Origin of the sequence: Pseudomonas fragi (assembly GCF_002269505.1) — a bacterium.
GTDB classification, from domain to species: Bacteria; Pseudomonadota; Gammaproteobacteria; order Pseudomonadales; family Pseudomonadaceae; genus Aquipseudomonas; species Aquipseudomonas fragi_D.
Genome location: NZ_NQKQ01000020.1, coordinates 1 through 91,650 on the forward strand (window position 1 = coordinate 1; position 91,650 = coordinate 91,650).

The following is a 91,650-nucleotide window of genomic DNA, read 5'->3' on the forward strand; positions in this document are numbered from 1 at the left end:
TCGGTACTCAAGTGTTTGTATTGGGTAGACATGGCAACACCTTACATCAGGTGTTGCACTTGTTCCTTGAGACCGCCCATTCACGCCATCGTCGCCGAGATTGAAGGCGAGGAGCTAGAGGCATGAGCGGCGGGAACTTTTTGGACAAGCTACTGGATCGCGTTGATGTGGAGTGGAAAGCTCTGGGGGAATTAACGCTGCCCACGACCAATATTAAGTGGCGCGATGCAAATCGCACCTATAGATATATTGATCTCACCTCTGTAAATATTGAAACGAAGGCGATAACCGAAACGCCCGAAATAGCGCAGAGCAATGCACCAAGTCGGGCGCAAAAGCTGGTTGAAAAAAATGACGTGATTTTCGCAACAACTCGTCCAGCCCAACAACGCTACTGCTTAATTGATAATGAGTACGCTGGCGAAGTTGCAAGCACCGGCTACTGCGTTTTGCGTGCAAAGAAAGCAGAAGTATTACCTAAATGGATCTTGCATTGGATTGCCTCTTCTGATTTCAAGGATTATGTTGAAGAAAACCAAAGTGGATCAGCGTACCCCGCTATTTCAGATGCAAAGGTGAAGGCTTTTAAAATCCCCATCCCCTGTCCAGAAAAGCCCAAAAAATCGCTGGAAATCCAAGCCGAAATCGTCCGCATTCTGGACGCATTTACAGCGCTTACAACCGAGCTTACAACCGAGCTTACATCCGAGCTTACAGCCCGAAAAGAACAGTACACCTATTATCGCGACAACTTGTTGGGCTTTGAGGAAGGGGAAGTGGAGTGGAAGACACTGGGGAATCTCGCAAAGAATCTTGATTCGATGCGAAAGCCAATCACGAGTAGCTTCAGAGAGCCGGGCGATATTCCATATTATGGGGCATCAGGAGTTGTCGATTACGTCAAAGACTATATCTTTGATTCTGACCTTTTACTTGTCTCCGAAGACGGCGCAAATTTGTTAGCGCGGAACACCCCAATCGCTTTTAGCATCAGTGGAAAAAGCTGGGTGAATAACCACGCCCACGTTCTTAAGTTCGATACGTACGCTGAGCGCAAATACGTTGAATACTATTTGAACAGTATAGATCTTACGCCTTACATCTCAGGTGCGGCCCAGCCAAAGCTCAACAAGAAGAATTTGGAGAGTATCAGCATCCCCAATCCATCTCCTGAGGAAAAAGAGCGCATCGTCGCCATCCTCGACAAATTCTACGCCCTGACAAACTCCCTCAGCGATGGATTGCCGCGCGAAATAGAATTGCGCAAAAAGCAATACGAGTATTACCGTGATCTGCTGTTGAGCTTTCCCAGGCCAGAAGAGGCGGTAGCCTGATATGAGCAAGACGCTGACAGAAATCGCCCAGCAACTGAAAGATAGCAACAAGAAGGTGCAGTTAATCTACGCCTTCAACGGTATTGGCAAGACGCGCCTGTCGCGGGAATTCAAGCAGCTAATCGCACCCAAAGCAAATAGCGGAGAAGCCGATCAGCCCGAGTTGTCGCGCAATAAAATCCTCTATTACAACGCCTTCACTGAGGATTTGTTTTATTGGGATAACGATCTGGAAGAAGACGCTGAGCCAAAGCTGAAGATTCAGCCAAATTCATTTACGGATTGGATTCTAAGAGATCGCGGACAAGATCGAAATATCATTGATAACTTCCAGCGCTATACTGATGACAAGCTCACACCAACCTTCATAGAGCATGACAAGCAAATAAATCAAGATGGGAAGTTGGTAATAACAAAAACCTTTCCAGAAGTAGCGTTTTCCTATGATCGTGGAACAGAGCGAACGGGTAGCATAAAAATCTCTAAAGGCGAGGAAAGTAACTTTGTCTGGAGCATTTTTTATACTCTGCTGGAGGAGGTCACATCGATCCTGGATGAGCCTACCCCCGCTAAGCGTGATGATAATCAATTTGATAATTTAGAGTACGTGTTTATTGATGATCCAGTGAGTTCACTCGACGATACCCACTTGATTGAACTGGCTGTTGATTTGGCACGATTAATAAAATGCAGTGCCTACACTGAAGGCAATGGGCTAAGGTTCGTCATCACAACGCATAGTCCGCTATTTTATAATGTTTTACACAATGAGTTGAATAATGATCTTAAAAAGCTCGGCCAGGATGGAGCTTTTGCGTGGATATATAAGCGAGGCCAATCAGAAAAGTACAGATTAGATAAGAAGACTGACGGAACTTTTGAGCTTGCCACAGCTAATGACCACCCGTTTTCTTATCATTTGTTTTTATTGTCAGAGGTCAGAAAAGCAATAAAAGCAGATCAAGTTAAAAAGTATCACTTTGGCTTTTTAAGGAATATCTTGGAAAAAACCGCCACATTCCTAGGCCATAATCGCTGGGAGAGCCTTCTCGATAAAACAGCTGAAGGCACTCCCAACCCGTTTGCAAGCAGGATTATGAATCTTTCTAGCCACTCCGCCCATGCAGGCGAGGAAGTTTCAGACGTTGAAGAAAAAGACAAGCAGAAACTGGAAGAGTTGGTGGAGTATTTAATTGATACCTACGGATTCAGGAAGCAGGATGCACTAAATGACTGATTACAAAGCCATTGCCGAATCCAACAACTTTATCGTTCTGGATAAATACAACAAAGAGTGGAGCGTCGCAGAAAGCTACCAGAGTGAAGGCGATCTGGAGCGCGAATTCATCCAGGACTTGAAAAATCAGGGTTATGAATTTTTGCCGAGCGTGACCACGCCGGATGCGTTACTGGTCAATATGCGCGTGCAACTGCAAACGCTCAATAACGTGCAGTTTGCGGAGGGTGAGTGGCTGCGATTTGTTGAAACCTGGCTGGACAAGCCCAGCGATGGCATTGTCGAGAAAACGCGTAAGATTCACGACGACTATATTCACGACTTCGTCTTTGACGATGGGCGCATCCAGAATATATATCTGCTGGATAAGAAGAGCATCGCCCGCAACAAAGTACAGGTGATCAAGCAGTTTGAGCAGGCTGGCAGTCACGCCAACCGTTATGACGTGACGATTCTGGTCAATGGTTTGCCGCTGGTACAGGTAGAGCTGAAGAAGCGTGGCATAGCGATTCGTGAAGCCTTTAATCAGGTGCACCGCTACAGCAAGGAAAGCTTCAACAGCGAGCATTCCTTATTCAAATACCTGCAGCTGTTCGTGATCTCCAACGGCACCGACAGCCGTTACTTCGCCAACACCACGCAGCGCAACAAGAACAGCTTCGACTTCACCATGAACTGGGCGAAGGCGGACAACAGTCTGATCAAAGACCTAAAAGACCTCACGGCCACCTTCCTCCAGAAGCACACGCTACTCAATGTGCTGCTCCACTACTCGGTGTGTGATGTCAGCAACACGCTGCTGGTGATGCGCCCTTACCAGATTGCTGCCACGGAACGCATTCTGTGGAAGATCAACTGCTCGTACCAGGCTAAGAACTGGAGCAATACGGAAAGCGGTGGCTTCATCTGGCACACCACCGGCTCCGGCAAGACCTTGACCAGTTTCAAGGCGGCGCGTCTTGCCACTGAGCTGGAGTTCATCGACAAAGTGTTCTTCGTGGTGGACCGCAAGGATCTGGACTACCAGACCATGAAGGAGTACCAGCGCTTTTCACCGGACAGCGTAAATGGCTCAGACAGCACAGCTGGCCTGAAGCGCAACCTAGAGAAGGATGACAACAAGATTGTCGTCACCACCATCCAGAAGCTCAACAACCTGATGAAAAGCGAAGGCGACTTGTCCATCTACGGCAAGCAAGTCGTGTTCATTTTTGATGAGTGCCACCGCAGCCAGTTTGGTGAAGCACAGAAGAACCTGAAGAAGAAGTTCAAGCGGTTCTATCAATTCGGCTTCACCGGCACGCCGATTTTTGGCGATGACATTGTTGATGGCAAATTAATCCGTAAAGGAAATGCACTTGGTGCTGACACCACCGCCAGCGTGTTTGGCCGTGAATTGCATTCGTATGTGATCACCGATGCGATTCGCGATGAAAAGGTGCTGAAGTTCAAGGTGGACTACAACGATGTCCGCCCACAGTTCAAGGCCATCGAAACCGAGCTGGACGAGAAAAAGCTCAGCGCAGCGGAAAACAAACAGGCCTTGCTGCACCCCGACCGCATCCGTGAGATCACCCAGTACATCATGAACAACTACCGGCAGAAGACCCATCGCCTGCAAGCCGGCAATAAGGGTTTCAACGCCATGTTCGCTGTCAGCAGCGTGGATGCTGCCAAGCTGTACTACGAGAGCTTCAGGGCGCTGCAAAAGAACAGCGACAAGCCGCTGAGAGTGGCCACCATCTTCTCGTTTGCCGCCAACGAAGAGCAGGATGCAGTGGGCGAAATTCAGGACGAAAGTTTTGATGTGTCGGCCATGAACAGCAGCGCCAAAGAGTTTTTGAGTGCAGCCATTGCGGACTACAACGCGCTGTTCAAAACTAACTTCAGCGTCGATAGCGATGGTTTCCAGAACTATTATCGCGACCTAGCCAAGCAAGTCAAAGCCAAGCAGATCGACTTGCTGATCGTGGTGGGTATGTTCCTGACGGGCTTTGATGCGCCTACTCTGAACACCTTGTTTGTGGACAAGAATCTGCGCTACCACGGGCTGATGCAGGCCTATTCCCGCACCAACCGTATTTTTGACGCCACGAAAACCTTCGGCAACATCGTCACCTTCCGCGATCTGGAACAGGCGACCATCGACGCCATCACCTTGTTTGGCGACAAGAACACCAAGAACGTGGTGCTGGAGAAAAGCTACAAGGAATACATGGAGGGCTTCACCGATGTGGCCACAGGTGAGGTGCGGCGCGGCTTTGTGGACGTGGTGAAGGACCTTGAAACACGCTTCCCCGACCCGGCAGCCATTGAAAAGGAAGCTGACAAAAAGGCCTTCGCCAAGCTATTTGGCGAGTATTTGCGCGTAGAGAACGTACTGCAGAACTATGACGAGTTCGCCAGCCTGAAGGAATTGCAAAACGTCGATATGACCGACCCGGCAGCGGTTGAGACGTTCAAGGCCAAGCACTATCTGACTGATGACGATCTGACCACACTGGCAGCCATCACGATCCCGGCTGAGCGGAAAGCTCAGGATTACCGCTCCACCTACAACGACGTGCGCGACTGGTTGCGTCGTGAAAAGGCGGGGGCTGAGAAGGAAAAATCCACCATCGACTGGGATGATGTCGTGTTTGAGGTGGACCTGCTCAAATCGCAAGAAATCAACCTAGATTACATTCTGGAGCTGATCTTCGAGCACAACAAAAGGATCAAGAGCAAGTCAGACCTAGTGGATGAAGTGCGCCGCGTGATTCGCGCGAGCCTAGACAACCGCGCCAAAGAGAGCTTGCTGGTGGACTTCATCAATCAGACTGATCTGGACCAGATTGGCGACAAGGCCAGTGTGATCGACGCCTTCTTCATCTTTGCTCAAGCGGAGCAGCTGCGTGAGGCGAAGGAGCTGGTCAGTGCCGAGAACCTAAATGCCGAGGCGGCACGGCGCTATATCGCTACTTCACTCAGGCGGGAGTTCGCCAGCGACAGCGGCACGGAACTGAACGCTGTGCTGCCCAAGATGAGCCCGCTGAACCCGCAATACCTGACCAAGAAACAGAGCGTCTTCCAAAAGATCGCTGCGTTTGTCGAGAAGTTCAAAGGTGTGGGTGGAAGCGTATAAAAAAATATGAACTTTAGCTCTTGGAGCTTTATTTAGCCTGAATATGGTTCATGTGTTAGCTATTTAAGCCCAAGCTGACAAAAAAACAGAGAGCTCACAGCCAGGGCTGTGGCTCTCCGTACGCCATTGCTTTAGCGAGTGAGCAGGGACTTGAGCTTCAACCAAGCCCAGCTTGTTAGCAGCAAGGCTACAAGCAGTACTGGTAAACGTAGTAGGTCCAATAGCAGGGCTATGACCGTACAACAGCCGACGAAAATGCCGATCACCAACAGCAGGTTAATAAAAAGCTGAGCGAGCATTTTCATAGGTGGCCCCGTTCTGCCAGTGACACGCAGCCCTCGTACCCTAATACAATGTGATCGAACGTCCCGATCCCAGCAAGCTCAGTGCGTCCTGCAGTTTCGTGGCGAGGGTGCGATCTGCCAGGCTGGGTTAGGGATCACCTGATGGGTGGTTGTGCACCAGGATCACGGCGGCGCAATGTGTTCCAGGGCGATTTTCATAACCTCCCTGGGGTAGAGGACTCTCCCTCTGGCCAATATGCTTTAGGCCTATACGTCCACTTTTGGCCGGTTTCTGCCGGTGATGACCAACCGGTTTGGTCGACTGCGCCCATTGTTTTTGACGGTAGGCGACCTAAACATGCCGCTCGGCGTGGTCCACGGAAATCTCGCGCAAACTCTTACAGCCCAACCGGTCGATCATTTTTTTTGGGGGGGCCTAATCGCCCCATATGGCGCCCGTGCAGCAGCAAAATTAGGAGTGCTACCTGAGGCGTAGCTTGCCTCGCCCAATCAACCAGCGTTGCTGCTTGAGGCTGTATTTGACGTTTGAGATTTGCTTTTCCGGCCAAACCCTCCGATCCAGCGATCTTTGATCGCGCCGATCGGAGGGTTCACTCGCTTTTTCTCGAAGTCACCTCGTTCCCCTTCCTATTTCAAATTTGATTAGCGTCACGCCATCTTTTACCCGTCAGAAATGACTCACGATGGTTATCGAGTACAGCTCCAGTGTGAGAGCGGATCTTGTCGTGGGGCAATGGCTAGAGATATGGCGACACCGGCGACAGCGGCGACAACCCATGCAGAACAGGGCCGGGAGCGTGGCGACAAAAGTGACGACAGTCGCCACTTTTTGCACGCTTTGGTCGTGATGCTTGACCACCTATTCGAGGGGGTATAACAATTGGCGCACGGATCGCTGTCGTTGACAGCACCAGCCCAGGTAGCCGGAACCTTTAAGGCTACGCCATTTGCGTGGTGGTTCTTCCCCAAGTGCGATTAGCGTCCGGCGGCTCGCACGATCACTCCCCAAGAGTGATGGATGCCTACTCTACCAATCTGTCCACTGCGGCAGACAATGGACCTACCTCGCTGCGCTGCAGCAACCTCACCTTTCGGCACACCTCGTTGCGCCAGACCGTGCCCGTCTCTTTCTGCTGGAAAGAGACGGGCGCTCGTACCAATGCTGCAAGCCACGTCGTACATGGCATTGCCGCAACTCTCCTCGTGACAATCGACGTGACAAATCCGATTCGTCACCATCCGCAACGACACAGGCACCGGTGCCGCAGCCTGTGGAAAGGCTGCACCTGACTGACAGTCAGGCATGCCCCAGGTGTCCATGTCGTTGCCTTCTCCTGTCCAGGATCTCCGGGTGCCGAACTCGTCAGTCGGCACAGCCTCCACCCGCCCGCATTTTCTGATGCGTCTAAGGAGGCCAGATTCATGGGTTCATGCCCTTGCTCCCGGTCGTAAGGAGCCGTTCGTTCCGCGTCAGTGAGCACCTCACAGGCCGCAGGGGCCTTTATCCCTGATAACACTCAACAGCCGTGGCGGGACTACGTGAGGACAGTCAGCAATTACCGAGGAGAGGGCCCATGCAGCAGTTAGATCCGAAGCTTGAACTACCACGACCACCTCGACCGCTGATTGAGTCGAATTCTTTGGCCCAGCCTTATCCGGTTCAGGCACTGGGTGGGATTCTTGGGCCTGCGGTGGAGCGCATGGCCGAGGTCATCGGCGTGCCCCAGGCGCTGGCCGCGCAATCGGTGTTGGCTGCCTCGGCGCTAGCTACACAAGGTCATGCGGGCTTACAGCTCGACGGGCGCAGTTATCCGCTGTCGCTGTACCTGATCACGGTGGCCGCGTCCGGCGATCGCAAAACGGCGTCAGATCGATGTGCATTACTGCCTGCACGACAATGGGAGCGTGAGCAGTGGCAGCGCTATCGCGAACAGCTTTCCCGGCACCGCGCCGCACAGCGACAGGCGCAGCGTATTAATCCTGGAAATCCCGCCCCCCAAAACGGCGTACCGCTAGAAGAAGAGCCCTCGGCACCCCGGCTGATCACCACGGATCCGACTATAGAGGCGTTGATCAAGGGGCTATGTCATGACTTGCCCAGCATGGGCCTGTTCTGTGACGAAGGCGGACAGTTCCTCGGTAGCAGCACCATGAGTCGGGATAACCGTTTGAAAGCGGTCACGACCTTGTCGTCACTTTGGGATGGCAGCCCGATAGATCGCGCGCGCTCCATGGTTGGTGAAAGCCTACGAGCCTATGACCGGCGTTTGAGCCTGCATCTGATGCTGCAACCCTATTTAGCCATGCAGTTACTCAGTGATCCGTTGCTGCAGGGGCAGGGCATTCTCGGTCGCTGTCTGATGACCTGGCCCTCCAGCCTGGCAGGACAACGAAGCTACCAGGCTGTCGACTTGTCGAAAGACGGCGACCTGAAGCGCTATCACCATCGCCTCTCTGCCCTGTTTCATCAGCCTTGGTCACTTTCCCCTGATGGTGCTCTGCAGCTATCACCGCTGACACTCAGTCCGTTAGCCCGTCGTCGCTGGATTGATTTGCATGATGCCATTGAAGCTCAACTGGGTGAGTTTGGTGAGCTGGCCAGCGTGCGGCCCAGCGGTTCGAAGGCCGCCGACAACCTGTTGCGCGTCGCCGGCATTTTGGCCGTTGTGGAGGAGAGCCGTGTCGTGGAGGTCGACCATATCCAACGGGCCTCGGCCTTAGTTGGCTACTACCTCACCGAGATCCAGCGCCTGACTGAGCAGGAGCCGGTTTGTCGAGTTAAGGAGGAGGCGGACCGGCTGTTGCGCTGGCTGCAGGTCAAAGATTGGAAGCGCTTTAGTATTCGAGACTTGAACCGCAACGGTCCCCGCTTTGCCCGTAAAAGCAGTCGCCATGCCACCAAGCTTCTGGTCGAGTTGCTTGATCATCATTGGCTGATTACCGACGGCCATACCTTCGAGGTGCGCCATGTTCAATCTTGATGAAGCACTGCGCAACCACTTAGCTCAACGTCAAAAGGAGCCGAAAGCGCGGTTTGTCGCCGCGAGTGTCGCCACTTTGTCGCCACGCTCAAAGCCAGGTAGGACAGGGGTTGTCGCCGCTGTCGCCGATGTCGCCACCGTTCGTAAAACTATCACCTCAACGACAGCCGTTATCCAGTGGTTAGAAAAGGAGGGGGCGCATCTCTACGTCGTCGACAACACGCTGTGTTTTCGCCCTACTGATTGGGCCCAGTTCGCCATCGTAAGCCCACACTGGCGAGCCCTTCTACATGAGCTGGCTGCAGTCGATCAGGAACAGAAAAATGGCTCGTGTCGGTAAGCGAGCGGGGCGCAATTTCGGCTTCGGTCGCCAGCTCAGCTATGCCGGACCGCAAGCCTTGAAAGATCTGTTTGGCGACGGCCATTTTGCTACCGTCAAAGCCCATGGCGATCGCTGGCAGGCATTCGTGCAATGGTGTCGATCGGATGAAGGACCGGGAGTCAATGACGCGCGCCAGATCGACCGCGAGATTCTCATGCGGTACGCCGTCCACGTGCGGGAGGAGGTTGATCAGGGCAGCGTCGGCATCGCCACCGCGCAGAACCGCCTGTCCAGCGTGAACCGCACGATGGCCGCGCTGCGCGGTGATCAGTACGTCAAAATCCCCAGTCCGAGCAAGGCGCTAGGCCTACAGCGTTCGAGCGTGCGTAGTGAGGCACCGCAAGGCCAAGATCGTGCTCAGATCGAGTTGATCGCACTCGTACTGTCAGAGCGAGGTCAGCAACGTGTGGCCGCAATTGTGCATCTGGCCCGGGATACTGGTATGCGCCTGCGTGAAGCGATCTTGGCGGACCTGCCCCGACTGCAACGTGAGGCCAGGCAACTGGACAAGATCAACATCCAGGACGGCACCAAAGGCGGTCGATCAGGCGCGTCAGCACCGCGTTGGATCGCGGTTACTGATCAAATTCGTGGCGCCTTGGATAGGGCCTGGGAGGCTTCACCCAGTGGCAGTCGGAACCTGTTGGCCCCCAACGAGAGCTACAAAGTGTTTATGCAGTCAGTTGTGCGACCGGCACGGGACATCTTGCATGAGCATGGATTGAAAGGCTTTCATGAGCTACGGGCGGCTTACGCCTGTGAGCGCTATGAGCAACTGACTGGCTTGAATGCACCCGTCAATGGCGGTCGTGTTCATCGAGAAGATCGAGAGCTTGATCAGCGCGCGCGACAGCAGATCAGCCACGAATTGGGACATAACCGCATCGATGTGGTGAGTGCCTACATCGGAGGCCGGCGATGACGGCCGAGTTCGATATAGCGTTGTTCCTGCGCCCCGTGCTCAAAGGTGCACATGCCACGCAGCAGCGGCACATCAGGCAAGCAGAAAGGATGCACAAGGTGATTCGTGAACGCTGGGGTTGCGCGACTCCCTGGTCCTGGAGAGAAAAGCACGTGAGATGGTTTCTGGAGCACTATTTGCGATGCTCAGCTCCAGCTACCATCTACTACTACGAGTTAACAGCAGGGTTGATCCGCCGTAGAAAGGCTAAAGTCGTGGTTGCCTGATAGACCTTTAAGCGTGAGCCCCTGAGTATGGGAATGCGGAGCCTTCCCATACTCAGGGGCTTGGCTGAAGAGGCGCAGGCATACCAGAGATCTAGCGATTGTCGTCACTCCTTTCGCCTTACTACACGACACGGATCGTAGCCGGTGGCGCGTACCTTTTGGATGTTCAGCGAATCGGTACGACGTTGCCATCTCTGGTTTGATTGATGGCCGATGCCGACAGGCTGCCGGTGGCCGCCTTCTGGATATGTTCACTCCACCAAGCCATCATCGGACGCCGGCGTTCGATGTAATCCGTCCGGTTGTAGGCGCTACGAACTTCGTCCTTGTCGACATGCGCCAGTGCGACCTCGATCAGCTCCGGATCCCAGCCATGCTCATTCAGGATGGTGCTCGCCATCGAGCGCAAGCCGTGGCTGACTAGACGGTCCTGAAAGCCCATGCGCTTCAACGCCATGTTGGCGGTCTGGCTATTGGCATGGGTGCGGGGATTTCTATCTGAGGGGAACACGTACTCTCTGTTACCACTGAGTTGCTTGAGCGTCTCCAGTAACGAAAGTGCCTGATCGGTAAGAGGGATTGTGTGCGGCCGACGCTTTTTCATGCGCTCTGGCGGAATGGTCCAAATGCGCTTGTCGAAGTTGATATCTGCCCATCGTGTGGTGGCTGCTTCCGCTGGGCGGGTCATGGTGTGCAGTTGCCATTCGATCAGGCAGCGGGTGATCCGCTTGATGCTGGCGTTCGCGATTTCGATCATGAGCTCGGAAAGCTCATCGGGTCGTAGCGCGGCCATGTTCTGTTTCTTGGGCTTCTTGAATACCGCCCGAATGCCACTGAGGGGGTTAGCGAAAATCAACCCGGAGTTCACCCCGTAGGTCATGATCTCGTTGAGCCGTTGGCTCAATCGCTTCACTGTCTCGAGGCTGCCTTTGGCCTCGATTGGGCGAAGCAGTTCGATGACAATCGGTGCGGTAATTTTCGAGAGCGGCGTTGTTTTCAGGTCTGGAAATACATGCAGCGTGAGCGATCGCCAAATGTCTTCGGCGTACGCCGGCGTGACGGAGTCCTTCTTCAGCTCGAACCAGGCGGTGGCCACGTTCTCGAACGTATGTTCCGTCTCCGCTCGTTTGGCTTCGTCCTGTGCATTGCGTTGCACCTTGGGATCAATGCCTTGTGCAAGCAGCTCGCGTGCTTCCACCACTTTCTTCCTGGCGTTCGCTAGCGAGAGCTCTGGGTATGTGCCCAGCCCCATATTGATACGGTTTTTGGTTACCGGCTCGCGGTAGTTGAAGTTCCACAGCATCGAGCCATTGCTCCTGACTCGGAGCTGAAGGCCGTCACCATCGCTGAGGACGTAATCCTTGTCTTTTGCCTTGACTGCCTTGAGCTGGCGGTCGGAAAGGCGAAGGGCTGGAGCAGGCATGAGAGCTACCTCTGACACCGTTTTGGTATTCCAAAAAATAGCACCGGATGGCTTGGAATACCATTTGGAATACCCAAACGGCTGGAACTCAAAAAACCTCTCCAGCGCCCTGTAGCGCTTAAACCCTTGATTTCACTGGATTTCAGGCACAAAAAAAGACGTCCGTGGACGTCTTTAGATGATGAAGTGGTGGAGCCGGGGGGATTTGAACCCCCGTCCGCCAGTACTCCGCTGTCGGTACTACATGCTTAGCCGTATCTATTAAGTTAACCCTCAGCGACCCGAAGGGCAGGGTGCTTTGGGCGAGTTGTGTAAGTTTTAGCCGATTCGTCCACAACGTACTGCACGGCGATCCTGTTCTATATGACAATCACTTCAGGTTTACAGGCATCCCCTAGTGATTGCTGGACCCGAAGGTACCAGGAGGATGGCTAAGGCAGCTTACGCTGCGAGAGCTTGACCCTCGTAGGTTTCGTCATTGGCAACTATAGAAAGTTGCAACAGTGGATTTACGAGTTCTGTTACCAACTCGGCATGCACCTAGAGTTTCGCAACCGGCGTCGAATCCTAAACGGCCCCGATGCTTGCTGTGTATAACCAGCAAGCTTGCGGAGTCTACGCCTTTCTGACGCAGAAGGCCAACCCAAAGGGGTTACTCACCACCTTTGTTGTTATTGGCGATGTCCTGCAGCACCTGGGTGGTCAGTGAAATGCAGGCCTGGGTGCCTTCTTTCGTGCCTTTGGATTGTTCTTCCTTGGCCTGGGCTACGGTGCTGTCGATGTTGTCTTGTAAGTCGGAGCTGATTTCGCCAGAGCTGGCTACGGCGTCGTTGATTTTTTGCAGGTTGATCTGGCAAAGGTCTTCTGCCGCAAACACCGGGGAGGCCAACATCACAGCAGAAATAAACAGACCAGCAAGAGCGGTACGCTTCATGGGGAAAACTCCTTGTGCACATGGTAGGCCCGGTGCTTCCAGGCTCGGTTTTATGCCCCAAATATTGGGGCCTTAAGCCAATTGACTATAGCCACGCCCGGGAGTTTTGCTTTTATTTGGCGGTTTTTTTTGCGCCCGAAAATGGGGCGCAGGTGTCGATTGTTTTTGATGGGAGCGGGTTTGCTCGCGATGCAGATGGCGCGGTGATTCTGCCTGATCGCGCAGATGCCATCGCGAGCAAGCCCGCTCCCACATTTTCAGGCCTGGGCGCTGGTGACGCGGTCTACCAGATACACCAGGCCGTGGTAATCAATGCCGCCATGCTGGCTCAGGCCGATTTCACAGGTCCGGCTGGTGGAGATGCCTTCGCTGCAATATTGCACCGCGTCTTTCAAGGTCCGCAGTGAGTGGGCGTTCAGCTCCGGGGTGGTAAAGCCTTTGTCACCGGCAAAGCCGCAGCAATGAATGCCTTCAGGGATCACCACGTCGGTGCTGCACAGCCGCGCAATATCGATCAGGGCCTGGCTTTCGCCCAGGTGCTGGGTGCTGCAGGTGACATGCACGGCAATCGGTGCGGTTTGCGGGGTAAAGGTCAACTTATCCACAAGGTGGGTGCGGATAAAGCGTACCGGGTCGTACAGGTCAAGGCGGCTTTCCCCCAGGTCCTGCACCAGGCGCAGGGTACAGGGGCTGGTGTCGCAGTAGATCGGGTCAAGCCCGCCACGGCTGGCGTGCAGCAGTGCGCCGATCAGTTCCTGGCGCTTGTGTTCGGCCTGTTCGTTGTAACCTTTGGACGCAAACGGCTGGCCGCAGCACAGGCTGTCCATGTTCTCGGGAAATACCACCTGGTAACCGGCTTTTTCCAGCAGGCCGCGGGTTTTGTCCAGCAGCGACATTTGTTCTTTGTCACCTGCCGCCGGGCCCATGACCCGCGACACGCACGCCGCCAGGTAGACCACGCGCGGGCGGGCATCCTTGACCGGCGGGGTAAAGCGGATCGCCCGCTCCGGCTGGGGCATGGCGTTGGTCCACAAGGGCACGCGGCCTTTACTGGCTTTGCTCAGGGCCGATGAGATTTTTGCCAGTCGCGGCGCGCCCAGCAGCATGCGTGCACCGTTGGCTACATGCAGGGTAAAGCGTGCCCCCTGCAGCGCGGTGGTGAAGTGATTGGCCAGCCAGTCAGCCGTTTTGACGCTGTCAGCGCTGCGTGCCCGGAGTTTTTTCACCAGTTCGCCAGTATTGATCCCTACCGGGCAGCGTTGTGCGCATAAACCGGTGGCTGCGCAGGTATCGATGCCTTGATAGGCGTAGGCCTTTTCCAGCTCAGTGGTGTCGATACCCGCGCGCTTTCTTGCCTGGATATCCCGCCAGATCACAATCCGCTGCCGCGGGCTCAGGGTCAGCCCCTTGGACGGGCACACCGGTTCGCAAAAACCGCACTCGATGCACTTATCCACAATCTCGTCCGCAGCAGGCATCGGCTTGAGGTGTTTGAGGTGGATATGCGGGTCTTCGCTAAGCACCACGTCGGGGTTGAGAATGCCCTGCGGGTCGAGCAAACGCTTGAGCGCCCACATTAACTGGTAGGCATCGCTGCCCCATTCCAGCTCGACAAAGGGCGCCATATTGCGTCCGGTACCGTGCTCGGCCTTGAGCGAACCGCCAAATTCCACGGCCACCAGCTGCGCGACGTCATCCATAAAGGCCTGGTAGCGCGCCACTTCCTCGGGGTTGTTGAAGCCCTGGGTGAAGACGAAGTGCAGGTTGCCCTCCAGCGCGTGGCCAAACAGGATCGCTTCGTCGTAGTGGTGCTTGTCGAACAGCTCGATCAGGCGGTTGACGCCGATGGCCAGTTGTTCGACCGGGAAGGTCACGTCTTCGATGATCACCGTGGTGCCGGTTTTGCGCACCGCCCCGACGGCCGGGAAGGTGTCTTTGCGGATCGCCCACAACTTGGCGTTTTCTTTCGGGTCTTCGGTGAAGTCGACCTGTTTTTCAACCGGGAAATCGACCAGCGAGGCCATGATTTGCCCTAGCTGCTCGTGCAGCAAGGTCTGAGACGCGGCGCGAGATTCGATCAATAGCGCGCAGGTATTGGCCGACAGTTGCTGTACGAAAGCCGGCATGCCCGGTTTGTCCTGCACCGAGCGCAGACTGCGGCGGTCGAGCAGCTCGACGGCGGATACAGGCTGGTTTTTGAGGACGGTTACGGCGTTGCAGCAGGTCTCGACATCCGGGAATACGATCAGCGCCGAAGCCTTGTGCGGGTGGTCGATCACGGTGTCGTAGGTCACCGCGCTGATAAAGCCCAGGGTGCCTTCACTGCCCACCAGCAGGTGACTGAGGATATCCAGCGGGTCGTCGAAATCCACCAGTGCATTAAGAGACAGGCCAGTGGTGTTTTTCAGACGGTATTTATGGCGGATTTTTGCAGCCAGTTCGGCATTGGCGCGGGTTTCACGAGCCAAAGTCCCCAACTGCTCGAGCAATGGCCCGTGGCTTTGGCGAAAGGCGGCGATGTTGGCGGCATCTTCGGTGTCGACCCGGGTACCGTCAGCCAGCACTACGCGCAGGCCCGCCAGGGTGTGGTAGGTGTTTTGCGCGGTACCGCAGCACATGCCGCTGGCATTGTTGGCGACAATACCGCCAATTTTGCAGGCGTTGATCGAGGCCGGATCAGGGCCGATCTTGCGTCCGAACGGGGCCAGCCAGGCATTGGCCTGCGCGCCGATAACTCCCGGTTGCAGGCGGATTTGCCGGCCCTGGCCGCGGATTTCCTTGCCGTTCCAGTTGTCGCCGAGCACGATCAGCACCGAGTCACTGATGGCCTGGCCGGACAAGCTGGTGCCGGCGGCACGGAAGGTCACCGATACCTGGTCACGACGGGCCAGGCGCAGCAACTCGACCACTTCGTCTTCGGATTCGACGCGAATCACCAGCTTGGGGATCAGCCGATAAAAGCTCGCATCAGTGCCGAACGCCAGGGTTGAAAGCGCATCGCTAAAACGGCGGTACTGGGGGATCAGCCGCTCGGCATCACGCACAAAGGCGGCGGGCAGGCTCATGCATCCTCCAGGATCAGCACGAACAGGTCTTTCGGGCCGTGGGCGCCGTAGGCCAGTACTTGCTCGATATCAGCGGTTTTCGACGGGCCGGACACCAATAGCGCATTGGTCGGCATGCCAGCGGTCCAGTTCATTTCACGCTGCACCTGATAAAAGTTGTCGCGGATTTCGCTGGCCTTGAGCAGGGCAAAATGCACCGGCGGCACCAGGCTCATCAACCGCGGTTCTTCCGGGGTTGGCCACATGATCAGGCTGCCGGTAGCGGCAATTGCACCCAGGGTGGTGGTGAAACTGGCCGGGGTGTCGTTGAACAGTTCGGCTTTCCACGCTTCTACCGGGCGGTCGTAGGCTTTGAGTGTTGGCAACCCGGGGTTTTGTGCCCAGTGTTCGCTGACCTTTTGCCCGTGGGGTGTAGTCGGTGCGATCAGCAGGCTTGGCAACTGACGGTCGGTGACCAGTTGTGCGAGCAATGCAGGCCAGCCTTGCTCAGTACTGAGGTGAATTTCGGTGTGTACCGCTTCCATCAGCTTGCGCAGTTGCGGGATACGTTGCTCCGGGGTGTAGGTCCAGGGCTCTGTTACCAGCACTTCGTCAAAGTTGTCAGGCACCGGTGTGGTGCCAGTCAGGCTTTTACGCAGTTTATTGAGGATGTTTTGCTTGGCGCTCATCGTGTTTCTCCCGACTTTTTCGCCAGATGCTCGCGGGCCATATCGTGCAGCGAACGGGCGGCGGGTTTGGGCGCGCTGTGGTTTTGTGTCCACGGGCCTACCTTGCTCGGCGTCAGGGCGCGCAGACGGGTGGCGGCTTTCAGGAAGGTGCGGTAGAGCGCAGGCGTGCTGTTGAGCTTGGCCCACATATTCCAGATCAGGCGCTCTTTACGTGAATACTTGCTGCCCTGACCACGCATGATGCGCGGTACGGTATCGGGGGCTTTGACGTTCTCTTCGCGCAGGCGCCTCAGCAGGGCCGGGATCGGAATCTTTACCGGGCACACTTCGCCACAGGCACCGCACAGCGACGAGGCGCTCGGGTGATCCGGGACTTTTTTCAGGCCCACCATATGCGGCGTGATGATCGCGCCAATCGGGCCGGGATACACCTCACCGTAGGCATGACCGCCAATGCGGGTGTAAACCGGGCAGTGATTCATGCAGGCACCGCAGCGAATGCAGTTCAGCGTCTGGCGCAATTCGCTGTCGGCAAACGCCTGGCTGCGACCGTTATCGAGCAGCACCAGGTGCACCTCTTCAGGGCCGTCCAGCTCGCCGGGTTTGCGTGGGCCGGAGATCATATTGACGTAGGTGGTGATCGGCTGGCCAAGGGCCGAGCGGGTCAGCAGCGATACCAGCGGTACAACGTCGCGCAGGTTTTCGACCACTTTCTCGATGCCGGTGACGGCAATATGCACCGGCGGCACGGTGGTCGACATACGCCCGTTGCCTTCGTTTTCCACCAGCAGCAGGGTGCCGGTTTCAGCGACGGCAAAGTTGACGCCGGACACGCCGATATCGGCTTCAAAAAACTTCTGGCGCAGCACGCGACGGCCGATCTGGATCAGTTGATCCACGTCCTTGGTGTATTCCACACCGAGTTTTTCGTGAAACAGGTCGGCTACTTGCCCGGCGTTCTTGTGGATTGCGGGCATGATGATATGGGACGGTTTTTCATTGTCGAGCTGAACGATGTACTCGCCCATGTCGGACTCAAGGCATTCAATGCCCTGGGCGCCGAGCACATGGTTCATCTCCATCTCTTCACTGACCATCGACTTGCCTTTGATCACCTGTTTGGCGGCGCGCCGGCGGGCGATGGACATGACGATTTCATTAGCCTGGTCGACGGTTTCAGCCCAATGAACCTGCACGCCATTACGGGTCAGGTTGGCTTCCAGTCGTTCCAGCAGGTCAGGTAGCTTGGACAGGGCGCGGGCGCGGATGGCGTTGCCCAGGGCGCGCAGGTGCTCGCGTTCATGGGCGTCGCTGAAGGCCACGGCGCGCTTGGTCATCAGGGAATCCATTGCACTGCGGAAGTTGTTTCGCAGTTGCTTGTCACCCAGGGCTTCGTGAGCGCGCTCGCGGAAGTCTTCTTCGACCGCGACGGTGGGAATCAGGGTGCTGGCGCTCATTGGCCACCTCCGGTGCGCTGCCACAGAAAACTGGCCAGATGCTGGCCGCGCAGGGATTCTTTCTGTTTTTCCAGCGAGCCGTTGATATTCATCAGGCAGCCGCAGTCGGCGGTGAGCACTTGATGGGCGCCGGTTTCAATCAGTGAGCGGGTTTTATCGGCGACCATTGCGCCGGAAATATCCGGCATGCGTACGCTGAAGGTCCCGCCAAAACCGCAGCATTCACTCTCGTGGCTGTGGTCGATGCGCTCCACATTGCCCAGTTGCGCAAGCATTTCGCGGCCGTGCAGGTGGGTGTTCATTTCACGGCGTGCCGAGCAGGAGGTGTGCAGCGCGACCTTGACCGGGGCGCCGTGGTCCTTGAACTGGACCTTGCACACAAACAGCAAAAATTCGGTGAGTTCAAAGGTGCGTTCAGCCAGGGCGTGAACCTTTTTCAGAGTCTCGGGCTCGTCCTTGAACAGATCTTCATAGTGTTCGCGCAGCATGCCGGCGCAGGAGCCGGAGGGCACGACTACCGGGTAGTCTTCGGCGAACAGGGCCAGTTGCGATCGGGCCACTTCCCGGGCCTGTTCGGTGTAACCCGAGGTGTAGGCCGGTTGGCCACAGCAGCTTTGGCCTTGCGGGTAGTCAACTTCGATACCTTCGCGTTCAATCAGGTGGATGGCGTCCATCCCGGCTTCAGGGAAGAACAGATCGACCACGCAGGTGCCGAACAGGTAAACCTTGCGCGGTTTTTGCGCGGGGTATTGGCGGGGTACAGGCAAGGGCGGGGCGACACGGGTCGCATTCGGCACGGCGTTGTAAAAAAGCTCGCTCATCAGGCGTCTCCGGGTGGTCCCGGTTATGTGTCCACCGAGGTGGACCGGGTCGTGAATTACTGACGCCGGGGTAATACCCCGGCGCCTTTAACGTGCAGTAACCATAGCGCTTATCAGTGAACCAGCATGCCGGTGAACCAGTACGCCTGGGCCAGGGTGATCAGGCCGACGATGGTGGCGAAAAACAGGCTGTGCTTGAGGGTGAAACGGAACAGGTCGGATTCCTTACCCACCAGACCGGTTGCCGCACAGGCGACCGCGATCGATTGCGGAGAAATCATCTTGCCGGTTACGCCGCCGCTGGTATTGGCAGCGACCATCAGGGTGTCGCTCACGCCGATCTGGTGCGCGGTGGTGGCCTGCAACGAGCTGAACAGGGCGTTGGACGAAGTGTCGGAACCGGTCAGGAACACGCCCAGCCAACCGAGGAACGGTGAGAAGAACGGGAACGCGGCGCCTGTACCTGCCAGCACCAGGGCCATGGTCGAGGACATGCCCGAGTAGTTGGTGACAAAGGCAAAGGCCAGCACCATACCAATGGACAGGATCGGCCAGCGCAGCTCGTAGAAGGTCTCTTTTAAAGTGGTCAGACCAGTCTTGATGTCGATTTTCAGGATCAGCATCGAGATCAGCGCTGAGAAGAAAATCGCCGTGCCGGTAGCTGAAATCGGGTCCAGTTTGAACACGGCGGCAATGGCGGTCGGCGCGTTGACGATCGGTGCGGTCTTGATCACCAGTTGGTCGAGGTGCGGGATGGCGAAGTTGAACACCCAGCCGTACATCGAGCCACCGGCAGAGAACATGGCTTTGAACGGTTTGAGGGTCCAGATGGTAACCAGTACGGTAAGGATCAGGAACGGCGACCAGGCTTTCAGAATCTGCATCAGGCTGTAAGGCGAAGCCATCAGGTTGGTCGGTTTGCCGAAACCACCTGCGCTGGCGGTAACGATTACGTCAGAGCTAACGCCAGCAATTCGTGCACCTGCGCTACGTTTTGGCTGCCAGACTTTCAGAAACAGGGTCAGGCTGACCAGGCTAGCGAGGGCCGAGGTGATGTCCGGCAGTTCCGGGCCAATGTAGTTAGAGGTGTAGTACTGGGTGATGGCGAAGCTCAAGCCAGCCACCAGAGCTGCGGGCCAGGTTTCACGTACGCCGCGCAGGCCGTCCATCATGAATACCAGCCAGAACGGTACGAACAGCGACAGCAGTGGCAACTGGCGACCGGCCATGGCGCCGATCTTGAACGCATCGATACCGGTCACCTGGCCAGCCACGATGATCGGGATGCCCAGGGCGCCAAAGGCCACTGGAGCGGTGTTGGCGATCAGGCACAGACCAGCGGCGTACAGCGGGTTAAAACCCAGGCCTACAAGCAGTGCTGCTGTAATCGCTACCGGTGCACCGAAACCGGCTGCACCCTCGAGGAAGGCACCGAAGCAGAAGCCGATCAGCAGCACTTGCAGGCGCTGGTCGTCAGTGATCGACAGCACCGAACTGCGGATGATTTCGAACTGGCCGCTCTTGACGGTTAGTTTGTAGAGGAACACCGCGGCAACGATGATCCAGGCAATTGGCCACAGGCCATAGGCAAATCCATAGCCCGCTGCTGCGAAAGCCATGTCGACAGGCATCTGGAAGGCAAAGATGGCCACCAGAATCGACAGGGCAAGGGTGATGCTGCCGGCGACGTGACCTTTGAGACGGAACACGGCCAGGGCGAGGAAGAAGAATACGATCGGGACGACGGCCGCGAGAGCGGACAGGCCGAGGCTGCCGAGCGGGCTGTAGAGCTGTTGCCAGGTTTGCATATGGGGTGGCCCCTAATTGTTATTGGTCGATGCTGCAGACTGTGTTTGGTATATTGGTATTACCAATTTACAATCGCTGTTGGCTAGGTTAAAAGCCTTATGAGGCATGTGTCAATTTGCCGCCCCACAATCTTTCGTCAGGGTGTTCGTTGTCAGGGCATCTGATGGGGCTTTTAGCGGTGTTTCTGATGGGTGTATGCGTGGCGCCAATCGGCGAGAATAGCGGCCCCCGGCGCGTGGTCGGGAGGGTGGAGAGCAGTTATGGGGTTTGATCAGATCCGTCAGCGCCGTTTGTCGGACGATATTGTCGAGCAGCTCGAGGGCATGATTCTCGAGGGCACGCTGAAGTCGGGTGAGCGCTTGCCTGCCGAACGTGCGCTGGCGGAGCAGTTTGGGGTGTCGCGCCCGTCGTTGCGTGAGGCGATCCAGAAGTTGTCGGCCAAGGGGCTGCTGGTCAGTCGCCAGGGTGGCGGCAACTATGTGGCGACATCCTTGGGCTCGACCTTTAGTGATCCTTTGTTGCAACTGCTGGAAAGTAACCCTGAAGCCCAGCGCGATCTGCTCGAGTTTCGTCACACGCTTGAGGCTTCGTGCGCTTTTTATGCGGCATCTCGTGCCACCGAGATGGACCGGGAGCGGCTGCGGCTGGCGTTTGAACGATTGCAGGACTGTTACGCCCGGGTTGATGAAGTCAGTCGGGCAGAGGAAGGGGAGGCCGATGCCAACTTCCACCTAGCGATTGCCGAGGCGAGCCATAACGCGGTGTTGTTGCATACGATTCGCGGGTTATTCGACCTGCTCAAGCGCAACGTGGTGACCAATATTGGTGGCATGTACAAGCAGCGCAGTGAAACGCGCGACATGCTGATCAGTCAGCATCGCGAGTTGTATCTGGCGATTATCGAGGGCAGGGCGGAAGACGCCCGGGAAGTGGCGAGCCGACACCTGGTGTATGTGCAGGAAGTGTTGGAGGAAGTGCGTCAGGAAGTTCAGCGCATGGCGCGGGCCGAGCGGCGTAATGGGTTGTAATTGTTGATGCAAACCCTGTGGGAGCGGGCTTGCTCGCGATTGCATCGATGCGGTTCTACTGAAAGACCGTATCGCCTGCATCGCGAGCAAGCTCGCTCCCACAAGTGCAAGGGCAGAAGAACTAGTCTTCCTTGCCCTTGTTGCGCACCGCACGTTGCAGCTCGCGATCGGAATCGCGCTCACGCTCGGTATGACGCTTGTCGTATTCCTTCTTGCCTTTACCCAGGGCAATTTCGCACTTGATCAAGTGCTTGCTCCAGTAAAGCGAGAGGCAGACGCAGGCGTAACCCTTCTGCTGCACCGAGGCAAACAGCTTTTCCAGCTCGCGCTGGTTAAGCAGCAGTTTGCGGCTGCGCGTTGGGTCGGCAATAACGTGCGTGCTGGCTGTCGTCAGAGGTGCAATATGGCTGCCGAGCAACCATGCTTCACCATCCTTGAGAAGCACGTAGCTGTCGACCAGCTGTGCCTTGCCTGCACGCAGACTTTTTACTTCCCAGCCGGCCAGGACCAGACCAGCCTCGAACCGATGTTCGATGAAGTAATCGTGTCGCGCCTTTTTATTCTGCGCGATGGTCCCTGTTGGGTGTTTCTTTTGTTTAGCCATAGGGGCGGCATTATAGGCAGTTGCGAGCCTGTCGGCTACGGGCACCTGCGTGCTTGAGCACGTAGGGTGATTCCCGGACAATGCGCCCTCTTTTTTTAGTGGTTGGGCGTAGTAACGATGTCGACAGACAAGGTTTCTGTCCACGGCAGTTGGGCAAGCCGTTGGGTCTTTATTCTCGCTGCGACCGGTTCTGCCGTGGGTTTGGGCAGTATCTGGAAATTCCCTTACATGGTTGGCGTCTATGGTGGCGGCGCTTTTGTGTTGGTGTTTTTAGCCTGTATCGCGTTGATCGGTGTGCCGGTGATGCTGGCCGAAACCCTGATCGGGCGGCGTGCACGGCTTAGTCCGGCCAATGCCTTGAAGGTCTTGGCGGTCGAGGCGGGGCATTCGGGACGTTGGTCGTGGGGGGCTTTTGCCGGGATGATTACGGCGCTGCTGATTTTGTCTTTCTATAGTGTGGTGGGCGGCTGGTCGCTGGATTACATCATTAATATGGGCAAGGGCGATTTTCAGGGCACAACGGCCAATCAGGTCGGCCAGTACTTTGCTGATGTGATCTCCAACCCCTGGCGCCTCACGTTTTGGCACACCGGGTTTATGTTGCTGTCCGCGTATGTGATCGCCAAGGGCGTGGTGGCGGGGCTTGAGCGCAGTTTGCGGATCATGATGCCGCTGCTGTTTGTGCTGCTGCTGGTATTGCTGGGTTACAGCATGACCACCGGGCACTTTATGCAGGGCGTGCATTTCATGTTCGACTTCAACCCTGATCGGGTGCTCGACGGGTTACTGGCCGCAATGGGGCATGCGTTTTTTTCGCTGAGCGTGGGCGTGGGTTCGATCATGATTTATGGCGCTTACATGCCCAAGAATGCATCGATCTCGGGCACCGTGGTCGCAGTGGCGCTGATCGACACTTTTGTCTCATTGCTCGCCGGGCTAGCATTGTTTCCAATTGTGTTCGCTTCGGGTCTAAACCCCAGTGAAGGACCGGGCCTGATGTTTGTGACCTTGCCGTTTGCCTTCGGCAATGTGGCATTTGGTCAGCTGATGGGCGTGGTGTTTTTCGTTCTGGTGGCGGTGGCCGCCTGGAGTTCAGCTATTTCGTTGCTGGAGCCGATGGTGGCGTACCTGGTGGAGCGCACTAAGGTGCGGCGCCTGTGGGTTACCTTCTGGCTGGCATTCAGTTGCTGGTTTGTTGGCCTGGGCACGGTGTTTTCGTTCAATATCTGGAAACAGGCCAAGTTCTTCGTGAACGAAGATTCGGGTTTTCATCTCTATCAATGGGGCGCGGCCAGTGGTCTGGACTTCTTTGGTGTCGTCGATTTCTTTACCTCGCGTATCATGTTGCCATTGGGCGGCCTGTGCTTTGTGGTCTTCGCAGGCTGGATCATGGGGCGCGGTGCGGTTCGCGATGAATTGTCGATGCGTAGCCCGACCCTGTTCGCCCTGACTCTTTTTTTGATGCGCTATGTGGCGCCACTCGGCATTCTGATTGTGTTTGCCGCCCAGCTGTGGAAGTAACGCTGACATGACTACCCATATCCAACGCTCTGCCTTGTTGCCCTATCCAGCCCAGGCGCTTTATGACCTGGTGAACGATGTTGCGAGCTATCCGCAGTTTTTGCCGTGGTGCTCGTCTGCCGAAATCCTGGAAAGCACCGAGGTGCTGATGCGCGCCAGCCTGGGCGTGGCCAAGGGGGGGCTGAGCCAGCACTTTGTCACGCGCAATACCCTGATGCCCGGGCAGTCCATCGAGATGAACCTTGAAGAAGGCCCGTTTACCAAGCTGCACGGCCTGTGGGTGTTCAAACCATTGGGTGACAAGGCGTGCAAGATCAGCCTGGACATGACCTTCGATTACGCCGGGGCCATCGTCAAGGCGACCCTGGGGCCTTTGTTCAATCAGGCGGCCAATACGCTGGTGGATGCTTTCTGCCAGCGCGCCAAACAGCTGTATGGCTGAGCCTGTGATTGATGTCGAAGTGGTTTATGCCGCGGTCGATCGCCAGTGCCTGCTGAGTATGACTGTGGCGCAAGGCACTACAGTGCGTGCAGCGGTACTGGCGTCGGGCATGGGGCGCGAGTTTCCCGAGGTTGACCTGGCCAATTGCCCGGTGGGGATTTTTGGCAAGCAGGTGCCTGATCCTGACTGCCGGGTGCTGCAGGCAGGGGATCGCATCGAGATGTATCGTCCTCTTCTGGCCGACCCCAAGGAGATTCGCCGCCAGCGTGCAGCCAAGGCTGCCGAGGCCAAGCGCCTCAGCCAGCCCTGACAGCTTTATTGCGGACAACAAAAAACCCGGCATGCCGGGTTTTTTTGTACCGAGCGCTTATTGCTCGGTGGTATCCAGAGGTTCTGGCGTAGGAACCGGTACGGTTTCAACACCGTCTACGTCCTTCTGGATCTGATCAAGCAACGAACCAGGCTTGGCTGGAACTTCGCTCTTCTCGGCTGGAGCTTGAGCAGCCGGTTCGGTCACGTCTGTGCCGCCGGTTTTGCCGAGAATGGCTTCGTCGCGGCTGACGCCAGGCTTGAAGTCGCCTGACAGGCTCACGAGCTGGTCGTTCTGGTTGAAGAACACGCTGACGCGTTCTTGTTGGCGTTCACCGCCGCCGGGCTGCAGGCTATACAGATAATCCCAGCGATCAGGGTGGAATGTATCGGTCAGCAGGGCATTACCCATGATAAACCGCACTTGCCGACGGGTCATTCCCGGGCGTAACTGGTTTATCATGTCCTGCGTGACGACATTGCCCTGTTGGATGTCGATTTTGTAAACCCCGGGGAATGAACAACCGGCGAGTGCGAGCAGTCCCACAAAGGTGAAACTGGTTAGCAAGAGCTTGGTGTTTTGCATCGGTGGGCGACTTCCACTATCTTGGCTGGGACAACGTAAACGCCGATCATACCCGTATTAAGAGAAGCTGCGAAGCGGCTTCCGCGAGAAAGCTAACCATGGTTGAAAATAGCGAACTACGTAAGGCCGGACTTAAGGTGACTCTGCCACGAGTCAAAATTCTACAGATGCTTGACTCTGCAGAGCAGCGTCACATGAGCGCCGAGGATGTTTACAAGGCACTTATGCAAGCAGGCGAGGACGTTGGTCTGGCCACGGTTTACCGTGTTCTGACCCAGTTTGAGTCAGCTGGGCTGGTGATTCGCCATAATTTCGATGGCGGTCATGCTGTCTTTGAATTGGCTGATGCTGACGGCGGCCACCACGACCATATGGTCAACGTGGACAGCGGTGAAGTGATCGAGTTTTTCGACGAAGACATCGAAAAACTGCAGCACGCCATTGCAGCCAAGCACGGTGTCGAGTTGGTGGATCACAACTTGGTGCTGTACGTGCGCAAGAAAGCCAAGTAAGAGCATGTCACGCGAATTACGGTTCGCGAAACGATCGAAGGCGGCCCAAGGGCCGCCTTCGTGCTTTCTGATACCGGTTATTTCATGACCGTTCGTCGTTAAGCTGCAAGATTCTTTGCAGTAATCACCATCTTTTTGGCGTGGGCCAGGGATTCCTTGGTCAGGTCGATGCCGCCGAGCATGCGGGCGACTTCTTCTACGCGCTCTTTTTGGCTCAGTTTGGCCACGGCTGTGCGCGTGGTGTCGCTTTCGCGAACCTTATGGACAAACAGGTGCTGATGGCACTGCGCGGCCACTTGCGGCAAGTGAGTGACCGTCAGCACCTGGCCGCGCTCGCCCAGGCGGCGCAGCAGTTGCCCTACGATCTCGGCAGTCGGGCCGCCAATGCCCACGTCTACTTCGTCGAATACCAGGGTGGGTACGCGGGACGTTTGCGCAGTGATGACCTGAATGGCCAGGCTGATACGTGACAGCTCACCGCCCGAGGCAACCTTGGCCAGGGCCTTGAGGGGTTGGCCGGGGTTGGCACTTACCAGCAGTTCGACTTGCTCCAGGCCATGTGGCACCGGGTCGCTGCTGGCTTGTGGGCGCAGTTCGATCACGAAGCGCCCGCCGGGCATGCCCAAACGCTGGATTTCTTCTTCTACGGCACTGCTCAGGCGTGTTGCGGCCAGGCTGCGCAGGTTGCTGAGTTCGCGCGCGCATTCATGGTAATGGCGGGTATAGGAGGTCAGCTCATTGGCCAGGCGCTCGATATTCTCATCGTTGGCGTTGAGGGTTTCGAGTTCATCCAGCAGTTTTTGCTGCAGGGCGGCTACGTCGTTGGGTTGCACGCGATGTTTACGCGCCAGGGTGTAAATGGTGTCGAGGCGCTCTTCGAGATACTGCAGGCGGCCCGGGTCGGCGTCGAAGTGGTCGATAAAGCGATTGAGCTCGCCGACGGCTTCTTCTACCTGGATCTGTGCACTGGCCAGCAGATCGGTTGCTTCGCCCAGTGAGCCCGAGTTGCTGTTGATGCTCGACAGGCGATTGAGGCTGGCTGTCAGTGCATTGAGCACATTGCCGGAATCGCTTTCGCTGCATTGCTCGACCACCTGACGACAGATGGTCAGCAAGGTTTCGGCATTGGTCAGGTTTTTGTGTTCCTGCTCCAGCTCTTCCAGTTCGTTCTCGCCCAGAGAGAGTGTTTCCAGCTCTTCAAGCTGATAGCTCAATAGCTGATGGCGTGCGCGTTGTTCATCGCCGGAGTTGGACAGGTGCTCCAGCTCTTGCCTGGTCTGGCGCCAGCGCTGTGCCGCGAGCTGGACCTGGCGGGCCAGGTCGGTGGCACCGGCGAACTCGTCGAGCAGGCGACGGTGAGTGTCGGGCTTGAGCAGCGACTGGTGTTCATGCTGGCTGTGGATGTCGATGAGCAGTTCGCCCAGGGCTTTCAGGTCGCCCTGGGGGCAGGGCGTGCCGTTGATGTAGCTGCGTGAGCGGCCTTCGGCAGTGATGACGCGGCGCAGGATGCACGGGCCGTCGCCTTCAAGGTCGCGCTCGGCAAGCCAGGCGCGGGCCTCGGGAATGTCCTGCAGGTCGAACGTGGCCAGGATATCGGCCTTGTCGGCTCCCGGGCGCACGACGCCGCTGTCGGCGCGATCGCCAAGGGTGAGGCCCAGAGCATCGAGCATGATCGATTTGCCGGCACCGGTCTCACCAGTGATTACACTCATCCCGCGATCCAGTTCCAGATCGAGATGTTCAACGATGGCGTAGTTGTGTACGGACAGGTGCACCAGCATGGGAGCCGCTCCAAAACGTAATGTCTGGTTATTTATACAGTGTTTTGTTTCGTGCTGACAATGGCTGCGCTTAGTTCGATTTGCTTGTTTTTTTCGGTTTTTTAGTCGGTTCCCGATTTCAGGGCGTTTCTGCGGGACTGCTCTAACATGTCTTTTCTGGGTTTTTGGCTCTTGAACCTGAGAATTGCGACCCCATATACCTTGGCAGAAGAGCGAGTCGAGCTCGCGGACGAAGTTTGAAAGGAGAAATCTATGGCAGACGAACAGACTATGGATACGCAGAACCAGGAAGCCGAAGCAGCTGGCGAAGATCTGGCAACCCGCGTGCAGGTGCTTGAAGAGCAGCTGGCAGCCGCTAATGATCAGGCTCTGCGCGTAGCTGCCGATCTGCAGAATGTTCGCCGTCGCGCCGAGCTGGATGTTGAGAAAGCACACAAGTTTGCGCTGGAAAAGTTTGCTGGCGACCTGTTGCCGGTGATCGACAGCCTGGAGCGCGGTCTTGAGTTGTCCAGTGCTGACGACGAGAACATTCGCCCGATGCGTGAAGGGATCGAACTGACCCTGAAAATGTTCCAGGACACCCTGAAGCGTTATCAGCTGGAAGCCATCGACCCGCACGGCGAACCCTTCAATGCCGAGCATCATCAGGCGATGGCAATGCAGGAAAGTGCAGACGTGGAGCCAAACAGTGTGCTCAAGGTGTTTCAAAAAGGTTATCAGCTCAATGGTCGCTTGCTGCGCCCGGCTATGGTCGTAGTCAGCAAGGCGCCAGCACCGGTTTCGCCATCGATTGACGAGCAGGCTTGAAATCGGCCGCAAGGCCCCCATTTAGAAGTCAAGCGTTAAGCAGTGCCGCAGTTGGTCATTACTGCTGCGGCAACAAAATTCAAATTTAGGGAGAGTAAACATGGGCAGAATTATCGGTATTGACCTCGGGACCACCAACTCGTGTGTTTCGGTTCTGGAAAACGGTAAAGCTAAAGTTATTGAAAACGCAGAAGGCGCGCGTACCACGCCGTCGATCGTTGCGTACGCCAATGATGGCGAAATTCTGGTTGGCCAGTCGGCCAAGCGTCAGGCAGTGACCAATCCGCATAACACCCTGTACGCGGTGAAGCGTCTGATCGGTCGTCGTTTTGACGAAGAAGTTGTACAGAAAGACATTCAGATGGTTCCGTACAAGATCGCCAAGGCTGACAACGGCGACGCCTGGGTTGAAGTGAACGGCCAGAAAATGGCTCCGCCACAAATCTCGGCTGAAATTCTGAAGAAAATGAAGAAAACCGCCGAAGACTACCTCGGCGAGCCAGTGACTGAAGCGGTCATTACCGTTCCGGCCTACTTCAACGACAGCCAGCGTCAGGCGACCAAAGACGCCGGCCGTATCGCGGGTCTGGACGTAAAACGCATCATCAACGAACCAACCGCAGCTGCTCTGGCTTACGGTATGGATAAAGCGAAAGGCGACCACACTGTCATCGTTTATGACCTGGGTGGCGGTACTTTCGACGTGTCGGTCATTGAAATTGCCGAAGTTGATGGCGAGCACCAGTTTGAAGTGCTGGCAACCAACGGTGACACGTTCCTGGGTGGTGAAGACTTTGACATCCGTCTGATCGACTACCTGGTTGACGAGTTCAAGAAAGAAAGCGGCATGAACCTCAAAGGTGACCCGCTGGCGATGCAGCGTCTGAAAGAAGCTGCGGAAAAAGCCAAAATCGAACTGTCTTCGAGCCAGTCGACTGACGTGAATCTGCCTTACATCACTGCAGATGCCACCGGTCCTAAGCATTTGAACGTGAAAATTTCGCGCGCCAAGCTGGAATCGCTGGTTGAAGACCTGGTTCAACGCACCATTGAACCTTGCCGCATCGCGCTGAAAGACGCCGGTATCGACGTTGGCGCAATCAACGACGTGATCCTGGTTGGTGGTCAGACTCGTATGCCGCTGGTACAGAAGCTGGTAACCGAGTTCTTCGGCAAGGAAGCGCGTAAAGACGTGAACCCGGACGAAGCTGTTGCAATGGGTGCTGCCATCCAGGGCGCGGTATTGGCCGGTGATGTTAAAGACGTTCTGTTGCTGGACGTGAGCCCGCTGACTTTGGGTATCGAAACCATGGGCGGTGTAATGACTGCTCTGATCGAGAAAAACACCACGATTCCTACCAAGAAATCGCAAGTGTTCTCGACTGCAGACGATAACCAGGGCGCAGTAACCATTCACGTGCTGCAAGGCGAGCGCAAGCAAGCCGCACAGAACAAGTCGTTGGGCAAGTTCGACCTGGCTGACATTCCACCTGCTCCACGTGGCGTGCCTCAGATCGAAGTGACCTTCGATATCGATGCCAACGGCATCCTGCACGTAAGTGCTAAAGACAAGGCGACTGGCAAGTCTCAGTCGATCGTGATCAAGGCTAACTCGGGTCTGTCCGAGGAAGAAATCGCCCAGATGGTTCGCGATGCCGAGATCAACGCTGAGGAAGACCGCAAGTTCGAAGAGCTGGCAGCTGCACGTAACCAGGGCGACGCACTGGTTCACTCGACTCGCAAAATGATCGTCGATGCTGGCGACAAAGTAACCGAGGAAGAGAAAGCTGCAATCGAAGCTGCTGTGGTTGCACTTGAAGCCGCTGTTAAAGGCGACGACAAGGCTGCTATCGAAGCCAAGGTTGAAGAGCTGTCCAAGGTGTCTGCTCCGGTTGCACAGAAAATGTACGCCGAGCAGGCGAACCCGGCAGACGCAGCGGCCAAGCCAGCTGATTCGGCTGAAAAAGCGGACGACGTTGTCGACGCTGAGTTCGAAGAAGTAAAAGACAACAAGTAATCAGCTTGTTTGTCGGCCGGTTGACCGCGCATAAGCGGTGACTGGTAGGATGTCGCCGCGCGGGAGCTTGCTCCCGCGTTGGCGTGTCTGGAGTACCAGAATTTTTACAGCATGCGACAAGGTCGAATGCTGGCGGTTTGGTCTGGATCTTTCTTGATGTCCAGCCAGAGGTAACCGCTCCTGGCAGCCAATGCATTGGCTGTTAAACACAAACCTATATCGTTGAAAAGACGTGAGTCGGGTCTGATCCTTTTCGGGCTTGGCGGGTTTGGCGAGGCTCGGGAGGGTTTTGTCGAACGTCCTTGAGAGTGCAAAGAATTATGGTAAAGCGCGACTATTACGAAATATTGGGTGTTGAACGCACCTCGACTGAGATAGAGCTGAAGAAGGCTTATCGCCGTTTGGCGATGAAGCATCACCCGGACCGTAATCCGGATGACAAGGCTTCGGAAGAGCTGTTCAAAGAGGCCAACGAGGCTTACGAGGTTCTGTCGGACTCCAGCAAGCGTGCTGCCTACGATCAATACGGTCATGCCGGTGTTGATCCGCAAATGGGTGGTGGCGGTGCCGGTTTCGGCGGTCAGAACTTCTCCGATATTTTCGGTGATGTGTTCAGCGATTTCTTTGGCGGTGGTCGTGGCGGCTCCCGGGGCGGCGCTCAGCGCGGTAGCGATTTGCGCTATACGCTGGAGCTGGATCTGGAAGAGGCCGTACGCGGTACCACGGTCAATATCCGTGTTCCTACACTGGTTAATTGCAAGCCATGTGACGGTTCGGGCGCCAAGAAGGGTTCTTCGCCGGTGACCTGTACCACCTGTGGCGGTATTGGCCAGGTGCGCATGCAGCAGGGCTTCTTCGCGGTTCAGCAGACGTGCCCGCGCTGCCACGGTCAAGGCAAGGTCATTTCTGATCCGTGCGAAAGCTGCCGTGGTGAAGGTCGCGTAGAAGAGTACAAAACCCTTTCCGTCAAAGTACCTGCGGGCGTTGATACCGGCGATCGCATTCGTCTGTCCGGTGAGGGTGAGGCGGGCGTGCAGGGTGGGCCGACTGGCGACCTGTATGTGGTCATCGATGTGCGCGAGCACGCGATTTTCCAGCGCGACGGCAAACATCTGTTTTGTGAAGTGCCGATCAACTTTGCCGATGCTGCACTGGGTGCTGAAATTGAAGTGCCGACCCTGGATGGTCGGGTCAAACTGAAAATCCCGGAAGGTACGCAAAGCGGCAAGCAATTCCGATTGCGTGGCAAGGGCGTGGCCCCGGTTCGCGGTGGTGGTGCTGGCGATTTGATGTGCCGTGTGGTGATCGAAACCCCGGTCAAACTGAGCCGTCGTCAGCGCGAGCTGATGGAAGAGTTCCGTACCACGCTGGAAGGTGACAGCAGTCATTCGCCAAACGCCACAGGCTGGTTTGAAGGCGTTAAGCGTTTTTTCGGCGACCTGTAAGGAGCGGTAAATGCGACGTATAGCTGTGATGGGCGCTGCCGGGCGCATGGGCAAGACATTGGTCGATGCTGTGCAGCAGCGCGCACCACTGTGCGGGTTGACGGCGGCAATCGTTCGTCCGGGCAGCTCTCTGGTGGGGGCTGATGCCGGTGAGCTGGCTTCTGTCGGTCGCATTGGCGTGCCGTTGTCGGACAGCCTGCAAGCGGTTGCGGCTGATTTCGACGTGCTGATCGACTTCACCTTGCCTGAAGTGATGCTGGCCAATCTGGCGGTGTGTCGCAAGTTGGGCAAGGCCATGGTGATCGGCACCACGGGGTTGAATGCTGGGCAAAAGCAGTTGTTGGTCGAGGCTGGCCAAGATATCGCGATTGTCTTTGCTTCCAACTTCAGTGTCGGCGTCAATCTGTCGTTCAAGCTGCTGGACATGGCGGCGCGGGTGATGGGTGAAGATGCCGATATCGAAATTATCGAGGCCCATCACCGGCACAAGGTCGACGCACCTTCGGGGACGGCGATGCGCATGGGTGAGGTGATTGCCGATGCGCTGGGCCGTGATCTGCAAAAGGTTGCGGTCTATGGTCGTGAAGGCCACACCGGTGCCCGTGAGCGCGAAACAATCGGTTTCGCCACGGTGCGTGGCGGTGATGTGGTGGGTGATCACACGGTCTTGTTCGCCACTGAAGGCGAGCGGCTCGAAATCACCCACAAGGCATCCAGTCGCATGACCTTTGCCAAGGGCGCTGTTCGTGCTGCCCTGTGGCTGCAAGGTCGCGAGCCTGGCCTGTATGACATGCAGGATGTGCTCGACCTGCGTTGAGTTAACTCTGTAAAATCGGGCTGTTGGCGCGCCAGTAGCCCGATTTTTAACCGCTAAGCGATGTTCTGTCGCATTCCCCTGTCTTTTAGACTCTTTAGCGGTAGACCAAAAAAGCCTTTTTCTGTAAGCTACAGCTTTAGTGTGTCCACTAAAAGCGCGCAGATAATTCGATGAAGAAGCGGGGTGACGTGTCCATACGTCACTCCGCTTTTTTACAACCTGCGATCGCCCTTTCAGGCTTTATTTACGGGAGGTCTTCTTGACTAAGCAAGCCATACTCGCCCTCGCTGATGGCAGCATTTTTCGCGGCGAAGCCATTGGGGCCGACGGTCAAACCGTTGGTGAGGTGGTGTTTAACACCGCAATGACTGGCTACCAGGAGATCCTGACGGATCCTTCCTACGCTCAGCAAATCGTGACCCTGACTTACCCGCATGTTGGCAACACCGGTACTACCCCGGAAGACGCCGAGTCTGATCGTGTCTGGTCCGCAGGTCTGGTAATCCGTGATCTGCCGCTGGTTGCTAGCAACTGGCGCAACACCATGTCCCTGGCCGACTACCTGAAAACCAACAATGTTGTGGCTATCGCCGGTATCGACACTCGCCGCCTGACGCGCATCCTGCGTGAGAAAGGCGCGCAGAACGGTTGCATCATGGCGGGCGACAACATTTCTGAAGAAGCTGCCATCGCAGCTGCTCGCGGCTTCCCGGGCCTGAAGGGCATGGATCTGGCGAAAGTCGTCAGCACCGAAAAAGCCTACGAGTGGCGCTCCAGCGTCTGGAACCTGGCTACCGACAGTCATCCGACCATCGAAGCCAGCGAACTGCCTTATCACGTGGTCGCTTATGACTACGGCGTAAAGTGGAACATCCTGCGCATGCTGGTTGAGCGCGGCTGCCGCGTGACCGTGGTTCCGGCACAGACTCCGGCCAGCGACGTTCTGGCACTCAACCCGGATGGCGTGTTCCTGTCCAACGGCCCGGGTGACCCTGAGCCTTGCGACTACGCGATCACTGCAATCAAGCAAGTGCTGACCACCGAGATTCCGGTTTTCGGTATCTGCCTGGGTCACCAGTTGCTGGCCCTGGCTTCCGGCGCCAAGACCGTGAAAATGGGTCATGGCCATCACGGTGCCAACCACCCGGTTCAGGATCTGGACACTGGTGTTGTGATGATTACCAGCCAGAACCACGGTTTTGCGGTAGACGAAGCGAGCTTGCCAGCCAATGTGCGCGCCATCCACAAGTCGCTGTTCGACGGCACCCTGCAAGGTATCGAGCTGACCGACAAGAGCGCTTTCAGCTTCCAGGGTCACCCTGAAGCAAGCCCTGGCCCGAACGACGTTGCACCGCTGTTCGATCGCTTCATCAATGAGATGGCCAAGCGCCGTTAATCAGCCTCCTGCTGGCGCCCTGTGGCGGCCCCGAATTTCGGTGGCCCCCGGGGGCTTCAGAAACCTGATTGACAGCTTGCCGACTGACCTGCGGATTTGAGTGACAAACCCATGCCAAAACGTACAGACATAAAAAGCATCCTGATTCTCGGCGCTGGCCCGATCGTTATCGGCCAGGCGTGTGAATTCGACTACTCCGGCGCCCAGGCCTGTAAAGCCCTGCGCGAAGAGGGTTACCGCGTCATCCTGGTGAACTCCAATCCGGCCACCATCATGACCGACCCGGACATGGCCGACGCCACTTACATCGAGCCGATCAAATGGCAGACCGTTGCCAAGATCATCGAAAAAGAGCGTCCGGATGCACTGCTGCCAACCATGGGCGGCCAGACTGCTCTGAACTGCGCACTGGATCTTGAGCGCGAAGGCGTTCTGGAGAAGTTTGGCGTAGAGATGATCGGCGCCAACGCTGACACCATCGACAAGGCTGAAGACCGTTCGCGTTTCGACAAGGCGATGAAATCCATCGGCCTTGACTGCCCGCGTTCGGGTATCGCCCATACCATGGAAGAAGCCAACGCGGTTCTCGAAAAACTGGGCTTCCCGTGCATCATCCGTCCGTCCTTCACTATGGGCGGCACCGGTGGCGGTATTGCTTACAACCGTGAAGAGTTCGAAGAAATCTGTACGCGTGGTCTGGACCTGTCTCCAACCAAAGAGCTGCTGATCGACGAATCCCTGATCGGCTGGAAAGAGTACGAGATGGAGGTTGTTCGCGACAAAAAAGACAACTGCATCATCGTTTGCTCGATCGAAAACTTCGACCCGATGGGCGTGCACACCGGTGACTCGATCACCGTTGCTCCGGCACAGACCCTGACGGACAAGGAATACCAGATCATGCGTAACGCCTCGTTGGCGGTACTGCGTGAGATCGGCGTTGAAACGGGCGGTTCCAACGTTCAGTTCGGTATCTGCCCGGACACTGGCCGTATGGTCGTGATCGAGATGAACCCGCGTGTATCGCGTTCGTCGGCGCTGGCATCGAAAGCTACCGGCTTCCCGATTGCGCGTATCGCTGCCAAGTTGGCGATCGGTTACACCCTGGACGAGCTGCAAAACGAAATCACCGGCGGCGCGACGCCTGCGTCCTTCGAGCCGTCCATCGACTACGTTGTGACCAAGCTGCCGCGCTTCGCCTTCGAGAAATTCGCCAAGGCTGACGCCCGTTTGACCACGCAGATGAAATCTGTGGGTGAAGTCATGGCTATCGGCCGGACTTTCCAGGAATCCCTGCAAAAGGCCCTTCGCGGTCTGGAAGTGGGTGTAAGCGGTCTTGATCCAAAGCTGGACCTGAGCAACCCGGAAAGCATGGCCGTGCTCAAGCGCGAGCTGACTGTGCCGGGCGCCGAGCGTATCTGGTACGTGGCTGACGCGTTCCGCGCCGGCATGACCGTTGAAGATATCTTCGGCATGAACATGATCGACCCTTGGTTCCTGGTACAGATCGAAGATCTGATCAAGGACGAAGCAAAGATCAAGACCATGGCGCTGACATCGATCGATCGCGATGCCATGTACCGCTTCAAGCGCAAGGGCTTCTCCGACGCGCGTCTGGCCGTTCTGCTGGGTGTGACCGAGAAGAATCTGCGTCGCCACCGTCACAAGCTGGAAGTGTTCCCGGTCTACAAGCGCGTTGACACCTGCGCCGCCGAGTTCGCTACCGACACCGCCTACATGTACTCCACCTATGAGGAAGAGTGCGAAGCCAACCCTTCGGATCGTGACAAGATCATCATCCTGGGTGGCGGCCCGAACCGTATCGGCCAAGGTATCGAGTTCGACTACTGCTGCGTTCACGCCGCTCTGGCACTGCGTGCCGACGGTTACGAGACCATCATGGTCAACTGCAACCCGGAAACCGTGTCCACCGACTTCGACACCTCGGATCGTCTGTACTTCGAATCCGTAACCCTGGAAGACGTGCTGGAAATCGTCCGCGTCGAGAAGCCAAAAGGCGTGATCGTCCAGTACGGCGGCCAGACTCCGCTGAAACTGGCCCGTGCCCTGGAAGAAGCCGGCGTGCCGATCATCGGTACCAGCCCTGACGCCATCGACCGTGCCGAAGACCGTGAGCGCTTCCAGCAGATGGTTGAGCGCCTGAACCTGCGTCAGCCGCCTAACGCCACTGTGCGCAGCGAAGACGAAGCCATTCGTGCCGCTGGCAAGATCGGTTACCCGCTGGTTGTTCGTCCTTCCTACGTGTTGGGCGGCCGTGCGATGGAAATCGTTTACGAAGAAGACGAGCTCAAGCGCTACCTGCGTGACGCCGTGAAAGTGTCCAACGACAGCCCCGTGCTGCTGGACCACTTCCTCAACTGCGCCATCGAAATGGACGTGGATGCTGTCTGCGACGGTACTGATGTAGTGATCGGCGCAATCATGCAGCACATCGAACAGGCTGGCGTTCACTCCGGTGACTCCGCTTGCTCGCTGCCGCCGTACTCGCTGCCGCTGCACATCCAGGACGAGATGCGCGAGCAGGTCAAGAAAATGGCTCTGGAGTTGGGCGTTGTCGGCCTGATGAACGTGCAATTGGCTCTGCAGGGCGAAGATATCTACGTGATCGAAGTGAACCCGCGTGCATCGCGTACCGTTCCTTTTGTCTCCAAGTGCATCGGTGTTTCCCTGGCGATGATCGCAGCTCGCGTGATGGCCGGTAAAACCCTGAAGGAAATCGGTTTCACCAAAGAAATCATTCCTAACTTCTACAGCGTGAAAGAGGCGGTCTTCCCGTTCGCCAAATTCCCGGGTGTTGACCCGATTCTCGGCCCTGAGATGAAGTCGACCGGTGAAGTGATGGGCGTGGGCGATACCTTCGGCGAAGCGTTTGCCAAGGCCCAGATGGGTGCAAGCGAAGTGCTGCCGACTGGCGGTACTGCTTTCATCAGCGTGCGCGACGACGACAAACCGCTGGTTGCCGGCGTTGCCCGTGACCTGATCAACCTGGGCTTTGAGATTGTTTCGACCGTTGGCACTGCCAAGTTCATCGAAGCAGCAGGCTTGAAAGTACGCCGTGTGAACAAGGTGACCGAAGGTCGTCCGCACGTTGTCGACATGATCAAGAACGACGAAGTAACCTTGATCATCAATACCACCGAAGGGCGTCAGTCGATTGCTGACTCCTATTCCATTCGCCGCAACGCGCTGCAGCACAAGATCTACTGCACCACGACTATTGCTGCTGGCGAAGCGATCTGTGAAGCGCTTAAGTTCGGTCCTGAAAAAACCGTACGTCGCTTGCAGGATCTACACGCAGGATTAAAGGCATGATCAAGTACCCAATGACGGTCCAGGGCGCCAAAGCCCTGGAAGAAGAGCACGCACATCTGACCAAGGTTGTTCGTCCCAAGCTGAGCCAGGATATCGGTACGGCGCGTGAGCTGGGCGACCTTAAAGAAAACGCTGAATACCATGCTGCCCGTGAGCAGCAGGGTATGGTTGAGGCGCGTATCCGTGACATCGAAGGCCGCATGCAGAACGCGGTGATCATCGATGTAACGACGATTCCTCACACCGGCAAAGTGATTTTCGGCACCACGGTCGAGATCGCCAACGTTGAAACTGACGAAAGCGTGACCTACCAGATCGTTGGTGAAGATGAGGCTGACTTCAAGCTCGGAAAGATCTCCGTGGGTTCGCCACTTGCCCGTGCCTTGATTGCCAAGGAAGAGGGTGATGTGGTGGCGGTGAAAACACCGGGCGGCGTCATTGAGTACGAAATTGTCAAAGTAAGTCACATCTAAGAGGGCGCCCGCCGTGTGCGGGCGCACTTTTTTGGCGGTCGGCCCGGGTATTGCGGGTTGGCGGCCTGTGGTTGTTTCACACAGAATTGTTTGCCGGTGCTGGCCTCAATGTGGCTGGCGGCGGTTTCTGGTTCAAGTGGCAGGTAGCGGGGCGGGAAGTAGTGCGTTGGGCGTCTCTGGCTGCCTGATGCGTTGCGCGGGCAGTTCTTGCATGACTCTCGGGCTTTGGCCCTGGAAGAGTTTCAGGGCGCGCCAGGCGCACCCTTGACCCTTGTCTACATCACTTGAAACGGTGGATGTTCGACAGTTGCTTGTTTACATTGACGTTCTTGCGGTACAGAAGCGCCATTTTGCCGATAACCTGTACCAGTTCCGCTTTGCCGACCTTGCACAGTTCTGCAATGGCCTCCAGGCGGGATTCGCGATCCAGAATGTTGACTTTGATTTTAATCAGCTCGTGATCGCCCAATGCGCGTTCGAGTTCGGCTAAAACACCTTCAGTCAAACCATTGTCAGCCACAGTCAAAACTGGTTTCAGATGGTGGCCAATGGATTTGTACTGTTTCTTCTGCTCTTGAGTGAGCGGCATAATCTGACCCCTGTGTCTGATCTTGTAAAAAGCGGCGGCCAGTTTACCCGAGCGAGTCCCAGACCGCCCAGTTAATCACGACCCGTTTAAAATTTTTGAGGTGGCCCGTGGCCCGTTCCAAGACTAGCCTTAACTGGCTGAAAGAACATTTCAACGACCCGTACGTCAAAATGGCGCAAAAAGACGGGTATCGCTCCCGTGCCAGCTACAAATTGCTGGAGATCCAGGAGCGCGACAAGCTGATTCGTCCCGGCATGACCGTTATCGACCTGGGTGCTGCCCCGGGTGGCTGGTCGCAGGTGACCAGTCGTCTGATCGGTGGTCAGGGGCGTTTGATTGCTTCCGACATCCTGGATATGGACAGCATCCCTGATGTGACCTTCATCAAGGGCGACTTTACCGAGGACGCCGTGCTTGCACAGATCCTCGAGGCTGTCGGAAATACGCAAGTAGACCTTGTGATTTCAGATATGGCCCCCAATATGAGTGGATTGGCAGCTGTGGACATGCCTCGGGCAATGTTCCTCTGCGAATTGGCACTCGACCTTGCTGGTCGCGTCCTACGTCCTGGCGGTGATTTTCTGATTAAAGTTTTCCAGGGTGAAGGCTTCGATCAGTACCACAAAGACATTCGCAAGCTGTTTGACAAGGTACAGATGCGCAAGCCGTCCTCGTCGCGAGACAGGTCCCGTGAGCAGTATTTGCTGGGGCGCGGCTTCCGCGGTGTTGAAGGTTCGGCCAGTGATGAACGTCTGTAACAAGGGCGATAGATTTTTTTGAGTCGCTTTACAGATCTGGCATAACGAATATTGTGTAGGCAAAGTTTCACAAAGGGTTACAGACGGAGCCTGCAAGGGTTGTAGGCAATGTAGTAAGTTATGCCGGTGAATATCATGCGAAGCACGCTTCAGTAGCGGGGCTTGTGCTTCAGAGGGTAGCTAATTGAACGATATGGCAAAGAATCTGATCCTGTGGTTGATCATCGCCGCTGTCCTGGTGACAGTGATGAACAACTTCTCCAGTCCAAACGAGCCACAAACCCTCAACTATTCCGACTTCATCCAGCAAGTTAAGGATGGCAAGGTCGAGCGCGTTGCCGTGGATGGCTACGTGATTACCGGCAAACGCAGCGATGGCGATACCTTCAAAACCATCCGTCCGGCCATTCAGGACAACGGTTTGATCGGTGACCTGGTGGATAACCACGTAACCGTTGAAGGCAAACTGCCTGAGCAACAAAGCATCTGGACCCAGTTGCTGGTTGCGAGCTTCCCGATCCTGGTGATTATTGCGGTCTTCATGTTCATGATGCGCCAGATGCAGGGCGGTGCCGGCGGTAAAGGCGGCCCGATGAGCTTTGGCAAGAGCAAGGCGCGGCTGCTGTCGGAAGACCAGGTCAAGACGACTCTGGCTGACGTGGCAGGTTGCGATGAAGCCAAGGAAGAAGTGGGCGAGCTGGTTGAGTTCCTGCGTGATCCGGGCAAGTTCCAGCGCCTGGGTGGTCGCATTCCTCGCGGCGTGCTGATGGTGGGACCGCCTGGTACCGGTAAAACCCTGATCGCCAAGGCGATTGCGGGTGAGGCCAAGGTACCGTTCTTCACGATTTCCGGTTCCGACTTTGTTGAAATGTTCGTGGGCGTTGGCGCAAGCCGTGTTCGTGACATGTTTGAGCAGGCGAAAAAACACGCACCTTGCATCATCTTTATCGATGAAATCGACGCTGTCGGCCGTCACCGTGGCAACGGTATGGGTGGTGGTCACGATGAGCGTGAGCAGACCCTTAACCAGTTGCTGGTTGAGATGGACGGCTTTGAGATGAACGACGGCATCATCGTGATTGCCGCCACTAACCGTCCTGACGTACTTGACCCTGCGCTGTTGCGTCCAGGTCGTTTTGACCGTCAGGTCGTGGTGGGCTTGCCGGACATTCGTGGTCGCGAGCAGATTCTCAAGGTGCACATGCGTAAAGTGCCAATGGGCGATGATGTCCAGCCGGCTGTTATTGCGCGTGGTACGCCGGGCTTCTCGGGTGCCGATCTGGCCAACCTGGTGAACGAAGCTTCCCTGTTCGCAGCGCGTACCGGCAAGCGTGTTGTTGAAATGAAAGAGTTCGAGCTGGCCAAAGACAAGATCATGATGGGCGCCGAGCGCAAATCGATGGTCATGTCGGATAAAGAAAAGCGCAACACGGCCTATCACGAAGCGGGTCACGCTATCGTTGGTCGCGTAGTGCCTGAGCATGACCCGGTTTACAAGGTGTCGATCATTCCTCGTGGCCGCGCCCTGGGCGTGACCATGTTCCTGCCGGAAGAAGATCGCTACAGCCTGTCCAAGCGTGCGCTGATCAGCCAGATCTGCTCGCTCTATGGTGGCCGTATCGCTGAAGAGATGACCCTGGGTTTCGACGGTGTGACCACCGGCGCTTCCAACGACATCATGCGAGCCAGCCAGATTGCCCGCAACATGGTGACCAAATGGGGCTTGTCCGAGAAGCTCGGCCCGCTGATGTATGCCGAGGACGAAGAGTCCTATCTGGGTCGTGGTGGCGGTCAGTCTGCAAGCGTATCGGGCGAGACAGCCAAGCTGATCGACTCCGAAGTGCGCAGCATCATTGATCAGTGCTACAACACGGCCAAGCAGATCCTGACAGAAAACCGCGACAAGCTGGATGCAATGGCAGACGCGTTGATGAAGTACGAAACGATCGATGCCGATCAGATCGACGACATCATGGCGGGTCGTCCGCCACGCGAGCCTCGTGACTGGGAAGATGGCAACTCGGGTACCCCGACTGCCCCTACGCTGGATAAAACCGAGCGCCCGGAAACACCTATCGGCGGCCCTGCTGCTGATCAATAAGGCTTGAAATGACTTCTGTTCAGTCCTCAACCCGGTTGCCTTGCGGCAACCGGGTTCTTGATTTGGCCCATACGCATGTTATGGGCATCCTCAATGTCACCCCAGACTCCTTCTCCGATGGCGGCCGCTTTGCACCGCTGGATGCGGCTCTGCGCCATGCAGAGGCGATGGTTTTGGCCGGTGCGACCCTGATTGATGTTGGCGGCGAATCAACGCGCCCCGGAGCGCCTGTGGTCTTCCCGCAGGCAGAGCTCGACCGGGTTGCGCCGGTTGTCGAGCGCATTGCCCGGGAACTGGATGTAATTATTTCGGTCGATACATCCGCGCCAATGGTCATGACCGAGGTTGCGCGCCTTGGGGCGGGCTTGATCAATGATGTGCGCTCGCTGCGCCGTGAAGGTGCCCTGCAGGCTGCTGCAGCCACCGGCCTGCCGGTGTGTCTGATGCATATGCTCGGTGAGCCCGGCGATATGCAGGACAACCCGCATTACGAAGATCTGGTAGGTGAGGTGTCGGGGTTTCTGGCTGACAGCATGGCGCGTTGTGCGGCGGCTGGCATCGGGCCTGAGCGCATCGTGCTGGACCCGGGTTTTGGTTTTGCCAAAACCTTGCAACACAATTTGAGCCTGTTCAAGCATATGGAAGCCCTGCATGCGTTGGGTCGGCCTTTGCTGGTGGGCGTGTCACGTAAAAGCATGGTCGGGCAGACACTGAACCGGCCAGTTGCAGAGCGGCTCTATGGCAGTCTGGCTCTTGCGGCATTGGCGATGACCAAGGGGGCGCGCATATTGCGTGTCCATGATGTTGCCGAAACAGTTGATGTGGTACGGATGATCGCAGCGGTAGATGCCGCCGACTAAGAATGATGGAGCACTTATGACAAAGAAGTATTTTGGCACCGACGGTATTCGTGGTCGGGTCGGCGTTTATCCGATTACCCCTGACTTTATGCTCAAGTTGGGCTGGGCAGCGGGCATGGCGTTTCGCAGCAAAGGTGCTTGCCGCATTCTGGTAGGCAAGGACACGCGTATTTCGGGCTACATGTTTGAGTCGGCCCTTGAGGCCGGTTTGTCGGCTGCCGGGGCTGATGTGATGCTGCTGGGGCCTATGCCCACGCCGGCCATTGCCTACCTGACACGTACCTTCCATGCGGAAGCGGGTATCGTGATCAGCGCTTCGCACAATCCCCATGACGATAATGGCATCAAGTTCTTTTCCGGCGAGGGCACCAAGCTGCCTGATGACGTTGAACTGATGATTGAAGAGTTGCTGGATGCGCCGATGACGGTTGTCGATTCCGACAAGCTCGGCAAGGTCTCGCGGATCAATGATGCACCGGGCCGCTATATCGAATTCTGCAAAAGCAGCGTACCAAGCAGTACCAAATTCAGCGGTATGAAGATTGTTCTCGACTGCGCCCACGGTGCGACCTACAAGGTTGCGCCAAGTGTTTTCAAAGAGCTGGGTGCTCAAGTCGTTGTGCTGTCGGCTCAGCCTGATGGCCTGAATATCAACGAAAACTGCGGTTCGACTCATATGGGTCAGTTGCAGGCTGCCGTGGTGGCTGAAGGTGCGGACCTGGGTATTGCCTTTGATGGCGACGGTGACCGCGTGCTGATGGTTGACCACACCGGTGCCGTGGTAGATGGCGATGAGCTGTTGTTTATCATTGCCCGTGACTTGCACGAGCGTGGCAAATTGCAGGGTGGCGTTGTCGGTACGCTGATGAGCAACCTTGGCCTGGAGCTGGCATTGGCTGACCTGGGTATTGAGTTCGTGCGCGCCAATGTCGGCGACCGTTATGTGATCGCAGCCCTGCAAGAGCGTAACTGGCTGGTGGGTGGTGAAAACTCCGGGCATATCGTTTGCTTCCAGCACACCACGACTGGCGATGCGATCATCGCGGCGCTTCAGGTGTTGCTGTCGTTGCGTCGTCGCGACGAAAGCCTGGCCCAGTCGCGTCAGGCGCTGCGCAAGTGCCCGCAAGTACTGTTGAACGTACGTTTCGCGGGTGGCGTTGACCCTGTCGAGCATCCGGCGGTCAAAGAGGCGTGCGCGCGAGTGACGGCGGCCATGAACGGTCGTGGTCGCGTGTTGTTGCGCAAGTCTGGAACAGAGCCTTTGGTGCGTGTAATGGTCGAAGGCGATGACGAAAACATGGTTCGCGACTATGCCGAAGAGCTGGCAAAACTGGTAAGTGAAGTTTGTGCCTGAATTCGGCTTGCCAGCTTTGATTTGGTTGGGTAACATCTGCGCCCACTTTGACCGACGAGGTAAAGCATGCGTCGCACTATGGTAGCTGGTAACTGGAAGATGCACGGTACCCGCGCCAGCGTCGCTGAGCTGATCGACGGTCTGCGTGGTCTGGTCTTGCCAAACGATGTTGATGTTGCAGTATTTCCGCCTCAGCTGTTTATTGATCGTGTGATCAATGGCTTGCAAGGCGCAGCGATTTCGGTCGGTGCTCAGGATGCTGCAGTGGAGTCGGGGCAGGGCGCTCTGACTGGCGAGATTTCATCGAGCCAGTTGGCAGATGCAGGTTGCAAGCTTGTACTTGTAGGTCACTCCGAGCGCCGCCAGATACTGGGTGAGCAGGATGAGACACTCAATCGCAAGTTTGCAGCGGCCCAAGCCTCTGGCTTGACGCCAGTGCTGTGCATAGGGGAGACCCTGGAGCAGCGCGAAGCGGGACAAACGCTTGAAGTGGTAGAGCGTCAGCTGAATGCCGTGATTGACGAGTTTGGCATTGATGCTTTTGTAAATGCCGTGATTGCATACGAGCCGGTCTGGGCCATAGGCACCGGACTGACCGCATCACCACAGCAGGCGCAAGATGTGCATGCGGCCATTCGCGCACAACTGGCGCAAAAGAATTCTGAAGTGGCACAAGGTGTGCGGCTTCTATACGGCGGCAGCGTGAAGGCGGCCAATGCGGTCGAACTGTTCAGCATGCCGGATATCGATGGGGGACTCATTGGCGGGGCTTCCCTGAATGCAGATGAGTTCGGTGCGATCATTCGTGCCGCAGGAAACTGAAAATGCTGGATAACGTCGTAACTGTGTTTCATCTGTTGACAGCATTGGGTGTAATTGCCCTGGTTTTGCTGCAACAGGGCAAGGGAGCGGATGCTGGAGCATCTTTCGGCGCAGGTGCATCAAATACTGTGTTCGGAAGCCAAGGTTCCTCTACCTTTCTTAGTAAGTTTACTGCTATACTTGCCGCAGGTTTTTTCATAACCAGCTTAGGGTTAGGTTACTTTGCTAAAGAGAAAGCTGAACAGCTGACTCAAGTAGGTTTGCCAAATCCAGCGGTGTTGGAAGTTCCAGTGCAAAAGCCGGCTTCAGATGATGTTCCGGTGCTTCAAGAGCAAAAGTCGGCAACTCCTGCGACTGACGTACCTCCAGCTCAAGAGCAAAAGTAAAACGGGTTTCATGATGTAAACGTTGTATTGCCGAGGTGGTGGAATTGGTAGACACGCAACCTTGAGGTGGTTGTGCCCATAGGGTGTAGGGGTTCGAGTCCCCTTCTCGGTACCAATTATCAAGAATGCCCGCAGTAGCGGGCTTTCTTGTATGTGGAAGGTTAGATTGACCCGTCAAGGGATCAACCGTATACTTCCGCTCCAGCTTTGTCGCGGGATGGAGCAGTCTGGTAGCTCGTCGGGCTCATAACCCGAAGGTCGTCGGTTCAAATCCGGCTCCCGCAACCAGTTTCAGCGGAGCCCCTTTTCAGGGGCTTTTTGTTAGCTGGACACTTTATAGCGTCGGTATTCAACGACGTTTCAGAGATGGGCGCTTCGCCCATTTTTTCATTTTGCACAGCATGCACAAACATGCACTAGGGGGTTCAGGTGTCGAGCAAGCTAGAACAGTTGCAGGACTTGTTGGCCCCGGTGGTCGTGGCCCTTGGCTATGAATGCTGGGGTATTGAATTTTCGGCTCAAGGCCGCCATTCAATGTTGCGTGTGTATATCGACAAGGAAGGCGGCGTACTGGTGGATGACTGCGCAATCGTGAGTCGTCAGATCAGCGGCGTTCTGGATGTCGAAGATCCTATCGCTGTTGAATACACCCTTGAAGTTTCTTCTCCTGGCATGGAACGCCCGCTGTTCACTCTTGAACAGTTTGCCCAATTTGTCGGTGAGCAAGTGAAGATCAAGCTGCGCTCGCCTTTTGAAGGGCGACGTAACTTTCAGGGCCTTCTGCGCGGCGTAGAAGAGCAGGACATCGTGGTGCAGGTTGAAGACCATGAGTTCCTGTTGCCGATCGATATGATCGACAAGGCCAACATTATTCCCAGTTTTGACTGAGACGCGGATCCCGCGGATCCAATGGCTTGCGAAAGGCGAGGCGTACGATGAGCAAAGAAGTACTGCTGGTTGTTGAGTCGGTGTCCAATGAAAAGGGCGTACCGGCAAACGTTATTTTTGAAGCGCTGGAGCTGGCTCTGGCCACCGCTACTAAAAAGCGTTTTGAAGACGAAGTCGAACTGCGTGTGGAAATCAATCGCCACACCGGTAACTATGAGACTTTCCGTCGCTGGACTGTGGTCGAAGACGAAGATCTGGATGATCCAGCATACGAGTTGGCTGTAGACCAGGCCCAGGCGAAACAGCCAGGCGCGAAAGCCGGCGATATTATCGAAGAGAAAATCGATTCTATCGAATTCGGTCGGATTGCTGCACAGACGGCCAAACAGGTCATCGTGCAAAAAGTTCGCGAAGCCGAGCGTGCTCAAGTAGTCGATGCCTATCGTGAGCGTCTGGGCGAAATCATTTCCGGCACCGTTAAAAAGGTGACCCGCGACAATGTGATCGTTGACCTGGGTAACAACGCTGAAGCGTTGCTGGCCCGTGAAGACATCATTTCGCGTGAGACTTTCCGTGTTGGCGTACGCCTTCGCGCATTGCTCAAGGAAATCCGCACTGAAAACCGCGGTCCACAGCTGATCCTGTCGCGTACTGCGCCAGAGATGCTGATCGAACTGTTCCGCATTGAAGTGCCAGAAATCTCCGAAGGCCTGATCGAAGTGATGGCGGCCTCCCGCGATCCTGGATCACGCGCTAAAATAGCCGTTCGCTCGAAAGACAAACGCATTGATCCGCAAGGTGCCTGCATCGGTATGCGCGGTTCGCGCGTCCAGGCAGTGTCCGGCGAATTGGGCGGAGAGCGAGTGGATATCGTCCTTTGGGATGACAACCCGGCGCAGTTCGTGATCAACGCAATGTCGCCAGCAGAAGTGGCGGCTATTATCGTCGACGAAGATGCCCATGCAATGGACATCGCCGTTGGCGCAGACAATCTGGCCCAGGCGATTGGTCGCGGCGGTCAGAACGTACGTCTGGCCAGCCAGTTGACCGGCTGGACCCTGAACGTGATGACCGAATCGGACATCCAGGCCAAGCAGCAAGCAGAAACCGGCGATATCCTGCGCAACTTCATCGAAGAGCTGGAAGTTGATGAAGACCTGGCGCAGGTACTGGTTGATGAAGGCTTTACTAGCCTGGAAGAGATTGCCTACGTACCGGTGGAGGAAATGCTCAACATCGATGGCTTTGACGAAGATACCGTCAACGAGCTTCGCGCTCGCGCCAAGGATCGACTGTTGACTAAAGCCATCGCTACTGAGGAAAAGCTGGCAGACGCCCATCCGGCCGAAGACCTGCTCTCGCTTGAGGGTATGGACAAGGATTTGGCGATGGAACTGGCGGTGCGCGGCGTAATTACCCGCGAAGACCTGGCCGAGCAGTCTATTGACGACCTGCTCGACATCGACGGCATTGACGATGATCGTGCCGGCAAGTTGATCATGGCCGCCCGAGCCCATTGGTTCGAGTAATTAGGCGCGGCCTGAGGAGAGAAATGCATGACGCAAGTCACGGTGAAACAACTGGCCGATGAGGTCAAAACACCGGTTGAGCGCCTGTTGCAGCAGATGCGTGAGGCAGGTCTGCCGCACAACGCCGCCGAGCAGAATGTAACCGATAGTGAGAAGCAGGCTCTGCTGACTCACCTGAAAAGCAGCCACAAGGCAAAAGTGGAAGAACCGCGCAAGATCACTTTGCAGCGTAAAACCACCAGTACCCTGCGTGTAGCTGGCAGCAAAAGCATTAGCGTTGAAGTACGCAAGAAGAAAGTCTTCGTACAGCAAAGCCCGGAAGAAATCGAAGCCGAGCGCAAACGTGAGATGGATGAACGTCGTGCAGTAGAAAATGCCGCACGTCAAAAGGCTGAAGAAGAGTCCAAGCGTCGCGCCGAAGAAGAAGCGCGCCGCCAGCCTGCATCTGCTCCTGTTGCAGCACCGGCTCCGGCCGCTGCAGCGCCTGCACCTGTGCAAGCCGCAGCGCCAGCACCGGCTCCAGCCGCTGATGCACGCAAGCGTGACGAACAGCGTCGCCCGGACAAACCACGCGCAGACGATAACAATCGTCGCGGCAGTGGTGACGGCGATCGCAAAAACGCTCCGCATCGTGCCTCGGTTAAAGAAAAAGCACCGACTCCACGTGTTGCTCCGCGCACTTCCGACGAAGAAAGCGACAGCTTCCGTCGCGGTGGTCGTGGCAAGGGCAAGCTGAAGAAGCGCAACGCTCACGGTTTCCAGAGCCCAACCGGCCCTGTAGTTCGTGACGTACAGATTGGCGAGACCATCACTGTCGGCGATTTGGCTGCACAGATGTCGGTCAAGGCTGCCGAAGTCATCAAGTTCATGTTCAAGCTGGGTACTCCGGCGACCATCAACCAGGTACTGGATCAGGAAACTGCCCAACTGGTTGCTGAAGAACTGGGCCACAAAGTGACTCTGGTCAGCGACAACGCCCTGGAAGATTCCCTGGCCGAGTCCCTGAAGTTCGAAGGCGAGTCGTTCTCCCGTGCTCCGGTTGTGACCGTAATGGGCCACGTTGACCACGGTAAAACGTCCCTGCTCGACTACATCCGTCGTGCCAAGGTAGCTGCTGGCGAAGCCGGTGGTATTACTCAGCACATCGGTGCGTACCACGTTGAAACCGAACGCGGCATGGTCACGTTCCTCGACACCCCGGGTCACGCTGCGTTTACCGCAATGCGTGCTCGTGGTGCCAAGGCGACTGACATCGTGATTCTGGTTGTAGCTGCAGACGACGGCGTAATGCCGCAGACCATCGAAGCTGTTCAGCATGCGAAAGCCGCTGGCGTGCCGCTGGTTGTTGCAGTGAACAAGATCGACAAGCCAGGTGCTGACCTCGATCGCATTCGCAGCGAACTGTCCGTTCACGGCGTGACGTCGGAAGAGTGGGGTGGTGACACTCCGTTTGTTTCGGTCTCGGCGAAAATGGGTACTGGCGTTGACGAACTGCTCGAAGCCGTATTGCTGCAAGCCGAAGTTCTGGAACTCAAGGCAACTCCATCGGCTCCAGGCCGTGGCGTAGTGGTTGAGTCCCGTCTGGACAAAGGCCGTGGTCCGGTTGCAACTGTTCTGGTTCAAGACGGTACCCTGCGCCAAGGCGACATGGTTCTGGTCGGTTCCAACTACGGCCGCATCCGCGCCATGCTCGACGAGAACGGCAAGCCTATCAAGGAAGCCGGTCCATCCATCCCTGTCGAGATCCTCGGCCTGGACGGTACGCCAGATGCTGGCGACGAGATGAGCGTAATGACCGACGAGAAGAAGGCGCGTGAAGTTGCCCTGTTCCGTCAAGGCAAGTTCCGCGAAGTGAAACTGGCGCGTGCTCACGCAGGCAAGCTGGAAAACATCTTCGAGAACATGGGCCAGGAAGAGAAGAAGACGCTTAACATCGTCCTCAAATCTGACGTCCGTGGTTCGTTGGAAGCTCTGCAGGGCGCTCTGAGCGGCCTGGGTAACGACGAAGTGCAAGTGCGCGTAGTTGGTGGCGGTGTCGGTGGTATCACCGAGAGCGACGCTAACCTGGCACTGGCCTCCAACGCTGTACTGTTTGGCTTCAACGTGCGTGCCGATGCCGGCGCTCGCAAGATTGTCGAGCAGGAAGGTCTGGACATGCGTTACTACAACGTCATCTACGACATCATCGAAGACGTCAAGAAAGCCCTTACCGGCATGCTTGGCAGCGACGTTCGGGAGAACATCCTGGGTATCGCTGAAGTCCGCGACGTGTTCCGCTCGCCTAAGTTTGGCGCGGTTGCAGGTTGCATGGTGCTTGAAGGTGTTGTTCACCGTAACCGTCCAATCCGCGTACTGCGTGAAGACATCGTTATCTACGAAGGCGAGCTGGAATCCCTGCGTCGCTTCAAAGATGACATGTCCGAAGTGCGTGCCGGCATGGAATGCGGTATCGGCGTCAAGAGCTACAACGACGTTAAAGTCGGTGACAAGATCGAAGTGTTCGAGAAGGTCCAGGTTGCTCGCAGCCTCTAACTCGCGAGCCTCAAGAGCGAGGACGAGCCCGCGCATGCAAATGCGCAGCGCTCGGCCTGGACTCTAAACGCAACGCCCGGTCCGGCTTCTGTCGTGCCGGGCGTTTGCCGCTTTCAGACCGCATGGGTTTCCCATGGGTGAGTAACAGGTAACAAGACATGGCAAAAGAATATAGCCGTACCCAACGTATTGGCGATCAGATGCAGCGCGAGCTGGCACAGCTGATCCGTCGTGAAGTCAAAGACCCGCGCGTGGGCCTGGTCACCATTACTGCTGTTGAAGTCAGCCGTGACGTCGGTCACGCCAAGATCTTCATCACCGTGATGGGTCAGGACAGCGCTGAAGATATTGCCCAGAGCATCAAGGTGCTGAACTCGGCAGCGGGTTTCCTGCGCATGCAACTGGCGCGTGAAATGAAGCTGCGCAGCGTTCCGCAGTTGCACTTCCACTACGATGAAAGCGTCGTGCGTGGTGCTCATCTGTCCGCCTTGATCGAGCGTGCAGTGGCTGAAGACAATCAGCACCCTGAAACCACTGCTCCCGAAGACACCAAGGAGTAACCGGTGGCTCAGGTCAAGCGTATCCGTCGTAACGTCAGCGGCATCATCCTGCTGGACAAGCCACTTGGGTTCACCTCCAATGCGGCCCTGCAGAAAGTTCGCTGGCTGCTCAATGCCGAGAAGGCAGGGCACACCGGTAGCCTCGATCCATTGGCCAGCGGTGTATTGCCGCTGTGCTTTGGCGAAGCCACCAAGTTTTCGCAATACCTGCTCGATTCCGACAAGGGTTATGAAACCCTGATGCAATTGGGCAAGACCACGACCACGGCAGACGCTGAAGGTGAGGTTTTGCAGACTCGCCCGGTGACCGTTGGTCGCGCCGATATTGAAGCTGTTTTACCCAATTTTCGTGGGCAAATCAGCCAGATACCGCCGATGTACTCTGCGCTCAAGCGAGACGGACAGCCGCTTTACAAGCTGGCTCGTGCAGGCGAAGTGGTGGAGCGTGAACCACGTTCTGTTACTATTACCCGCCTCGAATTACTGGCCAGCGAAGGCGACACTGCGCGCTTGGCCGTCGACTGCACCAAAGGCACCTATATCCGTACCCTTGTGGAAGATATTGGTGAGCAATTGGGGTGCGGTGCATACGTTGCAGAGCTGCGTCGTACACACGCCGGACCTTTCAGCCTGGCCCAGACGGTCACACTGGAAGAGCTGGAAGCGGTACATGCCGAAGGCGGCAATGAAGCGGTTGACCGCTTCCTGATGCCATCGGATAGCGGCCTGCTGGACTGGCCCCTGCTGCACTTCTCGGAAGCCAGCTCGTTCTATTGGCTCAACGGCCAACCGGTACGTGCTCCGGATGCTCCGAAGTTCGGTATGGTGCGAGTACAAGATCACAACGGTCGCTTTATCGGTATCGGTGAAGTGAGCGAAGACGGGCGCATCGCGCCGCGTCGACTGATTCGGTCGGAATGACCGAAACCAGGCTGCATCGGGGTGTAATATTTCCGGCGCAGACTGGAACGAGGGTGGCTGTTATTGGGCACGGTCACATCTCACATTTAAATACGAGGGTTTGTCCTCGGCCCATTGGATCTGTCTTGTTCGCAAGCAGGCCCTAATTGAAAGGAAAGCCAAATGGCACTTACAGTTGAACACAAAGCAGAAATCGTAAAAGACTACCAGCAAGCTGAAGGTGATACTGGTTCTCCAGAAGTGCAGGTTGCACTGCTGACCTTTAACATCAACACGCTGCAAGGTCACTTCAAAGCTAACAGCAAAGATCACCACTCCCGTCGTGGTCTGATCCGCATGGTAAACCAGCGTCGCAAGCTGCTGGACTACCTCAAAGGCAAGAACGTTGAGCGTTACAAAGCGCTGATCGCTCGCCTGGGTCTGCGTCGCTAATAGCGATGTTGCTAGAGGCTGGTTGTCTGTCGCACGTTTGCGGGTTTCCCGCAGGCGTGGGGCAGGCTTCCAGCCTCAAGTTTTATCTGGACCCTCCGGATTCTTACGAAAACTTGCCCCGCAGGCTGTTTTCGTAAGCATCTTGACTCGGGTTAGTACCCGATGTTGCACATGACTTTCGCAAGAAACCCGTTCCCCAAGAGCCACAAAGAAGGTAGGACACCGTGAACCCGGTTATCAAAAAATTTCAGTTCGGTCAGTCGACCGTTACTCTCGAGACTGGCCGTATCGCCCGTCAAGCTTCCGGCGCAGTATTGGTCACCGTTGACGACGACGTCAGCGTGTTGGTGACTGTTGTCGGCTCCAAGCAAGCTGATCCAGGCAAGGGTTTCTTCCCTCTGTCGGTTCACTACCAGGAAAAAACCTACGCCGCGGGTAAAATCCCAGGCGGTTTCTTCAAGCGTGAAGGTCGCCCTTCCGAGAAAGAAACCCTGACGTCGCGTCTGATCGACCGTCCGATCCGTCCGCTGTTCCCAGAAGGTTTCATGAACGAAGTGCAGGTTGTCTGCACCGTTCTGTCCACCAGCAAGAAAACCGATCCGGACGTCGCTGCGATGATCGGTACTTCGGCTGCCCTGGCTATCTCCGGCATTCCTTTCGATGGCCCGATCGGTGCTGCCCGCGTTGCTTACCACGAAAGCACCGGCTACCTGCTGAACCCGACTTACGAGCAACTGGCTGCCTCCAGCCTGGACATGGTCGTTGCCGGTACCTCGGAAGCTGTATTGATGGTTGAATCGGAAGCCAAAGAGCTGACCGAAGACCAGATGCTGGGCGCCGTACTGTTTGCCCACGACGAATTCCAGGTGGTTATCCAGGCTGTCAAAGAGCTGGCTGCCGAAGCTGCCAAACCGACTTGGGACTGGGCTGCTGCCCCGGAAGCAACCGCACTGCTGGGCGCGATCCGTGCCGAGTTCGGCGAAGCGATCTCCCAGGCTTACACCATCACCGTCAAGGCAGACCGTTACGCGCGTCTGGGCGAGTTGAAGGATCAGGTTGTTGCCAAGCTGTCCGGTGAAGAAGGCCAGCCTTCTGCCAGCGAAGTCAAAGCTGCTTTCGGCGAAATCGAATACCGCACCGTTCGCGAAAACATCGTTAACGGCAAGCCGCGTATCGATGGCCGTGACACCAAGACTGTTCGCCCTCTGAACATCGAAGTCGGCGTTCTGCCAAAGACCCACGGTTCTGCTCTGTTCACCCGTGGTGAAACTCAGGCTCTGGTTGTGGCTACTCTGGGTACTGCCCGTGACGCACAACTGCTGGACACCCTGGAAGGCGAGAAAAAAGACCCGTTCATGCTGCACTACAACTTCCCTCCGTTCTCGGTAGGTGAGTGTGGTCGTATGGGTGGCGCTGGTCGTCGCGAAATCGGTCACGGCCGTCTGGCCCGCCGTTCGGTTCAGGCCATGCTGCCTGCTGCTGACGTGTTCCCGTACACCATCCGTGTTGTATCGGAAATCACTGAATCCAACGGTTCCAGCTCGATGGCATCGGTTTGCGGTGCTTCCCTGGCACTGATGGACGCTGGTGTTCCGATGAAGGCACCGGTTGCCGGTATCGCCATGGGTCTGGTTAAGGAAGGCGAGAAATTCGCAGTTCTGACTGACATCCTGGGTGACGAAGACCACTTGGGCGACATGGACTTCAAAGTAGCGGGTACCGCCAAAGGTGTTACCGCGCTGCAGATGGACATCAAGATCAAGGGCATCACCGAAGAAATCATGGAGATCGCACTGGGCCAGGCCCTGGACGCTCGCCTGAACATCTTGGGTCAGATGAACCAGATCATTGCCGTTTCGCGCAATGAGCTGTCGGCCAACGCTCCGACCATGATCGCAATGAAGATCGACACCGACAAAATCCGTGATGTTATCGGTAAAGGCGGCGCGACCATCCGTGCAATCTGTGAAGAAACCAAGGCTTCGATCGACATCGAAGACGACGGCTCGATCAAGATCTTCGGCGAATCCAAAGAAGCAGCAGAAGCGGCGCGTCAGCGCGTTCTGGGCATCACCGCGGAAGCCGAGATCGGCAAGATCTACGTGGGCAAGGTTGAGCGTATCGTCGACTTCGGCGCATTCGTAAACATCCTGCCGGGCAAAGACGGCCTGGTTCACATATCCATGCTGAGCGACGCTCGCGTTGAGAAAGTGACTGACATTCTGAAAGAAGGTCAGGAAGTGGAAGTGCTGGTACTGGACGTGGACAACCGCGGCCGTATCAAGCTGTCCATCAAGGACGTAGCTGCTGCCAAGGCATCGGAAGCTTAATAGCCCCCCGATACCCGCATTGAAAAAAGGATCCTTCGGGATCCTTTTTTTATGGCTAGAGTAAAGTCAGCGCCAAGGGCCATATGCCATGAGCGCAAAGCCGCAACTTGCATGCAGATTTACCTCAAGCCATGCATTTTGCACGAATGCCATAAAACTCAATATTTGTAAGTTGTTGATTTATATAGGTTTATTTGTTTTAAAAAGTTGGCACGTGCCCTGCAATAGTACTGATAACCCTGCTGCTGCAAGACAGCGCAGATTCTAAAGAAGACAGGAGTTACTCGTATGAAGAAGTTCGCTATCGCTGCCGCAACTGCTACCGCTCTGACCCTGACCATGGCCAACGCTGCATTTGCTGCCCAAGCGACTACCCAGGCCCCGATGGTCGTGGCTGCTGGGGAAGTAACCAAAGCCAAGGAAGCTACTTCTGATACCTGGATCACCACCAAGGTCAAAGCTGACCTGGTTACCGAAAAAGGCATTCCGGGTACCGATATCAAGGTAGAAACCAACAAGGGTGTTGTTTCCCTGTCCTCCATGGTGCCGGTGACTTCAGCTCAAAAAGACATCGCAGTGTCCATCGCCAAGAAAATCAAAGGCGTTAAAGCTGTATCGGCTGATGGCCTGAAAGCCGAATAAACCACCCTTTCTCGTAGAACCGGGGGAACAAGGATCAGCAGGTGATTCAAGCAGTACGCCTGCAGACATTGTTGAAAAGGTTCATGCGACGGCCATACGGATGTGGCCATTACAGCCCCCGGCGTTCTGCGCCGGGGGCTGTTCTATTTGGGCTGTATATGTAGTCGCTGACGAGGTACGAGGCTGCGATGGGGTGCGTAGCAGCCCCGCCCTTGTTGTGGTGCCATTAATCGCAGCCTCGTGCCTCGTCAGCGACTACAGGTTTTGCCGGCACGCTTATTCGCTATCCAGATGCAACGGCGAGATCACCCGGCCATCACTTTCAGCTTCACCCAGGGTGGCGTCGATAAAGTACACACGATCGTCCGCCAACCCGCCCTTGTCCACTAGGTAGTCCTTGATGCTGCTGGCCCGGTCCTGACCCAGCTGACGCAACAGCACTTCGCTTTTGCTCCAGAAGTCGATCAGTGCCGCAGTCATCTTGGCAGCGCGTTCATCACGGCTCAGGTCTTTCCATTCTGCGGGCGGTTGCTGTTTGAGACGGGTGCGGTAGATACCTTCAAGTAACGGGCCTTTCTCATCATCCGGCACGGTGAGCAAACCCGCTTTGGCCGGGACTTTGTCACCACGACGTTGAAGGATCTTGTAGTAGTTGTACTGAAACTCGCGTTCAAGACGTTCTTTGGCAATAAGTGGGCCATCGCTGCTCTGTGCGGCCGTACCTTCGATCTCGAGGCGCAGGGCCGGGCGCTCTTTCAGCGCCTGGGCCAGGGTGTTCAGGGCTTTCTGTGCCTGCGGACTCAGCTCGCTTGATCCTGGCGCGAATGACACCGTACCCAGGTCTTCGGCACCACCGCCATTGATCAGCCCGCCAATGAACTTGAAGGGCGCCTGAGCTGCACGCAACACCAGGTTGCGCACGGTCTGCCAGATAATCGGCATCACGCTGAATTGCGGGTTGTTGAGGTCGCCGCTGATCGGCAGCTCGATGGAGATCTTGCCGTCGGTGTCCTTGAGCAAGGCAATTGCCAGCTTGATCGGCAGGTCCACCGCATCCGGGCTGTCGACCTTTTCCCCAAGTTGCAATTGCTCGACCACCAGTTTGTTTTCAGCTTTGAGCTGGCCATTGGTGATCAGGTAATGCAGGTCAAGATTCAGCCGGCCCTTGCGGATGCGGTAGCCGGCGAACTTGCCGGAGTAGGGGGTCAAGGTGGTCAGTTCTACACGCTTGAAGCTGGTGGCGATATCCAGGCTGGCCATCGGGTCGAACGGGTTGACGCTACCCTTGATGGTCACAGGTGCATAACGGTCAACCTTGCCCGCAATATTCACCGGGGCAGGTTTGGGGTTACGGCTATCGATGGTGCCAATTTGCCCGTTGAGCTGTTGCACGGCCGTCTGAAAGTTGGGTGTAAGGCTAAAGTCGGCGAAGTTGGCCGAACCATCATTGATCGCAATCGCGCCGATATGAATGCCCAGCGGCTTGTCTTTGCTGGCCGGGTTTTTGGCAGTGGTACTGCCTGCAGGTTGCGGGATCAGCAGGTCATCGACGTTGGTGGTGCGGTCGTCGTTGATCATGAAGCGCACATAGGGTTTTTCGAAATTGACTGTGGCAATCGACAAGCTATCGCCGTGCTGATACTTCACATCACCCAGCACCAGTTTTTGCCACTTGAGGAAGTCGCGGTTTTTTAGTGTGTCCAGGGTGTGCAACTGTTCGACTTGGGCACGCCCCTCTACGGTAAAGGCCAGCGGCTCGGTACTTTTGAGGTTGACCGCCAGGTCGCTGCCGAGCATGCCGCTGCGCAGTTCAAGGCGGATAAAGGGATCGATATAGGCCTGGGCGATACGCAGGTCGATATCTTTGGTGGTGACTTTGAGCCGGGCGCTGACCGGGCTCAGGTTGACGTCGCCGCTGGCGGTGAGTTTGCCCTGCTTGCCCACGCCGGTGTCGAGGTTGAGGGTAAAAGGCGAGCGGTTGAGGCTGTCGAAGTTTTTCAGGTTCACGTTGAGCGGGCCGACATCCAGCGCCACAGGGGTTTTCGGCTCATTGTCGGCGAGGTGGACGCGATAGTCGCGCAAGTCGACATCCTTGAGCAGCACGGCCCATGGTTTGCTCGGCGCCACGGGGGCTGCTTTCGGTGCTTCGACGGTCACCACTTCGGCGTTTTTGGCAGGCGCTTTTTCGGGCTGGCTGGCAAACAGTTTTTGCCAGTCAAGCTGGCCGTCTTTTTCCCGGGCGGCCCAGGTTTCGAGGTTCTGACTGTTGATCTTGCCGACCACCACTTCCTGTTTGGCCAGATCGACACGGGTGTCGCTGACTTCCAGGCGTTCCAGGCGAACCAGGGGGCGGCCATCTGGCGCATTGATCTTGAGCGGCGCGATGCTGGCCGTGGCGTTGCTCAGCACCATCTCGGTTTCTTTTGACAGGTTAAGGGTGTAGTCGGTGCTGAAATTCAACACGCCGTCTTCAAGCGCCAGCGGCAACGCATCGCGTACATAGGGCCACCAGACCTTCATCTTGCCATCGGTGACCTTCAGTTTGCCGGTCGAGGTAATGGGCACCAGGCTCAGCGTGCCGGTCCAGTCAATACGCCCGCCTGCGGGGCCTGCGGCCACCAGGGTCATGTCGGCGTTGTCATCGGGCAGAGTGCTAAGGTTTTTCAGCTCCAGGTCCATCGAGTCATACAAAAACTCGATGGGTTCGCTTGGGCGCATATCGGTGAAGTGCAGATAGCCGCCTGCCAGCTTGATGTTGTCAATGCGCATCGGGAACGGTTTGCTGTCCGGGTCGGCCGGGGTCGGCTCGCTGGCAGGCAGTTTGAACAGCTGGGTCAGGTTGAGGGTACCGTCCTTGTTGAACAGCAGCTCGGTCTTGGGCTTGTCCAGCTCTACGGCGGCCAGGTGCAGGGCTTTTGTCCACAGGCTGTCGGCTTGCAGATTGGTGTAAAGCCGCTCGAAGCCGACCTGCTCCTTGCCCGGCTCACCGATCCGCAAGCCCCACAGCGTCAGCTCAAGGCTGAAGGGGTTGAACTCCAGCCGGTCGAGCCTGGCGGGCACCGTGGCGTAGTTGGCCAGTTGCTGGTTGATGATGCGCAGGCCAATGCCCGGCAAGATCAGGAAGCCAAGCACGCTGTAAAGTGCGATGGCAATCAGCACGGCGCCAAGGGCGCGGATCAATCCTTTGAGCATGTGGGGCGTCGTCTATAGCAGTCGGAAGTGCCTTGGAGTATGGCACGCGTTTCTGGTTCCGAGACGAACGCCGTATTTGGAGAATGGATTAAAACTGAAGGATCAAGGTTTTCAGCGGCGGCTGCTGGTCCATGGAGGGGAAATCGCTGGCCGGGGTCATGACCTGCCAGTCGCGGACCGGGCGTCCGGCTTTCTCGGCACAACGCAAAACCTGTTCGCGCCAGTCATCCATGCTGACCTTTGCCAGGTTATTGCAGCAGATCAGCACGCCGTCCGGTGCTGTGGTCAATACGGCAGGCTTGAGCAGGCTTTGGTAGTCACGCAGCAGATCGACCGTGCCGAATGCGCTCTTGGCCCAGGCTGGCGGGTCGAGCAACACCAGGTCGTATTCACGCTGATCCATACGCGGGTAAGCGGGCAGCTTGTGGCGGCGCTGGATGATCGGCAAACCGGCCAGTTGGCGGATAGCCGCAAAATAGTCCGATTGCACAAACTTCATCTTTGCCAGTTCAGGGTTCAGCAGGCCGTTTTCGCGGCCAACTGCCAGATTGCCTTCGGCGAAGTCGAGGTTACAGACTTCACTGGCCCCGCCCGCAGCGGCACTCAGGCCCACACCGCAGGTGTAGGAAAACAGATTGAGCACGCTTTTACCGGCACTGTGCTGCTTGACCCAGCCACGGGCATTGCGCAGGTCGAGGAACAGCAGTGGGTCTTGCCCGGCATGGCGGCCGCGCACCCGGTACTTGAGGCCCCATTCGTGACCGACGGTGTCTTGAAGGGCTGCGTCTTCGGCGCGGTACACGGTGTCTTCGCGGTCGATACGCGAGTTGCCCTGGGAGCGGTCGTTGTAGACCAGCAGCAGGTCGAGGCCCAGGTGGCGGTTGATGGCTTCGTGCAGTTGCAGCAAGTCATCGCGCTCAAGGCGTTGATGAAAGCTTTGCACCAGCAGTTGCGGGCCGTAACGGTCGATGGTCAGGCCGCCGGCGCCTTCCTGGCTGCCGTGGAACAGGCGATAACAGTCGGTGCCCTGAGCGTGCAGCTCGGCCAACAAGTCTTTACGGTTATCGAGGGCGGCGCGCAGCGCCTGATTCAAGAAAGACATGCGTTGCGCCTTGGGGGACAGATAAGGCGCGGCAGTTTAGCAGAATAGGATGTACGAAACTTCAGTGTGGGAGCGAGCTTGCTCGCGATTGCATCACCGCAGTGAAGCAGGCAGGCCGCATTGCCGGCATCGCGAGCAAGCCCGCTCCCACAGAGGACGTGGTTACTCGCGCTCGATTGCCAGCGCTACGCCCTGACCACCGCCGATGCACAAGGTGGCCAGGCCTTTTTTGGCGTCGCGCTTGAGCATTTCGTGGAGCAGGGTGACCAGGATACGGCAGCCCGAGGCACCAATCGGGTGGCCAATGGCAATTGCGCCGCCGTTGACGTTGACCTTGCTCGCGTCCCAGTTCAATTCCTGGCCCACGGTCAGCGCTTGCGCGGCGAACGCTTCGTTGGCTTCGATCAGGTCCAGTTGTTGCAGCGTCCAGCCGGCTTTGCTCAGGCAGCGCTGGGTAGCACTGACCGGGCCGATGCCCATGATGGCCGGGTCGACACCGGCATTGGCATAGGCCGCGATTCTGGCCAGTACCGGCAGGCCCAGGGCCTTGGCCTTGGTGGCGCTCATAAGCATCACGGCGGCTGCGCCGTCATTGAGTGAAGAGGCGTTACCCGCGGTGACAGAACCGTCTTTTTTGAATGCAGGACGCAGTTTGGCCAATGACTCGGCCGTAGTCCCGGCGCGCGGTTGCTCGTCGGTGGTGAATGCGATCGGGTCGCCTTTGCGCTGCGGGATCAGGACGGGCGTGATCTCATCGACAAAGCGTCCGGCTTCAATTGCGGCAGTGGCTTTTTGCTGTGAGGCTGCGGCGAAGGCGTCTTGCGCTTCACGGCTGATGCCGTACTTGTCCACAAGGTTCTCAGCGGTGATGCCCATGTGGTAGTCGTTGAATGCATCCCACAGGCCATCGCTGATCATTGTATCGACGACCTGAGCGTGGCCCATGCGCAAACCGGTGCGGGCGCCGGGCATGATGTAATTGGACAGGCTCATGTTTTCCTGGCCACCGGCGATGATCACCTCTGCATCACCGCAACGAATGGCCTGGGCACCCAGGTGCAGGGCCTTGAGGCCCGAGCCGCAGACTTTGTTCAGGGTCAGTGCCGGCACCGCAAAAGGCAGCCCGGCCTTGATTGCCGCCTGGCGGGCAGGGTTTTGCCCGGCACCGGCGGTCAGTACCTGGCCCATGATCACTTCGTCGACCTGGGCGCCATCCAGGCCGGTCTGTGCGAGTAACTGACGAATGACTGCGGCACCCAGTTCTACGGCAGGTACATGGGCCAGCGAACCTTGAAAGCTGCCAACGGCGGTGCGGGTAGCCGCAACGATTACGACGTCTTGCATTACTTGAGTCCTCTTTATTCTTGGAGTGTTGTGCTCGGAATCAGGCGGGCATGGTGGCATAAATCGGTGTTGAGTTCATCGCGGGCAGGCCCGCTCCCACAAGAGCGCCACAGATCCTATGGGAGCGGGCTTGCCCGCGATGGCAGCGCAGCGGTTTTCAGCCAAGCCCCATGCGCCGTCGCGCTCGCTGTACCGAGCCGTTGCGCACGGCCCAACGCAGAATCGGTGCGGTGCTGTTCACCCCGGCCCGTACCAGTTTGCGAACCGTCGGGCCTTGATGCAGGCCCAGCTGGTCGCTGGCCCAGTCGGGCAGCAAGTCGATCCCGGCCTGCATCATCAGTGCGCCAAAAGGTTTGGCCAGCAGGCTGGGAGCAGGGGCGTTGAGCAGCAGGCGAATGACTTCACGGCTGCGCTCATCGCACAGCAATTTCGGGCGGATGCTGTCAAGGTAGTCGGCTACTTGCTGACGTGAGCGCGGTACGTGGGTGGCGCCCAGGCGTTCAGCGATCACGGCGATTTCGTCGTAGTAGCGGTCCTGATCTTGCGCGGATAAATGCGGGTTGCGATAGCGCAGGTGGGCGGCGAGAAAGTTGCTGACTTCGGCCACATGCACCCAGGTCAGCAGTTCGGGATCGCTGGCGGCATAGGGGCGGCCATCGAGGCCGGTGCCGGTAACCTGCAGGTGGATGGTGCGCACCTTGTCGATCAGCCAGTTGGCATCGCCGCTGGCGCCGAAGGTTGTGCCTGAAATGAACTGCCCGGTACGGCGTAGCCGACCCAGCATGTCTTCACGGAAATTGGAGTGGTCCCACACCCCGGCCAGGGCCAGTGGGTGCAAGGCTTGCAGCATCAAGGCGCTGATGCCGCCAATCAGCATGCTGGTGAAATCACCGTGTACCTGCCAACTGATGGAGTCCGGGCCGAACAGGCCGGGGTCGCCCTTGGGGTTTTCGAGGTCGAGCTTGCCGAGGGAAAGCCCGGTCAGGCTCATGATCTGGCGCTCGATGGGGCGGCGGATAAAGTCCATGATGCCTTTCTCGATGGTGCCAGCCAGTCGGTGAAGACTGGCTGGCTATCAATCAACCGCGATGACGACCGCGGAAGTAGTTGATCAGACCTTGGGTCGATGCATCGTCGGCAGGCTCTTCCTGAATGCCGGTCAGGCGGTTGTAGACGCCCTTGCCCAGCTCCTTGCCCAGCTCAACACCCCATTGGTCGAAGGCGTTGATGCCCCAGATCACGCTTTGCACAAAGACCTTGTGCTCGTACAGCGCAACCAGTGCACCCAGGCGACGCGGGCTGATGCGTTCAACCACCAGGGTGTTGCTCGGACGGTTGCCCGGGATCACCTTGTGCGGCGCCAGTTTTTGCACCTCTTCTTCGCTCATGCCCTTGTCGCGCAATTCAGCTTCGGCTTCTTCGCGGGTTTTACCCAGCATCAGCGCCTGGCTTTGCGACAGGCAGTTGGCATACAGCCACTGATGGTGATCTGCCACAGGGTTGAAGCTGACGATCGGCACGATAAAGTCGGCCGGGATCAGTTGGGTGCCCTGGTGCAGCAATTGGTGATACGCATGCTGACCGTTGCAGCCCACGCCGCCCCAGATCACCGGGCCAGTATCGGTTGACACCGGAGTACCGTCCTGGCGCACGCTCTTGCCGTTGGATTCCATGTCCAGCTGTTGCAAGTGCTTGGTGATGTTGCGCAGGTAGTGGTCGTACGGCAGGATCGCGTGGCTTTGCGCGCCCCAGAAGTTGCCATACCACACGCCCAGTGCGGCCATGAGTACCGGCATGTTCTGTTCGAACGGCGCGGTCTGGAAGTGCTGGTCCATGCTGTAGGCGCCGGACAGCAGCTCTTTGAAGTTGGACATGCCGATGGCCAGGGCAATTGGCAAGCCGATGGCCGACCACAGCGAGTAACGACCGCCGACCCAGTCCCACATCGGGAAGATGTTCTCTTCACGAATGCCGAATGCCACGGCTGCCGCATTGTTGCTCGATACGGCGATAAAGTGGCGATGCAACTCAGCTTCGGAACCGCCCTGGGCCAGGTACCAGGCGCGTGCCGCCTGGGCGTTTTTCAGGGTTTCGAGGGTGTTGAACGACTTGGACGAAACAATAAACAGCGTGGTTTCAGCGCGCAGTTTTGCGGTCAGTTCATGGAACTCACTGCCGTCGATGTTCGCCAGGTAATGGCAGCGCACACCTTTTTGCGCGTAGGACAGCAACGCTTCAGAAACCAGCTCAGGGCCGAGGAACGAGCCGCCGATGCCGATGTTGACGATATCGGTGATTGGCTTCTCGGTGTAGCCGCGCCACAGACCGTCGTGAATCCGGCCGACCAGCTCGGTCATCTGGTTCAGGACTTTATGCACCTCGGGCATGATGTTCACGCCGTTGACCGACAGTTTGTCGGCCACCGGGCGACGCAGCGCGGTGTGCAGGGCCGGGCGACCTTCGGAGGCGTTGACGATTTCGCCGCCGAACAGCGACTTGATCGCGCCTTTGAGGTCAACCTCATTGGCGAGGTCGACCAGCAAGTCGCGGGTTTCGCTGGTGATCAGGTTTTTCGAGTAGTCCAGAAACAGCCCGCAGCTACTCAGGGTGAATTCTTCAAAACGCTTCGGGTTGCTGTTGAACGCATCGCGCATGCTGAAGTTCTGCATGCCGGCGCGGTGAAGTTTCAACGCCTGCCAGGCGGGCAGGGCGGTAACGTCGTGAGGGGTGCGGTAGTACGCCATCGCTGCGGATATCCTTTTTGCTTGAACTGCCTTTGGACACTGAAAACACCTACGCCTGCTTTTTATTGTTCAGGCGTTCGGTCGGTCTGATTCTGCACGTTAACTGAAAGCAGGGCGATTACAGTAACCTTCGCGCCTGCTTCTGTCTTGGCTTTGTCTGACACCGAGAAGTAACTTTTGTCACAGTTACGTCACAGCAGGTGAAACGTTTCAGTGTTTCTTCTTGAAGTGCGGGTCATTCCGCGGTTCCGCACAGGCGACTCTGTCAGAGCGCGCTGTCGAGATTCAGATGTACGTTGTCGATCAAACGGGTGGCGCCCAGGAAGGCAGCCACCAGAATCACGATATCGCGATCGCTGGCCTGTGCCGGGAGCAGGGTTTGCCCCTGGCGTACTTCCAGGTAGTCCGGGCGAAAGCCGAGGGCTTCGATTTGCGCCAGATGCTGGCGCACCAGTGCCGGGTAATCGCGCTCACCGGCTTCGATGGCGCGCGCCATTTCACTCAGGTGACGGTACAGGGCTGGCGCCAGGGCTCGCTGCTCTTCGCTCAGGTAACCATTGCGCGAAGACAGGGCCAGGCCGTCTTCGGCGCGTACGGTGGGTTCGCTGATGATCTGGATCGGGAAATTGAGGTCGTTGACCATCGCGCGAATGACTGCCAACTGCTGGTAGTCCTTTTGCCCGAAGATCGCCAGGTCGGGCTGAACCATGTTGAACAGCTTGCTGACCACGGTTGTCACGCCATCAAAATGCCCCGGGCGACGGCTGCCGCACAGTTCATTGCTCAATTTGGCAGCAGTAACGCGCGTCAGCCCCTCCATGCCGTTGGGGTACATCTCTTCAACGGTCGGGGCAAACAGCAAGTCGCAGCCTGCCTGCAGGAGTCTTTCCTGATCGGCTGCCAGGGTACGCGGGTAGGTATCGAGGTCTTCGTTGGCGCCAAATTGCAGCGGGTTGACGAAAATGCTCGCCACCACAAAGTCGGCCTGTTGCGCGGCGGTGGTTACCAGCGCGCCATGGCCACTGTGCAGATTGCCCATGGTTGGAACCAGTGCTATCTGTTTGCCTTCACGGCGTGCGCGGGCGATGACGGCGCGCAGTTCGCGAACGGTTTTAACTGTGTTCATGCAGAGAATCCGTGTTCGGTAGCAGGAAAGCTGACGGCTTTGACTTCGGTGACGTAGGCGCGCAGGGCGGACTGGATGTCAGGCTGGCCGGTCATGAAGTTCTTCACGAACTTGGGCACGCGGCCAGTCAGCGAAAGGCCCAGCATGTCGTGCAGTACCAGGACCTGGCCGTCGGTGTCGCTGCCGGCGCCAATGCCGATAACCGGGATTTTGACTGCGTGGGTGATTTCTTTGGCCAGTTCGCTCGGCACGCATTCCAGCAGCAGCATGGCAGCGCCAGCCTGCTCCAGGGCAATAGCGTCGGCGCGCATCTGCCGGGCCTGGTTCTCGTTGCGCCCTTGTACCTTGTAACCGCCCAGCACATTCACGGTCTGTGGGGTCAGGCCCATGTGCGCGCACACGGGAATGCCGCGTTCGGTCATTGCCCGAATCGATTCGGCAAGCCATACGGCGCCTTCGACCTTGACCATGTGGGCACCGGCCTTCATCAGTAAGGCGCTGTTGTTCAGGCTTTGTTCCAGAGTCGCGTTGGCCATGAAGGCCATGTCCGCGAGGATCAAGGCGTCCTGGTTACCGCGTTTGACGCAGGCCACGTGGTAGGCCATGTCGGCGGTCGTCACAGGCAATGTGCTGTCATGCCCTTGGAGAACCATGCCCAGGGAGTCGCCTACCAGCAGCACTTCAACACCGGCTTGATTGCAGGCGTGGGCGAAGGTGGCGTCATAGCACGTCAGCATGGTGATTTTATCACCTTTCTGCTTAAGGCTTTGCAGGGTGGTCAGGGTAATAGCTGGCATGAAAAGGATCCTCGTCAGGCAGTGTGATAACCACTGCGAGTAACGCGTGTGATTCATCGTTATGAACAGGCACACCTTTATAGAGGGTGCTTATAAAGCCTGCTTTTCACATTGCACCATCCGGTGGATGGCAGCGGGATGCCTATAGTCGTGACGAGGGCTCTGGAAGTCAATTCCGGGTGTTACCGTGAGAGTGTTACCCGGGTATTGATTCGTTTCAGCTTACGATGCGATGCGCTCAAGGCCGATGAATAGGCAGTCGCTCAGCAATTGCGCGAGCGTGCGGCCATCAGCGAGTTCAAGCGATGCCGGCGCCAGTTCGGCCAGCGGGTAAAGCACAAAAGGCCGGGCGTGCATGTGGTAATGCGGGACTTTGAGGCGAGGCTCGTCGATCAGGCGATCGCCGAACAGCAGGATATCCAGGTCCAGGGTGCGTGGGCCCCAACGCTCCAGGCGCTCGCGTCCCTGGTCCAGTTCGATGGCCTGCAGGGCATCGAGCAGGTCAAGCGGCGCCAGCGAGCTGTCGATGGCCGCTACGGCATTGGTGTAGCGCGGCTGGCCGGGCAGCAGCGAGTCGCTTTGATAGAACGCCGAAACCCCGACAAATCGGGACTCAGGCAATTGCGTCAGGGCCTCTACGGCACTGCGCAACTGATCTGCCGGGTCAGCCAGATTGCTGCCCATTCCAATGTAGACACGTTCCATCGCTTACTCGTCCGTTGCGGCACTACGTTTGCGCTTGGCACCGCCGGTGCGGCGACGTTTGCGCGGTGCAGGGCCGGTACCGTCATCCTTGGCGTTGCTCAGGTCGCGGATCATCTCGCGGCGGACGCTGTCATTGGCGTCCTGATAATCGGTCCACCACTCGCCCAGGCCGTTGGTCTGCTCGCCTGCGCTTTCACGCAATAGCAAGAAGTCATACCCGGCACGGAAACGCGGGTTGTCGAGCAACATATCGGCACGCTTGCCACTGCGACGTGGCAGGCGCTCCTGCATGTCCCAGATCTCGCGGATCGGCATGGTGAAACGCTTGGGAATGGCAATACGCTGGCATTGCTCGGCGATCAGTTCATGGGCGGCTTCCTGCATGGCAGGAATTGGCGGCATGCCTTGATCTTGCAGGCGCAATACCCGTGCAGGCAACGCGGGCCACAACAGGGCTGCAAACAGGAAGGCCGGGGTCACCGGTTTACCCTGTTTGATGCGCAGATCAGTATTGCGTAGGGCTTCGCTGATCAGGGTGTGGGTGTACGTCGGGTTGTGCTCCAGTGCTTCGGCGCTGGCCGGGAACAGAGGGTCGAACAACTCGAGGTCAACCAGCATTTCGAAGGTGTCTGAAGCGTTACCCGAGAGGAACAGCTTGAGGACTTCTTCGAACAGGCGCGCCGAAGGGATTTCGCGCAGCATTGGCGCCAGTTCGCGAATCGGTTCGGCGGTGTGCTTTTCGATGCCAAAGTTGAGCTTGGCGGCAAAACGCACGGCGCGCAGCATGCGCACCGGATCTTCCTGGTAGCGTTGTTGCGGGTCGCCAATCAGACGCAGCAAGCGGTTGCGGATATCGTGTACGCCATTGGCGTAATCGAGGATGCGCTCGCTGACCGGGTCGTAGTACAGGGCGTTGATCGTGAAGTCACGACGCTGGGCGTCTTCTTCAAGAGTGCCGTAGACGTTGTCGCGCAAGATGCGCCCGCTTTCGTTACGCGAGGACTGGTTGCTGTCTTCCTCTTCGTCGTTTTGCGGGTGATTGGCACGGAAGGTCGCGACTTCAATGATTTCGCGGCCAAAGTGGATATGCACCAACTTGAAACGACGACCGATGATTCGCGCATTGCGAAACTCGGCGCGCACTTGCTCGGGCGTGGCGCTGGTGGCGACGTCAAAGTCTTTTGGCGTGATATTGAGCAGCATGTCGCGTACGCAACCGCCAACCAGATAGGCCTGGTAACCGGCGTTCTGCAGGCGTTCGACGATATTGACCGCGTAGCGGCTGAACTGGGCACGTTGCAGCGAGTGTTGGCTGCTGTTGAGCACTTCAGGGGTGCTGCGCAGTTGTTGCGTACGACGCTTGGGAGAACGGAATGACTGGAACAGCTTCTTCAGCATGGGATGCACTGTTTGAAGGAATGTTCGGCCAAAACGAAGAATGACCGCATGATGGGCGGGGATTCTAGCATTTAGTCAGGGGATGGTGTAGGACGCTTAGCCGCTCTTGCGAGTGAAGCTGCAAGCTGCAAGCAAAAATAGCTGCAAGAGGTGCGGTTTAGAGGGGGAGGTGGATTTGTTAAATCGCACAAACCACAAGGGGAGCCGAAGCTCCCCCAGAATTAGTTGCGTGCTCTATTTTTATTATTGATTGCGGGCTTTTTGTTTTTGTTAATCGCCCTGGTTGCATAGGTCTTGCCTGTACAACCCTCCCAATCGGGAGATAAGAGCAAACGGATTGCTTTGGTCGCTGCGTTGATGTGATCAATGATCCAACCAGTTCAGGCTCTGCTTTAAGTGCAGTTTTTGTTGTTCTCTGCCTGGTCGCGGGGCAAGCCCCATTTACAACACCTCTCCAAAACAATCAGTTAGCTGCGCCTCCGCCGTGTTGTTCTTGTTATGCGTGAGCCGATACGTCTTATTTTTATTGTGTGCTGCTGTGATTCTTATTGTTCTTGTACGAATACATATTGCAGGGTGCGTGCCAACTTTTGCGTGGCCCAGCAAAATAAGGGGTTTTCAGGGTTCTTGCCTTTTTCTGGGCAAAAAAAAGCCGGGTCATCGTTACCGTAAGACCCGGCTTTTGTTACGTGATTTAACAGCGGTAACAGTTATTTACACCTGATGTTGTTACCTAACCTTCGCTTGGCACGCCGGTTTTGCGTCGCGGGATTCCCAGACGCTGGCGTCGCTCCCACAAGCATTTGCGGCTGACCCCCAGTTTTCGAGCCAGTTCGGTCTCGGTCATATGGTCCTGATGCTCAAGGACGAAGTGCTGGAAGTAGTCTTCCAGCGACAGGTCCTCGGTCGGATCAAGGCTGGTGTTACCGTTACTGATGCCCTGCTGCGGGGCCAGGCCGATGAAGTCATCGTCTTGCAGGTCGCTCAGTTCAATATCGATACCCAGCAATTCGGCCGAGATTTCCGGGCTTTCACACAGGATCACCGCGCGTTCCACTGCGTTTTCCAGTTCGCGCACGTTACCCGGCCATGAGTAATGACTGATTGCCCGTTCGGCATCGGGGGCGAATTTCAAGTCAGTGCGGCCAATGCGGGCACTTTGGCGGGCAAGAAAAGCGTTGGCGATTTCGTTGACGTCAGCGCCACGTTCACGCAGCGCAGGCAGCTTGAGCGCGATAACGTGCAGGCGGTAGTACAAGTCTTCGCGGAACTGACCGACCTTGGCCAGGCTTTTCAGGTCTCGGTGGGTCGCGGCAATCAGGCGGACATCGACCTTTTGCGACTGCACCGAGCCTACGCGGCGAATCTCGCCTTCCTGCAGTACCCGTAGCAGGCGGGCTTGGGCTTCAAGCGGCAGTTCACCGATTTCATCGAGGAACAGCGTGCCGCCATCGGCCGCTTCAACCAGGCCGGCCCGGCCCGCGCTGGCGCCGGTGAACGCGCCTTTTTCGTGGCCGAACAGTTCGGATTCGATCAGGGACTCGGGGATGGCCGCACAGTTGACCGAAATCATGGGTGCCTTGGCGCGTCGGGATAGGTTGTGCAGGGCGCGGGCGACCAGCTCTTTACCTGTGCCGGATTCACCCTGGATCAGTACATTGGAGTCAGTGGGCGCTACTTTGCGGATCTTGTTGTACATGTCCAGCATCGGCGGACAGGAACCGATGATGCCGATTTCACCGTTGCTGTTATCCACCGTGCTTTTGTCAGCGATGCCTGCTTTGGCAGGGCGTTCGGCCGGCACGCTCTGGGTGTTTTGCCGATCACGCAGAATGCGCGCCACCGCTTGCAGCATTTCGTCGTGATCAAAGGGTTTGGCGATGTAGTCCACCGCGCCCATTTTCATTGAGTCCACGGCCGAGCGCAGGCTGGCATAGCTGGTCATGATCAGTACCGGCTTGCCCTGGCCAAGCTTGATCAGCTCGGTACCCGGAGCGCCGGGCAGGCGCAGGTCACTGACAATCAAGTCAAACGACGGGATGCTGAAGCGCTCCTGGGCTTCCTGCACCGAGCCAGCCTCGCTGACCTGATACTGATTGCGCTCCAGTAAACGGCGTAGCGCGGAGCGGATGATGGTTTCATCTTCGACGATCAAAATATGCGGCATTGATTCGGTTCTCTCGACGGTCTCAGTTCACAGCGGACGTCGCTTCGACATGACGCGGTAGTGTCACCCGGATACGGGTTCCGCGTTGGCTGTGAATGTCAGCCGGGCTGTCGATGGTGATCTGTCCATAATGCTCTTCAACGATGGAATAGACCAGTGCAAGGCCCAGACCTGTGCCTTCGCCAGGGTCCTTGGTGGTGAAAAACGGTTCGAACAACCGGTCCATGATGTTCTGCGCAATGCCTGTGCCTTCATCTTCCACGATAAGGTCGACGGTGTGCTCGCTGGCCTCGCTCTTGACCCGTACGGCACAGCCGGCAGGCGTGGCGTCGCGGGCGTTGGAGAGCAGGTTGATCAACACTTGGGCGAGCCGCTGCGGGTCGCCGTCGACCCAATGGTCCGGGTCACAGAGGTTGTAAAACTGCACTTCGAAATTGCGCCGGTTCAGGGCCAGCAGGCCAATGGCATCCTGGGCTACTTCGGCCAGACAGACGGGCTCGTCATTGTGCTGGTGGCTACCGGCATGGGCGAAACTCATCAAGGACTGGACGATGCGCGAGATGCGTTTGGTCTGTTCAAGGATCTGGCTGCTGATTTCCGTCAGTTCGGTATCGTCTTCACGTTCTTCGCGCAGGTTCTGCGCCAGGCAGGCAATGCCGGTGACCGGGTTGCCGATTTCATGAGCCACCCCCGCCGCCAGTCGGCCGATGCTGGCCAGACGCTCGGAATGCACCAGCTTGTCTTCGAGCATCTGGGTTTCGGTCAGGTCCTCGACCAGCAGTACCAGGCCGCTGTTGCCCGGTGCCAGCGGCTCGTCGATGGCCGCCTTGTGCAGGTTGAGCCAGCGGGTCTGGCCGTCGAGTGCCAGGTGCTGCTTGTGCAAGTGTTCGTCCGGCAGGTCGATAAAACCTTGCAGCAACTCGCGCCATGGATCGCCCAGCGTTCCCAGGCGCGAACCCACCACGCGCTGTGCCGGGATGCCGGTCAACTCTTCCATGGCCTTGTTCCACATCAGGATCTCCTGATCCTTGGCCAGTGAACACACACCCATCGGCAGCTCTTGCAGGGTCTGGCGGTGATAACGGCGCAAGGCGTCAAGTTCGGCTGCCAGCCCGGTCAGGCGCGAGTGGTAATCTTCAAGCCGGCTTTCGATAAAATGAATATCTTCGGTCACGTAGTTTTCGCCGCCGGACTTGTAGGGCAAAAAGGTCTCGACCATATCTTGTGCGACGCTGGGGCCCATCAAGCCGGAAAGGTTGGCTTCGATCCGGTCACGCAGGCGGCGCAAGGCATAGGGACGACGTTCATCGAAAGGCAGGAAAAGGTCACGCAGCGCCTGCTCGACTTCTTTTTGCGCCGCTTTGGCCCCCAGAGGCTTGGCCAGCTGGGTGGCGAACTCTTGCGGGGAGGCCGCGTGCAGCTCACGCCGTTGCGGGCGGCGTACGTTGTCCACGGCACAGGCTTCGGCGGCACTGGCTTCTTCGGGGCTGGCGTTGGTGAACAGGGAAATCAGGGTGAACATCAGTACGTTGGCCGCCAGCGAGGCGATGGCTGCCATGTGCCAGCTGGTATCGTCCAGCACATAGATCATGTTCAGCCACGGGATATAGAACCCCTGGAAGTTACCGACCAGCGGGAACAGCATGCTCGCCATCCACACCAGTATCCCGGCCAGCAAGCCGGCAATAAAGCCGCGTCGGTTGGCCGTCGGCCAGTACAGTACCGAGAGCACGCCCGGCAAAAACTGCAAGGTGGCGACAAAGGCCACGATGCCGAGGTTGGCCAGATCCTGTTCGGCGCCCAGCAACAGGTAGAAGCCGTAGCCAGCCATGATAATGGCAACGATCAGGGCGCGGCGGGTCCACTTCAGCCAGCGGTAGATATTGCCTTCGGCGGGTGGCTGATAAAGCGGCAGCACCAGGTGGTTGAGGGCCATGCCCGAAAGCGCCAGGGTGGTGACGATAATCAGCCCGCTGGAGGCCGAAAGCCCGCCCACATACGCCAGAAGCGCAAGGGGTTTGCTGTTGGCGGCAATGCCGATACCTAATGTGAAGTACTCGGGGTTGGTGGTGGCGCCCAGCTTGAGGCCGGCCCACAGGATCAGCGGTACGGCCAGGCTCATCAGCAGCAGGAACAGCGGCAGGCCCCAACTGGCGCTGACCAGCCCGCGCGGGTTGAGGTTCTCGGTAAAGGTCATGTGATACATGTGCGGCATCACGATGGCCGAGGCGAAAAACACCAGCAGCAGGGTGCGCCATGGTCCTTCTTGCAGCGGTGTATGCAGTGCGGCGAGGGCGGTCTGGTTTTGCAGCAGCCATACTTCCAATTGTTGCGGGCCATCGAATACGCCATAAAGCGCGTAGAGGCCCACCCCGCCAATGGCGATCAATTTGATCACCGACTCAAAGGCAATGGCGAACACCAGCCCCTCGTGTTTCTCCCGGGTGGCGATATGCCTCGAACCGAAGAAGATCGTAAACAGGGTGATCAGAGCACAGAAACTCAGGGCTACCCGGTGTTGCACCGGCTCACGGGTGAGGATGCTGATGGAGTCCGCCACGGCCTGAATTTGCAGGGCCAGCAGCGGTAGCACGCCGATCAGCATGAAAATCGTGGTCAGGGCACCGGCCCAGGTGCTGCGAAAACGGAAGGCGAACAGGTCAGCCAATGACGACAGCTGATAGGTGCGGGTGATTTTCAGAATGGGGTAGAGCAGCACCGGCGCCAGCAGAAAAGCCCCGGAAACTCCCAGGTAGCTGGATAGAAAACCGTAGCCGTATTCGTAGGCCAGACCCACTGTGCCGTAGAAAGCCCAGGCGCTGGCATAGACGCCCAACGACAGGGTGTAGGTCAGCGGGTGGCGAATGATTGCGCGCGGGATCATGCCGCGTTCACTGATCCAGGCCACACCAAACAGTACCCCCAGGTAGGCGGCGCTGATCAGGATCATCTGGGTCAGGCTAAAGCTCATCGGCATCTTTTTGGCTCTGAAGAATAAAGGTCACAACGATCAGAATCAGCCAGAGCAGATAGGGCCTGTACCAGGCGCCTGTCGCATCGATCCACCAATCCATGATGGCGGGAGAAAACAGGTAGATCCCGACAACCAGCAACAGGACCAATCGATAGATATACATCCCGCCCTCACTTTTACAGGCCGCATGCCCAAAAACGTGCGGCGATGGTAACGGATGGCTGGCAACCTGCAAGGGCTGTCAGCGTAATTGCGCCTCGGCAAGGGTGAGTGTGCGTGGGATATCGGCTGCGTTCCAGTGGGCAATGCCCCAATCCAGAACCTCACGCGGGGTAGCGTCGTTCAAGCTTTCGTCAGTGCTCTGACCCAAGGTGCGCAGCGCGCGCAGCAGCAGCGGGGTGGCCTGCTCCGGGGTCAGGGGGGGTGAACGATAGGATTTGCCGAGTTTGTGGCCATCAGGCTGCACGATCAGCGGCACATGCAGGTAGCGCGGTTGTGACAAGCCGAGCAGCTCTTGCAGGTACAGCTGACGCGGGGTGGAGTCGAGCAGGTCGGCGCCGCGCACGATATCGGTCACACCCTGGGCGGCATCATCGAGCACCACGGCCAATTGGTAGGCATAGAGGCCGTCGCGGCGACGAATCACGAAGTCACCGACATCACGACCCAAGTGTTGACGGAACTCGCCCTGTACCCGGTCAACGAAGGCATATTCCAGTTCAGGGACGCGAATACGGATGGCTGCGTTATCCATTGAGTGCCCGGCATTGCGGCAAAAACCGGGGTAAATGCCGTTGTAACCTTCCAGCTGTTTGCGTGAACAGGTGCAGGCGTATGCCAGGCCCATGCTGAACAGTCGGTTTAGCACGTGCGCATAGGCTTCGTGGCGCTCGCTTTGTCGAACCAGCTCACCATCCCATTCAAAACCGTAGCGCTCAAGCGCATCCAGGATCGCGGCCTGGGCGCCGGGCATTTCCCGCGGCGGGTCGAGGTCTTCCATGCGCAGCAGCCAGCGGCCGCCGGCAGAGCGGGCGTCAACATAAGAGGCGAGGGCGGCAACCAGAGAGCCAAAGTGCAGGTGGCCACTGGGCGTTGGGGCAAAGCGCCCGATGTAGGAGGGTTCAGTCATGGACGTGGGCCGACTTTTTGTGGGAGCGGGCTTGCTCGCGATGGGGCTGCCCGATTTTGAACCATTGGCGCGGTGATGCTATCGCGAGCAAGCCCGCTCCCACGCAGGGCACTGAAATTTCACAAACAAAAATGGGGCGTTCGCACGCCCCATCTGGTCAAACCGGCGATTACTTGCCGACTTGTTTTTCCTTGATTTCAGCCAAGGTCTTGCAGTCTACGCACATGTCGGCAGTAGGACGGGCCTCGAGACGACGTATACCGATTTCGACGCCGCAGGATTCGCACCAGCCGTATTCTTCGTCTTCGATCAGTTGCAGGGTCTTGTCGATTTTCTTGATCAGCTTGCGCTCGCGATCGCGGGCGCGCAGTTCCAGGCTGAATTCTTCTTCCTGGCTCGCGCGGTCGGATGGGTCAGGAAAGTTTGCCGCTTCGTCTTTCATATGATCAACGGTGCGGTCGACTTCCTGCATCAAGTCCTGTTTCCACTTTTGCAGAATCTTGGTGAAGTGTTTGCGCATGGGCTCGCCCATGTACTCTTCGCCCTTCTTTTCAACGTAGGGTTCGAAGCCGCTAAGTTGAGTATTCTGTTGCTTTGCTTGTGTGGGCATGAAATGGACCGCCTCTCATTCTTCTAATCCATTGCGCAGGATTGCAACATCACCGACACCTGCCGGCCCTGCGGCTGCAAGCGGGCGAACTTACCAGATCAAATCGGGCTGCGCTACTCCCGCATGTCTAGCCCGACGCCAGTGGTTGTGTGCAGAGCCTGTGATGCTTGAGATTAGTACCTGTTTATTAATTTTAGTCGAGCTATGACTCAAGGCCGGGTTGTTTGGTTCTATTGGCAAGCGGGCTAAGACCGTAATTAGCTCTCCCTTATAGCACTGCTTGGGTAGAATCAGCCTTTTGCTTACCCAGGAAGGCAGGCTAATGGCTCAGTCCTACAGTGCGCGCAGCCGCGAAATCGAACCGTTCCACGTGATGGCCCTGTTGGCGCGGGCCAACGAGTTGCAGGCTGCCGGTCACGATGTGATTCACCTGGAAATCGGCGAGCCGGATTTCACCACGGCCGAGCCTATCATTGCTGCCGGCCAGGCCGCCCTGGCCGCCGGCAAAACCCGCTACACTGCTGCCCGCGGCCTGCCGGAACTGCGCGAAGCGATCTCCGGGTTTTATCAGCAGCGCTATGGCCTGAATATCGACCCGTCGCGCATTCTGATTACTCCTGGCGGTTCTGGTGCGTTGTTATTGGCATCTAGCCTACTGGTCGATCCGGGTAAGCATTGGTTACTCGCAGATCCGGGCTACCCGTGCAATCGACATTTCCTACGCCTGGTGGAAGGGGCTGCTCAGTTGGTGCCCGTTGGTCCGGATGTGCGCTATCAACTGACAGCCGAACTGGTCGAGCGTTGCTGGAATCAGGACAGTGTAGGGGCACTGGTTGCTTCCCCGGCCAACCCGACCGGCACCACGTTGAGCCGTGACGAACTGGCGGCTCTGTCGGCAGCGGTCAAGGCCCACAACGGGCATTTGGTGGTGGACGAGATCTATCACGGCCTGACCTACGGCTGCGATGCAGCGAGTGTGCTGGAAGTCGATGACAGCGCGTTTGTGCTCAATAGCTTTTCCAAGTATTTCGGTATGACCGGCTGGCGCCTGGGCTGGCTGGTGGCGCCACCTGAGGCAGTGGCCGACCTGGAGAAACTCGCCCAGAACCTGTATATCAGCGCGCCCAGCATGGCCCAGTACGCCGCACTGGCCTGCTTCGAACCGCAGACCCTGGTAATCCTGGAAGAGCGCCGGGCCGAGTTTGGCCGTCGCCGCGACTATCTGTTACCGGCCTTGCGCGAGCTTGGCTTTGGTATCGCGGTAGAGCCCGAAGGTGCGTTTTACCTGTACGCCGATATCAGTGCGTTTGGCGGTGATGCCTTTGCCTTCTGTCAGCATTTTCTCGAAACCGAGCACATAGCCTTCACTCCGGGTCTGGATTTTGGCCGTTACCAGTCGGGCCATCACGTACGTTTTGCCTATACCCAAAGTTTGCCGCGCCTGCAGGAAGCCGTTGAGCGGATCGCGCGTGGCCTCAAGAGCTGGAAAGGCTGATGCGTTTTTCACCTGAGCTGGAAGAAGGGCGCCTGATCAAGCGCTACAAGCGTTTTTTGGCGGATATCGAAACCAGTACCGGCGAGTTGATCACCATTCACTGCCCGAACACCGGCTCCATGCTCAATTGCATGGTCGAGGGTGGTCAGGTCTGGTTCAGTCGCTCCAACGACCCTAAACGCAAGTTGCCGGGCACCTGGGAAATCAGCGAAACACCGCAAGGGCGGTTGGCGTGCGTGAACACCGGGCGCGCCAATCACTTGATCGAAGAGGCGTTGCTGGCCGGGGTGATCAGCGAGCTGGACGGCTTCACCGCGCTCAAGCGCGAGGTGCCCTACGGGCAGGAAAAAAGCCGCATCGATTTTCGCCTGGAGTACCCGCAGGGCTTTGCCTATGTCGAGGTCAAAAGTGTCACCCTAGGGTTTGACGGCTCTCGTGTAGCCGCGTTTCCGGATGCCGTGACCCAGCGTGGTGCCAAGCACTTGCGCGAGCTGGCGACTCTGGCGCGTGAAGGTGTACGCGCCGTCCAGCTGTATTGCGTCAATCTGACCGGTATTGATGCGGTGCGCCCGGCCGAAGAAATCGACCCGGGCTACGCTGCTGCACTGCGTGAAGCCGTGGCCGCCGGGGTGCAGGTGCTGGCTTATGGGGTCAGCCTGACCTCTGATGCGGTAGTGGTTGATCGCCGTTTAGACGTCATCCTCTGACGCCTCTGATGTAATCCAGATCCCTTGGCTGTCTTCGCGGCAGTCAAGGGCTGTGAGCGATTGCCCGGCGCAAGGCCCGGCCACGCATTCCCCGCTTTCGATCAGGAACAATGCTGCGTGAGTGGCGCACTGGATCAGGCTGGCGCTTGAATCGAGAAACTGGTCCGGTTGCCATTCCAGCGTGACACCGCGATGCGGGCAGCGGTTTTTGTAGGCATACACCCGGCCTTCACGGCGAATGACCAACAGGCGCAACTCGTCGAGCTCAAAGCCCCGGCTGGTACCTTCGCTCAGTGCGTCTGATGAGCATAAAAACTTCATGACAATCCTTAATAACAGCCAAACAGTTGTGTCGATGGGGTGTTGCAGAGCGGGTTAAGAGGTTGACGTGCAAATGCAAACAATTATCAAATGGCGGCTTGCTCTGCGATGTGCTGTTTTCACCGCGTGACAATCCTTTGTCCCATTGAGCCCTCTTTTCAAGGAAAGCCACTGTATGCGCCTGAGTACCCGCCTGATTACGTTCTGTGCAGGCCTTATGATCAGTCATGTCAGCCTTGCTGGCGAGTTGCCACAACGTTGGGTCAGTGCCGGTGGGGCGCTCTCGGAGTGGGTCAGCGTATTAGGCGCGGAGTCTAAATTGGTTGGGGTCGATACCACCAGCCAGCATCCAGAATCACTCAAATCGTTGCCCAGCATCGGCTATCAGCGCCAGCTCTCGGCGGAAGGGGTCTTGAGCCTGAAGCCGGACGTTCTGATCGGCACTGAAGAAATGGGCCCTGCGGCGGTTTTGTTGCAAATTCGCGGTGCCGGTGTGCCGGTGGAGATGTTCTCGGCCCAGGCAGACCTTGCCAGCCTTGAGGGCACTTTGCAGCACCTGGGGCGCCTGCTTGGGGACGAGGCGCAGGCCGCGCAAGTGTTCAAGGACTATCGCCAGCAACTGGAACAGCATCAACAACAGGTCAAAGCCGCGCAAGCCAATCACAAGGAGCCCGGAGTGTTGCTGTTGTTGGGCCATGCCGGTGGCAAACCGATGATTGCCGGCAAGGACACGGCGGCCGACTGGCTGCTGACCCAAGCGGGTGGGCACAACCTGGCCACCCACAGCGGTTACAAGCCGTTTTCGGTAGAGGCCCTGGCGGGGCTTAACCCTGAAGTACTGGTGTTTGCCGATCGCAGCCTGACGGGGGAGGCAGCGCGCAAGGCGCTGCTGAAAGAAAACCCGGTGCTGGCGTCTATTCGCGCCGCTAAAAATGGGCGTATATACGAAGTCGACCCGACGCTGCTGGTGGGTGGCCTTGGGCCGCGTTTGCCCGAGCGCCTGAAGCAGCTGACGGCTGAATTCTACCCCGCGGCCCCGGCCAGCCAATGAGAACGCTGGTTAAACCGCGGTCGCTTTTTATTGGCTTGAGCGCGCTGTGCCTGTTGTCGATCTGGTTGTCGCTGGCGCTGGGGCCGGTGAGTCTGCCGCTGTTTGACACCTTGCGTGCAGCACTGCGCCTGGTCGGGGTGCCGATTGCGGGTGAAGGCCTGGAGCAGGCCGAGTTGATCCTGGGGCAGATCCGTTTGCCCCGGACCCTGCTCGGCCTGGCAGTGGGTGGTGTGCTGGCGCTGTCGGGTGTGGCGATGCAGGGCTTGTTTCGCAACCCGTTGGCCGACCCGGGGTTGGTCGGCGTCTCCAGCGGCGCGGCCCTGGGCGCGGCAATTGCGATTGTTGGCGGAGCTGCTTTTGGCGGGTTGCCGGAGTTTATCGGCCCGTACCTGCTGTCGCTGTGTGCGTTTCTCGGTGGTTTGGGGGTGACGGCGCTGGTGTATCGGTTGGGCCGACGCAACGGTCAGACCAATGTGGCGGTGATGTTGCTTGCGGGTATTGCTCTGACAGCTTTGGCAGGTTCTGCTGTGGGTTTGTTTACCTATCTCGCCGATGACGCGACCTTGCGCACGCTGACGTTCTGGAACCTGGGCAGTCTCAATGGCGCCAGTTACGCACGGCTGTGGCCTCTGTTGATTGTGACTGTGGGCGTAGCACTGTGGCTGCCCCGGCGGGCGAGTGCGCTCAATGCATTACTGCTGGGTGAGTCCGAAGCCAATCATCTGGGTATCGACGTTGAAGGCCTCAAGCGCGAACTGGTGTTTTGCACGGCTCTGGGTGTGGGGGCTGCGGTGGCAGCGGCAGGCATGATCGGCTTTATCGGCCTGGTGGTGCCGCATCTGGTGCGGTTGCTGGCCGGGCCTGATCACCGGGTGCTGTTGCCTGCCTCGGTACTGGCGGGGGCGACCTTGCTGCTATTTGCTGACTTGATCGCTCGCCTGGCGCTGGCGCCAGCCGAATTGCCCATCGGGATTGTTACCGCGTTTCTCGGTGCGCCTTTCTTTCTTTACTTGCTGATACGAGGACGTCACTGATGTTGCGCACGGAAAACCTGCAGATCCGTCGCGATCAGAAAGTCGTGCTGGCGGATGTCACCCTTGATGTGCGTCCGGGCGAGGTGTTGGGTGTACTCGGCCCCAATGGTGCGGGCAAAAGCACTTTGCTGGCCGCGTTGTGCGGGGAGCTGGCGCCGGCCGCCGGGCATGTGTGGCTGGATCAGCAGGCTCTGGGCGAGTGGAAAGGGGCGCAGCGGGCGCAACGCCTGGCCGTCTTGCCGCAGACCTCAACCCTGGATTTTGCCTTTCGTGTTGAAGAGGTTGTGGGTATGGGCCGACTGCCTCATCAGACTGGTCGTACCCGCGATACAGAAATAATCCACGAGGCGTTGCAGGCCGCCGATGTTGAGCATCTTGCGGGCCGCAGCTACCTGGCGTTATCGGGTGGCGAACGTCAGCGGGTGCATCTGGCACGGGTACTGGCGCAATTATGGCCGGGGCAAAACGGCCAGACCTTGCTGCTTGATGAGCCTACCTCGATGCTCGACCCCTTGCATCAGCACACCACGCTCAAGGCTATTCGGGCGTTTGCTGATCGTGGCGCCGCAGTGTTGATCATCCTGCATGACCTGAACCTGGCGGCGCGTTACTGTGATCGCCTGCTTTTGCTGGAACAGGGCCGCCCAAGGGCCCTCGGCTGCCCGCAAGCGGTATTGCAGCCGGATGAGCTCAAGGCCGTGTTTGGCCTGGATGTTTTGGTGCAGCCGCACCCGGAGCTGGGTTGCCCGATGGTGATTGCTCGCTGAGCAACAGTGCCGATAGCCGGACTGGTACTTTTCCACAGGCAAAAAAAGACCCGGCAAGAGCCGGGTCAAATAACCGTGATTAGCCTGATGAGGAGATTTTCTGAGAGTCCGAACCAAGGGCCTTTCAGAAGATCGACTGGTCTCGCGACCAGATGGCGTAATCATAACAATTCTCATTTCCATGTCAATAACTGTTTTTTACCGTTCATCGGGTTCGTTGCCAGTCCGCCAGGTCAGGCTTTTTTCAGTGCGGTCAGTTGACTGACTTGCTGGTTGAGCGCCTCTTTGCGTTCTGCAGGGATATCGTTCCAGTGAACATCCTGCAGGGCCCCTTCGATAGCATATAAAAGCACTTTGGAGGCTCTGAAACCTCGGGCCTTTACCGCCCGATAAGCATCCACTGCGCCCAGGCGCCTCAAGTCCGCGGCACTGTGAATGCCAACGGCGTGCAGCCATTGCGCAGAGGTCTTGCCAAGGTTCTTCAGATGCTGGAGTTCATCGTTCATCAGCTCTCCTTGCGACGGCGTGAGCTCAGCGTTTACGGGGTGTGGTGACTCTATTGAGTGTAGCGCTCAGTAGGAAAGTCGCAGTCCGTTAGTCGGTTTTGGAACAAGGCGGTGTTGGAATTGAGCGAATGTGCTGTCGTAAAGCGTAAATCAGCACCTTGGACCCAAGAGGGTAGAGCGTCCATGGCCATTCAACAGGCGTCATCGACTGCTAAACGGTTACGCCGGATCTGATGTCGTATTTGTGATAATGGGCGGCTTTGCGCAGACAGGCGCCGTGAAACCCTTGCGGTTTCACGGCGTACATTGGCTTTACAGGCCCGGCAAACGCTGGCGAATGTCGGCAATCAGGGTGTCGAGACTTTTGCTGTTGTTGGTTTCAACACGCTTGCTGCGCAGGATTTCATCGGCACCCAGCGGTTCACGACTGGCTTGCTGTGCCTTGACGACTTCCAGGGTGGCGTCAGACGGGTCGGTGCCCACGGACTTGCGATGGGCCAGCCAGCCTTCGATCACGGCGTCCGGGGCGGTGCAGTCGAGGATCAGGCAAGGCACGCCCGTCGCTTCAGCCACTTGGGCGGCTGCATCACGCTGCTCGCGCTTGAGGTAAGTGGCGTCAATCACCACCGGGAAGCCCGCACGCAGCACGATACCGGCCAGTTCATGCAGCTTGTTGTAGGTAGCTGCACTGGCATCGGCGTTATAGATGCCATCACCCACTGCGTTTTCAGCCGTTTGCTGGCCGAACAGCTGCTTGCGGACTACGTCTGAGCGCAGGCGAATCGCCCCCAGAGCTTCCACGAGTCGCATGGCTACCGAACTTTTACCTACAGCCGAAACCCCGTGGGTGATGGTCAGGAAGCGCGAAGGAATGGTGCTGTAGCTCTCTGCCAGGTTGGCGTAGTTGCGGTATTGACGCAGAGTGGCTGCGCGCTGCAGCGGGCTGGCTTCGGCCGGCATGCTGAAGAGGCTGACCTTGGCGCGAACCAGGGCGCGGTAGGCCTTGTAGAAGTTCAGCAGTTCAAGCCCCTGGTAGTCGCCGGTCAGCTCCAGGTATTGGCTGACGAAACGGCGTGCCAGGCTTTTCAGGCCACGGTCTTCGAGGTCCATCGCCAGGAAGGCGGTGTCGGCGTATACGTCGGTGAAACGGAACGGCTCGTTGAATTCGATGCAGTCGAAAATCACCACCTTGCCGTCAATCATGGTGGCATTGCCCAGGTGAATATCACCGTGGCATTCGCGGATAAAGCCTTGGGCCTTGCGCAGCTCGAACAGCGGCTTAAGGCGGGTGAAGCTTGCTTCTGCCCAGGCCTGGAGAGCATCCAGTTGCAGCAGGTCGGCTTTGTCCGAAAGGAACGGGCGAATTTGCTCGAAGTTTTGACGGACCGGATCCATCACCGCTTCAGGTGTGCCCTGATAGTGCGCAGCAGGAACCTGGGGGGCCTGGGTGTGGAAGTGCGCAATCTGCTGGGCCATTTCATCGATATGCGCGGCATTCAGTTCGCCGTTGGCTTGCAGCGTGCTGAGCAACTGGCTCTGCGGGAACTGGCGCATTTTCAGTGCATATTCTATGGCCGGGCCTTCACCACCGAATACTGGCGCATCGGCGGTGCCGGTGATCGGCAGCACGTCGAGGTACAGGCCTTCGGTCAGGCGCTGGTTAAGGCGCAGCTCTTCATTGCAGAAGTGCTCGCGGCCACTGAGTTCGGTGAAGTCTAGAAAGCCGAAGTTGACCGGCTTTTTCAGCTTGTAGGCATAGGGGCCGGTGAGGATGACCCAGGAGATATGCGTCTCGATAACCTGAAATCCTTCGACTTCATGGGGGTAGAGGTCCGGGTTTTGCAGGGCGGCAATCAGGTTCTGGCTCACGGTTGATCCTTCAAGGTCTGGAATATTCGATGCGCCATTATGGCGGCTGACAGCGGGAGTGCAAACCGCCGGGCTGCGCATGATGAACATGAATAAAGTGCGTATAATCTCGCGCCATGACTCGTACCCGATCTCCTCGTTCCCGTTCCAAACGTCCCTCTGGCGGCCTTCGGCCCTGGCTGGGCTGGGCAATCAAGCTCAGTCTGGTTGGCCTGGTGGTGCTGGCAGGTTTTGCCGTCTATCTGGATGCCATCGTTCAGGAGAAGTTCTCCGGCAAGCGCTGGACCATCCCGGCCAAGGTGTATGCGCGCCCGCTGGAGCTGTTCGTCGGCCAGAAGCTGAGCAAGAACGACTTCCTCACCGAACTCGATGCGCTGGGCTATCGCCGTGAAAGCGTGGCCAACGGCCCGGGCGCGGCCGCGGTCAATGGCAACACGGTTGACCTGAACACCCGCGGCTTCCAGTTTTACGAAGGCGCCGAGCAGGCGCAGCCGGTGCGGGTAAGGTTTTCTGGCGACTACGTGGCCGAGCTGTCATCGACCAACGGTGGCAAGCTGCCTGTGGTGCGTCTTGAACCGCTGCTGATTGGTGGCCTGTACCCGAAAAACCTCGAAGACCGGATCCTGATCAATATCGATCAGGTGCCGCCGTTTCTGCTTGAGACGCTGGTAACCGTCGAAGACCGGGACTTCTACCATCACTTCGGGGTATCGCCGAAGTCGATTGCACGGGCCATGTGGGTCAACACTTCGGCCGGGCAAATGCGCCAGGGCGGCAGTACCTTGACCCAGCAATTGGTCAAGAACTTCTACCTGACCAATGAGCGCAGCCTCAGCCGCAAGTTGACCGAAGCCATGATGGCGCTGTTGCTGGAGTTGCACTACGACAAGCGCGAGATTCTTGAGGCGTACCTCAATGAGGTGTTTGTCGGTCAGGACGGCCAGCGCGCCGTGCACGGCTTTGGTCTTGCCAGTCAGTTCTTCTTCAGCCAGCCGCTGGCCGAGCTGAAGCTGCATCAAGTGGCGTTGCTGGTGGGTATGGTCAAAGGCCCGTCGGCCTACAACCCGCGCCGTTACCCCGAGCGTGCACTGGTGCGGCGCAATCTGGTGCTCGACTTGCTGGAACAGCAAGGCGTGGCCACGCCGGAACAAGTTGCCGCGGCCAAGAAAATGCCACTGGGTGTAACCAAGCGTGGCAGCCTGGCGGACAGTTCGTTCCCGGGCTTCCTCGACCTGGTCAAGCGTCAGCTGCGTGAAGACTACCGCGACGAAGACTTGACCGAAGAGGGGCTGCGGATTTTCACCAGTTTCGACCCGATCCTGCAGATGAAGTCCGAAGCGGCGCTGGGTGAGACCTTCAAACGCCTTGCCGGGCGCAAGGGTTCGGATGAGGTTGAAGCCGCGATGGTGGTGACCAACCCCGAAACCGGCGAGGTCCAGGCGTTGATCGGTAGTCGTGCCCCGGGCTATGCAGGTTTCAACCGGGCGCTGGATGCAGTGCGGCCTATCGGCTCGTTGATCAAGCCGGCGGTTTATCTGACAGCGCTGGAGCGGCCAAGCCAGTACACGCTGACCAGTTGGCTGTCAGATGATCCGTTATCGATCAAAGGCGCGGACGGTCAGGTCTGGAAGCCGCAGAACTATGACCGGCGTTCTCATGGCACGGTTTTCCTCTACCAGTCGATGATGAACTCCTACAACCTGGGCACGGTAAGGCTGGGGCAGGAAGTCGGCGTGCCGAATGTACTCAAGACGCTGGCGCGGTTGGGTGTGGAACGTGAGTTCCCGGCATTCCCTTCCATGTTGCTGGGGGCCGGTGCATTGAGCCCCATGGAAGTGGCGACTATGTATCAGACTCTGGCCAATGGCGGCTTCAATACGCCAATGCGCGGTATCCGCAGCGTATTGACCGCAGAGGGTGAGCCGCTCAAGCGTTATCCGTTCCAGATCCAGCAACGTTTCGATCCGGGTTCGATTTTCCTGATCCAGAACGCGATGCAACATGTGATGCGCGAAGGTACCGGGCGCTCGGTCTACAACGTCTTGCCCAAAAGCCTCGCGCTGGCAGGCAAGACCGGGACCAGTAACGACTCCCGTGACAGCTGGTTCGCAGGGTTCAGCCAGGATTTGCTGGCAGTGGTCTGGCTTGGGCGTGATGACAACGGCAAAACCCCGTTCACGGGAGCGACCGGTGCCTTGCAGGTGTGGACCAGCTTCATGAAAAAGGCCGACCCGCTGCCGCTCGACATGCCTCAGCCCGATAACATCGTGCAGGCCTGGATTGATCCGCATACCGGTCAAGGATCAGATGCCGGCTGCCCTGGCGCGGTACAGATGCCGTATATTCGCGGCAGTGAGCCGCCAGCCGGTGCCACCTGTGGTGGGCAGGAGCCTGCCACGGGTGAAGCTGTGATGGATTGGGTCAAGGGCTGGTTGAATTAAGCAAAGAGGGTTTGACGTGAATAAGTTGTGGATTGCGGCTGTTTCAGCCCTGGCTTTGCTCAATGGTTGTGCCAGCGTGCCGCAGGGTTCAATTCCTGTGGTTGACTCTGGTGTTGCGGTGTCGAACAACGAGCGTGTTTCGGCTCAGCGTACGGCGGGGAGTTATCCACAGGCCGCTGCGCCGCGTGCCGCTCAGGCGCGCACGATTACCGAGGACTCGGGGGTTGTGGTGATGATTCCGGGCGGCGCTGCCAGTGTGTCGACGCCTATCAGCACCCAGCCGTTCACGCCGGGGCCGATTACCCCTGGCCCGGCGGCAGCGCCGATCAGCACGGGCAGCTATACACCGAGCGCGCCCTACAGTGCTCCGGCACCGATTACACCTAGCGGTATTCCGTCAAACAGCGGCGGTCTGGCCGCTGACGAGCAATTGGACGGTCCGGTGCTGGCGCTGCTGACCACTGCCCAGCAGCAGCAATCGAGCGGTGACCTGAACGGCGCCGCGTCGAGCCTGGAGCGTGCCCAGCGTGTTGCCCCGCGTGAGCCGCAAGTGCTTTATCGTCTGGCGCAAGTGCGTATGGCGCAGGGCGACACCGCGCAGGCAGAGCAGTTTTCCCGCCGCGGTTTGACTTTCGCCAGCGGTCGTCCGGATTTGCAGGCGAGCCTGTGGGGTTTGATTGCCCAGGCCCGTGAGAAACAAGGTGATGCGGCTGGCGCTGCATTGGCCCGTCAAAAAGCCAAGGTGAGCCTCTGATGGTCATGGATGTCCGCACCTGCGAAGTTGCCGGGTTCCTGCTGTTGATCGAACAGGAAATGCGCACCCAGGGCTTGTGGAGTGACAAGACGCCAACAGAGCACGACTTGTCCAGCCTGGAGCCGTTCAGCGTCGACCGCCTGGATTTCGAGCAGTGGGTGCAATGGATCTTCCTGCCGAAGATGAAAGTCATCGTTGAGCAGGGCCAGCCACTGCCCAGCGTCTCGGGTATCTGGCATATGGCGGAGCATGTTTTTGCTCAGCGCCGTGGCAACTGGAAACCCCTGCTCAAGCATTTTCAAGACTTTGACCGTCTGATTAGCCCTGCCTCTTGAGGTCATGGCTGCCAGTTTTTACTGGCAGCCATCCATTTTCTTGTTGGCTTCAGTCATTTTGCGCGTTTTTTTGTGCGTTCCTGTCGATTTATGCAAATAAATTGAATTGATGGCTTGACTTGGACAGGCCTAATGACAAGAATCGAACTCCCGCTGCAGAGGGACTGCCAGAAGCAGGCTCTCTCAGCAGATCATGAGGCGCACACCCGCGCCGACCTGTAACACCCGCAACGCGTTACCTCGCGCTGGGTGGGAAACCCCCGCAACACTTGGGGAGTTCCCAATACTTGCTCAGTCAGTGCTGACGTAGTCGGCGACCACCGTCGCTCATGCTCTGCTGAAAAGTAAACCTATTAAGACCCGTTCGTATTTTTGTGGACGGTATTCTGGCGTTTTAGAGGTGAACAACGTGGAGCTTTTGTCTGGTGGTGAGATGCTCGTCCGCTTTTTGCGCGACGAAGGTGTCAAATATATCTACGGGTACCCAGGTGGTGCTCTCCTGCACGTCTACGACGCACTGTTCAAAGAGCCGGAAGTTACCCACATCCTGGTTCGCCATGAACAAGCGGCAACCCATATGGCTGACGGCTATGCCCGTGCTACCGGCAAGGCCGGTGTAGTACTGGTGACTTCCGGGCCGGGTGCTACCAACGCCATCACCGGTATTGCCACTGCCTACATGGACTCCATTCCGATGGTGATCATTTCAGGCCAGGTGCCTAGCACCATGGTAGGAACTGATGCCTTCCAGGAAACCGACATGATCGGTATTTCCCGGCCCATCGTGAAGCACAGCTTCATGATCAAGCATGCTTCGGAAATCCCGGAAGTCATGAAAAAGGCGTTCTACCTCGCGCAATCCGGTCGTCCTGGCCCGGTCGTGGTCGATATCCCGAAAGACATGACCAACCCGGCTGAAAAGTTCGAATACGTTTTCCCTAAAAAAGCCAAGTTGCGCTCCTACAGCCCGGCCTTGCGTGGTCACTCCGGCCAGATTCGCAAAGCGGCGGAGATGCTGCTGGCGGCCAAGCGGCCTGTGCTTTACGCAGGTGGCGGGGTCATTTTGGGTGGTGGCTCGGCGCCACTGACCGAGCTTGCTCAAATGCTTAACGTACCGGTGACCAATACGCTGATGGGCCTGGGTGCCTACCCTGGCACCGACCGTCAGTTTGTCGGCATGCTCGGTATGCATGGCAGCTTCACAGCCAACATGACCATGCATCACGCTGATGTGATCCTGGCTGTCGGTGCGCGCTTCGACGACCGGGTAATCAACGGCCCGTCCAAGTTCTGCCCGAACGCCAAGATCATCCATATCGATATCGACCCGGCGTCCATCTCCAAAACCATCAAGGCGGACGTGCCGATCGTAGGTCCGGTGGACAGCGTTCTCACCGAGATGGTTGCCATCCTCAAGGATATCGGTGAGAAGCCAAACCCGGAGGCGGTTGCCAGCTGGTGGAAGCAAGTCGATGAGTGGCGCGGTGACGGTGATCTGTTCCCTTACAACAAGGGAGACGGCAGCCAGATCAAGCCTCAGGCTGTTATCGAGATGCTCTGCGAAGTGACCAAGGGCGACGCCTATGTAACGTCCGATGTGGGCCAGCACCAGATGTTCGCGGCCCAGTACTATCGCTTCAACAAACCCAACCGCTGGATCAACTCCGGAGGCCTGGGCACCATGGGCTTCGGTTTTCCTGCGGCGATGGGGGTAAAACTGAGCTTCCCTGATGCTGACGTTGCCTGCGTAACAGGCGAGGGAAGTATTCAGATGAACATTCAGGAATTGTCGACTTGTTTGCAGTACGGCTTGCCCGTAAAAATCGTCAGCCTCAACAACGGAGTGCTGGGGATGGTGCGTCAGTGGCAGGACATGAACTATGGCAGTCGTCACTCGCACTCGTATATGGAATCGCTGCCTGACTTCGTCAAGCTGGCTGAGGCTTACGGGCATGTAGGTATCCGGATCACCGATCTGAAAGACCTGAAACCGAAAATGGAAGAAGCCTTTGCCATGAAGGATCGCCTGGTGTTCCTGGATATTCAGGTCGATACCAGTGAGCACGTTTATCCGATGCAGATCAAAGATGGCTCCATGCGCGACATGTGGCTGAGCAAGACGGAGCGTACTTAATCATGCGGCACATTATTTCCTTGCTTCTTGAAAACGAACCGGGCGCCTTGTCTCGCGTTGTCGGGCTTTTTTCGCAGCGCAACTACAACATCGAAAGCCTGACCGTGGCGCCAACCGAAGACCCGACCTTGTCGCGTCTGACCCTGACCACGGTAGGGCATGATGAAGTGATCGAGCAGATCACCAAAAACCTGAACAAGTTGATCGAAGTGGTCAAGCTGGTGGATCTGTCGGAAAGCGCTCACATCGAGCGCGAACTGATGCTGGTCAAGGTCAAGGCAACGGGTGCACAACGCGCAGAAATCAAGCGCACCACGGATATTTTCCGTGGGCAGATCGTTGATGTCAGCGCCAGTGTTTATACCGTGCAGTTGACAGGCACCAGCGAGAAGCTCGACAGTTTCATTCAGTCGATTGGAACCGCCTCGATCCTGGAAACAGTTCGCAGTGGCGTCACCGGGATTGCCCGTGGCGACAAAGTACTCAGCATCTAAAACTAACAAGTGCTAATTGGCCTGAATGGCCTGGATATAAGGGAAAATCATGAAAGTTTATTACGACAAAGACTGCGACCTTTCGATCATCCAGGGCAAAAAAGTAGCCATCATCGGTTACGGCTCCCAGGGTCACGCTCAAGCCTGCAACCTGAAAGACTCCGGCGTTGACGTAACTGTTGGTCTGCGCAAAGGTTCGGCCACTGTCGCCAAGGCTGAAGCTCATGGCCTGAAAGTAACTGACGTTGCCAGCGCTGTTGCCGCTGCGGACCTGGTCATGATTCTGACCCCGGACGAGTTCCAGTCCGCGCTGTACAAGAATGAAATCGAGCCGAACATCAAGAAGGGCGCCACACTGGCCTTCTCCCACGGCTTCGCGATCCACTACAACCAGGTTGTTCCCCGTGCCGACCTTGACGTGATCATGATCGCGCCAAAGGCTCCAGGTCACACTGTACGTTCCGAATTCGTTCGCGGCGGCGGTATCCCTGACCTGATCGCTATCTATCAGGATGCGTCGGGCAATGCCAAGAACCTGGCCCTGTCTTACGCTTCGGGCGTAGGCGGCGGTCGTACCGGCATTATCGAAACCACCTTCAAGGACGAAACTGAAACCGACCTGTTCGGCGAGCAGGCTGTTCTGTGTGGCGGTACTGTTGAGCTGGTTAAAGCGGGCTTTGAAACGCTGGTTGAAGCCGGTTACGCGCCAGAAATGGCTTACTTCGAGTGCTTGCACGAATTGAAGTTGATCGTTGACCTCATGTACGAAGGCGGTATCGCCAACATGAACTACTCGATCTCCAACAACGCCGAATACGGCGAGTACGTTACCGGCCCGGAAGTGATCAACGCTGAATCCCGTCAAGCAATGCGCAACGCTCTGAAGCGCATCCAGGACGGTGAATACGCGAAGATGTTCATCAGCGAGGGTGCTACCGGCTACCCTTCGATGACTGCCAAGCGTCGCAACAACGCTGCTCACGGTATTGAAGTCATTGGCGGGCAACTGCGCTCGATGATGCCTTGGATCGGCGCGAACAAAATCGTTGATCAGGCAAAGAACTAAGTTCTCAGCTTGTAGAGAAAACGCGGCCTAGGCCGCGTTTTTTCGTTTCAGTGGCCGCTTCTGGTATAAAGCAGGATCGTTTGCGGGTGCGTGTTGGCCCCAAGCTACTATCGAAACTTTCCATATCGTTGCAAGGTAATGTCCATGAGCGAACGTCCCGAAGAGCCAAAAGCGGCTTCAGACGCCGATAGCCTGCTGCCTATCGATGAGCATGTCGAAGAAGGGCATGACGCCGAAGGCCGAAAAGTCCGGCATCGTGGTATCTATCTGCTGCCAAACCTTTTCACCACGGCGAACCTGTTCGCCGGTTTTTATTCCATCATCAGCTCCATGAGTGCCCAAAGTGCCATGAGTGCGGGTGATACGGCTGGTGCCAGCAAGTACTTTGCATTTGCGGCCATCGCCATTTTTGTCGCCATGGTGCTCGACGGCCTTGATGGTCGTGTAGCCCGAATGACTAACACCGAAAGTGCTTTTGGTGCCGAGTACGACTCCCTGTCGGACATGGTTGCCTTTGGCGTTGCCCCTGCGTTGCTGGCTTTTGGCTGGGCGTTGGGCGACATGGGCAAGGTCGGCTGGATGGTGGCCTTTATCTATGTTGCAGGCGCGGCGTTGCGCCTGGCGCGCTTCAATACCCAGGTTGGCACGGCTGACAAGCGCTATTTCATCGGTCTTGCCAGCCCGGCGGCTGCAGGGGTGGTGGCAGGTATTGTTTGGGCATTCAGTGATTACGGCATTCAAGGGTCGAAAATGTCGTTCCTTGTAGCCTTGCTGGTAGCGGCTGCCGGCATGCTGATGGTCAGCAACATCAAGTACAACAGCTTCAAGGAGCTGGACTTGAAAGGGCGCGTTCCCTTTGTGGCCATCCTGGCAGTGGTGTTGGTGTTCGCGGTTGTGTTCAGCGATCCGCCACGCATTCTGTTGCTGGCCTTCCTGGCGTATGCAGCATCGGGGCCGATCCAGTATTTGTTGCGTTTGCGTCGTAACAAAAGCGTCGAGTGATGTAATTTCTCCCATACTCCGTAGTCTATTGGTGCATCAGTCCTCCAATACTGCGGAGTTGTCATGCTCATCAAGCTGCCTAAAGCGTCCGACTGCAAAGAGTCGGACGTTACGCCTGAATCCTTTTACTTATCCCGTCGTACCTTGCTGGGCAGTTCACTTGCAGGATTGGCTGTGGGCGTACTTCCGAGCTGGGCCAGTGCCGAGGACGCCATGCGTTACGAGGGTGTTGAGCCAGGCAAAGCACCTGCCTGGTTTACTGACAAGCTTGCGCAAACCAAATGGCAGGCCGTCACGGTGAAGGGGGAGGCGATCACGCCTTTCAAGGATGCTACCCATTACAACAACTTCTATGAGTTCGGTACTGACAAGGGCGATCCGGCACAGAATGCAGGTGCCTTGAAAACCGAGCCCTGGACGGTTGTGGTGGACGGGGAGGTGGGCAAACCGGGTCGTTATGCACTGGAAGACTTCATGAAGCCCTATCAGTTGGAGGAGCGGATTTATCGTCTGCGTTGTGTGGAGGCCTGGTCGATGGTGATCCCGTGGATGGGGTTTCCCATTTCGGCATTGCTCAAGCAGGTGGAGCCGACCTCAAAAGCCAAATACATCCGTTTTGAAACGTTGCAGGATCCGAAGGTCATGCCGGGGCAGCGCTCGGGTTTCGCTTTGATTGACTGGCCGTATGTTGAAGGCTTGCGGCTGGATGAGGCGATGAACCCGTTGGCGATTCTGGCGGTGGGCATGTATGGCCGTGAGTTGCCCAATCAGAATGGTGCACCGCTGCGTTTGGTGGTGCCCTGGAAGTATGGTTTCAAAAGCGTGAAATCCATTGTGCGAATCAGTCTGGTCGAGGATCAGCCAAAAACCACCTGGCAAAGCATTGCTGCTGATGAGTACGGCTTCTATGCCAACGTTAATCCGCAAGTTGATCATCCGCGTTGGACTCAGGCGCGTGAGCGACGTTTGCCGAGCAGTCTGTTCAGTCCCAATGTGCGCGATACGCAAATGTTCAATGGTTACGCTGATGAGGTTGCTTCTTTATATACCGGTCTCGATTTGCGGAAGAACTACTGATGAAGTTTCTGCCCTGGCGCGTTGGCGTTTTCGTGGCTGCTGCCATCTGGCCTTTGTATTGGCTCTATGAGGCGTGGATCTTTGCCTTGGGGCCAGATCCTGGAAAGGTGCTGGTTGACCGGTTGGGGTTGGGGACGCTGATACTGTTGTTGGTCACGCTTGGGATGACGCCGTTGCACAAGCTCACGGGCTGGCCGGGCTGGATTGCGGTGCGCAGGCAGATCGGTTTGTGGTGTTTTGCCTATGTGGTGCTGCACCTGTGTGCCTATCTGACTTTTGTGCTGGGGTTTGACTGGTCGCAGTTGGGGGTTGAGCTACGCAAGCGTCCTTACATCATTGTCGGTAGCTTGGGGTTCTTGTGTTTGCTGGCGTTGGCGGTGACGTCTAATCGTTATAGTCAGCGGCGTCTGGGCGCGCGCTGGAAGAAGCTGCATCGCCTGGTGTATGTAGCGGTGGGGCTGGGGTTGCTGCATATGCTCTGGATAGTACGGGCTGACCTCAAGGAGTGGGTGGTGTATGCCTGTATCGGTGTAGGTTTGCTGGCCTTGCGCATACCGCTGGTGAAGAGCCGGATTCCGCGTCTATATAAGAAGAAATCGGCTTCTGCGATTTAAGTTCAAATTAGTGCTTGACCCAGATTTGTAACTGTCTATAATTCGCACCTCTTCCGGCGCAGTCGAAACGGAAAACTCCTTGAGTTTCAATGAGTTGGATGGTTTTCGACGGTGTCAGCTTCAAGTCATCGAAGCAGGAAATGAGGTGTTGACAGCAGCGTGTAACGCTGTAGAATTTGCCTCCCGCTAACG

General features: G+C 57.3%; 74 protein-coding genes, 2 tRNA genes, 1 other RNA gene and 2 pseudogenes. 49 read left to right on the forward strand and 30 right to left on the reverse strand.

Translation table 11 applies throughout. The annotated features are described in order from the left end of the window. The first annotated feature begins 122 nt into the window (after positions 1–122). From CJU81_RS16705 to CJU81_RS16715, 3 genes are read left to right on the forward strand one after another with little or no spacing between them, the layout of a single operon-like run. Positions 123–1,334 carry a restriction endonuclease subunit S gene (locus CJU81_RS16705; RefSeq protein ID WP_095037533.1) on the forward strand — a complete coding sequence of 404 codons (1,212 nt, stop codon included), beginning with the start codon at positions 123–125 and terminating at the stop codon, positions 1,332–1,334. Position 1,335: 1 nt separating this feature from the next. Then, complete coding sequence (locus CJU81_RS16710; RefSeq protein WP_095037534.1) at positions 1,336–2,571, forward strand: AAA family ATPase; 1,236 nt, start codon at positions 1,336–1,338, stop codon at positions 2,569–2,571. Beyond that, positions 2,564–5,695 (forward strand): HsdR family type I site-specific deoxyribonuclease, encoded by a 3,132-nt coding sequence (locus tag CJU81_RS16715; protein WP_095037535.1) that lies wholly within the window; start codon positions 2,564–2,566, stop codon positions 5,693–5,695. Before CJU81_RS16710 ends, CJU81_RS16715 begins: the two co-directional genes overlap by 8 nt. Before the next feature lie 301 nt (positions 5,696–5,996). Here CJU81_RS16715 and CJU81_RS24270 read toward each other — a convergent pair. After that, positions 5,997–6,225 (reverse strand): annotated as a pseudogene (locus CJU81_RS24270) (JAB domain-containing protein); the annotation flags it as partial. 1,349 nt (positions 6,226–7,574) lie between these two features. Between CJU81_RS24270 and CJU81_RS16725 the strand changes: the two are divergent. The 4 genes from CJU81_RS16725 to CJU81_RS24275 are packed head-to-tail and all read left to right on the forward strand — an operon-like array spanning position 7,575 to position 10,551. Continuing rightward, entirely contained in the window at positions 7,575–8,981 is a 1,407-nt protein-coding gene (locus CJU81_RS16725) for a YfjI family protein (RefSeq protein ID WP_092462957.1), read from the forward strand. Further along, a complete protein-coding gene (locus CJU81_RS16730) occupies positions 8,968–9,321 on the forward strand; it encodes a hypothetical protein (protein ID WP_095037536.1) in 354 nt (117 codons plus the stop codon). The genes CJU81_RS16725 and CJU81_RS16730 overlap by 14 nt, the downstream gene beginning before the upstream one ends. Continuing rightward, positions 9,305–10,285 carry an integrase domain-containing protein gene (locus CJU81_RS16735; protein WP_095037537.1) on the forward strand — a complete coding sequence of 327 codons (981 nt, stop codon included), beginning with the start codon at positions 9,305–9,307 and terminating at the stop codon, positions 10,283–10,285. Before CJU81_RS16730 ends, CJU81_RS16735 begins: the two co-directional genes overlap by 17 nt. Continuing rightward, positions 10,282–10,551, forward strand: a complete 270-nt coding sequence (locus CJU81_RS24275; RefSeq protein ID WP_095037538.1) for a hypothetical protein — start codon at positions 10,282–10,284, stop codon at positions 10,549–10,551. The genes CJU81_RS16735 and CJU81_RS24275 overlap by 4 nt, the downstream gene beginning before the upstream one ends. A gap of 166 nt (positions 10,552–10,717) precedes the next feature. Here the strand turns inward: CJU81_RS24275 and CJU81_RS16745 are convergent, their stop codons facing one another. The 8 genes from CJU81_RS16745 to CJU81_RS16780 form a co-directional block, all read right to left on the reverse strand. Then, positions 10,718–11,974, reverse strand: a complete 1,257-nt coding sequence (locus tag CJU81_RS16745; protein WP_095037539.1) for an integrase domain-containing protein — start codon at positions 11,972–11,974, stop codon at positions 10,718–10,720. Between the two features lie 187 nt (positions 11,975–12,161). Beyond that, positions 12,162–12,553, reverse strand: a transfer-messenger RNA (tmRNA) gene (gene ssrA / locus CJU81_RS16750). A 73-nt stretch (positions 12,554–12,626) separates the two neighbouring features. After that, complete coding sequence (locus tag CJU81_RS16755; RefSeq protein WP_016783464.1) at positions 12,627–12,908, reverse strand: hypothetical protein; 282 nt, start codon at positions 12,906–12,908, stop codon at positions 12,627–12,629. A gap of 257 nt (positions 12,909–13,165) precedes the next feature. Then, positions 13,166–15,973 carry an FAD-binding and (Fe-S)-binding domain-containing protein gene (locus CJU81_RS16760; protein ID WP_095037540.1) on the reverse strand — a complete coding sequence of 936 codons (2,808 nt, stop codon included), beginning with the start codon at positions 15,971–15,973 and terminating at the stop codon, positions 13,166–13,168. After that, positions 15,970–16,641 carry a LutC/YkgG family protein gene (locus CJU81_RS16765; protein ID WP_095037541.1) on the reverse strand — a complete coding sequence of 224 codons (672 nt, stop codon included), beginning with the start codon at positions 16,639–16,641 and terminating at the stop codon, positions 15,970–15,972. Before CJU81_RS16765 ends, CJU81_RS16760 begins: the two co-directional genes overlap by 4 nt. Beyond that, positions 16,638–18,098 carry a LutB/LldF family L-lactate oxidation iron-sulfur protein gene (locus CJU81_RS16770; protein ID WP_095029792.1) on the reverse strand — a complete coding sequence of 487 codons (1,461 nt, stop codon included), beginning with the start codon at positions 18,096–18,098 and terminating at the stop codon, positions 16,638–16,640. Before CJU81_RS16770 ends, CJU81_RS16765 begins: the two co-directional genes overlap by 4 nt. Then, positions 18,095–18,919 (reverse strand): (Fe-S)-binding protein, encoded by an 825-nt coding sequence (locus CJU81_RS16775; protein ID WP_016783459.1) that lies wholly within the window; start codon positions 18,917–18,919, stop codon positions 18,095–18,097. Before CJU81_RS16775 ends, CJU81_RS16770 begins: the two co-directional genes overlap by 4 nt. A 113-nt stretch (positions 18,920–19,032) precedes the next feature. After that, positions 19,033–20,727: a lactate permease LctP family transporter gene (locus tag CJU81_RS16780; RefSeq protein WP_095020679.1), complete on the reverse strand. Its 1,695-nt coding sequence runs from the start codon at positions 20,725–20,727 to the stop codon at positions 19,033–19,035. A gap of 261 nt (positions 20,728–20,988) precedes the next feature. On the opposite strand from CJU81_RS16780, the gene CJU81_RS16785 reads away from it, so the two are divergent. Then, on the forward strand, positions 20,989–21,756 hold the full coding sequence (locus tag CJU81_RS16785; protein ID WP_016783458.1) for a GntR family transcriptional regulator: 768 nt from the start codon (positions 20,989–20,991) through the stop codon (positions 21,754–21,756). Between the two features lie 121 nt (positions 21,757–21,877). Here CJU81_RS16785 and smpB read toward each other — a convergent pair whose 3' ends face one another. Continuing rightward, on the reverse strand, positions 21,878–22,360 hold the full coding sequence (smpB, locus tag CJU81_RS16790) for an SsrA-binding protein SmpB (protein WP_048383611.1): 483 nt from the start codon (positions 22,358–22,360) through the stop codon (positions 21,878–21,880). 117 nt (positions 22,361–22,477) lie between these two features. On the opposite strand from smpB, the gene CJU81_RS16795 reads away from it, so the two are divergent. From CJU81_RS16795 to CJU81_RS16805, 3 genes are read left to right on the forward strand one after another with little or no spacing between them, the layout of a single operon-like run. Beyond that, the gene (locus tag CJU81_RS16795) at positions 22,478–23,881 is read left to right on the forward strand and encodes a sodium-dependent transporter (protein ID WP_095029793.1); all 1,404 of its coding nucleotides are present in this window, start codon (positions 22,478–22,480) and stop codon (positions 23,879–23,881) included. 7 nt (positions 23,882–23,888) lie between these two features. Next, positions 23,889–24,323 carry a type II toxin-antitoxin system RatA family toxin gene (locus CJU81_RS16800; protein WP_095037542.1) on the forward strand — a complete coding sequence of 145 codons (435 nt, stop codon included), beginning with the start codon at positions 23,889–23,891 and terminating at the stop codon, positions 24,321–24,323. Next, positions 24,316–24,633, forward strand: a complete 318-nt coding sequence (locus tag CJU81_RS16805; RefSeq protein WP_176464671.1) for an RnfH family protein — start codon at positions 24,316–24,318, stop codon at positions 24,631–24,633. Before CJU81_RS16800 ends, CJU81_RS16805 begins: the two co-directional genes overlap by 8 nt. Positions 24,634–24,690: 57 nt before the next feature. Here the strand turns inward: CJU81_RS16805 and CJU81_RS16810 are convergent, their stop codons facing one another. Continuing rightward, positions 24,691–25,218 (reverse strand): outer membrane protein assembly factor BamE, encoded by a 528-nt coding sequence (locus tag CJU81_RS16810; RefSeq protein ID WP_095029794.1) that lies wholly within the window; start codon positions 25,216–25,218, stop codon positions 24,691–24,693. Positions 25,219–25,316: 98 nt separating this feature from the next. Here CJU81_RS16810 and fur point away from each other — a divergent pair, with 98 nt between their 5' ends. Then, the gene (gene fur, locus CJU81_RS16815) at positions 25,317–25,730 is read left to right on the forward strand and encodes a ferric iron uptake transcriptional regulator (protein WP_029611724.1); all 414 of its coding nucleotides are present in this window, start codon (positions 25,317–25,319) and stop codon (positions 25,728–25,730) included. A 98-nt stretch (positions 25,731–25,828) separates the two neighbouring features. Here the strand turns inward: fur and recN are convergent, their stop codons facing one another. After that, positions 25,829–27,511: a DNA repair protein RecN gene (recN, locus tag CJU81_RS16820; RefSeq protein WP_095037543.1), complete on the reverse strand. Its 1,683-nt coding sequence runs from the start codon at positions 27,509–27,511 to the stop codon at positions 25,829–25,831. Between the two features lie 252 nt (positions 27,512–27,763). On the opposite strand from recN, the gene grpE reads away from it, so the two are divergent. From grpE to greA, 7 genes are all read left to right on the forward strand, one after another. Then, positions 27,764–28,318: a nucleotide exchange factor GrpE gene (grpE, locus tag CJU81_RS16825; protein WP_095029796.1), complete on the forward strand. Its 555-nt coding sequence runs from the start codon at positions 27,764–27,766 to the stop codon at positions 28,316–28,318. Between the two features lie 100 nt (positions 28,319–28,418). Continuing rightward, positions 28,419–30,335 carry a molecular chaperone DnaK gene (dnaK, locus tag CJU81_RS16830; RefSeq protein ID WP_019825894.1) on the forward strand — a complete coding sequence of 639 codons (1,917 nt, stop codon included), beginning with the start codon at positions 28,419–28,421 and terminating at the stop codon, positions 30,333–30,335. A 320-nt stretch (positions 30,336–30,655) separates the two neighbouring features. Further along, the gene (dnaJ, locus tag CJU81_RS16835; RefSeq protein WP_095037544.1) at positions 30,656–31,780 is read left to right on the forward strand and encodes a molecular chaperone DnaJ; all 1,125 of its coding nucleotides are present in this window, start codon (positions 30,656–30,658) and stop codon (positions 31,778–31,780) included. Between the two features lie 10 nt (positions 31,781–31,790). Next, complete coding sequence (gene dapB, locus CJU81_RS16840) at positions 31,791–32,597, forward strand: 4-hydroxy-tetrahydrodipicolinate reductase (RefSeq protein WP_095037545.1); 807 nt, start codon at positions 31,791–31,793, stop codon at positions 32,595–32,597. 259 nt (positions 32,598–32,856) lie between these two features. After that, complete coding sequence (gene carA / locus CJU81_RS16845; protein ID WP_016783446.1) at positions 32,857–33,993, forward strand: glutamine-hydrolyzing carbamoyl-phosphate synthase small subunit; 1,137 nt, start codon at positions 32,857–32,859, stop codon at positions 33,991–33,993. 111 nt (positions 33,994–34,104) lie between these two features. Further along, complete coding sequence (carB, locus tag CJU81_RS16850) at positions 34,105–37,326, forward strand: carbamoyl-phosphate synthase large subunit (RefSeq protein WP_095037546.1); 3,222 nt, start codon at positions 34,105–34,107, stop codon at positions 37,324–37,326. After that, positions 37,323–37,799 (forward strand): transcription elongation factor GreA, encoded by a 477-nt coding sequence (gene greA, locus CJU81_RS16855; protein WP_016783444.1) that lies wholly within the window; start codon positions 37,323–37,325, stop codon positions 37,797–37,799. The genes carB and greA overlap by 4 nt, the downstream gene beginning before the upstream one ends. A gap of 280 nt (positions 37,800–38,079) precedes the next feature. On the opposite strand, the gene yhbY is transcribed toward greA, so the two are convergent. Then, positions 38,080–38,388, reverse strand: coding sequence for a ribosome assembly RNA-binding protein YhbY (gene yhbY / locus CJU81_RS16860; protein ID WP_095037547.1), 309 nt, complete (start codon positions 38,386–38,388; stop codon positions 38,080–38,082). Between the two features lie 107 nt (positions 38,389–38,495). Here yhbY and rlmE point away from each other — a divergent pair, with 107 nt between their 5' ends. From rlmE to CJU81_RS16940, 16 genes are all read left to right on the forward strand, one after another. Further along, positions 38,496–39,146 carry a 23S rRNA (uridine(2552)-2'-O)-methyltransferase RlmE gene (rlmE, locus tag CJU81_RS16865; protein WP_016783443.1) on the forward strand — a complete coding sequence of 217 codons (651 nt, stop codon included), beginning with the start codon at positions 38,496–38,498 and terminating at the stop codon, positions 39,144–39,146. Positions 39,147–39,339: 193 nt separating this feature from the next. Continuing rightward, positions 39,340–41,247, forward strand: a complete 1,908-nt coding sequence (gene ftsH, locus CJU81_RS16870; protein ID WP_095037548.1) for an ATP-dependent zinc metalloprotease FtsH — start codon at positions 39,340–39,342, stop codon at positions 41,245–41,247. Positions 41,248–41,255: 8 nt separating this feature from the next. Then, complete coding sequence (gene folP, locus CJU81_RS16875) at positions 41,256–42,107, forward strand: dihydropteroate synthase (protein ID WP_095037549.1); 852 nt, start codon at positions 41,256–41,258, stop codon at positions 42,105–42,107. Between the two features lie 16 nt (positions 42,108–42,123). Further along, positions 42,124–43,461, forward strand: a complete 1,338-nt coding sequence (gene glmM / locus CJU81_RS16880; protein WP_095037550.1) for a phosphoglucosamine mutase — start codon at positions 42,124–42,126, stop codon at positions 43,459–43,461. A gap of 66 nt (positions 43,462–43,527) precedes the next feature. Next, positions 43,528–44,283: a triose-phosphate isomerase gene (tpiA, locus tag CJU81_RS16885; RefSeq protein ID WP_095037551.1), complete on the forward strand. Its 756-nt coding sequence runs from the start codon at positions 43,528–43,530 to the stop codon at positions 44,281–44,283. 2 nt (positions 44,284–44,285) lie between these two features. Next, on the forward strand, positions 44,286–44,669 hold the full coding sequence (secG, locus tag CJU81_RS16890; RefSeq protein WP_003439612.1) for a preprotein translocase subunit SecG: 384 nt from the start codon (positions 44,286–44,288) through the stop codon (positions 44,667–44,669). A 29-nt stretch (positions 44,670–44,698) separates the two neighbouring features. Next, positions 44,699–44,784 (forward strand) — tRNA-Leu (locus tag CJU81_RS16895). 96 nt (positions 44,785–44,880) lie between these two features. Next, a tRNA-Met gene (locus CJU81_RS16900) sits at positions 44,881–44,957 on the forward strand. A 141-nt stretch (positions 44,958–45,098) separates the two neighbouring features. Then, positions 45,099–45,557, forward strand: coding sequence for a ribosome maturation factor RimP (rimP, locus tag CJU81_RS16905; RefSeq protein ID WP_016783438.1), 459 nt, complete (start codon positions 45,099–45,101; stop codon positions 45,555–45,557). Positions 45,558–45,604: 47 nt separating this feature from the next. Then, on the forward strand, positions 45,605–47,086 hold the full coding sequence (gene nusA / locus CJU81_RS16910; RefSeq protein ID WP_016783437.1) for a transcription termination factor NusA: 1,482 nt from the start codon (positions 45,605–45,607) through the stop codon (positions 47,084–47,086). 27 nt (positions 47,087–47,113) lie between these two features. Then, a complete protein-coding gene (gene infB / locus CJU81_RS16915) occupies positions 47,114–49,618 on the forward strand; it encodes a translation initiation factor IF-2 (RefSeq protein ID WP_095002554.1) in 2,505 nt (834 codons plus the stop codon). Between the two features lie 158 nt (positions 49,619–49,776). Then, positions 49,777–50,178: a 30S ribosome-binding factor RbfA gene (rbfA, locus tag CJU81_RS16920; protein WP_016783435.1), complete on the forward strand. Its 402-nt coding sequence runs from the start codon at positions 49,777–49,779 to the stop codon at positions 50,176–50,178. A 3-nt stretch (positions 50,179–50,181) separates the two neighbouring features. Next, a complete protein-coding gene (gene truB, locus CJU81_RS16925) occupies positions 50,182–51,099 on the forward strand; it encodes a tRNA pseudouridine(55) synthase TruB (protein WP_095018769.1) in 918 nt (305 codons plus the stop codon). A 162-nt stretch (positions 51,100–51,261) separates the two neighbouring features. Next, on the forward strand, positions 51,262–51,531 hold the full coding sequence (gene rpsO, locus CJU81_RS16930) for a 30S ribosomal protein S15 (protein WP_095037552.1): 270 nt from the start codon (positions 51,262–51,264) through the stop codon (positions 51,529–51,531). A 224-nt stretch (positions 51,532–51,755) separates the two neighbouring features. Then, a complete protein-coding gene (pnp, locus tag CJU81_RS16935; protein WP_095002556.1) occupies positions 51,756–53,861 on the forward strand; it encodes a polyribonucleotide nucleotidyltransferase in 2,106 nt (701 codons plus the stop codon). A 288-nt stretch (positions 53,862–54,149) separates the two neighbouring features. Continuing rightward, complete coding sequence (locus tag CJU81_RS16940; protein ID WP_016783431.1) at positions 54,150–54,503, forward strand: BON domain-containing protein; 354 nt, start codon at positions 54,150–54,152, stop codon at positions 54,501–54,503. A 276-nt stretch (positions 54,504–54,779) separates the two neighbouring features. Here the strand turns inward: CJU81_RS16940 and CJU81_RS16945 are convergent, their stop codons facing one another. The 14 genes from CJU81_RS16945 to dksA all read right to left on the reverse strand — a co-directional run bounded on the left by CJU81_RS16945 (position 54,780) and on the right by dksA (position 73,791). Further along, complete coding sequence (locus tag CJU81_RS16945; protein ID WP_095037553.1) at positions 54,780–57,695, reverse strand: DUF748 domain-containing protein; 2,916 nt, start codon at positions 57,693–57,695, stop codon at positions 54,780–54,782. Between the two features lie 88 nt (positions 57,696–57,783). Next, positions 57,784–58,797, reverse strand: coding sequence for a class I SAM-dependent rRNA methyltransferase (locus tag CJU81_RS16950; protein ID WP_095037554.1), 1,014 nt, complete (start codon positions 58,795–58,797; stop codon positions 57,784–57,786). A gap of 162 nt (positions 58,798–58,959) precedes the next feature. Continuing rightward, positions 58,960–60,141: an acetyl-CoA C-acetyltransferase gene (locus CJU81_RS16955; protein ID WP_095037555.1), complete on the reverse strand. Its 1,182-nt coding sequence runs from the start codon at positions 60,139–60,141 to the stop codon at positions 58,960–58,962. Between the two features lie 157 nt (positions 60,142–60,298). Continuing rightward, positions 60,299–61,168, reverse strand: coding sequence for an oxygenase MpaB family protein (locus CJU81_RS16960; protein WP_095037556.1), 870 nt, complete (start codon positions 61,166–61,168; stop codon positions 60,299–60,301). Between the two features lie 52 nt (positions 61,169–61,220). Continuing rightward, entirely contained in the window at positions 61,221–62,885 is a 1,665-nt protein-coding gene (pgi, locus tag CJU81_RS16965; protein WP_095029807.1) for a glucose-6-phosphate isomerase, read from the reverse strand. Positions 62,886–63,150: 265 nt separating this feature from the next. Beyond that, positions 63,151–64,011: a pantoate--beta-alanine ligase gene (gene panC / locus CJU81_RS16970; protein WP_095037557.1), complete on the reverse strand. Its 861-nt coding sequence runs from the start codon at positions 64,009–64,011 to the stop codon at positions 63,151–63,153. Beyond that, entirely contained in the window at positions 64,008–64,808 is an 801-nt protein-coding gene (gene panB, locus CJU81_RS16975; RefSeq protein WP_095037558.1) for a 3-methyl-2-oxobutanoate hydroxymethyltransferase, read from the reverse strand. Before panB ends, panC begins: the two co-directional genes overlap by 4 nt. Before the next feature lie 222 nt (positions 64,809–65,030). Then, entirely contained in the window at positions 65,031–65,513 is a 483-nt protein-coding gene (gene folK, locus CJU81_RS16980) for a 2-amino-4-hydroxy-6-hydroxymethyldihydropteridine diphosphokinase (RefSeq protein WP_095037559.1), read from the reverse strand. Positions 65,514–65,516: 3 nt separating this feature from the next. Then, positions 65,517–66,911, reverse strand: coding sequence for a polynucleotide adenylyltransferase PcnB (locus CJU81_RS16985; protein ID WP_095037560.1), 1,395 nt, complete (start codon positions 66,909–66,911; stop codon positions 65,517–65,519). Between the two features lie 733 nt (positions 66,912–67,644). Then, positions 67,645–69,078, reverse strand: coding sequence for a sigma-54-dependent transcriptional regulator (locus CJU81_RS16990; protein WP_095037561.1), 1,434 nt, complete (start codon positions 69,076–69,078; stop codon positions 67,645–67,647). Positions 69,079–69,100: 22 nt separating this feature from the next. Beyond that, positions 69,101–72,055, reverse strand: a complete 2,955-nt coding sequence (locus tag CJU81_RS16995) for a sensor histidine kinase (RefSeq protein WP_176464862.1) — start codon at positions 72,053–72,055, stop codon at positions 69,101–69,103. Further along, positions 72,039–72,215, reverse strand: a complete 177-nt coding sequence (locus CJU81_RS17000; RefSeq protein ID WP_003176118.1) for a hypothetical protein — start codon at positions 72,213–72,215, stop codon at positions 72,039–72,041. Before CJU81_RS17000 ends, CJU81_RS16995 begins: the two co-directional genes overlap by 17 nt. A 78-nt stretch (positions 72,216–72,293) precedes the next feature. After that, positions 72,294–73,181 (reverse strand): tRNA glutamyl-Q(34) synthetase GluQRS, encoded by an 888-nt coding sequence (gene gluQRS / locus CJU81_RS17005; protein WP_095037563.1) that lies wholly within the window; start codon positions 73,179–73,181, stop codon positions 72,294–72,296. A gap of 169 nt (positions 73,182–73,350) precedes the next feature. Next, positions 73,351–73,791, reverse strand: coding sequence for an RNA polymerase-binding protein DksA (gene dksA / locus CJU81_RS17010; RefSeq protein WP_016783419.1), 441 nt, complete (start codon positions 73,789–73,791; stop codon positions 73,351–73,353). A 322-nt stretch (positions 73,792–74,113) separates the two neighbouring features. Between dksA and CJU81_RS17015 the strand changes: the two genes are divergently transcribed. Together CJU81_RS17015 and sfsA are read left to right on the forward strand one after the other, a co-directional pair. After that, positions 74,114–75,286: a pyridoxal phosphate-dependent aminotransferase gene (locus CJU81_RS17015; RefSeq protein WP_095037564.1), complete on the forward strand. Its 1,173-nt coding sequence runs from the start codon at positions 74,114–74,116 to the stop codon at positions 75,284–75,286. Beyond that, on the forward strand, positions 75,286–75,993 hold the full coding sequence (sfsA, locus tag CJU81_RS17020) for a DNA/RNA nuclease SfsA (RefSeq protein WP_095037565.1): 708 nt from the start codon (positions 75,286–75,288) through the stop codon (positions 75,991–75,993). The genes CJU81_RS17015 and sfsA overlap by 1 nt, the downstream gene beginning before the upstream one ends. On the opposite strand, the gene CJU81_RS17025 is transcribed toward sfsA, so the two are convergent. Beyond that, positions 75,976–76,314: a Rieske (2Fe-2S) protein gene (locus tag CJU81_RS17025; protein WP_095037566.1), complete on the reverse strand. Its 339-nt coding sequence runs from the start codon at positions 76,312–76,314 to the stop codon at positions 75,976–75,978. The genes sfsA and CJU81_RS17025 overlap by 18 nt on opposite strands. A 175-nt stretch (positions 76,315–76,489) precedes the next feature. Here CJU81_RS17025 and CJU81_RS17030 point away from each other — a divergent pair, with 175 nt between their 5' ends. The 3 genes and pseudogenes from CJU81_RS17030 to CJU81_RS17040 all read left to right on the forward strand — a co-directional run. Next, on the forward strand, positions 76,490–77,365 hold the full coding sequence (locus CJU81_RS17030; protein WP_095037567.1) for a heme/hemin ABC transporter substrate-binding protein: 876 nt from the start codon (positions 76,490–76,492) through the stop codon (positions 77,363–77,365). Between the two features lie 50 nt (positions 77,366–77,415). Then, entirely contained in the window at positions 77,416–78,399 is a 984-nt protein-coding gene (locus CJU81_RS17035; protein ID WP_176464863.1) for a FecCD family ABC transporter permease, read from the forward strand. Between the two features lie 47 nt (positions 78,400–78,446). Next, positions 78,447–79,166: pseudogene (locus CJU81_RS17040) on the forward strand (heme ABC transporter ATP-binding protein); the annotation flags it as partial. Positions 79,167–79,399: 233 nt separating this feature from the next. On the opposite strand, the gene CJU81_RS17045 reads toward CJU81_RS17040, so the two are convergent. Next, positions 79,400–79,672, reverse strand: a complete 273-nt coding sequence (locus CJU81_RS17045; protein ID WP_095037570.1) for a TfoX/Sxy family protein — start codon at positions 79,670–79,672, stop codon at positions 79,400–79,402. A 312-nt stretch (positions 79,673–79,984) separates the two neighbouring features. Next, entirely contained in the window at positions 79,985–81,541 is a 1,557-nt protein-coding gene (locus CJU81_RS17050; RefSeq protein ID WP_095037571.1) for an AAA family ATPase, read from the reverse strand. A 116-nt stretch (positions 81,542–81,657) separates the two neighbouring features. Between CJU81_RS17050 and mrcB the strand changes: the two genes are divergently transcribed. From mrcB to msrQ, 9 genes are all read left to right on the forward strand, one after another. Beyond that, a complete protein-coding gene (gene mrcB / locus CJU81_RS17055; RefSeq protein ID WP_095037572.1) occupies positions 81,658–83,982 on the forward strand; it encodes a penicillin-binding protein 1B in 2,325 nt (774 codons plus the stop codon). 16 nt (positions 83,983–83,998) lie between these two features. After that, positions 83,999–84,736: a tetratricopeptide repeat protein gene (locus tag CJU81_RS17060; RefSeq protein WP_095037573.1), complete on the forward strand. Its 738-nt coding sequence runs from the start codon at positions 83,999–84,001 to the stop codon at positions 84,734–84,736. A gap of 5 nt (positions 84,737–84,741) precedes the next feature. Next, positions 84,742–85,071 (forward strand): YqcC family protein, encoded by a 330-nt coding sequence (locus tag CJU81_RS17065; protein WP_095037577.1) that lies wholly within the window; start codon positions 84,742–84,744, stop codon positions 85,069–85,071. 409 nt (positions 85,072–85,480) lie between these two features. Continuing rightward, the gene (locus CJU81_RS17070; RefSeq protein ID WP_095037578.1) at positions 85,481–87,205 is read left to right on the forward strand and encodes an acetolactate synthase 3 large subunit; all 1,725 of its coding nucleotides are present in this window, start codon (positions 85,481–85,483) and stop codon (positions 87,203–87,205) included. 2 nt (positions 87,206–87,207) lie between these two features. Further along, complete coding sequence (ilvN, locus tag CJU81_RS17075; protein ID WP_016783407.1) at positions 87,208–87,699, forward strand: acetolactate synthase small subunit; 492 nt, start codon at positions 87,208–87,210, stop codon at positions 87,697–87,699. A 49-nt stretch (positions 87,700–87,748) separates the two neighbouring features. Then, complete coding sequence (ilvC, locus tag CJU81_RS17080; protein ID WP_095002580.1) at positions 87,749–88,765, forward strand: ketol-acid reductoisomerase; 1,017 nt, start codon at positions 87,749–87,751, stop codon at positions 88,763–88,765. 144 nt (positions 88,766–88,909) lie between these two features. Then, a complete protein-coding gene (gene pssA / locus CJU81_RS17085; protein WP_095037574.1) occupies positions 88,910–89,767 on the forward strand; it encodes a CDP-diacylglycerol--serine O-phosphatidyltransferase in 858 nt (285 codons plus the stop codon). Positions 89,768–89,830: 63 nt separating this feature from the next. Further along, positions 89,831–90,844: a protein-methionine-sulfoxide reductase catalytic subunit MsrP gene (gene msrP / locus CJU81_RS17090; RefSeq protein WP_095037575.1), complete on the forward strand. Its 1,014-nt coding sequence runs from the start codon at positions 89,831–89,833 to the stop codon at positions 90,842–90,844. After that, on the forward strand, positions 90,844–91,458 hold the full coding sequence (gene msrQ, locus CJU81_RS17095; protein ID WP_095037576.1) for a protein-methionine-sulfoxide reductase heme-binding subunit MsrQ: 615 nt from the start codon (positions 90,844–90,846) through the stop codon (positions 91,456–91,458). The genes msrP and msrQ overlap by 1 nt, the downstream gene beginning before the upstream one ends. The last annotated feature ends 192 nt before the right edge of the window (positions 91,459–91,650 follow it).

What these genes read in the sequence shown, in the direction of transcription:
- CJU81_RS16705 (WP_095037533.1), top strand. Translation starts at nt 123, where the DNA reads ATGAGCGGCGGGAACTTTTTGGACAAGCTACTGGATCGCGTTGATGTG.
- CJU81_RS16710 (WP_095037534.1), top strand. Translation starts at nt 1,336, where the DNA reads ATGAGCAAGACGCTGACAGAAATCGCCCAGCAACTGAAAGATAGCAAC.
- CJU81_RS16715 (WP_095037535.1), top strand. Translation starts at nt 2,564, where the DNA reads ATGACTGATTACAAAGCCATTGCCGAATCCAACAACTTTATCGTTCTG.
- CJU81_RS16725 (WP_092462957.1), top strand. Translation starts at nt 7,575, where the DNA reads ATGCAGCAGTTAGATCCGAAGCTTGAACTACCACGACCACCTCGACCG.
- CJU81_RS16730 (WP_095037536.1), top strand. Translation starts at nt 8,968, where the DNA reads ATGTTCAATCTTGATGAAGCACTGCGCAACCACTTAGCTCAACGTCAA.
- CJU81_RS16735 (WP_095037537.1), top strand. Translation starts at nt 9,305, where the DNA reads ATGGCTCGTGTCGGTAAGCGAGCGGGGCGCAATTTCGGCTTCGGTCGC.
- CJU81_RS24275 (WP_095037538.1), top strand. Translation starts at nt 10,282, where the DNA reads ATGACGGCCGAGTTCGATATAGCGTTGTTCCTGCGCCCCGTGCTCAAA.
- CJU81_RS16745 (WP_095037539.1), bottom strand. Translation starts at nt 11,974, where the DNA reads ATGCCTGCTCCAGCCCTTCGCCTTTCCGACCGCCAGCTCAAGGCAGTC.
- CJU81_RS16755 (WP_016783464.1), bottom strand. Translation starts at nt 12,908, where the DNA reads ATGAAGCGTACCGCTCTTGCTGGTCTGTTTATTTCTGCTGTGATGTTG.
- CJU81_RS16760 (WP_095037540.1), bottom strand. Translation starts at nt 15,973, where the DNA reads ATGAGCCTGCCCGCCGCCTTTGTGCGTGATGCCGAGCGGCTGATCCCC.
- CJU81_RS16765 (WP_095037541.1), bottom strand. Translation starts at nt 16,641, where the DNA reads ATGAGCGCCAAGCAAAACATCCTCAATAAACTGCGTAAAAGCCTGACT.
- CJU81_RS16770 (WP_095029792.1), bottom strand. Translation starts at nt 18,098, where the DNA reads ATGAGCGCCAGCACCCTGATTCCCACCGTCGCGGTCGAAGAAGACTTC.
- CJU81_RS16775 (WP_016783459.1), bottom strand. Translation starts at nt 18,919, where the DNA reads ATGAGCGAGCTTTTTTACAACGCCGTGCCGAATGCGACCCGTGTCGCC.
- CJU81_RS16780 (WP_095020679.1), bottom strand. Translation starts at nt 20,727, where the DNA reads ATGCAAACCTGGCAACAGCTCTACAGCCCGCTCGGCAGCCTCGGCCTG.
- CJU81_RS16785 (WP_016783458.1), top strand. Translation starts at nt 20,989, where the DNA reads ATGGGGTTTGATCAGATCCGTCAGCGCCGTTTGTCGGACGATATTGTC.
- smpB (WP_048383611.1), bottom strand. Translation starts at nt 22,360, where the DNA reads ATGGCTAAACAAAAGAAACACCCAACAGGGACCATCGCGCAGAATAAA.
- CJU81_RS16795 (WP_095029793.1), top strand. Translation starts at nt 22,478, where the DNA reads ATGTCGACAGACAAGGTTTCTGTCCACGGCAGTTGGGCAAGCCGTTGG.
- CJU81_RS16800 (WP_095037542.1), top strand. Translation starts at nt 23,889, where the DNA reads ATGACTACCCATATCCAACGCTCTGCCTTGTTGCCCTATCCAGCCCAG.
- CJU81_RS16805 (WP_176464671.1), top strand. Translation starts at nt 24,316, where the DNA reads ATGGCTGAGCCTGTGATTGATGTCGAAGTGGTTTATGCCGCGGTCGAT.
- CJU81_RS16810 (WP_095029794.1), bottom strand. Translation starts at nt 25,218, where the DNA reads ATGCAAAACACCAAGCTCTTGCTAACCAGTTTCACCTTTGTGGGACTG.
- fur (WP_029611724.1), top strand. Translation starts at nt 25,317, where the DNA reads ATGGTTGAAAATAGCGAACTACGTAAGGCCGGACTTAAGGTGACTCTG.
- recN (WP_095037543.1), bottom strand. Translation starts at nt 27,511, where the DNA reads ATGCTGGTGCACCTGTCCGTACACAACTACGCCATCGTTGAACATCTC.
- grpE (WP_095029796.1), top strand. Translation starts at nt 27,764, where the DNA reads ATGGCAGACGAACAGACTATGGATACGCAGAACCAGGAAGCCGAAGCA.
- dnaK (WP_019825894.1), top strand. Translation starts at nt 28,419, where the DNA reads ATGGGCAGAATTATCGGTATTGACCTCGGGACCACCAACTCGTGTGTT.
- dnaJ (WP_095037544.1), top strand. Translation starts at nt 30,656, where the DNA reads ATGGTAAAGCGCGACTATTACGAAATATTGGGTGTTGAACGCACCTCG.
- dapB (WP_095037545.1), top strand. Translation starts at nt 31,791, where the DNA reads ATGCGACGTATAGCTGTGATGGGCGCTGCCGGGCGCATGGGCAAGACA.
- carB (WP_095037546.1), top strand. Translation starts at nt 34,105, where the DNA reads ATGCCAAAACGTACAGACATAAAAAGCATCCTGATTCTCGGCGCTGGC.
- greA (WP_016783444.1), top strand. Translation starts at nt 37,323, where the DNA reads ATGATCAAGTACCCAATGACGGTCCAGGGCGCCAAAGCCCTGGAAGAA.
- yhbY (WP_095037547.1), bottom strand. Translation starts at nt 38,388, where the DNA reads ATGCCGCTCACTCAAGAGCAGAAGAAACAGTACAAATCCATTGGCCAC.
- ftsH (WP_095037548.1), top strand. Translation starts at nt 39,340, where the DNA reads ATGGCAAAGAATCTGATCCTGTGGTTGATCATCGCCGCTGTCCTGGTG.
- folP (WP_095037549.1), top strand. Translation starts at nt 41,256, where the DNA reads ATGACTTCTGTTCAGTCCTCAACCCGGTTGCCTTGCGGCAACCGGGTT.
- glmM (WP_095037550.1), top strand. Translation starts at nt 42,124, where the DNA reads ATGACAAAGAAGTATTTTGGCACCGACGGTATTCGTGGTCGGGTCGGC.
- tpiA (WP_095037551.1), top strand. Translation starts at nt 43,528, where the DNA reads ATGCGTCGCACTATGGTAGCTGGTAACTGGAAGATGCACGGTACCCGC.
- secG (WP_003439612.1), top strand. Translation starts at nt 44,286, where the DNA reads ATGCTGGATAACGTCGTAACTGTGTTTCATCTGTTGACAGCATTGGGT.
- nusA (WP_016783437.1), top strand. Translation starts at nt 45,605, where the DNA reads ATGAGCAAAGAAGTACTGCTGGTTGTTGAGTCGGTGTCCAATGAAAAG.
- infB (WP_095002554.1), top strand. Translation starts at nt 47,114, where the DNA reads ATGACGCAAGTCACGGTGAAACAACTGGCCGATGAGGTCAAAACACCG.
- rbfA (WP_016783435.1), top strand. Translation starts at nt 49,777, where the DNA reads ATGGCAAAAGAATATAGCCGTACCCAACGTATTGGCGATCAGATGCAG.
- rpsO (WP_095037552.1), top strand. Translation starts at nt 51,262, where the DNA reads ATGGCACTTACAGTTGAACACAAAGCAGAAATCGTAAAAGACTACCAG.
- CJU81_RS16940 (WP_016783431.1), top strand. Translation starts at nt 54,150, where the DNA reads ATGAAGAAGTTCGCTATCGCTGCCGCAACTGCTACCGCTCTGACCCTG.
- CJU81_RS16945 (WP_095037553.1), bottom strand. Translation starts at nt 57,695, where the DNA reads ATGCTCAAAGGATTGATCCGCGCCCTTGGCGCCGTGCTGATTGCCATC.
- CJU81_RS16950 (WP_095037554.1), bottom strand. Translation starts at nt 58,797, where the DNA reads ATGTCTTTCTTGAATCAGGCGCTGCGCGCCGCCCTCGATAACCGTAAA.
- CJU81_RS16955 (WP_095037555.1), bottom strand. Translation starts at nt 60,141, where the DNA reads ATGCAAGACGTCGTAATCGTTGCGGCTACCCGCACCGCCGTTGGCAGC.
- CJU81_RS16960 (WP_095037556.1), bottom strand. Translation starts at nt 61,168, where the DNA reads ATGGACTTTATCCGCCGCCCCATCGAGCGCCAGATCATGAGCCTGACC.
- pgi (WP_095029807.1), bottom strand. Translation starts at nt 62,885, where the DNA reads ATGGCGTACTACCGCACCCCTCACGACGTTACCGCCCTGCCCGCCTGG.
- panC (WP_095037557.1), bottom strand. Translation starts at nt 64,011, where the DNA reads ATGAACACAGTTAAAACCGTTCGCGAACTGCGCGCCGTCATCGCCCGC.
- panB (WP_095037558.1), bottom strand. Translation starts at nt 64,808, where the DNA reads ATGCCAGCTATTACCCTGACCACCCTGCAAAGCCTTAAGCAGAAAGGT.
- folK (WP_095037559.1), bottom strand. Translation starts at nt 65,513, where the DNA reads ATGGAACGTGTCTACATTGGAATGGGCAGCAATCTGGCTGACCCGGCA.
- CJU81_RS16985 (WP_095037560.1), bottom strand. Translation starts at nt 66,911, where the DNA reads ATGCTGAAGAAGCTGTTCCAGTCATTCCGTTCTCCCAAGCGTCGTACG.
- CJU81_RS16990 (WP_095037561.1), bottom strand. Translation starts at nt 69,078, where the DNA reads ATGCCGCATATTTTGATCGTCGAAGATGAAACCATCATCCGCTCCGCG.
- CJU81_RS16995 (WP_176464862.1), bottom strand. Translation starts at nt 72,055, where the DNA reads ATGCCGATGAGCTTTAGCCTGACCCAGATGATCCTGATCAGCGCCGCC.
- CJU81_RS17000 (WP_003176118.1), bottom strand. Translation starts at nt 72,215, where the DNA reads ATGTATATCTATCGATTGGTCCTGTTGCTGGTTGTCGGGATCTACCTG.
- gluQRS (WP_095037563.1), bottom strand. Translation starts at nt 73,181, where the DNA reads ATGACTGAACCCTCCTACATCGGGCGCTTTGCCCCAACGCCCAGTGGC.
- dksA (WP_016783419.1), bottom strand. Translation starts at nt 73,791, where the DNA reads ATGCCCACACAAGCAAAGCAACAGAATACTCAACTTAGCGGCTTCGAA.
- CJU81_RS17015 (WP_095037564.1), top strand. Translation starts at nt 74,114, where the DNA reads ATGGCTCAGTCCTACAGTGCGCGCAGCCGCGAAATCGAACCGTTCCAC.
- sfsA (WP_095037565.1), top strand. Translation starts at nt 75,286, where the DNA reads ATGCGTTTTTCACCTGAGCTGGAAGAAGGGCGCCTGATCAAGCGCTAC.
- CJU81_RS17025 (WP_095037566.1), bottom strand. Translation starts at nt 76,314, where the DNA reads ATGAAGTTTTTATGCTCATCAGACGCACTGAGCGAAGGTACCAGCCGG.
- CJU81_RS17030 (WP_095037567.1), top strand. Translation starts at nt 76,490, where the DNA reads ATGCGCCTGAGTACCCGCCTGATTACGTTCTGTGCAGGCCTTATGATC.
- CJU81_RS17045 (WP_095037570.1), bottom strand. Translation starts at nt 79,672, where the DNA reads ATGAACGATGAACTCCAGCATCTGAAGAACCTTGGCAAGACCTCTGCG.
- mrcB (WP_095037572.1), top strand. Translation starts at nt 81,658, where the DNA reads ATGACTCGTACCCGATCTCCTCGTTCCCGTTCCAAACGTCCCTCTGGC.
- CJU81_RS17065 (WP_095037577.1), top strand. Translation starts at nt 84,742, where the DNA reads ATGGATGTCCGCACCTGCGAAGTTGCCGGGTTCCTGCTGTTGATCGAA.
- ilvN (WP_016783407.1), top strand. Translation starts at nt 87,208, where the DNA reads ATGCGGCACATTATTTCCTTGCTTCTTGAAAACGAACCGGGCGCCTTG.
- ilvC (WP_095002580.1), top strand. Translation starts at nt 87,749, where the DNA reads ATGAAAGTTTATTACGACAAAGACTGCGACCTTTCGATCATCCAGGGC.
- pssA (WP_095037574.1), top strand. Translation starts at nt 88,910, where the DNA reads ATGAGCGAACGTCCCGAAGAGCCAAAAGCGGCTTCAGACGCCGATAGC.
- msrP (WP_095037575.1), top strand. Translation starts at nt 89,831, where the DNA reads ATGCTCATCAAGCTGCCTAAAGCGTCCGACTGCAAAGAGTCGGACGTT.
- msrQ (WP_095037576.1), top strand. Translation starts at nt 90,844, where the DNA reads ATGAAGTTTCTGCCCTGGCGCGTTGGCGTTTTCGTGGCTGCTGCCATC.